We start from the raw sequence: 110,370 nt of genomic DNA on the forward strand, positions 1-110,370 counted from the left end.
TCTTGTAGAGAACCTGGGTCAGGATCATCGCGACGACCACACCGGCAGCAGCAGCCATGTTGGTGTTGGCGAAGATGCGGGAGACGTCGGTCACGTCACCGATGGTGCCCATGGCGAGCTGAGACGCACCGTTGAAGCCGAACCAGCCGAGCCACAGGATGAACGTGCCGAGGGTCGCGAGCGGCATGGAGGAACCCGGCATCGGGTGCACGGAGCCGTCAGCGCCATACTTGCCGCGACGAGCGCCGAGGATCAGGGCGCCGGAGAGGGCAGCCCAGCCACCGACGGAGTGAACCAGCGTGGAACCTGCGAAATCGGAGAAGCCCATTTCGGACAGGAAGCCGCCGCCCCACTGCCAGGACCCGGCGATCGGGTAGATGAAGCCGGTCAGCACGATCGTGAAGATCATGAAGGGCCACAGCTTGATGCGCTCGGCCAGGGTGCCGGACACGATCGAGGCGGTGGTGGCGCAGAAGACCATCTGGAAGAACCAGTCAGACGCCGTGGAGTAGCCGGTGTCGAGGGCGTTGCCGCCGACATCGTCAAAGGAATACGGGCCGAAGGAGCCGATGAAGCCGCCGTCAACGCCGGTGTACATCAGGCTGTAGCCGGTAAGCCAGAACAGCAGGCCGGCAACGGAATAGAGAGCGATGTTCTTCAGGCACTGCATGGACACGTTCTTGGAACGCACCAGGCCGGCTTCCAGCATGGCGAAGCCGGCAGCCATCCACATGACGAGGAACCCGCCGATGAGGAAGAGAAGGGTGTTGAAGATGTACTGGGTCTCGGCCGGGACTGCCGAGTCCTGCGCCAGCGCCGGAGCTGCCATCAGCCCGAGAGCGCCAAGCGTAGCCGCGCTTCTTGCGACAAGTTTGGTCATGGTGTTTTCCCTCGCGTGAATCAAAGAGCTTCGGCGTCGGTTTCGCCGGTGCGGATGCGGACCACCTGATCGATGGAATAGACGAAGATCTTGCCGTCACCGATCTGGCCGGTCTTGGCGGCCACGGAGATTACCTCGACGACCTTGTCGACGGCTTCGCCGGACACGGCGACTTCGATCTTCAGCTTCGGCAGGAAGCTGACTGCATATTCGGTCCCGCGATAGATCTCGGTATGGCCCTTCTGACGGCCGTACCCCTTCACCTCGGTCACAGTCAGGCCCTGGATGCCGATGCCGGTGAGTGCATCACGCACTTCATCGAGCTTGAACGGCTTGATAATGGCCATCACAATTTTCATTGCTCGTTCCCATTCCTTTTCTGTTTCCTCTTCCCGGTGAAGAGGCGCCTTAGCCGGCTCCTTGGATCCCCTTTCGGGTCCCAGTCGGAGCCCCTCAGAAGGGCCTCCTCTTTCGGACCTGCCCCGCCCCCCTTGGACAGGGAAAGACGAAGACCCGAACCGGCGTCGGGCTCTTCTTTTCAAGGAACGTGCCAACTTGCCGCAGCGCAGCGAAAATTGGCGGAATCCGGGGATTCCGCTCATTTGCAGGTCAACGAAGGAGGGAAAGGCGCACTGATGCGGACCAAGCCAGCGCCACTGGAAACGCCACTTTTTGCGGCAAAATCGCAAAAATGATCATAAAATGTGCACCGCCTCAGACCAAATGCGCCCTGCGGTCAAAATCCATGCAGAAAAACTGACGCAGAAAGGGGCAACCCGCCTCTTTCACGGCGTGCACACCCCCTGTTTACGCTCTGGAAACCCTTGTCGACGCTGGGGCAGCTGTCATCTTTGCGCGGCGCTGCCGGAGCCCGAAAACTCCGGAGGGCACGCCCTCACGCGGAGAAACCGCCATCGGCGAGGAACGCCGCTTCCGCCTCGGTGGTCTGGCGGCCGAGAACCGCGTTGCGATGGGGGAAGCGCCCGAAGCGGCGGATCACATCCATGTGGATCAGGGCATAGAGATAGGTGGTCTCCTGCCCCAGACGGCGGAACAGGTCGACGGACCGCTCCTGAGCCGCCATGTCCTCCGCATGTTCAAACGGAAGATAGAAGAAGCTGCGCGCTTCCTTCGGGAACGACCGGTCGAAGCCCCGGTCCACGGACTGACGGGCAATGCGCAAGGCCTCGGGATCGGTTGCGAAGGCCCGGGCATCCTGCCGGTAGACATTGCGCGGGAATTGATCGAGCAGAATGAGCAACGCCAGTGCGCCATCAGCCGTCCCTTCCCATTCCGCCAGGTCGCCACGCGCCGCAGCCTCCATCAGCGCCAGGAACCGCTCCCGGATCTCGGCATCAAAGGCGTCATCGCGGGCAAACCATTTGGCAGGCCCCGCCTGCCACCAGAAATCGAGAACATCCTGACGGGTGGGAAGAGGTGCGGTCTTGGCGGATACGGTCATGGGATCTCCCGGTGAGGAACGCTTGCCAGGGCAAGGCTGGGCGCGACAGGTCGCTCGCGCCTGATATATAGGAAGGACAGGGATCCCCGTCCCGTTTCGATGTCAGCTTCGAAGGAACCATTCGTGACGACTTCCACCCAGCTCGACCTCAAGGGCCTGAAATGCCCGCTGCCCGTGCTCAAGACGCGCAAGGCAATCGGACAACTGGCCAGCGGTGAAACCCTCGAAGTGCTGACCACGGACCCCATGGCCTTCATCGACATTCCCCATTTCTGCAATGAGGCCGGCCACGTGCTCGAGGCCTCTGAGCGAGACGGCGAGGCCGGTCGTTTCCTCATCCGTAAGGGCTAGCCCTGAGGATCACGCGCTTCGCCGGCGATCCGGTCGATGATCCCGGCCAGCTTGAAGTCGAGATCCGTGAGCCCGCCCGCATCATGGGTGCTCAGGCGGATCTTCACCGTCTTGTAGACATTGCTCCAGTCGGGGTGATGATCGAGCTTTTCAGCTGCAAGCGCCACCCGGGTCATGAACCCGAAGGCCTGGCTGAAGTCCGCGAATTCGAAGCCACGGGAAATCGAGCCCCCCTGACTGTCATGCACCGTCCACCCGTCGAGGGCCTCCAGTTTCATGGCCACTTCACCGGGGTTCAGACGTTTCGTCATGGCATCGGTCTCCTTGCGCAGGGCTGCCAGCATCATATGCTCAGACCTGGACCCTTCTGTCAGCAACGCCGGCTCCGCGCCGTCCGTTCCCGATCCGTCAAGAAAGCCCGCGCCCGATGACATCGATCCTTTTCGTCTGCCTTGGAAACATCTGCCGCTCGCCCCTCGCCGAAGGGGTCTTCCGGGCCGTCGCGGACAAGAGCGGACATGGAGGGCCCCTCAGGGTGGACTCCGCCGGCACCGGGGCCTGGCATGTGGGCAACCCGCCCGATCCGCGCTCTGTCGAAGTTGCAGCCCGCCACGGCATCGACATCTCGCGCCAGAAGGCGCGGCAGGTGACCGACGACGACTTTCACGTCTTCGATCATATCCTGGCCATGGACCCGGACAATCTGGCCCATCTGAAGCGCATGCAGGCCCGCAGCGGCGGCACCCTGCCCCGCCTGTTCCTGGAGACGCCGGACCGCGCGGTGCCGGACCCCTATTATGACGGCGCCGACGGGTTCGAGCAGGTCTACCGGCTGATCGAGGCTGGCAGTCTCGCCCTTCTGGACCGCCTCGCCCGCTGAACACCGTCACGCATCCGTCGTCCTCCCCCGCTACAGAAGGGCGTGGCATGCGGAGAGATGTGTCTTGAAACTCCTGTGGCTGTTCCTTGCGTTCGCCCTCATCCTTCTGGGGCTTGCCACCCTGTGGCTGCCCATCCCCACCGGCGTGCCGCTTCTGGCGGCTGGCACCATCACGCTTATTGCTGCGGACCGTCGCGCCGCCCGGCTGCTCCGCCGTCAGCGCAAGGCCCTGCCTCGGCTGAACAGTCTCTTTGTCTGGCTTGAAGATCGCTCGCCCGTCCGCCTTGGCAGAATCCTGCGGCGCACGCGCCCGGCCTCCGCGACAGGCGCCCGGCCGCTGTCCGTTCCCCTCTTGAACTCCCCCGGGCGATCTCCACATCCATGAGTGGGCTGGCAGGGCATTTGGCGGGAGAAAGCAATTTCCCCCGCACAGAGAAGGAGTTCAGCCATGACAGGCATCCGCATCGATCATGACGCCTGGGTTTTCGTCGGCGATGGCGAGAAGGCACTCGTCTTCCGCAACGAAGGCGACCGTGACTTCCCGAACCTTCAGGTGATCCGGGATTTTCACTCCGACAATCCCAAGACCAGTGATCAGGGCACCGATGCCCCGGGCCGATTCAGCGATGGCCCCGGCCCGCAGCGCAGCGCGGCCGAGCAGACCGATTGGCACACTCTGGAAAAACACCGTTTCGCGAAGGACATGGCGGAGATGCTCTACAAGGCGGCCCACCGCGGCGCCTACAAGCAACTGGTTGTCGCCGCGCCTCCGGTGGTTCTGGGCGACCTGCGCAAGGCCTTTCACAAGGAGGTCAAGGCGCGCATCGTGGCCGAGGTCGACAAGGAACTGACCGGCCATCCTTCCCACGAGATCGAGAAGCTTCTCACCCGCAAGCACTGAGCGGGCGCCCCTGATCTGCCGGCCCTGAGGCGTGATCCGTCTCAGGGCTCGCGGAACATGGAGACGAAGCGGCGCGCGGAGCGAACCACTCGCGCGCCCGCACGCCGGGCCGCGACATGCAGCCTGCGGCCGGAACGGGTCAGCACCTCGTCGAGCCGGCGGTCATGCAGAGCGTGACCCGCCCTCCCGAAGAACAGCCTGTGACAGGCAAGCACCACCATCAGGGTGAGCCCCCAGGAAATCAGCGTGTCGGACAGGAAATGCCCGCCGAAGGCGATCCGGTTCAGGGACAGGAGAAGGCCGAGCGGCAGGAAGAAGGCGAGCAACGCCTTGCGCCAGGTCACGGGGGCAACCAGAACGACTGCCGCCACCAGCCACATGCCTGCCGAGGCCTCGCCGGAGACGAAGGAGCAGTTGGTGTCGCACCAGCTGGTGATCTTCCAGACCGGCTGATAGGGCATGTCGCCGTCGAAGAGATCCACCATCACCGGGCGCGGACGCCCCCAGTTGTTCTTCAGGATCGCGTTGACCAGCAGGCCCGGCCCCAGAATGAGGCTTGTCAGCAGGAACAGCGGCGTGCGCAGGGGCATCAGCGGCCGCCGGGCCGGGAAGATCAGCTTGGCCAGCACCACACCCACGCAAACGATCGCGATCAGCGTGACCAGATGGGGCCCGAGATGCCGGAATTGCCGCAGGAAGGGGCTGAACTGGGCGAAGAAGCCGTGGCGCTCCGGATCGAAGAATAGGCCGCTCGCCCAGAGATCGACGTCCGGAAAGGCGAGAAACAGCGCCGACACCAGCACCACATAGATCGCGACGGCCGTCAGCGGATGACGCCGGCACCACGCCAGAAGGCGATGGCCATGCGGCCGCAGGCGGTCTGCACGGGTCCGCAGACGAGCAAAAACACTGGTCAGGATTGATCGCGCCCCATTTTCCATGGGCGCTCTTTAGCCCATTTCACCGCCGCACGCCAAGGGTGGCCGCCCTGCCAGACCGTCAATCCGTCCCTCAATCCGCTCCTGAGGACAGCGCCTGCCGGTGGCGGAAGACAGGCCGCAAGGCCTCGTAGAGCGCCGCCGGGTCGATCGGCTTTGCAACGACCGCCAGGATCCCCGCCTCCTCGCGCACCGCCGCCGTGATCCGCTCCGGCGCGGCCGTGAGCAGCAGGACAGGCGGAACGGTAAGCCCGGCCAGAGCCTTGAGCGCATAGGCGAAGGCCAGGCCGCTTGTCGACCCCAGATGGAGATCGACAAGAAATCCGTCATAGGACCGGCGGTCCAGAAGCCCCAGGGCCGCCTCCACATCCACGGCAAGGTCGCAGGACAGGTTGAAGGAGCCAAGGACGCTAGCAATCAGCTGGCGGCTCGGCCCGTGATCCTCGATAAGCAGCACATGGGCATCAGCCTCGGCGCAGGTGGCATCATCCGCCAGCTCCACCCGGGCAGGAGCCAGATCTTCCACTCCCAGCGGGATCCGCAGATCGAAGACCGCCCCCGCCTCGCCGTCCTGCCTCTCGCCGAGAGCCAGATCACCGCCCGCCTCGCGCAGCAGCTCGCGCGCGCCGAAGAGGCCGAGCCCGTGGCCGCCCGGATGGGCCTCCGCCGCGCCCCGCGCCCCGGCCTGAAACAGACGGGAGCGCAGGTCTGCCGGGATGCCCGGCCCGCAATCCGTCACCCGCAGCACGAGCGTTACTCCGGGGGAGGCGCTGTCACCGGCGTCCTCGAAAGCGGTTGTCACCCGGATGGGCCCGGCGCCATAGCGCAACGCATTGTCGAGCAGGATGCCCAGCGCCCGGCGCAGCAGCACGGCACGCGAGAGCGGAAGACTGGCCTGCCGACCGGCAGGCTCCACGAGAAGCACGCGCCCCTCATCCTCCGCACGGGGGCGAAACAGGGCGGCAATGTCCTGCACAAGGCGAGCCAGATCGTGACGGCCGTCCTGCCCGAGGGCGCCGTCCTTTCCGGCAGCCTCGCGAGTGTCGACCGCGTCTCCGGCGCCGGGCATCGCCTCCCGCGTCATCTCGACCAGAGCATCGATCGCCCCGAGAAGCAGATCCATCCGCTCGCTCTGGCGTCGGGTGAGGCCATCCTGGGCAATCAGGTCGGCGGTGAGGCGCATGGCCGAAAGCGGCGTCCTCAGGTCATGCAGCAGCAACGCAAGCCGTTCTTCGGAATTCACGCGCGTCCCCTTGCCAGATGAGTGGGCTCGGGCCATCCTCGCCATTCCCGTTCCTGCCGGCACAGCCGTGCCAGCGGTCCGGCTGGTGACCCGATCTGGCCTTGAGCCTATCAGCACGGCCCCTCCAGCTGAACCCGAAATCCTGACAACGGCCCTTCGCGCCGCTGTTTTTCCAAACCTCCGGACTGGCTCCATGTCTCTGGAAATACTGATCATTGTCGCACCGGTCTTCATTCTGATCGGGCTCGGCTACATCGTCGCCCGCACGGGCCTGCTGCCTCAGGCGACCGGCGACGCGCTCGCGCAATATGTCTATGTGATCGCGATCCCGGTCCTGCTCTTCAAGACGCTGGCCGCCGTGGACATGGAGGGCGAAACCCCCTGGGCGCTCTGGGCAAGCTATTTCGGCGGCGTCTTCGCCACCTGGCTGCTGGCTGCGGGCCTCACCCGGCGCCTTTTCGCCCGCGACGCCCGCGCCTGCGCCATCGCCGGAACCAGCGCGTCCTTCGCCAACACGGTGATGGTCGGCCTGCCCCTGATCTCCGCGATCTATGGCGATGCCGGGCTCACGCCCCTGCTGCTGATCCTCTCCATCCACCTGCCGGTGATGACGATCCTCATTGCGGTGATCATGGAGCGGGCGGCCCAGGCCGACGGCGTGGGGGAAGGCGGCACCCTGTCTTCGACCGTGAAGAACGTGCTGCGCAGCCTCGCGACCAATCCGATCGTGGTCGGCATCCTCGCCGCCCTCGTCTGGCGTCTGGCGCACCTGCCGGTGTCGGGACTGATGAAGGATGTCCTCGACCGGATCGCAGGCACCGCCCTGCCGGTGGCGCTGCTGTCCCTGGGCATGAGCATGGTGGCCTATGGCATCCGTGGCAATCTTCTGCCAGGGATCCTGCTGAGCGTGCTGAAGGTGGGCATCATGCCGGCCATCGTCTTCGGCCTCGGCGCCCACGTGTTCCACCTGCCACCGCTCTGGACCGCCGCCGCAACCCTGACGGCCGCCTGCCCGACCGGGGTTAACGCCTATATCTTCGCCAACAAGTACGGGACCGGCCACGCCATGTCCTCGAACTCCATCACCCTGACGACGCTCTTTGCCATCGCCACCACCAGCCTCTGGGGCGGCTTCCTGCATCTGTGGGGGGCCGGATGACCGCTCAAAGGTGAGCGGAGGTGCGGGACTGCATGGTGCCCGACATGTCGAACACGGTCTCCTGCTCGACCAGCTCGCGGAAGGCGGCCAGCGAAACCGGCGGGCTCCAGAGATAGCCCTGTCCGATGTTGGCGCCCCATGTGCCGAGATAACGCCGCTCCATCTCCGTCTCGATGCCCTCGGCCACCGTCTTCATGTTGAGCTGCCGGGCCATGAGCAGGATCACCTGCACCAGGTTGCGCCGCTCCTCGTCCTCATCGATCCGGGTTACGAAGGAGCGGTCGATTTTCAGCGTGTCGAAAGGCAGGGATGTGAGCGTCCCGAGATTGGAGAACCCGGTTCCGAAATCGTCAATGGCAAACGAGACGCCCTCGTCCTTGAGGGGCATCATCTGCTGGCGGATCTGCTGCGGCGAGGCGCCCAGTGCGGATTCCGTGATTTCCAGTTCCACCCGCTCCAGCGGGAAGTTGCTTTCCCCCAGCACGCCGAGTGTGCGGTCGGTGAAGAAATCCGCCTGGAACTGGACCGGCGAGACGTTGATCGCAATCGTCAGGTCATGACCGCTCCGGCGCATGTCCCGCATGTCCGACAGCGAGCGTTGCAGCACGAATTCGCCGATCGCCGGCATCAGGCCGCATTCTTCCGCCAGTGGCACGAAGCGGAAGGGGGAGACCTGACCGAGTTCCGGATTGTTCCAGCGCAGCAAGGCCTCAGAGCCGATGATGCGGCCGGTCGTCATGTGGACCTTCGGTTGGTAGACCACCGAGAACTCGTTCTGGGCAAGGGCATCGCGCAGGTGATGCTCGATCCGCTCGCGCTCTTCCGCCGCCTTGCGGATCTGCACGTTGAAGAAGGAACAGCGGTCGCGACCAGACTGCTTGGCAGAGAACATCGCCATATCCGCGCACCGCAGGATATCGTCGGACGTGGCCGCCTGATCGGGATAGATGCAGACCCCGATCGAGGCGCGGACCTTGAAGAGATGATTGTCGACCCGGAAGGGCTGGCGCAACCCTCGCAGAATCTCCTCGGCGAGCACGTGCAACACGTCCTGATCCGTGACCCCCGGGATGAGGATCATGAACTCGTCGCCCGACCAGCGCGACAGCACCGGCGTGGTCTCCAGCCCGTCGTCCACCATCTTCTGGGTCAGGGCCGAGAGACGCTCCGCCACCAGCAGCAGCAGCCGATCCCCAACCTCATGGCCATGCATATCGTTGATCGCCTTGAAGCGATCCAGATCGATGAGGAAGAGGCCGCCGCTGGCGCCCTTCTCCTGATCGATGCGCTTGGTGAGGATATTGCCGAACTTGAGCCGGTTGGGCAGGCAGGTCACGTGATCGACATTCGCCATGTATTCGATCCGCTGGATCGTCGCCCTCAGCCGTTGCGCCATGGTGGAGAAGGCGACCTGAAGCTCGCGCACCTCCCCGGTGCCTTGCGGGGTCAGCGAGGTATCAAGGAACCCTTGCGCCGCTTCATTCGCGGCCTGGGTCACCCGGCTGATACCGCGTGTCGACCGATGCAGGAGATAGGCGCACAGCGGAAGGGACACGAGCACGAAAAGCCCGGTCGTCAGCAGGGTCTGCCGCAGCAGGGCGGCATTTGCGGCCGCGGCCTGCTCCTGCCGCATGGCAAGAAAGATGACCCCGTCGACACGGCCGCTGTTCACGACTGGTGAATAGAGCGCCAGACGGATGCCACGCTTCTGAATGATTTCCCGTCCGGTGCGCAAGACCTCCCGCACCGATGCCGAACTGATCGGAGGCCGCGCCAGTTCGTCCAGAAAGGTGGTTCCATTCGCATCGAAGATGTCGACGCCGGTCACGTTGAGTTCGTGACGCATGGCGTCTGCCAGTCGACGCACCTCCCGATGGTCCGAATTGCCGATCGCCACGGCTCCGAGAGTGGCCAGCATGTTGGCATGGCTACCCGCCATCTGAAGGAACTGCTGATCCGCGCGCTCGGACTGTGCCTGATGATAGACGTAGCCGCTGAGTCCCGCGAAGGCAAAGAGAAGGGCGGTGATGTAAAGCGCCGAACGGATGAAGACCCGACCCAGGACGGACCGAACCGACTGGAAGAAAATCCTAGCGTCTCTCATGATTCGATACGGTTCCGAACTGGCGCAAATGACGCGTGACACAGCCAGGGGCCGGGCGACCGAACCCTTCGAAGAACCCTACGTTTTCCGGGTATACATTTCACTAACCCGAAGTAATTTCATGTAAACTCTAATACATATGACAAATTGAACATTGTAATTAATACCTATAATCCAATCCGCCCCATTACCTCCCTCTCGGTCACCCCGCTGCTTCGCAGGTCACGCAGGCTGGCCGACGCCAGGGACTTGGAAAGCTTGCGTCCCTCGTCATCGAGGATCAGCCGGTGATGCCGATAGCGCAGCTCCGGGAGACCAAGCAGCACCTGCAGGAGCCGGTGGACGGAGGTGGCGTGATAGAGGTCCTGCCCGCGCAGCACATCCGTGACGCCCTGCTCCGCATCGTCCACCACCACCGACAGGTGATAGCTGGTCGGACAGTCCTTCCGGCCCAGAACAACATCGCCCCACGCTGCCGGTTCAGCAGGGATCCGTCGCCCCTCCATCCAGCGCGCGGGATCCTCGCCCTCGCCCAACTCCGCCGGTCCTTCCCACCAGTCCGGCATGGCCCCGAGCCGCGCAAGCGCCTTGCCCATGTCGAGACGGATGGCAAACGGCATGTCGGACGCTTCCCGGCGACGGATCTCGTCGGCCTCCAGCACCGTTCGGTCCCCGGGATAAAGCGGCGCGCCGTCCGGATCCCGGGGCCAGACCAGGCCCTCGGCTTCCCGGTCCGCAATGAACCGCTTGATCTCGCCCCGCGTCAGATAGGAGCGATAGGTCAGTCCGTCCCGCTCGAGCCGCTCAAGTGCCGCACGGTAGACGTCGAACCGTTCAGACTGGCGCAGGACCGGTCCGCTGAACCGCGCCCCGATCCAGGTCAGATCCTCCAGCATTTCCTGCTCGAGGGCAGGTGTACAGCGGGTCTGGTCGATGTTCTCGATCCGCAGGAGACAGGTGCCACCGGTCCGCTCCGCCGCCCGGCAGTTCAGAAGCGCGGACAGCGCATGGCCCAGATGCAGATGCCCATTGGGGGACGGCGCAAAACGGAAGATCGGAGACGATGTCGACAAGGGACCCAAAACCTGCTGAAGACCATTGCGGGTAGGCAGATGCTGCGATCCGTCCTATCACCTTGACCGGCGTGTGCAAGACCCGCCAACCCGGCACGGCCCGTTGCCGACCGCCCTTCCGCCCCTTTGACAGGCCCCGCATGACACCGATCGAGACCCTGGACGACATCGCCCGAGACCTCCGCGCCCTCATCGAGCTTCACCCTGCCCTGCATCCGGTGGCGGATCAGGCCGGGCCGCTCGCCCTGCGCCGCCGTCCGTCCGACTTTGCCGGGCTGGTTCAGGTCATCGTCGGCCAGCAGGTCAGCGTCGCCAGCGCCGCTGCGATCTTCGGCCGCCTTCAGACGCAGGTCGCGCCCCTGACGCCGGAGACACTCCAGGCCGCAGGCGATGAAACCCTGCTCGCGCTCGGCCTGTCCCGCTCCAAACTGGTCACCATTCGCGGACTGGCCGAGGCCTGCCTCGACCATCTGGACCTGACCGATCTGGCCCGCGCCACCGCCGACGACGCGCGAACCCGGCTCTGCGCGCTCAAGGGCATCGGCCCGTGGACGGCAGATGTCTATCTGCTCTTCTGCGCAGGCCACCCGGACATCTTCCCCTCCGGCGACCTGGCCCTGCAGGTGGCCGTCGCCAAGGCCCTCTCCCTCGGCGACCGCATGCCTGCGAAGGATCTCGACGTCCTCGCGCGGAACTGGGCGCCCTTCCGCTCCACGGCCGCCCGCCTCTTCTGGGGCTGGTACAAGGGCTTCCGCAACGGGCGGGAAAGCCTTCCTCTCTGACCCGCTCTCAGCCCCTGAGAAGAGCACATGCCAGAGTTACGCTGCGGCATGGAATTGCTTCATTCCCTGATTGGCGACAACCGGGATTTTTATCGCGCCTGATGCCGACAATCGGGGAAAACGGCCATTTTCCGCTTCCGCCAACCCGCCCTTTCGCTCAGAAACGGTGCAGCAACAGACGCTAAAGAGAGCCGATCCACCGTGCAGTATCCGGACAAAACCGACCTTCAGATCCTGAGAAAGCTGCAGGACAACGGCCGCCTGTCCAATGCGGATCTGGCACAGGAGCTCGGGCTGAGCGCAGCCACGTGCCATCGGCGCACCCAGAAGCTGATGAGCACCGGCCATCTCAAGGATGTGCGCGGCATCGTCGATCCGCAGAAGGTCGATCTCGGCACGCTGGTGATCATCGGCATCGTTCTGGACAGCTCGGCACAGGAGAACCTCGACCGTTTTGAAGCCGCCGCGCGGGACATTCCGGGCCTCGTCGACTGCCACTTCGTCGCCGGCGACATGGATTATTTCCTGAAGCTGCGGGTGAAGGACATGGCCGAATTCGAGAGCCTGCACGGCAAGCGCCTGTCGGTGCTGCCGGGTGTCCGCCTGACCCGCACCTTCTTCGTCCTCCGCGAAGTTCTCGACAACGGCCCCCTCTCCTTCTGACAGTCAGACCTTGTGAAGGGCCTCGATACTGACCGGCTGAGTGCCGGTGTCAGACCATCGCGCGCGCCACCAGACCGTCGACCGCCCGCAGCAGAAGCTCCAGATCCTGCGGCCGGGACAGGCGGTGGTCCCCGTCTGGCACCAGGGTCACGGTCACGTCATCCAGCGGCAGGCGCTCCACCAGCCGCATCGCATGGGTCCAGGGCACATCCGGGTCCTGCTGCCCTTGCAGGATATGCAAGGGACAGCCCGGGGCGATCTCGCCGCCGAGCAGCAGGTGATCTCGCCCGTCCTCGATGAGCTTGCGGGTGATGACATATGGATCATCTCCATAGGCCGAGGGCTGCGCCCAGCGCCCTTGGGTCTCAATCGCCGTGCGGATCTCGTCGCTGAAGCGCTGCTTCCACATGAGTTCCTCGGTGAAATCCACTGCCGGTGCGATCAGCACCAGCCCCCCGAGCTGCGCCTTGCGACGGGCCAGCGCCAGCAGCAGCGCGATCCATCCGCCCATCGACGACCCGACGATCACCGTCGGCCTCTGACAGAACCGATCGAAGACCGTCAGTGCATCGGCCAGCCAGTCCGACACGCAGAGATCCTCGAACGTCCCCCCCGAGGCCCCGTGGCCGCGATAATCGAAGCGAGTGCAGGCGAGCCCCTGCGCCGCCGCATGGGCGTCGAGCGCCACCGCCTTGGAGCCGGACATGTCCGACTTGAAGCCCGACAGCCAGAAAAGCCCGGGCCGATCCGCCATCCCGGCAGCAGAAGGACGGTGCAGCACCGCGATCTTTTCCTCAGTCCCGGCGGGTGCCGGGGCGGCGATGAATTGCGGTTGCGGGTCGGACATATTATGGCTCAGCTCGACAGGGGTTTTCACGGACCCGATGTGACACAGCCCGCGCCGAAAAAGAAGGCCCCGATCCATGCCGATCCTTTCCCCCTCTGCTCCGGCGCGCAAGCCCGTCATCCTTCAGGTCATTCCCGACCTGGTGACCGGCGGGGCAGAACGGACCACGGTGGACATGGCCCGCGCCATCGTTGAGGCCGGCGGAACGGCTCTGGTGGTCAGCCAGGGCGGCCCCATGGTGGCGGAGCTGGAGGCGGCCGGCGCGCGTCACATCACCCTGCCGGTGAAATCCAAGAACCCGTTCACCCTCTGGGCCAATCGCAACCGGCTCCGGGCGCTGATCCGGGCCAAGGGTGTTGATCTGGTCCACGCCCGCTCCCGTGCCCCGGCGTGGTCGTCGCTCTGGGCCGCGCGGGCCGAAGGCAAGCCCTTCGTCACCACCTATCACGGCATCTACAATCAGTCGTCCTGGTTCAAGGCCTTCTACAATTCCGTCATGGCGCGCGGGGACCGGGTGATCGCCAACTCCCGCTACACCGCGTCCCTGATCGCCGAACGCCATCCCTTTGCCCGCGACCGCCTGCGTGTGATCCACCGCGGCTCCGACCTGGCCGCCCTGCACCCGGCAGCCGTGGACCCTGAGCGGATCGCGGCTCTTGCCAACGAATGGGGGATCGCCCTGCCCGGCACGCCCGGTCGCGCGCCCATTTTGCTCAACCTCGCCAGGCTCACCGCCTGGAAGGGGCAGAAGGTGCTGATCGATGCAGCCGCGCGCCTCGCAGCCTCCGGACAGGGCAATATCACGGTCATCCTGGCAGGCGATGCCCAGGGCCGGGTGGAGTATCAGCGGGAACTGACGGAGCGCATTGCCGCTCACGGCCTCAGTGACCGCATCCGCCTTGTCGGGCACTGTGCCGATGTGCCCGCGGCCCTGGCTCTGGCAGATCTCGCGATTGTCGCCTCCGTCGAGCCGGAAGCCTTCGGCCGCGCCGCCGTGGAGGCGCAGGCGGCCTGCGTGCCTGTCATCGTGTCCGATCTGGGGGCCGTGCCCGAAACCGTGCTCGCCCCACCGCAGGTCAGCGCGGATGCCCGCACCGGCTGGCGGGTGCCTCCTGCCGATGCGGCCGCGCTCGCAGCTGCCATTGCCAACGCCCTCAGCCTGTCGCCTGAAGCGAGAACGGCCGTCTGCGACCGCGCGCTCGACCATGTCCGCCAGCATTTCTCGGTCGAAGCCATGTGCGCGGCAACGCTTGCGGTCTACCGCGAGCTTCTGGACACGAAAGGACCCGGACAGTCCTGAGGACCACCCGGGCCGGATCGCTGGTTTTCCCCTGACGGATCAGGCCGCCCGGATCGTCGCGAGGAACTTCTCCACCTCGACCCGCATCGTCTCCGCCTGGGACGACAGATCCTGCGCCGCCGACATCACCTGACCGGAGGCACTGCTGGTCTGCACTGCCCCACCGTTCACACTCTGGATGGAGCGGGTCACCTCGCCAATACCCGTGGCTGCCTCCGACACGTTGCGCGCGACGGCCTCGGTGGTAGCGCCCTGCTCTTCCATGGCGGCGGCGATGGCGGCGGAGGCGTTTTCCAGATCCTTTATGACCTTCCCGATATCCTCTACCGAACTTACCGCCGTGCGCGTCTCGTCCTGAATGTCGCGGACAAGACCGGCAATGCTTTCAGTGGCTTTGGCCGTTTCAGTCGCCAATGCCTTCACTTCACCTGCGACAACGGCAAAGCCCTTGCCGGCTTCGCCCACACGGGCGGATTCGATCGTCGCGTTGAGGGCCAGCAGATTGGTCTGTTCCGCAATCTCTGAAATGATCGAGATGACGTCGCCGATGCGGTTGGCCATGTCGGCCAGCTTGTGGATCTGGTTCCCGGTCTGCTGCACGGCCTCCGCCGCTTTTTGGGATGACGCGGAAGCATTGCGGACCTGACGGCCGATCTCACTGATGGAAGACGACATTTCCTCCGCCGCCGAGGCGACCATCTGGACATTGACGGAGGTCTGCTCGGAGGCAGCTGCCACACTTTCGGCCTCCGTGCTTGTAGCAGTGGAGACCTGGGAGAGCGACCGCGCAGTCTCGTTCAGAGCGCCCGACGAGCTGGAAAGGCTTCCCATGATACGCCCGACGCTCTGGTCGAAGGAATTCGCCAGCGACTGCATCATCACGCGCTTTTCCTCACGCGCCTGGATCTCGCGGGCCTTCTGCTCCTCTTCCAGCTCACGAGTCCGCAGACCGGTCTCCCGGAACACCTCGAGCGCCCGCGCCATCTGGCCGATCTCGCTGCCGGTTTCCTTGTGCGGCACGTCCAGCGTGAACTCACCCTCGGTCAGCCGTTTCATCACCTCGATCATCCGGTTCAGCGGAACCGTGATGCTGCGGCCGATCAGGACACCCAGTCCGAGACAGACGACCAGGCTGACGCCGCCCGCCCCGAGGAAGATATCCCGGGACCAGCTCCGCACGGCTTCCAGTGAACGCGCCGCATGCTGCGCGCCGGCCGTCGCCGCCTCATTGATCCGCTGGAAGGAGGGTGACAGCTCGGCAAAGAGCTCGGAGACCCTGGCGATCTCGCCGTCCAGACCAAGCTTGCCATCCGCATAGGCGCGCGCGCCTTTCTGGTAGACATCCATCAGCCCCGAGATTTCCGCCTTCTGCGCATCGGGCAGACCCGAGGCTGCCAGAAGCGGGTCGAATTCGGCACGCCGCGCGTCGATGCGGTCGATGTATTTGAGATCGTTGCGCAGCATGAAGTCCTTCTCGTGCCGGCGCATCATCAGCATCTTGATCGTCAACCCATCCAAATTGGCGGCTTCGAGCTGCTTCTCCACATTATGGACCGCCGCGCGAAGCTGTCCCTGAAGTCCCTCTTCCTCGGTGAGACCAAGTTCGCGCATGGCGCCAACCACCCGTTCGAACTGGGCAGCGACGGCGGAGAGACCGTTGCTCAGGACATCCACATCGGCGCGGATGTCTTCAGAAGCCGGCAACGCCTGCATGGCAGAGAGTGTTTCCTGTGCAGCTGCGACGGCGGTCATGTAGTCGGTGACGTATTTCTCGTCGCGACGCAGCAGGAAGTCCTTCTCCCTTCGCCGCATCTCGAGGGCCGCGACCCTCAGTTCTGCGGCACGGACATCAAGAGCCGCATAGCCGGATTGCTCCAGCCCCGCGCTCTGAAGCGCCCTGTCGGTGTAGAAGAAGACCCCCATCAGCAAGGCGATGGCCAGGGCGGCAAGAAGAGAAAGGGCGCCGATACGCAAGGGGATCGGCACCCCGGACATGAGTTTCTGGGGGGTCACGGGTCACTCGCTGCACAGTGTTGATCACGGGTGTTCCAGTTTTTTCGGAACTTGTGCGTGAGTATTACCCGTAGCAGGTGAATATAATCTTAGTTTCGCGCAATAACATCTGCGTCATGCGGCAAGCGGAAAGCTCTCTTCAACCACGTAAGGCCCGCCGCCGATGCTGGAGCGGGAGGAGTAGAGCACGAAACGCCCTGCCGTGAATGTCGGCGCATGGAAGCTGCCCCGCTCGGTGAGCCAGCGGGCCACCTCCTCGTTGGTGGAGGTCTTGCACCGGGCCACCGTCACATGCGGCATGTACTTGCGCCGCTCGGGCGGAAGATGCAGCCGCTGCAGGATACGTTCCTGCTCGGCCTGCAGCTCGGCAAGCGCCGGGCTTGGCGCCACCCGCGCCCACACCGCATGGGGCCTGCCATTGCCGAAGGACCCAAGCCCGCTCAGCTCGATGCGCACCGGATCGCGGCGAATCCGGTCAAGCGCATCCACCACCTCGTCCGCCGTGCGGTCGTCGATGTCGCCGATGAAGCGCAGGGTGATGTGGTAATTCTCGGGATCGATCCAGCGCGCGCCCTTCAGGCCGCCCCGGAGCATGGACAGGAACAGTCCGGTTTCGGCCGGAATCTCAAGTCCCGTAAAAAGTCGCGGCATGGGTCTTCCCTCCGCAGATACCGATGACCTGATCGGAATCCAAATCCGCATCCTGCGCAAGCCTTTTTCACAAGGCCTTGGAAAACAAGATCTTGCCCATTTCGCACTGCAGCAGGAGCGGTCCGGAGGCAGCCTGCGCCGCCTCCGTGATTCTCTCGGATCGCCTCAGCGGCAGATCTGTCAGGGGCAGGGGTTGCCGGTGAGCTGGTGGATCTCGTCGATCCGCGCCAGCACGTCATCAGAGAGCTTGAGCTCGGAAGCCGCGATGTCGGTTTCCAGCTGCTCGATCTTCGTCGCCCCGATGATGACGGAGGTCATGAAGGACCGGCTTTCGGCAAAGGCGAGCGCCATCTGCGCCGGATCGAGACCCGCATCCTCGGCCAGCTTGAAATAGGCCTCGAAGGCCGCGTCCGCACCCGGAACCTCATAACGCTGCAGCCGGTCGAACAGGGTCTTGCGCGCTCCCGCCGGCAGGGCGCCATTGCGGTACTTGCCGGTCAGATAGCCCTGGGCCAAAGCCGAATAGGCCAGCAGCCCGACATCCTCGCGCAATGCGACCTCGGCCAGATTGACCTCGAAGGTCCGGTTGACCAGCGAATAGGCATTCTGGATGGAGACCACGCGCGGCACGCCGCGCATCTCGGCTTCCTTCACGAAAGTCATGGTGCCCCAGGCGCTCTCGTTCGACAGGCCGATGTGACGCACCTTGCCGCTCTTCACCAGCCGGTCCATCACGTCGAGGGTTTCGCCGATGGAGACTTCGTCCGCCGCCGGCTCCACGTCCTTCCAGCGGGTCGGGTTGGAACCGAAGCCCGGCGTGTTCCGGTCCGGCCAGTGGATCTGATAGAGATCGATATAGTCGGTCTGAAGGTTCTTCAGGGACTGCTCGACCGCTTCCTCGATGTTGCGGGCGTCGAGCTTCGGATGGGAGCCATCCTTGCGGAACCAGTCCATCTCGGTCCGGCCCACGACCTTGGTGGCCAGCACCACCTTGTCGCGGTTGCCGCGCGCCTTGAACCAGCTGCCGATGATCCGCTCCGTGCGGCCCTGCGTCTCGCGCTTGGGCGGGATCGCGTAAAGCTCGGCGGTATCGAAGAAGTTGATGCCCTTGTCGATGGCGAAATCCATCTGGGCGTGGCCTTCGGCCTCGGAATTCTGCTCGCCCCAGGTCATGGTGCCAAGGCACTGGGAGCTCACCTTGATGTCGGTGCGGCCAAGACGACGGTAATCCATCAGGAGATCCTTTTGGCTTCAAGAAGTCGGATTGTCGAAACGAAAGCAGGCCCGGTCAGTGCGCCGCGGCCCGCTCGAGGAGGGATTCGACGAGTGGTAGCATGGCCTCGACGATCACGGAAACCCCTTCTCCGGTGGGATGCATCCCGTCCGGCAGGTTGAGCGCGGGATCGAGCGCGACCCCCTCCAGGAAGAAGGGATAGAACAGGGCGCCTTCCTGTCGCGCGATCTCGCCGAAGATCGGATCATAGGCAGCCGCATAGTCCTCGCCGAGATTGCGCTGTGCCTGCATGCCGGCCACCAGCACCTCCATGCCCTTGGCCTTGAGCTGCTGCACGATAGCCTGGAGATTGGCCCGGGTGGTCTCCGGCGGCAGGCCGCGCAACATGTCGTTGGCCCCCAGTTCCACTATCACCGCATCGCCCCCCTCGCCAACGGACCAGTCGAGACGGGAGAGACCGCCCGAGGTCGTATCGCCGGAAACACTGGCATTGACCACGCTCACATCATGGCCCCGCGCCCTGAGCGCGCGCTCCAGCTGGGCGGGATAGGCCTCGTCCGGGGCAAGCTGATAGCCTGCCGTGAGACTGTCGCCGAAGACGATCAGCTTGAGCGTCTCCGCCCGCGCCGGGCTCGCCAGAACCAGACCGAAGGCAAGGACAGCAACCGCTCTTGAGAGAATTTGATACATTTTCGTTCCCGACAGGCTCTGGATCACGAGGGTCTCAGCCCCATATGGTCGCTGAATGTAGACAGGCAAGTGTAGCGCAGGCCAGTGCCGTTTCTGCACCGGATGCCGACACCAGCTGCGGAGAGCGCGAAGCCCCATGACAGATCAGCCGGCCATCCACCTCAAGGACGTGCACCTGAGCCTCGGACAGGGGGCCGGACGGGTCCACATCCTCAAGGGCGTCGACCTGGAGATTGCCCGCGGAACGGCCGTCGGCCTGGTCGGCCCATCCGGGTCGGGAAAGTCCACGCTGCTTATGGTCATGGCCGGGCTGGAGCGCGCCGACAAGGGCACGATCCGGGTCGCGGGGCAAGATCTCCAGCCCCTCAACGAGGATGCGCTGGCCCGGTTCCGCGGCCGCAACATAGGCATCGTCTTCCAATCCTTCCATCTCATCCCCAACATGACCGCGCTCGAAAACGTGGCCGTGCCCCTGGAACTCGCCGGACATCCGGCGGCCTTCGCCAAGGCCCGCAAGGAGCTGGAAGCCGTCGGCCTCGCCCATCGCCTCGATCACTACCCCTCCCAGATGTCCGGCGGCGAACAGCAGCGCGTGGCCGTTGCCCGCGCCCTCGTGGTCGAGCCGGAAATCCTGATCGCCGACGAACCGACCGGCAATCTCGACGAAAGCACCGGCCGGCAAATCATCGAGCTGATGTTTGCCGCCCAGCGCGAGCGCGGCATGACCCTCGTGATCGTGACCCACGACCTGTCGCTCGCCCGCCAGTGCGACCGGGTGATCCGCGTGCGATCCGGCGAGATCGACGAGGAAGCCCCTGCCGACGCTTCTGCGGAGCCCGTTGCATGAGCGCCTTTGCCCCAAGTGCCAGCACCGGTCTGGGCCTCGCCTTTCGCTTTGCCTGGCGCGAGCTGCGCGGCGGCCTGCGCGGTTTCTACATCTTCCTCGCCTGCATTGCCCTTGGCGTGGCCGCCATCACCGGCGTCACCTCCCTGTCGCGCGCCCTGACCGAAGGCATCTCCGCCGAAGGGCAGACGATCCTCGGCGGCGACATGTCCTTCTCCCTGATGCATCGCCAGGCGGACGATGCCGAGCGCGCCTATCTCGCCGGTCTCGGCACGGTGTCGGAAAGCGCCACCATGCGCGCCATGGCCCGCCTGACCGACGGCAGTGACCAGATGCTGGTCGAACTCAAGGCGGTGGATGACCTTTATCCGCTCTATGGCGCGATGGAGCTCTCCGACGGGCAGACGCTGCAAGACGCGCTGGCCCCGGACACAGACGGCACCTTCGGCGCGGTGGCGGATGCCACCCTGCTCGGCCGACTGGGCCTGTCCCCCGGCGACCGTCTCTCCCTCGGCAAGACCCAGGTGATCATCCGCGCCGCAATTGCCCACGAACCGGACAAGCTGGAGGGCGGCTTCGAACTTGGGCCCCGCCTGATGATCTCGCGCGAGGCGCTGCCCGCAACCGGCCTGATCCAGCCGGGCAGTCTCGCCCAGTGGCACTACAAGCTGCGCCTCGCCACGCCCGTCTCGGAAACCGGGCTCAAGACGCTGATCGAACAGGCTCGCGAAGACCAGCCCGATGCCGGATGGCGGATCCGCTCCCGCGCCAATGCGGCCCCCGGCCTTCAGCGCAGCATCGACCGTTTCGCGCAGTTCCTCTCCCTTGTCGGCCTCACCGCACTGGTCGTCGGCGGCGTGGGTGTGGCCAATGCCATCCGCGCCTTCCTCGACACAAAGCGCGAGGTGATCGCCAGCCTGAAGTGCCTCGGCGCCAGCGGCGACTTTGCCTTCAAGGTCTATCTGATCCAGATCCTCGCCCTGGCCGCCATTGGCATCGGCATCGGTCTGGCCGTCGGCGCCAGCCTGCCCTTCATCGTCGATGCCGCCCTGCAGGGCCTTCTGCCGATCCGGCTGGTGGCCGCCGTCTATCCGTCCGAGCTGGCCCTCGGCGTCCTCTTCGGCCTGCTGACGGCCCTCGCCTTCGCGCTCTGGCCGCTCGGACGTGCCCACGACATTCCGCCGACGGCCCTGTTCCGGGACGCGGGCTACGGACCCGCCCGCATGCCCCGGGCGCGGTACCGCATCGCGACGCTGCTCACGGTCGCCCTGCTGACCGCGATCGCCATCGCCCTGTCCTATGACACGCGCATGGCCGTGATCTATGTGGTTGCCGCAGCGGCCGCCCTGCTGCTGCTGACGCTCATTTCCCGGGCGATCATGCGCCTGGCCCGCGCCGTGCCGCCGGTCTCACGTGCCTGGTTGCGGCTCGCCATCGGCAACATCCATCGCCCCGGCGCGCTGACCCCCTCGGTGGTCCTCTCGCTCGGGCTGGGCCTCACCCTGCTGGCCGCCCTCGCCCTGATCGACGGCAACCTGCGCCGGGAACTCACCTCCACCATTGCCGATCAGGCCCCGAGTTTCTTCTTCATCGACATCCAGAGCCACGAGCGTGACGCCTTCGAGGCCCTGCTGCGGCAGCAGGCACCCACCGCGACCGTGGAAAGCGTTCCCATGCTGCGCGGCCGGATCACCTCGCTGAAGGGCATTCCCGCCCGCGAGTTCGACACCTCCGGCGGCTCCGGCTGGGTGCTGCGCGGGGACCGGGGCATCACCTATGCGCAGACGCTGCCCGAGAACTCCCGCCTGATCCAGGGCGAGTGGTGGCCGCAGGACTATTCGGGCCCGCCGCAGGTCTCCTTCGTCGAGGAGGCCATGCAGGATCTCGGCCTGAAGATCGGCGACGAGCTGACCGTCAACGTGCTGGGCCGGGAGATCACCGCGACCATCACCAGCAGCCGCGAGGTGGAGTGGCGATCGCTGGCCATCAACTTCATCATGGTCTTCTCCCCCAACACCTTTGCCGGCGCCCCGCACGCCCACCTCATGACGCTGGGATGGGACGACCCGGTGGACGATGCGACCGAACTCGCCCTCCTGCGCGAGGTCGCGAGCGCCTTTCCCACCGTCACCACCGTGCGCGTGAAGGACGCCATCGGACAGGTCAACGATCTGGTCGGCCAGCTTGCGCTTGCCATTCGGGGCGCTTCGGCCATCACCCTGATCGCGAGCGTCCTCGTCCTTGCCGGCGCGCTCGCGGCCGGACATCGCAACCGCATCCACGATGCTGTCGTTCTGAAGACCCTCGGCGCCACCCGCGGCTGGCTCATTCTCGCCTATGCGGCCGAATATGCGCTGATCGGTCTGGCGACCGCCATCTTCGCGCTTCTGGCGGGCTCCGTCGCCGCCTGGTTCGTGCTGACCCAGGTGATGGGCGGGACCTTCACGCTCCTGCCCGCAACGGCCGCGACCGCCATCGGCCTCGCGCTGGTGTTCACCGTCGGCTTCGGCCTCATCGGCACCTGGCGCATTCTGGGCGAAAAGCCGGTCAAGGTGCTTCGAGACCTGTAAAGGTCTGGTCACGCCCCGGACCGGAAAGGATGAATGAAAGATGAACCGCCGGATCGGTGTCGGAACACTTTGTCGCAGGACGCGGAAATAACGAAGACGTCATGCAAAACAAGGGCGCAAGCCCTTGTGAGCGGCCACCGGAATGTCCATATTGGTTCTCAGGATTACGTCGGGCGGTTTCCGCCCAGTCTCTAGAAACGAGGAAACTGGAATGTCGACCCTCAACCGAAACCCGGGCTCTACGTATTCGGTGGCCGGCACCCGCGCTGACGCGGCGATCGATCAGGGCCTCCGCGCCTACATGCTGGGCGTCTACAACTACATGACGTTCGGCCTGGCCCTCACCGGCCTCTTCGCCGTCGGCGCCTTCCTTCTGGCGACCACCCAGAACCCGGATCAGGCTGTTGCCCAGCTCGGCAACGGCACCCTGATCACCTCCTTCGGCGCCGCTCTTTATGGCTCCCAGCTCAAGTGGGTTGTCATGCTGGCCCCGCTTGGCATGGTGTTCTTCCTCTCCGCCCGCATCCACGCCATGAGCGGCTCCACCGCGCGCACCATGTTCATGGTCTATGCGGCGCTGATGGGCCTGTCCCTGTCGTCGATCTTCCTGGTCTATACCGGCAACTCGATCGCCCGCGTCTTCTTCATCACGGCCGCCTCCTTCGGTGGTCTGAGCCTCTATGGCTACACCACGAAGAAGAGCCTGTCCGGCCTCGGCTCGTTCCTGATGATGGGCCTGATCGGCATCGTGATCGCGTCGCTGGTCAACATCTTCCTGGCCTCTTCGGCCATGCAGTTCGCCATCTCCGTGATCGGCGTCCTGGTGTTCGCCGGCCTCACCGCCTACGACACCCAGCAGATCAAGGAAATGTACTACCACGCCGATGGCGAGGAAGTGGCGATGAAGAAGTCCATCATGGGCGCCCTGCGTCTGTACCTGGACTTCATCAACCTCTTCGTCATGCTGCTGCAGCTCTTCGGCAACCGCGACTAAGCGCGAGCCAGAGACGAACGAGAAAAGCCCGGCCTTCGCGCCGGGCTTTTTTATAGGAGATTTCAATCGGGGGAACGACCATGCTCAAGGGACGGTGTGATTGCGGTAAGGTCAGTTTCGAGGTGCCGTCGGTCGAACCGAACGTCACCCTGTGCCATTGCAGCCAGTGCCGCCGCATGAGCGGCCACATCTGGGCCTCCACGCGCGCGCCATGGGACGCGGTGACCTTCACCTGCGACGGCGGTCTCGCCTGGTATGAATCCTCGAGCTGGGCTCAACGTGGATTTTGCCGCCACTGCGGCTCCAGCCTGTTTTATCGCCGGCATGAAGTGGATCACGTGGCCATAGCGGCCGGCTGCCTTGAGGCACCGACCGGGATGAGCGCGACAAGGCACATCTTCCTGAAGGACAAGGGCGACTACTACGACGTCACCGACAATCTGGAAAAATTCGAGAGATACTGACCTCACTCACACCAGCCGCAAGTGCTTCTTCTTTTCCAGCACCTTGAGAACCTGCGGCAGCTCGTGGCCACGCTTCAGCACCATGCCGCCCGCGGCGACAACGCTGTAGGCGCCCTGCCGGCGGGCCAGCTTGGGGTCCTTCTCGATCCGATAGAGCGGCATCTCGGACGTGCGGCGGAAGACGGAAAACACCGCCTTCTCCTTCAACAGATCGATGGCATAGTCCCGCCACTCGCCGTCCGCCACCATGCGCCCGTAAAGCCGCAGGATCGCATCCAGCTCCCGCCGATTGAAACTGACGGCCGGGCGCGCGGGCGGAGAGCCGGAGCCTGACGAGATCCCCGTGGCAGCTCCTCCGGTCGCCGCGGCGGCCGTTGGGATCGGGGCAACCGCGGCGGGTTCCGCACCGTCCCGGTTCAGGGGCACTGACGATCCGTTGTCCGTGTCGCTCATTCGGCCTCCTTGCCTGCAGGAGCCAGACCTCGGGTCGGGAGGATGGGATCCAGCCCACTCGCCGACGCCCGGCATCACCGGGGAAGTTTGTCACCTAACGAACCGCCAGCGCAACCCCGTTCCCGGTTTCAGCGCATGGCCCCGGCAACAGGCTTCGTCACGAACCCCTGCAGAGACAGATATCTTCCGCCTTTCCCTGCGGCAGAGCCAAGGCAAGTCTCGGCAAAAAAATCAAGATTTCGCCGCAATGCAGTCAATCACCAGCCATTTTGGCTGACCATATTACCTTCATACCCTGATGGCCCTACCGTCTGACTTCGGAACGCACTAGCCCCCCAGCCCCCCGAAGTTGGAACCGGACCAGGATGACAGTACGTGAGTATGCATCAGGGCAACTGAAGGGCCGGCTCTTGCCGGCCCTTTTCATATCCGGCGCTCCGCGCGCTCACCGGACACCGGTTCGAGCCTTTCCCGGTCGCCCAGCCTCCCGACAAACGTCTTGTTCACGCCCGGACCGCCTGTGTATCCTCGCAGGATGATCCGCGAGCCCACCAGCCTCCGCCGCGCGACCCTCGACGATTGCGCCGATCTGGCCGAGATCCACGCACAAGCCTGGACGCTCGCCTATCAGGGCGTGTTGCAAGGGGTGGAGCTGCGCCGCCTCATCGCCCGGCGGACGGATGCCTGGTGGCAAGGCGCCTTGCGCCGGGGCGTTGAGATCATGGTGCTCGACGTGCTCGGCAAGCCAGCCGGCTACGCGACCTTTGGCAGCTGCCGCCTGAGCGACTTCCCCCAGGCCGGCGAGATCTACGAGCTCTACATGCGCCCCGACCATCAGGGTCTGGGCTTCGGCCGCAGCCTCTTTGCTGCCGTGCGCAAGGATCTGGCCGCCCGCGGGCGGCCCACCCTGGCCGTTCAGGTGCTGGGGCAAAACAGCGCGGCGCGCGGGTTCTATCAGGCCATCGGCGGCACCTTGGCCGCAACCTCCACCTATCGCAGCGCCGGCCAGACCCTGGATCTGGCGATCTACACCTGGCCGCCGCTCTCGACCCGCGCCTAGAAGACGGCGCCTAGCGGGCGAGCACGCCTGGGCGTCCGATCACCCGCGGCATCTGGTTGCAATCATGAGAGCCCGCAAGATCATCCGCCGCCTGACGGGCCAGCGCATTGGCATTCCCGTTGGCCCGGGCATCCACATAGGCCACATGACAGGTGACGCCCGCCCCCAGTTGCGTGACGACCAGAACCTCGTCGGGCCGTCCGCCATCCGGCGCATCGAGGAACCACCGCAGGATCGTCGCGAAGGGCACCCCGCCACGCAGACGCCACTCCAGGGTCTCGTTGATGGTGTTGAAGTTGGGGAAGGTCTGAACCGCGGCGATCTCGTCTCCCGCCTGAGGTCCGAAGGACACGAACATGCGCAGATCCCCTTCCGCCACGCGCACCGGGATGTCTTGGTACCCCGGACAGATCCAGCTGCCGCCGTCGGTCCCCTCCTCAGAGGGGGGCGAGGCAACGGCGCAGGCCTCCAGCCGGATCTTGCTGTAGGCGCTTTCGACCTCTCCCGCCAGGCCGCGATCCGCGCTCATGGAAAGAGCCAGGGGCAGGACAAGCGTCAGGGCAAGGAGAAACGCCCGGGGAAACGTTGCGGCAAAGCTCTTCATGATCCTCAGGTCCTTCCGGATGCTTCCTGCGCAAAGCAACCGCTGGCGACACTCGCGCGCAGCAACGTTCATCGTAAAGTTGCATCGCAACAATAAAGGCTTGCACTTGGTCAATCGGCCTGCAATAGACCCACGGACAGCCAACAGGAGTCAAGCAGCATGCGTATTGATGCGGTGCCGATCGGCAAGAACCCGCCCGAGGACATCAACGTCATCATCGAAGTGTCCATCGGCGGTGAGCCGATCAAGTATGAAATGGACAAGGAAGCCGGCGCCATGTACGTGGACCGTTTCCTCTACACCCCCATGCGCTATCCGGGTAACTACGGCTTCGTTCCGCACACCCTGTGCGGCGATGGCGACCCCATCGACGTGGTCGTCGTCAACCAGCGGCCGATCATCCCGGGCGCGATCATGAGCTGCCGTCCGATCGGCGTTCTGCTGATGGAAGACGAGAGCGGCCAGGACGAGAAGATCCTCGCGGTTCCGACCCACAAGCTCACCAAGCGCTATGACAACGTCAACGACGTGTCCGATCTGCCGGAAATCACCATCGCGCAGGTCAAGCACTTCTTCGAGCACTACAAGGATCTGGAACCCGGCAAGTGGGTGAAGGTGACCGGCGTCGAAGGCGTCGAGAAGGCCAAGCAGCTGATCATCGAATCCATCGAGCGGGCCAAGAACGCCGGCTGACACGCCGCGATCTTTCCGAACGACTTGCGCGAGGCCGCGGCTGGGTCAGTCCCCCACCGCGGCCTCGATGCGTTCCATGTCCGCATCCGAGAGGCCGAAGTGGTGGCCGATCTCGTGGATCAGCACATGAGCGACGATTTCCCCGAGGCTCTCGTCATTGGCGGCCCAGTAGTCGAGGATCGCCCGGCGGAACAGCCAGATCCGGTTGGGCATCTGGCCGGTGACCATGGACGCCGCCTCCTCCGTGAAGGGGCTGCCCTCGAATAGGCCGAGCAGTTCGAACGGATCCTCGATCCCCATTTCATCCAGGATTTCATCCGGCGCATAGTCCGCAAGCGAGATCTGCAGATTGCCGCAACGGGTCAGGAATTCGCCCGGCAGCTGCGCCAGGGTCTCGCTGGCCAGCTCCTCGAAGGCGTCGAGATCGGGGGCGCGCCGCGTCGCCCAATCATTTGACCGCGGAGGATGAATGGAGGCCATGCAAAACTGTCCAAGATGTTCGGGCAGCAGACCCCGTGTCCGCGCCGCCTGTCCGCTCCGTCCCGCAGCAAGGGGACCAGAGCCTGTGACCGTCTAGTGCAAAACAGCGCCCGAGGGAACCGCCTGCCTGCGCACGGGGCCAGAGGCACCTTGCCAGACACGGCATCCGGGCGGCCGTTGCCTAGAACAGATAGGTCACCGCAAGGTGGATGAGAAGTCCGGCGAAGAATACGAGGCCCGCCATGCGGCCGATGCGCGTGCCCCAGACCTCGATCCGGTCGCCCTCCGGCTTGTCGTCGGCCTGCAGGTGGTCCTGCGCCCGCTTGGCCATGCGCACGAAGCTGGATCCGCCCACGGTCTCGCTTTCGGCCATCACCCGGTCGATGTCACGCAGCGCCTGCTGGCGCCGCGCCTCGTCAGCCTCGCGGGAAGGCGGGCGACCGCTCATGCGCCCCTCCGGCGATAGACGCAGAGATAGCCGCTGAAGAAGGCCAGCAGCGAGAGACCGGCCGACGCCACCGCGTTCCAGCCGGCAAAGGACAGGCCCAGCATGCGCCAGCTTGCTTCCGAGCAGCTGACGATCCGCTGGGTCTGCAGCCCCTTCAGCAGGTCGGCGGTGGTCGTCGCCATGGCAGAACCGCCGCCGCAATCGTTCGGACCCGGCCAGAAGGCCCATTCGGCCCCGGCCTGATAGACCCCGAGACCGGAGCCGTAGGCGAAGACGATGCCGACCAGAACGAGAAACGCCAGCGCCAGCAGGTTCCGGTTTTTCAGGCGGGCAATCAGCGCCAGCACGATTAGCGGCAGCGCCACGTAATAGGGCACCCGCTGTTCGAGGCAGAGCTTGCAGGGCACATAGCCGCCGAGGAGCTGGAAGCCCCAGGCCGTGGAGATGACGGCCGCGGCCCCGAGGAACAGGAGGATGATCCCGAATTTTGCCTTGAATGCCATGGGCGTCCCGCTCCTAGACGAGTTTCAGAAGGGCAAAGCCCCCGACCAGCGCCACCACGCAGACGGTGAAGACCAGCCCGAGCCGGCGCTCGATGAAATCACGGATCGGCGGGCCGAAGAAATAGAGAAGTGCCGCTTCGATGAAGAAGCGCAGCCCGCGCGAGACGAGGCTGGCCAGGATGAAGACCGGCGAGCTGAGACCCGCAGCCCCCGAGGCGATGGTGATCACCTTGTAGGGGAAGGGGGTAAGCCCTGCGAAGAACACGAACCACCAGCCCCAGGCCATGAAGGTGGCGCTGAATTCCTCGAAATAATGCAGCTTGCCGTAAAAGGCGAGGATCGGCTCGGCCACCTGCACGAAGAGGAACATGCCGATGAGATAGCCGAGAATGCCGCCCAGCACCGACATGGCGGTGCACAGGGCCGCATAGGCCCAGGCGCGCTCGCGCCGGGCGATCACCATCGGCACCAGCAGGATGTCCGGCGGGATCGGGAAGACGGAGCTCTCGATGAAGGAAACGGCGCCGAGGGCGAGCGGGGCTCGCGGTCCGGCGGCAAGGGACAGGGTCCAGTCGTAAAGGCGGCGCAACATGATCCTCTGATTAGCCGCTTGCCGCCGCCCTGTCATCCTCAAACCTTGCAGGGCAGCATATGCGGAGCCCGGGCGACCCTGCGTCGACCGCCATCGCGCACCCCGGCCGCGTGCCGCCCCTTTCAACCGGCACGGTCGACCGACCCTCACCTTCCCCCGCAAAGTCTGGCCAGCGTCCTTTGCAACGCCCACCGCGCCCCGGCAACCGGGCAAACCTTCGCCCTCCGGACGGATGCCTGTGCACAGGCTGGAAAGCCCCCGTCCGCAGCGGGGGAAGAGGATTGACGCCCGTCCCCGCCTGACTATTATCGCCCCCGGTCTGCACGCCCCCCTGGCGGAATTGGTAGACGCGGCGGATTCAAAATCCGTTTCCTCACGGAGTGCCGGTTCGATTCCGGCGGGGGGCACCACGGATCTGGCGGGGTCAGACGCGCCGGCCGGGGAAGCAGCATCCCGACACGATGGCACATACGGCACATCACGTGGCACAGGCCGGTGGATCCACCTCGGTCCCTCCTGCCTCGCCGACCGCTGATCGTCTTCCACTGGCAGCCCCCACCTGCGACCATCCCGATCCTAGAAAAAATCCCTCCGCTGCATTAGCTTGCGCGGATCAGGCTGTCCGGCACCGGAGAGGAACCATGTCCGCGCAACGGGAAATCGAACTGAAGCTCGTGGTGGCGCCTCAGGACCTGGAGACGCTGAAGACCGTGGCCGCCCCGCAAGGCGTGAGCGAGGCCCCGGCGACACCCGCGACCCTGCGCTCCACCTATGTGGACACCCCCGATCAGGCCCTGCGCCGCGCCAGGATCTCGCTGCGCCTGCGGGACAAGTCGTCCGGCCAGCGGGTCCAGACCCTGAAGATCGGAACCGGTGTGAAGGGCGGGCTTTCCAGCGCCGTCGAGATCGAGAAGCCTCTCGAGGGCGACAGCCTCGACCTGGCGCTGATCGACGATCCCCGTGCCCTGAAGGCCCTGAACCGGGCCGTTGCCGGATCCCCCCTGTCGCCGGTCTTCGAGACCCGTATCGAGCGGCATGTCCGCGAAATCCGAGCCGAACCGGACGTGAGCGTCGAGATTGCCCTGGACCAGGGCGACGTCGTGGCCGGAGACCTGCGCGCGCCCCTTTGCGAGGTGGAGCTGGAGCGTGTGTCCGGCCCGGCGGCCGGTCTCTTTGCCACCGCCCGCTGGCTTCTGGCGGATGTGCCCTTTGCCTTCTCCCCCTGCAGCAAGTCCGAGCGCGGCTATCGGCTGATGGCGGGCGAGCCGGCTTCCCCCCTTCCCCGCGGCGCGGGTGAGGACCTGATCAACCGGGAGCACCGGACCGGCGAAGCCATGACCGCCGTTCTCGCCGACTGCCTGATGCAGATCGCCGACAACCGGCTGGGCTATCTGGCGACCCCGGAACCGGAAATCGCCCACCAGCTGCGGGTGGGCCTGCGCCGGCTGCGCAGCGCGCTGGATCTGTTCCGGCCGGCGCTGGAAGAGGTTGCCGCCCGCCGTCATCTGGCAGGCCTCGCCCGCGATCTGGCCCGTCTGGTGGGCCCGGTGCGAGACCTCGACGTGCTGCGCGACGAGATTGTCGCCCCCCTGTGCGAGGCGCTGCCGGAGATTGTTTCGGCCAGCTCGCTCATGGATCTTCTGGACCAGCGGCGCAGCGCACTGCGCCAGCGCCTGGCGGACGACCTGCGGGATCCGCGCTGGAACGACCTGCTTCTCACCCTCGCGGAGCTGCTTGCCATGCGCCCCTGGGAAAGGGCGGAAGGCAAGGTCTGGGAACAGGATCTGGAAAAGACCGCAAGGCAGGCGCTCAAGCGCCGCTGGAAGGCAGTTCAGGCCTATGGCGACCGACTGGACGACCTGAGCGAGACCGAGCGGCACGACATGCGCAAGGCGCTGAAGAGCCTGCGCTACGGGCTGGATTTCTTCGACCCGCTCTATCCGGGCAAGAGGCTGAAACCCTGGCTCGCCGCCCTCAAGCGCCTGCAGGATGTCTTCGGCAGCCTGAACGATGTTGCCATGGCGGAGCGACTGGCCTCGGGCCTGGACGATCTGCCCCCGCAAGGAGCCTTTGCCGCCGGCTTCTGCCTCGCCCGGGCGCGTGCCCGCGCCGACCGGGACTGGCGCAAGGCCCGCAAGCTCTGGGACGAGCTGGCCGGACGCAATCCCTTCTGGACCAGGGACTAAAGATCCCGCGTCAGGCCTCCGGTTCGATGACCAGCTGCATCCGGTCGGCGGCCATGCGCGTGCGGGTATATTGCACCGGCCGCCCGTCCGGGGTCACGTTCACGCTGTCGAGGACCAGCACCGGCTGGCCGTCTTCCAGCCCGAGCTGGAGCGCATCCCCCCGTTCGATCAGCTCGGCCGAAACCCGGGTGCTGCGGCGCGAATAATCATCGACGCCCGCGCGCGCCAGAGCCAGGGTGAAGGAATTCGTCTCCCCGTAGATGTCCGGCAGGTCGGGAAACCGCGACTTCTCGATCCAGCTTGTCGCCACGAGAACGGGAAGCCCGTCGACCACCCGCAGGGTCTCGATCCGCCAGAGAAGCGTGCCCACCGCAAGCTCCAGCTGCGCCGCCAGAAAGGCATCCGCCTCCTCCTCCGCGCAGCCGGTCATGCGGCCCGTGGGGGTCTTGTCCTGGGACGAGACGATTTCGGAAAACCGCGTGCGGCGCCGGATCGGATAGGAAATCGGCGCCGAGGCCACGAACGTCCCCCGCCCCTGATCGGCGCGCAGGATGCCATCCGCGATCAGCGCCGCGATGGCCCGCCGCACCGTGTGCCGGTTCACCTCGAACCGGGCGGCGATCTCCGCTTCCGTCGGCACACGGCCCCCCGCCTCATAGGTGCCTGCTGCGATTTCGGCCCTCAGCCATTCCGCGATCTGCCGCCACAAGGCGATGCCGGTGCCCCGGTCGATCCGGGCCTGATCCATTTTCAACGGTGTCGTCATGGGCGTGTCATCAAACCCCGCTACCACCAAGTCAACGAGAATATTTGTCTATACAAATAGACGATTCGATGATTAGTTCAACCGGAATTCCCCTTGAGCGCCCCATGGCGCCGCCGACCGACGGACGAGAGCCCATGCACCAGTCCCCTCAGGATGCCGCCCGGACTTCCCCGGGTGCAGACCCCGCCGCGCAAGATGGCGCAGGCGCCGATGACCGCCGCCGCATCATGGCCACCCTCGCCACCGCAGACGCGACCCGCCTCGGGGAACTCGCGGCCACCCTGCCCATGCCCACCGGCCATGACCTGATCCGCCCGGCGGAAACCGGTCTCATCATGGCGCGTGGCCGCATGGGCGGCACCGGCAGCCCGTTCAACCTGGGTGAGGTCACGGTCACCCGCTGCGTGGTCCGCGTGAAATCCGGCGAAGTGGGCACCGCCTATGTGCTCGGCCGGGACAAGACCCATGCCCGCACCGCCGCCCTGATCGATGCCCTGTGGCAGAACCCGGTGCATCGCCCGGTCGTCGAGGCCTGCGTGATCACGCCGCTTGCCGAAGCGCGCGACCAGGCCCGCAACACCCTGCGCCAGGAAACGGCAGCCACCCGCGTCGACTTCTTCACCATGGTCCGGGGAGACAACTGATGACCGCATCCCCCAACCTGACATCCGCCGCCCTTGCCCCGGCCTTTGCCGACGCGGTGCATGATGCCCAGTCCTGCTTCCGCGTGCTGATGCAGGCCATGGCGCGCCCGGGCACCCTGCAGGCCTTCGATGCAGCCGCGCTTGTGCCCGAAGCGCCCCTGCCCGCAGCCCTTGCCGCCGCCGCGCTCACCCTGTGCGACTTCGACACGCCTATCTGGCTCGATGCGACGCTTGCGGCAAATCCCGCCGTCGCCGGCTGGCTGCGCTTCCACACCGGCGCGCCGATCACCAGCGATCCGGCAGAAGCCGCCTTCGCCTTCGTGGCCCGGCCCGAGTCCCTTCCCGCCCTTGCCGGCTATGCCCAGGGCACGCTGGAATATCCGGACCGCTCCACCATGCTGATCCTCGCCGTGGAGAATGGTTCGCCGGCGCCGCAGGTCCGCCTCTCCGGCCCGGGCGTCCAGTCCAGCACCGACTTCGCAGCCGCCCCCCTGCCGCCGCGCTTCTGGCCGCAGATGATGGAAAACCACCGCCGCTTCCCCCGCGGCGTGGATGTGATCTTCGCGGCACCGGCCGGCTTTGCCGCCGTTCCCCGCTCCACCGACCTGACGATCCTGGAGGCCTGAGCCATGTATGTTGCCGTCAAGGGTGGCGAAAAGGCCATCCGCAACGCCCACCGGCTGCTCGCCCGCCGTCGCCGCGGCCGCACCGATGTGCCGAGCCTCACCCTGGACCAGATCGCCGAGCAGATGGCCCTGTCCGTCGCCCGGGTCATGGGCGAAGGCTCGCTCTATGACGAAGCGCTTGCGGCCCTTGCCATCAAGCAGTCCCGGGGCGATCTGATCGAGGCCGCCTTCCTCATCCGCGCCTATCGCACCACCCTGCCGCGCTTTGGCTATTCCGAGCCGCTCGACACCGGCGCCATGCTCGTGGAGCGGCGCATCTCGGCCACCTACAAGGATCTGCCCGGCGGGCAGCTGCTTGGCCCCACCTTCGACTACACCCATCGTCTGCTGGACTTCACCCTTGCAGCCGAAGGCGAACCCGAGCTGGAAGAGGCGGAACGTGCGGCCCTGACCGACGAGGCCATGCCCCGTGTGACCGATCTCCTTTCCGAGGAAGGGCTCATGGAAGCCGATCCCCTGCCGGAAGAGGGTCACGTCGTTGGCGACCTGACCCGCGATCCCCTGTCCTTCCCCGCCGACCGTGACCTGCGCCTGCAGAACCTGGCACGCGGCGACGAAGGCTTTCTCCTGGCGCTGGCCTATTCCTCCCAGCGCGGCTATGGCCGCACGCACCCCTTCACGGGAGAAATCCGCTACGGCGCCGTCGAGGTGGAGTTCTTCGCCGAAGAGCTGGGCTTCACCCTGACCCTGGGCGAGATCCGGCTGACCGAATGCCAGATGGTCAACCAGTTCAACGGATCGGCCAAGAGCCCGCCGAAGTTCACCCGTGGCTACGGTCTGGTCTTCGGGCAGGCCGAGCGCAAGGCGATGGCCATGTCCATGGTGGACCGGGCCCTGCGCTGGGAAGAGCTCGGTGAGGAATTTACCGCCCCCGTGCAGGACACGGAATTCGTCCTCTCCCATTCCGACAACATCCAGGCCACCGGCTTCGTGGAGCACCTGAAGCTGCCCCATTACGTCGACTTCCAGGCCGAGCTCGATCTGGTGCGCCGCATGCGCAAGGAATGGTTCGCAGCCCGGGAACGGCGTGATGAAGAGCTGGGCCTTGCGGCCGGCAAGGATCAGGAGGCCGCAGAATGAGCGCCGATCGTCAGATGAACACCGGTCCCGACGAGGGCCACTACAACTTCGCCTATCTGGACGAACAGACCAAGCGGATGATCCGCCGGGCGATCCTCAAGGGGATCGCCGTGCCCGGTTATCAGGTGCCCTTCGCCTCCCGCGAGATGCCCATGCCCTATGGCTGGGGCACCGGCGGCGTGCAGGTGACGGCGGCGATCCTGGGCGCGGACGACCGGCTGAAGGTCATCGACCAGGGCTCCGATGACACCACCAATGCGGTGTCGATCCGCAATTTCTTCGAAAAGACCGCGGGCGTGGCCACCACGACCCGCACGGAAGACGCGACCGTGATCCAGACCCGCCACCGCATCCCGGAAGCCCCGCTGAGCGAGGAGCAAGTGCTGGTCTATCAGGTGCCGATCCCCGAGCCCCTGCGCTTCCTCGAGCCGCGCGAGACCGAGACCCGCAAGATGCATGCACTTGCCGAATACGGCCTGATGCACGTGAAACTCTACGAGGACATCGCCCGCAACGGCCACATCGCCACCACCTATGCCTATCCGGTGGAAGTGAACGACCGCTACGTGATGGATCCCTCGCCCACGCCGAAGTTCGACAATCCGAAGATGCACGAGATGGCGGCGCTTCAGCTTTTCGGCGCCGGGCGCGAGAAGCGCATCTACGCCCTGCCGCCCTACACCAAGGTCAAGAGCCTCGACTTCGACGACCACCCCTTCGAAGTGCAGCATTTCGACCGGCCCTGCGGCCTCTGCGGTGCAGAGCTCGTTTATCTCGACGAGGTGATCCTCGATGACAAGGGCGGACGCATGTTCGTCTGCTCCGACAGCGATTTCTGCGAAGACCGGCGCGCCAGGGGGCACGTCGGCGACATGGCCGCCGACCCGGCCGCCGCCAGCCTGACCGGCTCCGCTTCCACCAGTGCGAGGACACCCGAATGACCAGCTCCGCCCTTCCGGACCGCGCCGAGGCCCAGGCCGCCGCCGCGACCGCAGACGAGCCGCTGCTGAAGGTCAGCGGCGTCACCCGCTACTATGGCGACCGCATCGGCTGCACGGACATCTCCTTCGACCTGTGGCCGGGTGAAGTCCTGGCCATCGTCGGGGAAAGCGGCTCCGGCAAGACCACCTTGCTGAACTGCCTGTCGACCCGCCTCGCCCCCACCGCCGGCGCCATCGAGTACCGCATGCGCGACGGCGCCATGCGCAATCTCTATCAGCTGACGGAGGCCGAGCGCCGCCTTCTCATGCGCACCGACTGGGGCTTCGTGCACCAGAACCCGGCCGAGGGCCTGCGTATGACAGTTTCCGCCGGCGCCAATGTGGGCGAACGGCTCATGGCGGTCGGCAACCGGCACTATGGCAACATCCGCGACACGGCAACCAGCTGGCTGGAACGGGTGGAAATCGCTGCCGACCGTATCGACGACCAGCCCCGCGCCTTCTCCGGCGGCATGCGTCAGCGCCTGCAGATCGCCCGCAATCTGGTGACCCATCCCCGTCTGGTCTTCATGGACGAACCCACCGGCGGTCTGGATGTGTCGGTGCAGGCGCGCCTGCTCGACATGTTGCGTCGTTTGGTGGCCGATCTGGGCCTCTCGGTGATCATCGTCACCCATGATCTCGCCGTGGCACGGCTTCTGTCGCACCGCATCGTGGTGATGCGCCACGGCCGGATCATCGAGACCGGCCTGACCGACCAGGTGCTCGACGACCCGCGCGAGCCCTACAGCCAGCTCCTCGTTTCCTCCATCCTCCAGGCCTGAGGTCGCAACCATGCCCGTCCGTCTCTGTCTCAACGCCGTGGCCAAGACCTTCGTCATGCATCTGCAGGACGGATTGTCCCTGCCGGTGGTGGCCAATGTGGATTTCTCGGTGAATGCCGGTGAATGCGTCGTGCTCGGCGGCCCCTCCGGCGCCGGAAAGAGCTCCATCCTGAAGATGATCTACGGCAACTACCGCTGCGACGAAGGCCAGATCCTCGTCGTCCGCAAGCCGGACGAGATCATCGACATTGCCCACGCCGCTCCCCGCCGGATGCTGGCCCTGCGCCACGACACCATCGGCTACGTCTCCCAGTTCCTGCGGGTCATCCCCCGGGTGAGCGCCCTCGATGTGGTGGCCGAGCCCCTGCTGACCCAGGGCGCCGACGAGGAGACAGCCCGGGCGCGGGCCCGGGATCTCCTCTCCCGTCTGAATGTGCCGGAGCGCCTGTGGTCCCTGCCGCCCGCCACCTTCTCCGGCGGCGAACAGCAGCGGGTGAACATTGCCCGCGGCTTCATCGCCGACTATCCCGTCCTGCTGCTGGACGAGCCGACCGCCTCCCTCGACGCTGCCAACCGCGCCGTCGTCGTGAAGCTGGTGGACGAGAAGAAGGCACAGGGCGTCGCCATGCTGGGCATCCTCCACGATCAGGACGTGCGTGACCGCATCGCCGACCGGATCATCGACGTGACTGCCTTCCGTCCCGCAGCCTGAGAGCCGACCATGACCGCACCGAAGCTCGCCGAAACCGTCATTGATCCGACCGTCCACCTGCGCGAAGCCGAGGTCGGCCGGCGCTGCGAGGTGCTGCGCGAGACCCGGCTCGAATACGCGACGCTGGGGGACTACTCCTACCTCGGCACCTTCTGCGAAGTGGCCGACTGCACAATCGGCCGCTTCACCGCCATCGCCAACCGGGTGCGGCTGGGAGCGCCGAACCACCCCATGGACCGCGCCTCCCAGCATCGCTTCACCTACACGCCGGAATATTACGAGGCGGGACAGCAGCGCGATGCGGGCTTCTTCACGGAGCGCCGTGCCGCACGGGTCACCATCGGCCACGATGTGTGGATCGGTCACGCGGCCACCGTGCTTCCGGGCGTGACCGTCGGCGACGGCGCGGTGATTGCCGCAGGGGCCGTGGTCACCCGCGACGTCGCCCCCTACACGGTGGTCGGTGGCGTGCCCGCGCGGCCCATCCGCGAGCGTTTTCCCCCGGACATTGCGGCAAGTCTCGCCCGCATCCGCTGGTGGGACTGGCCGGAAGACCGGATCTTTGCTGAATTGCCAAGGTTCCAGTCCGCCGACATCCGCGCTTTCTGTGCGGAATTCGACCCCGCCTTCACATGCTGATGCGACCGTCATGTCTTCGACACGGTAGCCCCTTAAACCGCTGATCCTGCCGATTTCCGGCCGTGTCTGCCCAGCTTCGGATCCCCAAGAGCCCGTCCATGCGCTACGCCCTCTATTTCGCCCTCGCCCGCACAAGCCCGCTCATGCAGCTGGGCAACGGCTGGCTGGGCCGCGATCCCTTTGATGGCAAGGCTCTTTCCCAGCCCGCGATCCCCGGCATGGCACCGTCCCGCTTCGCCGAGCTGACCACCGATCCGCGCCGCTACGGCTTCCACGGAACCCTGCGCGCGCCGTTTCACGTGAAGCCGGAAATCTCCGAGCAGGATCTGCTGAAGGCCGCAGTCGGCTTTGCCGCGCGCACGGCCCCCTTCACGACGACAGGCTTCAAGGTGGCCGCGCTCGGCCGGTTTCTGGCGCTCGTTCCGGCAGCACCGGATGCAGCCCTGAACGGTTTCGCCGACGCCTGCGTGGAAGCCCTCGAACCCCTGCGGGCGCCCCTGTCCGATGCCGACCTGGCCCGGCGCCGCCAGAGCGCCCTGAGCCCGCGTCAGGACGCCCATCTCGTGGCCTGGGGCTATCCTTATGTCTTCGACGAATTCCGTTTCCACATGACCCTGTCCAACAAGCTCGAGGATGAGGGCGAGCGCGAGGCCCTGACCCGCGCGGCCGAGCGCCATTTCGCCCCCGTCACCGGCACGCCCCTGGCCGTGGACAGTTTCGGGCTCTATGTGGAACCGGAGCGAAACGCCCCCTTCACGGTGCACACGCTCTTCTCCCTCTCCGGCACCGCCGGAACGTCTTCTTCCGCTTCCCCCCGACCGGCCGCCGACACGCCCCTTGCGAGGACCTCATGACCTCTACGCCTGCTCTCTTCAAGAATGCCCGTCTGGTTCTGCCCGACAGCGAGCTGACCGGAACGCTGGTCGTCCAGGACGGCCGCATCGCCGACATTTCCCAGGCCACCCAGGTTCCCGGTCACGATTGCGACGGCGATTTCCTTCTGCCCGGTCTGGTCGAGCTGCACACCGACCACCTGGAAACCCACTATGCCCCCCGCCCCAAGGTGCGCTGGAACCCGGTGGCCGCCGTCCAGGCCCATGACGCCCAGATCGCCTGCGCCGGCATCACCACCGTCTTCGACGCCCTGCGCGTGGGGATGGACGAGGACGCCGATCTGCGTGCGCCCGACATGCGCAAGCTGGCCGATGCCATCGAGACGGGTCTGGCGGAAAACCGTCTGCGCGCCGATCACTTCATCCACCTGCGCTGCGAGGTCTCGGCCCCGGACGTGATGGAGAGCTACGCCCTCTTCCGGGACGACCCGAAGGTTCGCCTGATCTCCCTGATGGATCACACCCCCGGTCAGCGCCAGTTCGTCTCTCTCGACAGCTACAAGGTCTATTATCAGGGCAAGCGCGGTTTCACCGACGCGCAGATGGACGCCTTCATTGCCGACCGGAAGGCCCGCGCCAGCAGCCTGGCTCCGGAACACCGCCGCCAGCTTTCCGCAGCCGCCCAGGCCCAGGGCATCGGCATTGCCAGCCACGACGACGCGACCGTTGCGCATGTGGAAGAAGCCGTCGCCCTGAAGACCGGCATCGCCGAATTCCCGACCACCATGGAGGCCGCTCAGGCCTCCCGCGCCGCCGGCATGGCCGTGCTGATGGGCGCCCCCAACGTGGTGCGCGGCGGCTCCCACTCCGGCAACATCTCGGCCAAGGCCCTTGCGGAAGCAGGCTGCCTCGACATCCTGTCCTCCGACTACATTCCGGCATCCCTCATCCAGGCGGCCTTCCAGCTCGCCGACGAGGTGGAAGCGATCTCCCTGGCCGATGCCGTGGCCATGATCACGCGCACCCCGGCCCGCGCCATCGGCCTCGACGACCGGGGCAGTCTGGAAACCGGCTTGCGGGCCGATCTGGTGCAGGTGCGCATGGTCGGAAACGTGCCCATCGTGCGCGGCGTCTGGCGGGAAGGCCGCAGGGTCGCCTGAAGCGGGAGGGACATCATGACCGATATCCTGTCCCCTGCCGGCCTTGATGCCGTCTCCGGAGGGCCCCTGCTCGGGCCCGGCCGGCTGGTGCTTGTGGTCGGCCCCTCGGGCGCGGGCAAGGACACCCTGCTCAACGGCTTGAGGGCCCGCCTCTCTGCCCGGCAGGACTGCGTCTTCGCCCGCCGGCTGATCACCCGCGACACGGACGGCGAGACCGAGGATCATGACAGCCTCGGCCACGACGAATACCGCCAGCTCTCCGGCTCCGGAGAGGTTGCCCTGTGCTGGGAAGCGCATGGCCATGGCTATGTCATCCCGAAGAGCTGCGACGCCCACATCACGGCCGGCCGCATGGTGATCGCCAACGGCTCGCGCCGCGCCCTGCCTCAGGCTCTGGCGAAATATGATGCGGTTACCGTGCTGCTGATCACGGCGCCGAAGGACGTTCTGGCCCAGCGGCTGGCCGCCCGTGGCCGGGAAAGCGAAGAGGAAATCCGCCGTCGCCTCGACCGATCGGATCTGGAAGTCTCCGGCGTTCCCCACGTGGTGCGCATCGAGAATACCGGCACCGTCGACCAGGGCGTCGACGCCATCATGGCCGCCCTCGGGCTCTGAGCCCGCCAGACCCTTGCAAGGAACTGACACCCGAAGGGATCCGGCGCGGAGGCTTCTCCGCGCCCGAAACCGGATTTGCCCTCAGTTCTTCTTCTTGCCGAACCCGAAGCCCTGAAGCAGGCCGGGCGGCAATCCGAGCCCCTCTTCGACCGCCTTCAGCACTTCCTCGTCGTCGGCCTCGCCCTCGATGACCTTTTTCACGTCGATCTGGACCTTGCCGTTGGTCGCCTTGTCGATCGCCTGATTGGCCGCATCGGCCAGCGTGTCCTGATCGACCTTGCCGCCGTTGCGGACGATCTTCGCCAGCTCGCCGCCAACGCTTTCCAGCTGCTTGTAGGCCGCCTCCGGGTTCTCCAGGATCCCCTGCAGATCCGGATAGATCTGCGGCTTGGCCCAGGACCCCTTGATGATGATCGGAACGCCGAGCCCGGCCAGCGTCTTGTCGCTGCCCTTGCGGCGCGGCACGGGGGCCTGACCTTCCAGCGTCGGCACCACCTTGGGCTCCACGCGCCAGTCGAGGGTCTTCGCCGGCAGGGACGTGGTGCCCGCCCCGGTCATGCGCAGCAGCGGACCCTCCAGATAGAGATCGGAGTTGGTCGCAATGCCCTGCGCCAGCTCAAAGCTTGCTGTGAGCGAGCTGAAGTCGGTCTTTTCCTCTTCCGCACTGTCCCAGCCGAGCAGGGTTTCCAGCGCAAGTCCGCGCAGCATCTTCGGGATGTTGACGCCGTAGAGCGCCCCATCGGCCACGGAGAAACTCGCCGATCCGGCCAGCGCCGACACCAGCTCCAGCTGACTACGGCCCTGCGTCGTCACGTCCAGGGTGATCGCCGCCCGCCCGTCGAGCCAGCGCATGCCCGCCGCATCGGACAGAAGCGGCCGCGCCGCCACATCGGCAAGGGACAACTTGGCCGAGATCGATGCCGGACTTGCCGCCGACACCCGAAATTGCGCCGTTCCCTTGCCCTTGTAGAGCGACACGTCGCTCAGGTCCGCCGTCAGCACCCCGTCGGCAAGGCCTGCCTTCAGGGTCGCCGCATCCAGGGTGATCCCCTCATAGGACAGGGCCTTCACCCGGGCCGTGAGATCCAGATCGAAGAGGGTGAGCGCCGACAGATCCAGCGGCGCGGAGCTCCAGGCCGCAGAGGCGCCGGGAGAGCCTGCGCCCGCTGCAGCCGCCTTGCCGGCAGCCGCACCGGAGGACCCGCCATCGCTGCTGAAATAGGGGTCCAGCACCAGCTTGTCGAAGGCAAGCTCGCCGGTCAGCTTCGGCTTGCCGGAAAGCGACAGACGGCCGGTCGCCGTGCCGGCCGTGTCATCCACCTGGAAGCCCGCGTCGCGGAAGGTCAGGGCCTCGCCCTCCTGCGTGAACGTCCCGCGCACGCTGAACTGGCGCAGGCCGTTGCCCGCGGGCACCGGGCGGCCAAGCATCGCCAGAACCCGGCGCAGATCTGCCGTGTCGAACACCAGGGCGCCATCTGCCGAGCCGGAGAGCGACACCGCACCGTCATACCCCAGCAGGAAGGGGGATCCCTTCAGGCGCAGGGTGGTCGGCGCGGCCTTGCCCGCCGCCAGGGCCGCAATCGCGCTTTCGCCCTGCAGGGTGAAGCTTTCGCCCAGCCAGCCCATGGAACCGCTGAGCCGGAGCGGCGCCTCGCGGCCGTCCATGTCGAGGGAGAGGGTCAGATCACTCACCGCATCCGCCGAGGAGGGCAGTCCGAGCCGGTCCGCCAGCCCAAGGTTCCGGATCGCCCCATTGCTGACCTTCAGGCCACCGGCGAGCTTGAGGGCCTCGCCCAGATCCTGCGGAGAGGCAGCCTCTGCCGCGAAGGTCAGGTCACCGGCCACCCGGCCGCTAGCCTGCATCGTCAAGCCTGCAGCGCGCAGGAGATCGGCCAGATCCCCTTCGCGAACCCGCAGCTGTCCGTTCAGTCGCGACGCACCCTCGGCCAGCGCCGCATCCGCCGTGCCCTCGAGGCCGAGCGACCCGATGGTCCCCGTGAGATTGCTGATCGACAGATCCGTACCGGTCATCTTCACGGCAGCCGACAGTGCAAAACTGTCATTGGCCAGGGCCTCGGCCTCCGCCGGAAGGCCGGAAGCGTCACCACCACGCAAGGCGGACGCCAGCGCCCCGAGGCGCGGACCCGACGCCGTGACCACCAGATTGACCGCAGGAGAGGTCACCCGCACCGCGCCGCTGATCCCGAGTTCCGCCTCCGCAAGCGTCGCAGTAATCTTGACGGACGAGCCCTTGCCCCGCACCAGCTCCAGCAGGCTGTCGACGGTGCCCGTGGCGGTCACCGGCTGTCCCTGCCAGGCAAAGCGGCTGTCGAGCGTCGCCTCGCCATCCAGATCCGGCGCGGTAAGGCTCAGGTCCAGATCGGAAATCTCATGACGCACTCCGCTGCGCCGGTCGTGATAGACAGCATGGCCACCCTCGATCTCCAGAAGATCGACCCCGATGCGCGACAGGGCGCCAAGGCTTTCGGCAGAGCCTGCGGGTGCTTCCGCCGAGGAGGTTGCAGGGGCGGCAGCCGGTGCCGCGTTTCCGGCCGCCGGCTCGCTCACGCCCAGGATCGCAGCAGCTTCCTGCGCAGGGGTCAGCTGCCGGCGCGGCGCCCAGCTCGTCAGTCCGGAGGGCCCGATTTCAAGGAAGAGATCCGGATTGACCAGATGAACGCCGGTCAGCCGGGCCTTGCCATCCAGCAACCCGCTCCACGACAGGTCGAGGCGCACCTCGTCCGCCCGGGCGAACTCGATGCCATCGGCACCAGCCTCACCGGAAATGCCGACCTTCTCGGCCACGAGGGAAAGACGGGGAAACGCCGAGATCCGCACGGGTCCATCGAGGCGCAGCCGCCATCCGGCCGCCTCCTCGACCTGGGCAACAACCTGCGCCTTCAGGGTTCCAACAGGCACCACATAGGGTGCCGCCACAAGTGCCCCTGCCAGCAGACAGAGCACGCCAGCCAGACCGACAAGCCATCGCCGCATCATGTGTCTCCCCACGTCGAATCACCCGGAACCTTACGACAAGGCAGCCGGAGTAGGCGAGGCACAACTGCCCCGGCGGGACATGGTGAGACAAGAATGCGGGAAGAAGGTGTCAGACCGTGAGGTGGCGGCGGACCTCCTGCTCGTCCAGCTCGGCACGGCTTCCGGCCAGAACCACCTCGCCCCGATCCATCACCGCGAAGCTGTCGGCAAGATCGCGGGCAAACTCGAAATACTGCTCCACCAGCACGATGGCCATGTCCCCCTGATCCCGCAGCCACTCGATCGCCCGGCCGATGTCCTTGATGATCGACGGCTGGATGCCTTCGGTCGGCTCGTCCAGAACCAGAAGCTTCGGCCGCGTCACCAGAGCACGGGCAATGGCCAGCTGCTGCTGCTGCCCGCCGGAAAGGTCGCCACCCCGCCGGGTCAGCATGGACTGCAGCACGGGAAACAGCTCGAAGATCACCTCCGGAATGGTGCGGTCCTTGCCGCGCACGCAGGCATAGCCGGTCTCCAGGTTCTCCTTCACGCTGAGCAGCGGGAAGATCTCGCGCCCCTGGGGCACGATAGCAATGCCGCGCCTGGCCCGCGCATGGGGCGCAAGCTTCGAGACGTCCTCGCCATTCCAGGTGATCCGACCGGCGGAAATGGGGTGCTGCCCGACGATAGCCCGCAAGGTGGAGGTCTTGCCCACCCCGTTGCGTCCCATGAGACAGGTGACCTTGCCGGTTTCCGCCGTCAGCGACACGCTCTTGAGCGCCTGCGCCGCGCCATAATGCAGATTGATGGTCTCAACGTTCAGCATGGTGTCTCACCGCCCGAGATAGGTTTCGATGACCCGCTCGTCGGCGGACACGTGATCCAGCGAGCCTTCCGCCAGAACGGAGCCTTCCGCCAGACAGGTGACCTTCACGCCCAGCGCGCGGATGAAATGCATGTCGTGCTCCACCACCACCACCGAATGGGTCCGGGCGATGTCCTTGAGCAGTTCGGCGGTTTCCATCGTCTCCGCATCGGTCATGCCGGCGGCCGGTTCGTCCACCAGCAGCAGCTTGGGGTCCTGGGCCAGCAGCATGCCGATCTCCAGCCACTGCTTCTGGCCATGGCTGAGATTGGCCGCCAGCTCGTCACGCTTGGACGACAGGCGGATCAGGTCGAGCAGCTCCTCGATGCGCTTTTTCTCCGCGCCTGAAATGATGTGGAACAGGGTCGAGAAGGGACCGCGCGGCGCCTTCAGCGCCATTTCCAGATTGTCCCAGACCGTATGGCTTTCGAAGACCGTGGGCTTCTGGAACTTGCGGCCGATGCCGAGCTCGGCAATCGAAGCCTCGTCCTCGGCCGTCAGATCCACCACCCCGTCGAAATAGACGTCGCCCTTGTCCGGCCGGGTCTTGCCGGTGATGACGTCCATCATCGTGGTCTTGCCGGCCCCGTTCGGGCCGATGATCGCCCGCATTTCCCCGTGGGCGATGACGAGAGACAGCTCGTTCAGCGCCTTGAAGCCGTCGAAGGACACGGAGACGCCGTCGAGATAGAGAAGGGTATTCTGACGCGACATGGTCTCACTCCGCGGGCTGGGGCTGGGGTTCGGCATCGACACCGGCTTCCCGGCGCGCACTGGCCCGCCGGTCCCTCAGCGCCGTGTATCTCTCGCCGATGGTGCCGATGATGCCCTTGGGCAGGAACAGGGTGACCACCACGAAGAGCGCTCCCAGGGCAAAGAGCCAGACATCCGGCAGGGCTGCGGTGAACCAGGTCTTGGAGAAGTTGACCAGCACCGCCCCGAGCACCGCGCCCACCAGCGTGCCACGCCCGCCGACAGCCACCCAGATCACCACCTCGATGGAATTGGCCGGCGCGAACTCGCCCGGATTGATGATGCCCACCTGCGGCACGTAGAGCGCCCCGGCAATCCCGGCCATCATGGCCGACAGCACCCAGACGAAGAGCTTGTAGTGCTCCACCCGGTAGCCGAGGAACCGGGTCCGGCTCTCCGCATCGCGCACCGCGACCAGCACCTTGCCGAGCTTGGAGCGGGTCACGAAGCGGCAGATGAGGAAGCAGACGATCACCGCAAGACCCGAGGCGACGAAGAGACCGGCACGGGTCGTGTCTTCCTGCACGTTGAAGCCGAGGATGTCCTTGAAGTCGGTCAGGCCGTTGTTGCCGCCAAAGCCCATGTCATTGCGGAAGAAGGCGAGCAGCAGCGCATAGGTGAGCGCCTGGGTGATGATCGACAGATAGACCCCCGTTACCCGGGAGCGGAAGGCGAACCAGCCGAAGACGAAGGCCAGCACGCCGGGCACGACCAGCACCATGAGGAAGGCGAACCAGGCCATGTCGAAGCCGTACCAGTACCAGGGCAGCTCCTTCCAGTTGAGGAAGACCATGAAGTCCGGCAGCACCGGATCGCCATAGACCCCGCGGGTGCCGATCTGGCGCATGAGATACATGCCCATGGCATATCCGCCCAAGGCAAAGAAGGCGCCGTGACCGAGGGACAGGATGCCGCAATAGCCCCAGACCAGATCCACCGACAGTGCGAGCAGCGCATAGGTCAGATACTTGCCCATGAGCGTCACCGCATAGGTGGGCACGTGGAAGAAGCTGCCCTCGGGCACCGCCAGGTTGAGCACCGGCACCAGCAGGGTCACCGCCAGCAGCAGGGCGACAAAGACACCGGCCTTCGCGTCGAGGGTGCGGAAGAGATAGGAGGTCATCATGCTTCGACTGCCCGGCCCTTGAGGGCGAACAGACCCCGCGGACGCTTCTGGATGAACAGGATGATGAAGACGAGCACCAGGATCTTGCCGAGCACCGCCCCCGCATAGGGTTCGAGGAACTTGTTGACCACGCCGAGCGTCATGGCGCCGACCAGCGTGCCCCACAGGTTGCCCACGCCGCCGAAGACCACGACCATGAAACTGTCGATGATGTAGCCCTGACCCAGGTTGGGCGAGACGTTGTCGATCTGGCTGAGCGCCACGCCCGCAATCCCGGCAATCCCGGACCCGAGGCCGAAGGTCAGCGCATCGATCCAGGGCGTGCGGATGCCCATGGACGCCGCCATGCGCCGGTTCTGGGTCACCGCCCGGGTAAAGAGACCGAAGGAGGTGCGCTTGAGCACCAGCATCAGCCCGGCAAAGACCAGCATGGCAAAGACCACGATCCACATGCGGTTGTAGGTGATGGTGAGCTGGCCGAGATCGAAGGCACCCGACATCCACGCCGGATTGCCGACTTCCCGGTTGGTCGGCCCGAAGAGCGACCGCACCGCCTGCTGCAGGATGAGCGAGAGGCCCCAAGTGGCCAGCAGCGTTTCCAGCGGCCGGCCATAGAGGAAGCGGATGATGAAGCGCTCGACCCCGACCCCGATGGCCCCCGACACGAGGAAGGCGAGCGGCAGGGCGATGAACAGCGAATAATCGAAGAGCCAGGGCGCGGAGCCGCGAATGATCTCCTGCACCACGAAGGTGACATAGGCCCCGATCATCACCATCTCGCCGTGGGCCATGTTGATGACGCCCATCACCCCGAAGGTGATGGCGAGCCCGATGGCGGCCAGCAGCAGAACCGAGCCGAGCGACAGGCCGTACCAGACGTTCTGGGCATTGTCCCAGAGCGCCAGAGACTTCTCGATGCGGCGGATGGCCGTGTCGGCGGCCTCGCTGACCGGCCCTTGCGTGGCGCTGCGCAGCCCGATCAGGAGCGAGAGGGCGTCCCGGTTGCCGGCGCTGGCGATGGTTTCGATGGCGTCCAGCTTCTCAGCGTCACCACGGTCGGAATTGAGAAGGGCCGCGGCCCGGGCCTGCTCCATGACCACACGCACGTCATCATCGGTCTCCTTCGCAAGGGCCGTTTCGAGAACGTCGAGAACCTCTGGATCGCCCGCCTTGAACACGGCCTGGGCGGCTGCAAGCCGCACCGTCGGATCGGAAGACAGAAGCGTCAGGGAGCCGAGCGAGGCGTCGATCACCCGTCTCAGCTTGTTGTTGACCTTGATCTTGTCGATGTCGCGCTTGGCCACTTCGCCCGCATCCGCGCCCGTCAGGGGATCGGTCAGGGCAAAGCCCTTGCCCGCCTTGCGGGCGATGAACACGAGGCCGTCTGCCTTACGCACATAGAGGTCGCCGGCGCGCAGGGCCTGAAGCGTCGAGGCCACGACCGGATCGCCCGAGGCGACGAGCGCCTGGATCTGCCGTTCCGTATCGTCGTACTTGCCGGACGCCAGTTCGTTCACCAGCGGCCGCAGCGCTTCATGGCTGTCGTCCGCCCGCACCGGACCCATCGCGACGGTCAGCAGGCAGAAGAGCGCAAGAAAGGTTTTCAAGAAGGACATGGCCACCGGCTTTCGGAAAATCATGCGCCTGCCGTTTGGCAAGAGGCGCCTGAGGCACCGGTCGTAAAACCGGTGCCGATCGCGCAGGCCTCTCTTTCACGGATGGAAAAAGAGGCGGGAGACGGGGGCTGCACCCGCCTCCCGCAAGGCTGGGATGCTTATTCAGCGCCGCCGCACTTGCCGGTCTTCACGTTGAAGTTGCCGCAGGACATCGGAGCGCGCCAATCGGAGATCAGGTCCTTGGAGCCTTCCAGGTAGTCGGACCAAGCATCGCCCGGAACGAGGCCGGCGGTTTCCCACACGGTTTCGAACTGGCCGTCTTCCTGGATCTCGCCGATCAGCACCGGCTTGGTGATGTGGTGGTTCGGCATCATGGCCGAGTAGCCGCCGGTGAGGTTCGGCACGGTCACGCCGACGAGGGCATCGATGACCGCATCCGGATCGGTGGTGCCGGCGGCCTCGACGGCCTTGACCCACATGTTGAAGCCGATGAAATGCGCTTCCATCGGATCGTTGGTGACCCGCTCCTCGTCACCGATGAAGGCGCGCCAGGTTTCGATGAACTCGGCGTTGATCTCGGCATCCGCGGACTGGAAGTAGTTCCAGGCAGCCAGGTGGCCGACCAGCGGCGCGGTGTCGAGACCGGCCAGTTCCTCTTCACCCACGGAGAAGGCGACGACCGGAATGTCTTCGGCCTTGATGCCGGCGTTGCCCAGTTCCTTGTAGAAGGGCACGTTGGCATCGCCGTTGATGGTGGAGACCACGGCGGTCTTCTTGCCGGCGGAGCCGAAGGTCTTGATGTCGGACACGATCGTCTGCCAGTCGGAATGACCGAACGGCGTGTAGTTGATCATGATGTCTTCTTCGGCGACGCCCTTGGCCTTCAGATAGGCTTCGAGGATCTTGTTGGTCGTGCGCGGATAGACATAGTCGGTCCCGGCCAGGACCCAGCGCTCGACGCCTTCCTCGTTCATCAGGTAGTCGACGGCCGGAATGGCCTGCTGATTGGGGGCAGCACCGGTGTAGAACACGTTGCGCTGGGATTCTTCGCCTTCGTACTGGACGGGATAGAAGAGGATCGAGTTCAGCTCTTCGAAGACCGGCAGAACGGACTTGCGCGACACGGAGGTCCAGCAGCCGAAGACCGCATCCACCTTGTTCACTTCGATCAGCTCGCGGGCCTTTTCGGCGAACAGCGGCCAGTCGGAGGCCGGGTCGACCACGACGGCTTCCAGCTTCTTGCCAAGCAGACCGCCCTTCTTGTTCTGCTCATCGATGAGCATGAGCATGGCGTCCTTCAGGGTCGTTTCCGAAATGGCCATGGTGCCGGAAAGCGAATGCAGAACGCCGACCTTGATGGTGTCTTCGGCGGCAAGGGCGCCGCCAATCATGGTGGAGCCCATGAGACCGGCCAGAGCGAATTGAGCGAAAATGTTCTTCATGAAATGTCCCCTTGTCTTGACCTCACCGGAGCCCGGCCGGTGCGCGGCGGAAGATGTCCGCTGTCGGGGAAGGATCGTGCGCTGAATGTGCGGCGCAGCAACATACGTCGTTTGACGTAAGCCGGTGTCGCCAATTGCGTAAGGCGGCGCGGGATCACCGGCAGGGCAAGGAAATACGCGACCGGCCGCGCGGTCACGGCCGGTCAGGAAGAGGGATGCAACCGGGGCGGCAGAACCCGGGAGAAGAAAGCCGGATCAGTCGTCGTCGCTGTCGTCGCTGTCGTCGCTTCCGCTGTCATCGCTGTCGTCGGATCCATGGCCCCCATCATCACTGCCGCCATGGCTCTCGCCCCGGCCCGACCCGCCGTTGTCGTCTCCGGTGTCATGACCGGAATCGTGGCCGGCTTCATGTCCTGCTTCATGTTCGGGGCCGTCGTCATCCGAGGCCGAACGCGATCGCGACTGGGTTTGCGACTGGGTCTGCGTCAGGCGACTGTCGTCGTCCCGGGCGTCCTCGGGGCTGTCATCCGAGGCCGACCTGAAGTCGCCGCTGATCAGCTTCTGGAAAAACCCTGCGGCATCCGCCCGGCTAGGACCAAGCGACAGGAGCATCAGGCTGAACAGAGCGACGAGCGCTCCTCTGGGAAACAGGGACATGGGACACTCCCTCCGGATCTAAGGCATGGTTGGCCACAATGGCTCGCTGCAAGAACGACTTGGAGAACAGTAGCAGCCACGGATCCCGGGAGAAACATAGTATTTCCTGCATGTTTAAGAGTTACTGCACGCGGTGCGGAAACATGGAAATAATGGCCCCAATGTTGCATGAAATCAGGTTCATACGCGGCACAGGCCCCGCTCGAAATGGACAGTTCGCATGACGGCGCGTCAACGCATCCTTCCGGTCCGCCGGAACTACAACCAGTGGGTCAACAACCAGACCTTGGAAGACTACGCCCTGCGTTTCACGGCGAAGTCCGCGCGCCGCTTTTCCTCCCGCCGCATCTCCCAGACCGCCATCGGCGCCATTTCCTTCCTCGCGCTTGAGGCGGTCGGCGGGGCGATCACCCTGTCCTACGGTACGGCGAATGCCTTCGTCGCCATTCTCATCGGCTCCCTCGTCCTGCTGGCGGTCGGCCTGCCGATTGCCCGCTATGCCATGAAATACGGCGTCGACATCGACCTGCTGACCCGAGGTGCAGGCTTCGGCTACATCGGCTCCACGGTGACGTCGCTGATCTATGCCAGCTTCACCTTCATCCTCTTCGCCATCGAGGCCTCGATCATGTCGAGTGCCCTCGAATATGCCTTCGGCCTGCCGCTCTGGATCGGCTACATCGTCTCGGCTCTGGCCGTCATTCCGCTGGTCACCCACGGGGTCACGCTGATTTCCCGGTTCCAGCTTCTGACCCAGCCCTTCTGGATCGTGCTGAACATCGCGCCCTTCCTCTTCATCGCCTTTTCCGACGGGGCGATCTTCGGCGACTGGCTGGCCTTTTCCGGCATCGACCCGCTAACCCAGGCCCCCCGCGCCCCGGCACCCGGCTTCACCTCCCTCAGCCTGATCAGCGTCGGCGCGGCCGCCTCGGTCATCCTGGCGCTCATGGCCCAGATCGGCGAGCAGGTGGACTTCCTCAGGTTTCTGCCGCCGCAGGAACTGACCCGCAAGCGCCATCGCTTCGCGCTCTTCCTCGCCGGGCCTGGCTGGGTGGTGCTGGGCGCGCCCAAGATGCTGGCCGGCTCCTTCCTCGCGGTCCTGGCCCTGTCCCATGCGGTACCCGTGGACCACGCGGACGAACCCTCGCGCATGTACGCCGTCGCCTTCGGCTACATGATCCCCTCCGAGCATATGGTGCTGCTGCTGATGGCCGCCTTCGTGGTGGTCTCCCAGCTGAAGATCAACGTGATGAACGCCTATGCCGGGTCGCTCGCCTGGTCGAACTTCTTCTCCCGGCTTACCCACAGCCACCCGGGCCGCGTGGTCTGGCTGGTCTTCAACGTGGGCATCGCGCTGGTGCTGATGGAGCTCGGCATCTACGAGCTTCTGGAGGAGACCCTCGGCGTCTTTTCCATCGTCGCCATGGCCTGGCTGGCGACGATCTCCGCCGATCTCTTCATCAACAAGCCACTGGGCCTGTCTCCGCCCGGCATCGAGTTCAAGCGCGCCCATCTCTACGACATCAATCCGGTCGGCACCGGCGCGATGGTTCTGGCCACCTTGCTTGGCGTGCTGGTCCACTACGGTCATCTGGGGGAGACCGCCGCTGCCTTTGCCACCTTCCTGGCGATGATCGCGGCGCTGATCCTCTCCCCGCTGATCGCCTGGGCGACCGACGGCCGCTTCTATCTGGCCCGCAAGCCCCGCGCGCACTGGCAGCAACGGGACACGATCACCTGCTCGATCTGCGAAAACCCCTTCGAGCCGGAGGACATGGCCTATTGCCCGGCCTATCAGGCGCCGATCTGCTCGCTCTGCTGTTCGCTGGATGCCCGCTGCCATGACCTGTGCAAGCCGCACGCCCGCATCACCCATCAGGGCGGGGTCGTCGCGCGCCAGATCCTGCCCGAGGGACTGGTGCAGCTGCTGAAGAGCCGCCTTGGGCGCTATGGCACGACCGCCAGCCTGTCTGTGACGGCCCTCGGCCTCGTGCTCTGGGTCATCTACGCCCAGGCGGCCGAACGCTTCCCAGAGGCCGCGCCCGTCATCGGTCAGACCATCGCGCTCATCTTCTTCGTCTTTGCCATCACGGCGGGCATTGCCAGCTGGTTCCTTGTGCTCGCCCATGACACCCGCCACGTGGCGGAAGAGGAATCCCTGCGCCAGAACGCCCTGCTGCAACGGGAGATCGACGCCCACCGCAAGACCGACGCGGCCCTGCAGAAGGCCAAGGAGGATGCGGAGGCCGCCAACATGGCCAAGAGCCGCTATGTGGTCGGTCTCAGCCACGAACTGCGCACGCCGCTCAATGCAGTCCTCGGCTATGCCCAGGTGATGGAACAGGATGCCGCCCTGCCGGAAAACCGCAAGGCCAACATCCGCACCATCCGCCGCAGCGCAGAGCACCTCTCCGGCCTGATCGACGGCCTGCTCGACATCTCGCGCATCGAGGCCGGCCGCCTGCAGGTCTATTCCAACGAGGTCAACATCCACGAGCTGCTCGACCAGCTTGTCGACATGTTCCGCATGCAGGCCGAGGCCCGGGGGCTGGAATTCCGGTTCCACCGCGCGCCCAACCTGCCGGTCTATGTGCGCACCGACGAGAAGCGCCTGCGCCAGATCCTGGTGAACCTGCTCTCCAACGCCATCAAGTTCACCGATGAGGGCCATGTGACCTTCCGGGTGACCTACCGCTCCCAGGTGGCGAGCTTCACCGTCTCCGACAGCGGCCCCGGAGTGCCTCTGGCCGAACAGACGAAGATCTTCGAGCCCTTCGGCCGGTCGGAAGAGGTCAAGATCCGCCGCACCCCGGGGCTCGGGCTCGGGCTGACCATCACCAAGCTGCTGACAGAAACCCTTGGCGGCGCCATTGCCCTGTCGAGCGCCCCCGGCGAGGGCGCCAGCTTCGAGGTGCGTCTCATGCTGGCGGCCGTCAGCCGCCCGGTGAAGCCGCGCTCCGCCGCCCGCCGGATCACCGGCTATGTGGGGCCGCGCCGTCGCATCGCGATCATCGACGACAATCCGGACCACCGTGGCCTCCTGCGCGAGGTGCTTGACCCCCTCGGCTTCGAGCTGACGGAGGCCGAGAGCGGTGCCGACTGCCTTGAGCATCTGGGAGACACCCCGACCGACCTGTTCCTGGTCGACATTCTGATGCCCGGCATGAACGGCTGGGACCTGACCCGCGCCCTGCGCACCGCCGGGGTCGACGCCCCCATCGTCATGCTCTCCGCCAACATCGGCGACACGTCTCTGCGCCCGGAGGGGCCGGAGCTGCACGACGACACGCTCTCCAAGCCCGTTCACTTCACCGCGCTCTTCGACATCCTGCAGAAGCACCTTCGACTGATCTGGATCGAGAGCGAGGAGCCGACCACCGAGATGCCGAAAGCGCCGGTGCCGGCCCCAACTCTTCCCGCGTCGCCTGCCGCATCGGCGCAAGCGGCAACCGATCAGCCCGCAGAAAAGGCGCGGGGCAAGGACGCCGGGTTCTCCTATCCGGGTGATGCGGCCCTGCGGGATTTGATCAGTCTGGGCGAGATCGGCTACATCTCGGGGATCGAGGCCCGGCTGACGGAACTTGCCACCGACCCGGACAACGCCGCTCTGGTGGGCGTCCTGCGCCAACATCTGAGCCATTTCGACTTTGCCAGCTACACCAGGGTCCTGGAGGGCCTGAGCCCACATGACTGACCCCCGGAGCCCCGCCCCGCGCGACATCGTGCTCGTCGTCGACGACAGCCCCGAGACCCTCGGCTTCCTGACCCAGGCCCTGGAACAGGCCGGCGTTACCGTTCTGGTGGCAACCAGCGGGCAAGGCGCGCTCAACATCGCCGAGCGGGTGACGCCCGACATGATCCTCATGGATGCGGTCATGCCCGGCCTCTCCGGCTTCGAGACCTGCGCGGCCATCAAGGCCCGGCCGCATTTGGCCCACGTGCCCGTCATCTTCATGACCGGCCTCAGCGACACCGAGCACATCGTTCATGCGCTGGACTCCGGTGGTGTGGACTTCCTCACAAAGCCGATCAACATTGACGAGCTGAAGGCCCGCATCCGGGTGCACCTGGCCAATGCCCGCTCTGTGCAGAATGCCCGCGTCGCGCTGGATGCGGCCGGCCGACATCTCGTCGCCGTCTCCAGGGATGGCACCTTGCGCTGGTCGACGCCCCAGACCCACCAGCTTCTCGCCTCGACACCCTCCGGCGATACACGTCTGCTGCAGGAGATCGCAGCCGCCCTCGGCGCCTGGCTGAGCAGCGACGGCGACCGGGGCGCGAGCCGTACCGATCCCTTCACCCTCGCCCCCCTGGGCGAGATTTCCATCCAGATGCAGTATCTGGGCGCGGTAAGCGGTGACGAGGTGCTCTTCCGCCTGACCACGGCGGATCACCCCAATCAGGCGGAGGTGCTGCGCCGCGGCTTCGCCCTTACCGCGCGCGAGGCGGACGTCCTGCTGTGGATCGCCAAGGGCAAGGCGAACAAGGACATCGGCGAAATCCTCGGCCTGAGCCCGCGCACGGTGAACAAGCATCTGGAGCAGATCTATCAGAAGCTTGGCGTCGAGAACCGCGCCTCGGCCGCCGTTCGCGCCGCCCAGGCGCTCTACGAGATCTGACCTGACGCCCGATTGGGACCCGAACCGGCGCGACGGGCGGGATTCCGGTTGCATCCCGGCCCCGTTTTCCCTATAAGCCCCCGGTCCAGAGTCGTCCGGCTCTTTGTGGGCTGGCATCCTGCGTTCTTCTTTTCCTCCGGAAATCCGAGTGCAGCGCCCCCCGACAAAGCATCACGGGCATGCCGTGTCGACTTCTCGATGCACCAAAAAGTAACGTGGCGGAAACTCCGTCACACCAACGAAAGGATGCAAAATGCCCAAGCTGAAGACCAAGTCTGGCGCCAAGAAGCGCTTCAAACTGACGGCAAGCGGCAAGGTGAAAGCTGCTCAGGCCGGCAAGCGTCACGGCATGATCAAGCGCACGAACAAGTTCATCCGCAAGGCACGTGGCATGTCCACGCTGGCTCCGCAGGATGCGAAGATCGTGAAGCAGTTCCTGCAAGGCTAAGCCCCCGAGCACCCCACTTTAAAGGAGAATTCCCATGTCGCGCGTCAAACGGGGCGTTACCGCCCACGCTCGTCACAAGAAGGTTCTGAAGGCAGCCAAGGGCTACTACGGCCGCCGCAAGAACACCATCCGCGTCGCCAAGCAGGCTGTCGAAAAGGCAGCCCAGTACGCGTACCGCGACCGCAAGGTCAAGAAGCGGAACTTCCGCTCGCTCTGGATCCAGCGCATCAACGCTGCCACCCGCATGGAAGGCCTGACCTATGGCCGCTTCATCGACGGTCTGAACAAGGCCGGCATCGAAGTGGACCGCAAGGTTCTCGCTGACCTGGCCGTGAACCAGCCGGAAGCCTTCAAGGCTCTGGTTGAAAAGGCCAAGGCTGCAGTGGCTGCCTAAGTCTTTCCGGGATCTAACAGATCCCGCAGCACACTTTCAGGGCGCGCCCGTCGCAAGACAGGCGCGCCCTTTCTTTTTGCCACACCCATCTGCAGCTGTGACTTGTGCGCCGGCGAATTATCGGGTCTCATGGTTGCAGCGGCGACCTTTGCGCCGGGAACGAGGGAACTGACCATGCAAGGCGGACGTCCCGATCTCCCGCAGGATGCACCCGAAGAGGATCTCGAGATCGACATCCCGACCCTCTGGATCTTCGGGCCGTGGATCGTTGCGCTCGTGGTGCTCGAAGCCCTTCCCGTCTTCGGCGTCGAATGCCTCTTCGGCTGGTGCGTCGTGAAATCCATCCACTGGCAGATCATCGTTGCGGGTCTGGCGCTGGGGGTGCTGGTCCTCACAGCGGGGTCCGTCGCGCTGTGCCTGCGCCTCCTCCGGCGCGGCTGAGCTGCGGCTAAGGCCACTCCACGGCTTTCCCCTGAAGGGCAACTCTAGTCGCCCGCGCTGGCCAGACCCGTCTTGTAGAACCGCACCTGCCCCGGAACCTCCGGACGCTGGCCACCCTGAAGCGCCAGCGGCAGGATCCCGAAGCGCAAGCCGCCCTCATCGATCCAGAACCGATCCTCCAGCATGCTGCCGGCGACGGGGAAGGCCTGGCCTCCGCAGACCCGCCCGGAAACGTCTCGCAGCTCGTGCAGCTGCCACGGGGCTTCCGCGCCAAAACCGCAGCCCAGAAGCTCCGGCTCGGCATTGAACAGGCGCAGGGTCTCCGCGTCGCTGACACTCAGGCTGACCCGCCCGACCAGCAGGTCCACCAGTCCCTCGTCATCGGCCCGGGTAATCTGACCCACATAGCGCGCCAGCATGGTCGGTCGGTCACAGCCCGGCGACGCGAACATCTGCGCCTCCGCGTCGAGCCCGCCCAAGGCAGAGACATGCAGCCGCACGATCACCCCGTTGCGGCCGTACATGCCCAACTTGAAACACCCGGTCGTCCACCGGCCCTGAAATGGGACGCGCGCCCCCTCCGGCAGGGTCCCCTGTGCCGCCATGGGGCCGGGCGCGACACCCACGAGACCCAGGATCACGAGCGCAAGCGAGGTGCGCAGTCCCGCTCCAAGCCTTCGCGAGCAGCCTGTTCCGGTCATGGGCCGTCCTTCTCCTTCATCCCATAAAGCTGCAGGAATCCGCTGATTATGCGTCTCTTCGCGCCACCACACCAGCTGCGGAACCTCTCATCCCGTTAACTTTTGACCCCACCACCTCAACCTTTCCCTCGGTCAAAAGTTAACAATCTGTCAATTCTGGCATGGGGATTGCGACGCAAACGCTGAGCACGGGCCCTCCGTGCCAAAGTGAGACAGTCATAGGCGGTTTTGGTGCGTATTGATCCTATCGGCTCCCAGGGGCGTTCCAACATGAGGCGGAAACGCCCGATCAGCGACGAACAGCCCCAGCGCCGGGAACGCCGGCGCACGGCTTACGAACTTGTTCCTCTGGAAACCAAGAAGATCGAGCGCGATCACGATGCCTTTATCGGCCGCTATCGCCCGAGCATCCCCTTCCTCGCCCATCTCATCGCCACCCGCGACGGGGACGCGCAGACCCGTTTCAAGCGCCAGTGCGAACCGGAAGTGGGCGTGAACAAGTACCGCGAGACGGCTGCCAGCCCGCGCCGCCGCGAGGCCGGACACGTGCTCTCGCGCGAATTCTGAGGCCGGTCGCCAAAGCTGAAAATCGTGACGGGCAGCACAGTCACGCCGTTAAGGAACCATTAACTCCGGGATCGCGTTAACACCAAGAGGCCGCCGAACGGCCACCATCGACGGAAAGGTCAGATGATGCAGGTCATGCGATCCCCACTCCCCAGCCTTCTTCCGCCCCTCGTCCCCTCGGGCCAGAAGGACGCGTCCCACTCCCGGGCGGGTAGCCGACCGCGCCGTCCCTTCCGTCTTGAAAAGAGTGACCGCCGGGAGCAGACCTCCCCTGCCCCGGCGGCCTCTTCCCTCAGCTCCGGCACGGAGACCCTTGCCTATTCTCCGATCCTGAACGAGCTGGCCGAACAGATGGCGCTCGAGGGCGCCAGCTACCGCATGGCGACCCGGGCCAGTGCCTCCGCCTATCGTGCTGGCGGCCGCACCGCCATGGACCATGCCACCGGCCACCTTCTGGCAAAGAGTTTTTGACCGACCGCTTCCCCGCGACGGTACGAAAAAGGGGCCGGCATCTGCCGGCCCCTTTTCACATCTGAAACGTCCTGCAATCGCGGCATCAGTAGCCGGCAGCGTGACCGTCCTTGCGCGGGTCGGACCCGGCGATGAGCAGGCCCTTGGCCCGGTCGATCATGATGGCCTGGGATCCGCCGATGGCTTCCTTCGTCCGGCGCACCTCGTGGCCGAAGTCCTTGAGCCCGTCGAGGGTCGATGCCGGGATCAGCTTCTCGGCCTCCAGCGCATGGGTGTCCATATCGAAGAACATGCGCGGGAAGTCGATCGCCATCTGCGGGTCCATGCCGTAGTCGACGATGTTCGTGATCAGATGGGCATGGCCGCAGGCCTGGTAATGGCCACCCATGACGCCGAAGGACAGCCAGGGATGCCCGTCCTTCAGGCCGAAGGCCGGAATGATCGTGTGCATCGGCCGCTTGCCGCCGTCGATCGTGTTGGCAAAGCCCGGCTTCGCCTTGAAGGAGAAGCCGCGGTTGTGCAGCATGACGCCACTGTCGGCCGCCAGAATGCCGCTGCCGAAGGACTGGAACACGGACTGGATGAGCGACACGGACAGGCCGTCCTTGTCGACCACCGACAGGTAGATCGTGTCGGTCTGCGGCGCGAGGCTGTTGCCCGGCACTTCCTCCAGACGACGATCCAGACGGATCATGCGTGCCAGCTGGTCGATATAGTCTTCCGACAGCAGGCGTGCGGTACCGATGTCCATGTAGTTGGGATCGGTGATGAACTTGTCACGCACCGCATAGGCGATGCGGGCCGCCTCCATCTCCAGGTGGTAGCGCTCTGCCGAAATCGGCGAGAAGGCCCCCAGATCGAAACGCTCGAGCAGACCCAGCATGACCAGCGCGATGACGCCCTGCCCATTGGGCGGCAGCTCGGCAATCGTGTGACCGCGATAGTCACGCAGCACCGGCGCAACCGCCGTGGTGTGAGCGGCTGCCAGATCGTCGAGGGTCATCACCCCGCCGAGCTCCTTCAGCGTCGCGACGATGTCTTCGGCCACCTCACCGGTGTAGAACCCGTCCGCCCCGTCGGAGGCAATCGCCCGCAGGGTCTCGGCCAGACGGGGGAACTTCATGATGCTGCCGATTTCCGGCGCTTCCCCATCGACCAGGTAGGATGCGGCGGCAGCCTTGTTGGCGCGCAGCTTCGGCACCGCGGCCTCCCAGTCCCGATTGACGCGCGGTGCCACCGGGAAACCGTTGTCGGCATAGTCGATCGCCCGCTTCAGAAGCTGGCGGAAGTTGCGGCTGCCATGTGCCTTGAGCAGGGTTTCCCAGGCCCGGACAGCGCCCGGAACGGTGACCGCGTGGGCGGAGGTCGCCTCTATGGCGTCGACACCGCGCTCTGCCAGCAAGGCCGGCGTCAATGCCTTGGGCGCCGCGCCCGACCCGTTGAAGCCGGCCATGCGGCCATCCGGCTCGGTGACGATGGCAAAGAGATCCCCGCCGATGCCGGTCATCTGCGGTTCGACGACGCACTGGACCGCAGCCGCCGCGATTGCAGCATCCACCGCATTGCCGCCGGACTGCAGGACCTCAATCGCCGCGGACGTGGCCAGCGGGTGGGAGGTGGCGACCGCCGCCTCGCGAGCATAGACGGGGGAGCGGCCAGGGGCCTCGAAATCACGTCTCAAAACAGCCTCCAGAATGTTTCCTCTTCGGAGGAAATCCTTTGTTGCTTATGTTTGTGTTCCCGACCACGCGGATCTGTTAGCCATCTCCGTGAGAACCACCCTGTATTAAGGAGAAACCGGGCCTTGCGCAAACTGACACTTTCGATGGCAGAGCAAATCATTTCTGCCAGCTATGCAAAGGCCAGGGAACTCGGCCTGAAGCCCCTGACCGTTGCCGTGCTCGACGCCGGTGGCCACCTCACCGCCCTGTCCCGCCAGGACGGCTCGTCGATCATGCGTCCCCAGATCGCACAGGGGAAGGCCTTCGGCGCGCTCGCCGTCGGCACCGGCACCCGCTGGCTCAATGCCAATGCGGAGAGCCGGCCCCATTTCGTCCAGGCCCTGAACGGCGTGGCCGGCGGCGGCATCGTGCCGGTTCCCGGCGGCGTGCTGATGAAGGACGAGGACGGTGACGTGGTCGGTGCCGTGGGCATCACCGGCGACACTTCCGACAATGACGAGGCCGCAGCCCTCGCCGGCATCGCGGCCGTCGGGCTCATCGCCGACTGCGGCTAGGCTTCGGCTGACATCTCATCGAGGCGCTGCGCGTAGATATCCAGCGCGCCGCGCCCCGACCGGGTCTCCCCGATCTTCTTCCAGCCACGGCGGGCAAGAAGCGATGCGGCACTGTCCGTGGAGGTGTGGAGCCGGTCGAACCCCATTGCGCGGGCCGCCGTCTCGGCCGCGGCAATCAGCGCGCTCGCGATGCCCTGTCCGCGTCCTTCGGGATCGACCACAAGCGCTGTCAGCCAGGCGCCCGGATGCAGCTCGCTGCCCGGCGACGTATCGCGCAGGCAGACCGTGCCCAGAACCTCGGGCACGGATACGGCCTCCGCAGCGCCTTCGACGCCGCGAGCCACGCCCCCATCCAAGCCCCGGGCCACGCCACCGCCTGCAAGTGCGACCAGAGCCCAGGGCAACGCCCCGTCATCGCTCATGGCCGCATGCAATTCGGCAAGCGCGTCTCCCGGCCCGCCGCTGCCATACCAGCCCGGCCATTCGGCCTCGTAGAGCCGCGCAACCGCCGGAACCAGATCCGGACGGCGGGCAAGGGGCAGGATCGTTCCGCCCCGGTCCTCGAACCGGCGCAGGATCGGATCACTGCCCCCCTGACACCGGGTCTTACTTCTTTTCGCTGAGAGCGGTCAGCTGCGCCTGCATGGCGGCCAGCTGCTTCTTCATGTCGTCCAGGTCAGTCGCCGGTTCCGCCTTGGGGGCTGCCTTGGTGGCGCTGGCGCCGGCGGTCTCCATGGTGGGCGCAAACGGCATGAACATCTTCATCGCCCGTTCGAACATCTCGGTGTTGCGCTTGACCTGCTCCTCGATCGCATCGAAGGCATTGACACCGAAGGCCTCGCTCATCTGGGAGCGCAACTTGTCCTGCTCCTGGGTCAGCGACGTCATGGAATATTCCAGGAAGCTGGGCACCAGTCCCTGCATGCTGTCGCCATAGAAGCGGATCAGCTGGCGCAGGAACGTGACCGGCAGCAGGTTCTGCCCCTTGCCTTCCTGCTCGAAGATGATCTGGGTCAGAACCGATCGGGTGATGTCCTCCCCGGACTTGGCGTCATAGACGATGAAGTCTTCCTCACCCTTCACCATCACCGCCAGGTCTTCCAGCGTCACATAGGTGCTGGTCCCCGTGTTGTAGAGGCGGCGATTGGCGTATTTCTTGATGATTGTCGGCTCGCTGGTCTTGGCCATTCACGTCTTCCGTCGAAATTGTCCTCCGGACGGGATGAGCGCCCGAGGCACATACCCTTCGGCCGCGCACCCATGGTGCACCGCCAAACTCCTCCGCCTTTCAGACTATGCCAAGAAACAGGAGGCTGACCAGTCTTTTCATGCCCCGGCAGCAACTTGCGCGAATTGACTAATCGCAATGCACGAAGCCCATCTGCCTGATTTCATGGCAGCCGGAACAACGGTTGACATCCACTTAACCACGTCTTCTAGTCGAGCCTGACAAGGCAGCCGCAGTGCACAAGGAGGGCCGAAAGGGCCGGGCTTGCGACTGTCAGGAGGACGAACCCGGAGTAGATCATGAGCGCTTCCAACCAGGCCGTAATTGTTGCCGCGACCCGCACCCCCGTCGGATCCTTCAATGGCTCCTTCGCTTCCATTCCGGCCCATGAACTGGGTGCTGCCGTCATGAAGGCCGCGATGGAAAAGGCCGGCGTGTCCGGCTCAGAGATCGATGAAGTCGTCTTCGGCCAGGTGCTCACCGCCGGCCAGGGCCAGAACCCGGCCCGCCAGGCCGCCATCGCCGCCGGCATTTCCGAAAGCTCCACCGCCTGGCTGCTGAACCAGGTCTGCGGCTCGGGCCTGCGCACCGTGGCCATTGCCGCCCAGCAGATCCTCACCGGCGACGCCACCATCATGATGGCGGGCGGTCAGGAAAACATGTCGCTTTCGCCGCACTGCGCCCACATGCGCGCCGGCTACAAGATGGGCGACTACAAGATGATCGACACCATGATCAAGGACGGCCTGTGGGATGCCTTCAACGGCTACCACATGGGCCAGACCGCCGAGAACGTTGCCGAAAAGTGGCAGATCTCCCGCGATCAGCAGGATGAGTTCGCCGTCGCCTCCCAGAACAAGGCCGAGGCCGCCCAGAAGGCCGGCAAGTTCAAGGACGAGATCACGCCCTTCGTCGTGAAGGGACGCAAGGGCGACACCATCGTCGAGGACGATGAATACATCCGCCACGGCGCCACCCTGGACAGCGTCGCCAAGCTCCGCCCCGCCTTCACCAAGGACGGCTCGGTGACCGCCGGCAACGCATCGGGCATCAATGACGGCGCAGCCGCCATCCTGGTCATGAGCGCCGCCGAAGCCGAGCGCCGCGGCCTCACCCCGCTGGCCCGCATCGCCTCCTGGGCAACCGCTGGCGTTGATCCGTCGATCATGGGCACCGGCCCGATCCCGGCCTCCCGCAAGGCGCTCGAGAAGGCCGGCTGGGCAGCTTCCGAGCTGGACCTGGTGGAAGCCAACGAAGCCTTCGCCGCACAGGCCTGCGCCGTGAACAAGGACATGGGCTGGAACCCGGACATCGTGAACGTGAACGGCGGCGCCATCGCCATCGGTCACCCGATCGGCGCTTCCGGTGCCCGCATTCTGACCACCCTGCTGCACGAAATGGGGCGTCGCGACGCCAAGAAGGGCCTTGCCACCCTGTGCATCGGCGGCGGCATGGGCGTTGCCATGTGCCTGGAGCGCTGAGCGCTTCCCACGCAAGCGACCGCAGGCTCCCGCGAGGGAGCCTGCCGGCCAGGGCCGCGCGCTCTTGGCCCAAAGGATAGGTGCAATGACAGCCCCTGAAATGGCACTGTCATTGCATTGAAAGATAAGGGGAATGAACAAGTCGTAAGAGAGAAGATCCGAGGAGGGTGGAATGAGCAAGGTCGCACTGGTAACCGGCGGCACGCGCGGAATTGGGGAAGCGATTTCCCGTGGGTTGAAGGACGCGGGCTACACCGTGGCCGCGACCTACGCGGGAAACACGGAAAAGGCAGAGGCCTTCAAGGCTGAAACCGGCATTCACGTCTACAAGTGGGATGTCTCCCACCCGGAAGAATGCGCCGCAGGCATTGCGCAGGTGGAATCCGAGCTCGGACCCGTCGAGGTTCTGGTCAACAACGCCGGCATCACCAAGGACGGCATGTTCCACAAGATGACCTTCGATCAGTGGAAGGCCGTCATCTCCACCAACCTGGACAGCATGTTCACGATGACCCGCCCGGTGATCGAGGGCATGCGTGCCCGTTCGTCCGGCCGGATCATCAACATCTCGTCGATCAATGGCCAGAAGGGCCAGATGGGCCAGACGAACTACTCCGCCGCCAAGGCCGGCGTGATCGGCTTCACCAAGGCGCTGGCTCAGGAAAATGCCTTCAAGGGCATCACCGTCAACTGCGTCTGCCCGGGCTACATCAACACGGACATGGTCGCCGCCATGCCGGAGAAGGTTCTGGAAAGCATCATCTCCAACATTCCGGTCGGCCGCCTGGGCCACCCGGAGGAGATCGCCCAGACCGTGGTCTATCTGGCCTCCGACGCCGCCGCCTTCATGACCGGCGCGGTCATGACCATCAACGGCGGCCAGTATATCGCCAACGGCTGATCCGGCCGAAAGGCTCTATTCCCGACGACTGCGAGGGCGCCTGCGGGCGCCCTTGTCATGTGCGGCAGGCAGTGCCACCGCTTTTCCGCCGCTTTCCTGGGCGATCAAACGTACTTGTAGAGCCTTGACCTGACATACCCCCGTTGCCTATTTCCCCGGGATCAGACCTCACACCGCCAAGCGGGAGCCGAGACACTCATGGAATTCGAACACGCCCCGAACGATCCCACCCGCAAGGACATGTCGCCGCTGCTGAAGCTGGCGCTGGAGCTGGGGCCGCTTGGCGTCTTCTTCCTGTTCAATGCCCGCGGCGAGCAGATCGCCAGCGCTCTGCCGGCCTTGCAGGCCCTTGGCAAGCCGATCTTCCTGGCCACCGCCGCCTTCATGGTGGCGATCACGCTCTCGCTGGCAGTCTCCCTCTGGCTGACGAAGCGCCTGCCGATCATGCCGCTTGTCACCGGCGTGGTGGTTCTGGTTTTCGGCACGCTGACCCTGTGGCTCCACGACGACCTCTTCATCAAGCTGAAGCCAACCATCGTCAATTGCCTCTTCGGCGCGGTGCTGCTGGGCGGGCTGGTCTTCGGAAAGTCCTTCCTGGGCTATGTCTTCGACGGCGCCTTCCGCCTCACCAATGAAGGCTGGCGCCTCCTGACCCTTCGCTGGGGCCTCTTCTTCTTCGTGCTGGCCGCCATCAACGAGATCGTCTGGCGCAATTTCTCGACCGATTTCTGGGTCAGTTTCAAGGTCTTCGGCGTCATGCCCCTGACCTTCGTCTTCGCCCTCTGCCAGCTGCCGGTCCTCCAGCGCCATGCGCTGGTACAAGAGGGCCAGGACAAGGCCTGACCCGGCCCTCCTCGTCGTCCACGCCTCTGCCACACCCCGTCATCCCCGGCTTGACCGGGGATGACTGCGGTGAGGGAATCGTCGCGTGGCCCGGAGCCCCGGCTCAGTAATGCCCTTCGCCCGGACCGAAGGTCACGTCCCGGCGCGCGCCGGTGATGGAGATGGAAAAGCCGGCGATCACGTCGACCAGCGACACCACCATCAGGATGAAGAAGAGCGACGTGGCCGCCTGCGGCACGATCAGGAACTCCACCAGATAGGCCACGAAGACCAGAACCGAGAGGATATGATCGATCAGGGCGGCCTTGCCGATCTTCGTCGCCTTGAGGATCTCGAAGAACAGCAGGATCAGCGCGCTCGCGACCAGCAGGTCGGCGAAGGTCATGGCGAACCGTGCCCCCGACACCATCGGCACCGAGAACATTTCCGACTGGAACGACAGGCCCGGCCCGCCGAAGAGCGCCAGTACGTTGTAGACGAGGAAGGGGAGAATCGTGAGCGGCAGGGAAGCCAGGAAAGCCATGCGGAAACCTCTGTTGCAGACCGGAAGCAGACGACGCGACCTCGCGTCACTCTACAGGTAAACCGGCTGGATGACAGATGGTTCGGCACGCCGGCACCACAAGCAGGCACAGCGCGCCACGCAGAGAACGCACCGGGCAAAGAAAAAGGCCGCCCGAGAGGGACGGCCTTGATCTCATTGAGAAGTCGCCATGCGACCCGTCAGCGAGAAAGACAATTAGTCTTCCTTCACCGTCAGGATCTGACGGCCCCGGTACATGCCGGACTTCAGGTCAACGTGATGCGGGCGACGCAGTTCGCCCGAATCCTTGTCCTCGACGTAAGCCGGCTGCTTCAGGGCGTCCGCGGAACGGCGAAAACCGCGCTTCATGCGCGAAGTTTTTCTCTTCGGAACGGCCATGTTGTTTTTCTCCGTGGTCCATAGTCGCGCGGCCCGGACCGGGGTCAGCCCGGGGCGTGGCGTCACGCAGCGTGTTGGAATGGGCGGCGTTATACAGGGATCATCCGCATTTTGCCAGCCCATCAGGGAATTTTTCTTGCCTGCGCTTTGTAGCGGGTTTTTCGGCCCGGTCAACTGCCCAGCACACAGGAAAAGATCGGCCCGGCCTGACGCACCCGCGCGACATTGGTGGCGGACAATTTCCTGTGGCCTGCCGAGGGCTTGGCCGGATTGCGCTCATGCGGATTGGGCAGGGCCGTGGCCAGCCGCGCCGCCTCCGTGCGGGTCAGGTCCTTCGCCGGTTTGCCGAACCAGGCCTGGGCCGCGGCCTCGGCTCCGAAGATGCCTTCGCCCCACTCCGCAACATTCAGATAAATCTCCATGATCCGGCGCTTGGTCAGCAGCGCGTCGAGCATCACCGCCAGCGGCAGCTCCAGCCCCTTGCGCAGATAGGACCGGCCGTTCCAGAGAAACAGGTTCTTCGCGGTCTGCATGGTCAGCGTCGAGGCGCCACGTGGGGCTTCTCCGTCGCCCAGCAGCTCCATCTGCTTGCGCAAGGCCGTCCAGTCGACGCCCCCGTGCTCGCAAAAACGGGCATCCTCGGAGGTGATCACCGCCTGAACGAGTGCGGGCGAGATTTCGTCCAGCGAGCGCCACTGTCGGTCCACCCACAGAAGCTGCGCCCAGCGCCCGACCATCAGGGTGCTGATCGGCGGAACGACGGAATAGAACAGGGTCAGGATGACTGGCAGCAGCATCAGCCCCAGCGCCAGACGGCCCAGAAACCCGGGCCAGCCCTTGCGGCCGCGCGGCAGGGCAAGCAATCGCGCCAGCCGCCATCTGCTGCGTGCATTGCCTGATCCGTCTGCCGTTCTTCCGCGCCCCATCCTGGCTCCGACCCATTGCCAGACCGGCTGAAGACCTTCGACCGTCTGCACGTTGATGCTCCTTCGCGTCCGCCGCCCTCAGGGGAGGCTGACGAACGCCGAACCCTACACGAGCCCAGTGCCGCAGCCTAGGGAGGCAACGGCCAAAACCGTGCAAGGTTGCCGCCCCGGCGCCGGACCCCACGTCCCCAGCCGCCCCTGCGGTCGTCGGTGTGCTGGCCGGCAGGTGGGCAGGCTGGCGGGTGCGCAGCGGAACCGCTTGACGACAGATCGAATTCAGGCGAGGGAACGGGCGAACCAGCCACGCATGGCGTCGGCGACCGGATCCGCCGGCTGCGGATCGGACTTTCCCGCGATCAGATGACGGATGCCCACGTGACCGAGAGCCTGACCCTCCGCCTGAAACAGATCGGCGCCCGCCTGGAACCGGTGCTCGAGCATCTGCTCGCCCGCCAGCCCCTTGCCGGAGAGACCTGCCGTCCGGACCGTCTGGTCGAGGCCATGCGCTACGCTGCCCTTGGCGGCGGCAAGCGTCTGCGGCCGGTTCTCGTGGCGGAGGTCGCCTGCCTCTTCGGGCGCGAGGATGACGGCGTTCTGGTGGCCGGAGCGGCCCTGGAATTGATCCATTGCTATTCGCTGGTCCATGACGACCTGCCCGCCATGGACGATGACGATCTGCGCCGGGGTCGCCCCACCGTGCACAAGGCCTTCGACGAGGCCACCGCCATCCTTGCGGGAGACGCGCTGCTCACCCTGGCCTTCGATGCCATTACCCTGGACGAGGTTCATGCGGATCCGGCAGTGCGCCTGCACCTGACCCGGGACCTCGCCCGCGCGGCAGGCCTCGGCGGCATGGCCGGCGGTCAGATGCTGGATCTGGAATCCGAGACCCGCGCCCGCAGCGAACAGGAGATCCGCCAGCTTCAGGCCATGAAGACCGGCGCCCTGCTGCGCTATGCCTGCCGCGCCGGCGCCCTGCTGGCCGACGCTTCGGCACAGGACGTGGAGCGGCTCACCCGCTTCGGCGAGATCATCGGTCTGGCCTTCCAGCTGGCCGATGACCTGCTCGACGTGGAGGCCAGCGCCGAGACCACCGGCAAGGCCACGGGCAAGGACGCCGCCGCCGGCAAGGCAACCCTCGTCGGCCTGATGGGTGTCGACGCGACGCGGGCGGAACTGGAAAAGCTTCTGGGCGAGGCATCGGACCTGCTTGCCCCCTTCGGCGACCGCGCCGCCCCCCTCCTGGCCCTCGCCGAATTCATCACCAACCGGGATCACTGAGGTCGGGAGGATCGGCCAAGTGCGCGCCAGATAGCTCTGTGGAAACGCCCAAGCCATCCCCCCCTCTGCCCCAGTCGGGACATCTCCCCCTCAAGGGGGGAGAAAGGAGCAAGCGGCCAGCAGAGCGCCCCTCTCCTCCCTTGCGGGGGAGATGTCAGCGCAAGCTGACAGAGGGGGGTGAGTCTCGATCCCCTGAAGCCTCAGTCCTTCTTGTGCGGACGGCCAAAGTCGGGGGCGTCGGTTTCCTGGCCCGCCTCGATGATCGAGCGGCGGATGCCCCGGGTGCGGGTGAAGAGCTCGAAGAGCTGGTCGCCGTCGCCCCAGCGTACGGCGCGCTGCAGGGCAGCCAGGTCTTCCGAGAAGCGGCCCAGCATTTCCAGGATCGCGTCCTTGTTGTGCAGGCACACGTCCCGCCACATGGTCGGATCGGACGCCGCCAGACGGGTGAAGTCACGGAAACCGGAGGCGGAATACTTGATCACCTCGGACTTGGTGACCGTTTCCAGATCATCCGCCGTGCCCACGATGTTGTAGGCAATCAGATGCGGCAGGTGGGACACAATGGCCAGAACCCGGTCGTGGTGATCCGGGTCCATGACATCCACATTGGAGCCCATGCCGCGCCAGAAGGCCGACAGGCGCTCGATCGCCTGCGCATCCTGCTCCGCCTGATCGGGGGTGAGGATGCACCAGCGGTTCTCGAAAAGCGTGGCAAAGCCCGCGTCCGGCCCGGACTGCTCCGTCCCGGCGATCGGGTGGCCGGCGATGAAGTGGACATTGGCCGGCACATGCGGCCGCACGTCCTTCACCACCTTGGCCTTGGTCGACCCCACGTCGCTCAGGATCGCACCCGCCTTGAGGGAGGGAGCGATCCACTTGGCCACCGCCCCGCTGGCCCCCACCGGCGTGCAGAGGATCACCAGATCCGCGCCATCCGCCGCCTCTCCCGCATCCAGGCAATATCGATCCCCGAGGCCCAGATCCTCGGCCCGCCGCAGCGAGACTTCGGACTGATCCGCAATGATGACATGACCCGCAAGGCCGCGGGCCTTCACGGCCCGGGCGATGGAGGACCCGATCAGGCCGATGCCGATCAGGGTGAGGCGTTGAAAGAGCGGTTCGGACATGGACGGTAGCGGCTGGCTTACTTCTTCAGGAACTCGGCCAGGAGAGCGACAACCTCGCGGTTGGCCTCTTCCGAGCCGATCGACATGCGCAGGGCGTTGGGCAGACCGTAGTTGGACACCCGGCGCAGAACGACACCGCGCTCGAGCAGGAAGGCATCCGCATCCTCGGCGCGCTTGCCGGCCACATCGGGGAAATGCATCAGCACGAAGTTGCCGACGCTCGGAGTGACGGTCAGGCCCAGCGCTTCCAGCTCGGTCGAAACCCACGGCAGCCAGGTCTCGTTGTGAGCGACCGCAGCCTCGACGAAGGCCTTGTCCTTCACCGCCGCAATGCCGGCAGCCAGAGCCGGGCCGTTCACGTTGAACGGGCCGCGGATGCGGTTGAGCGCATCCATGACATGGGCCGGACCGAAGGCCCAGCCGAGACGCAGGTTCGCCAGGCCGTAGATCTTGGAGAAGGTGCGCGACATGATCACGTTGTCGGCGGTGGCAGCCAGCTCCATGCCGCTCTCGTAGTCGTTGCGGCGGACATATTCCGCATAGGCCGCATCGAGCACGAGCAGGACGTTGGACGGCAGCCCGGCATGCAGGCGGCGCACTTCGTCGAAGGGCAGATAGGTGCCGGTCGGATTGTTCGGGTTGGCCAGGAAGACCATCCGGGTCTTCGGCGTCACGCGCTCCAGGATGGCATCCACGTCGGTGGTCAGGTTCTTTTCCGGTGCGATCACCGGGGTGGCACCCGCCGCCTTGATGGCGATGTCGTAAACTAGGAAGCCGTGCTCGGTGTAGATCGCCTCATCCCCTTCGCCCAGATAGGCATAGGCGATCAGCGACAGCACCTCGTCCGACCCGGCGCCGCAGAGAATGCGGTCCGCGTTGAGGCCGTGCACATCGGCAATGGCCTGACGCAGGGCAAGGGAAGAGCCGTCCGGATAGAGCTCGAGATGCTCGGCCAGCTCGGCGAAGGCGGCCTTGGCCTTCGGGCTGGCGCCCAGCGGGGTCTCGTTCGACGACAGCTTGTGCCGGGTAACACCGTGGCTGCCCTTGGACTTGCCCGGCACATAGGCGGCAATGTCCATCACGCCACGGCGCGGCTGGGGGCGGGTCGAAGTGGTGTCGGCAACGGAACTGGTCGTCTCGGTCATGTCGGAAATTCCCCGGGGGAGAAGGCGCCGGCACACGGCACCTCCGCAAGAAGTGAAATATCGGTCGCGGGCCCGCCTCCGGCAGGCTCGACAGGAACCTCAGCACGGGGTCTACACCTCGGAAGCAGAAGTGTAAAAAGAAAAACAGCGCCCGGACGGGCCTGCCGCAGGGAAATCCGGCGCTGCATCGCCGCATGGAAAGCAGACCAGCTCCCCGCAGCAAACCATTGACTTGGCGTCGCCCGCCGCCTAGGTGCAGAGGTCCCGCATCCGTGCCGGACCCCGGCCGATGGCGGGCTCAGATCGCAGGCGAGAGAAGAACTGGCAGACAATGGCCGACGAACCATCCGCACCGACCCTTCATGCCCTGTCCCGCAGCCAGGCGGTGGACCCGAGCAGCCAGGTGGCCCGCTTCGGCGCCGACGAGCCGCTGGAGCTCGATTGCGGCAAGGCAATCGCTCCCTGGCAGATCGCCTATGAGACCTACGGCACCCTCAACGCCGACAAGTCCAACGCGGTCCTGATCTGTCACGCCCTGACCGGCGACCAGTATGTGGCCTCCGTGAACCCGGTCACCGGCAAGCCCGGCTGGTGGGAACGCATGGTCGGCCCCGGCTGCCCGGTCGACACGGACAAGTATTTCGTCATCTGCTCCAACGTTCTGGGCGGCTGCATGGGCACCAGCGGCCCCGCCAGCCTGAACCCGGAAACCGGCGAGCCCTATGCCCTGACCATGCCCGTCGTCACCATCCGCGACATGGTGCGCGCCCAGGCGCGTCTGGTCGACCGGCTGGGGATCGACACGCTCTTTGCCGTCGTCGGCGGATCCATGGGCGGCATGCAGGTGCTGCAATGGGCCGCGAGCTATCCGGAACGGGTCTTCGCGGCCGTGCCCATTGCCACCGGCGCCCGTCACTCGTCCCAGAACATCGCCTTCCACGAAGTCGGCCGTCAGGCCATCATGGCGGACCCTGACTGGTGCGACGGGGCCTATATCGAGGCAGGCAAGCGCCCGGTGAAGGGTCTGGCCGTGGCCCGCATGGCCGCCCACATCACTTACATGTCCGACAGCTCCCTGCACCGGAAGTTCGGCCGCAACCTGCAGGACCGCGACGACCTGACCTTCGGCTTCGATGCCGACTTCCAGATCGAGAGCTACCTCCGTCACCAGGGCATGACCTTCGTCGACCGGTTCGACGCCAATTCCTATCTCTATGTCACGCGGGCCATGGACTATTTCGACCTGGCGGCCGAGTTCGGCTCCCTGCCGCTCGCCTTCCATGACACCAAGACCCGCTTCTGCGTGATGAGCTTCACCTCGGACTGGCTGTTCCCCACGTCGGAAAGCCGGATGATCGTGAAGGCCCTGAACGCGGCGGCCGCCAACGTCTCCTTCGTCGAGGTGGACAGCGACCGCGGCCATGACGCCTTCCTCCTCGACGTGCCGGAAATGTTCTCCACGATCCGCGGCTTCATCACCGGTGCGGCGCGGGCCCGCGGCATTCCGGCCCCCGGCCCGGCGCGCCCGGCCGCAGCCGATGCCGCCCAAACTGCCACCGGAGGAGCCGACTGATGGCCGAGATCTCGCTCAACTTCAGCGGCACCGCCATTCGCGGCGACCACCGTGTGCTGGCGAGCCTGGTGCCGGAGGGCGCAAGGGTGCTGGACATCGGCTGCGGCGACGGTGTGCTGCTGGCCCTGCTGCAGCAGGAACGCCACGTGGACGGCCGCGGCATCGAACTCTCCCAGCGCGGGGTGAACAAATGCGTCGAGAAGGGCCTGTCGGTCATTCAGGGCGATGCGGACACCGATCTCGCGGACTATCCCGAAAACGCCTTCGACGTGGTGGTGATGAGCCAGACTCTGCAGGCCACCCGCGACCCGGAAAAGGTGATGGACAACCTGCTGCGCATCGGCAAGCAGGTGATCATCTCGATCCCGAACTTCGCCCACTGGCGCAACCGCATGCAGCTCGGCCTCTTCGGCCACATGCCGGTGACCAAGTACCTGCCCTACGAGTGGTACAACACGCCGAACATCCACTTCTGCTCGCTGAAGGACTTCGGCAATCTCTGCCGTCAGCTGGATGCCACCGTGGAAAAGGCCATTCCGCTGGATTCCGCCGGCAGCCGCATTTCCGTGCCCGCTCCCTGGTGGATATGGAACCTTCTCGCCAATCAGGCGGTGTTCCTGCTCCGGCGCTGAGCCTCAGGAAGACTTGTCGGAGAGGCTGCGCCGGACGGGCTTCATGCCCACCGGCGTTCCCTCCGGCACGAAGACCGGCCGCAGCACCCGCAAGGGATTGTTGCTCGTCTCTGCCGGCACCCCGCGATAGAGACGCTTCTCCGCCTCCACGATCAGCAGACCGCTGAAGGCTGGCCACAGACGCCGCCCCACCCCTTCCCAGCTGCGCGCCGAGCGCAGGATGAAGGGCGCCCGGGTTGGCGGCAGGAACAGGGCTTCCCGGTCTCCCGTCACTTCGAACAGGCAGGAGCGCAGCAGGTTCTTGAGCTGGGACCGCGAATAGGGACGCCCATAGCCGAAGGGCGAGAGTTCCGATTGCGACCACAGGCCACGCCGGTTGGGCACCACGGCGATCAGCCGCCCGCCGGGCGCAAGCACCCGCCAGGCTTCCGTCAGAAGATCCGCCGGATTGGCGGAATGGTCCAGCGCATGCACCAGCATGATCCGGTCGAAGAAGGCATCGGAAAAAGGAAGACTGGTTTCGTCCACGAGCGTGGCCGCATTGTCGGCCTCGCGCGGCCAGCCGACCGCCCCCTGGCGCGCCGGCATGGCAGCAATGCAGCGCTCGGCACTGCCCAGATAGGGCCGCATGAAAGGCCCGGCATAGCCCAGCCCGAGAAGGCTCTGCCGTTCCAGCGAGGGCCAGAGAGTGCGGATCTGCCCGCCGATCAGCACCCTGAGAAGGCGCCCGAGCGGCAGGTCGTAGAAGGTTCGCAGATCCGCAACGTCGAGATACATGAAGGGCCCGTTTCGATGAGCGGCGATTGAACCTTGATTGCCGTCACGGCGCAAGACCCTTGCAGGAGCTTCGGGGCTTTGCCACTCTCACTGAAATTTTAAGCTGTTTTCCTGATACGATGAGGCCCCATGCCCACCGGTTCTTCCATTGAGATCATCCAGTTTTCCTGTCTCTCCGACAATTTCGGCCTGCTCATCCATGATGCGGACCAGAATCTGACCATTGCCGTCGACGTTCCGGAAGCCGCCCCCTATCTGCGCCACCTGAAGGAGCGCGACTGGACCCTGAACGAGATCCTGATCACCCACCATCACTGGGACCACGTGCAGGGCCTGGACGAGCTGAAGGCCGCAACCGGCGCCCATGTCACCGGCCCCGCGCTTTCCCGCGACAAGATCGAGGGGCTCGACGCCTTTGTCGAGGATGGCGACACGATCACCCTCGGCGACTGGGAGGTGGAGGCCATCGGCACGCCGGGCCACACGCTCGATCAGATCTCCTGGTACATCCCGACCCTGAAGCTCGCCCACACCGGCGACACGCTCTTTTCGCTCGGCTGCGGGCGGGTGTTCGAGGGCGACCTGCCGATGATGTGGGCATCGCTCGCCCGGCTGAAAGAAAGACTGCCCGCGGACACGCGCATCTATTGCGGCCACGAATACACCCAGACCAACGCCCGTTTCTCGCTGACCATCGAGCCGGAAAACGAGGCCCTGAAGATCCGCGCCGCAGAAGTGGACAGGCTTCGGGCCCAGGGACGCCCGACCCTGCCAACGACCATGGAACAGGAACTGGCGACCAACCCCTTCCTGCGGGCCGACCAGCCAGGCGTGAAGGCCGCCCTTGCCATGAGCGGGGCGTCCGATGCCGAGGTCTTTGCCGAAATCCGCACCCGCAAGGACAAGGCCTGACCCATGGCCCCGGACCCGTCCCTCTCCGCCGATCAGGTGGTCGCCCTTCTGGCCATGCAGCCGCACCCGGAGGGGGGCTTCTACGTCGAGACCTTCCGCGATGAGGTGACCGACGCCGACGGCCGCCCGGCATCGACCCTGATCTATTTCCTCCTGCCGGAAGCGGTGGTCTCCCGCTGGCACAAGGTGGATGCGGTGGAAACCTGGCACCACTATGGGGGAAGTCCGCTGGAGCTTTCCGTCAGCGTGGACGGACAGGCGGTCGAGACCCTGCGCCTCGGGCCGGATCTCTTGGCCGGAGAGCGTCCGCAAGGGATCGTCCCCCGTCATGCCTGGCAACAGGCACGCTCGCTTGGCGCGTGGACGCTCGTCGGCTGCACGGTGGCACCCGGGTTCCGTTTCGAAGGGTTCGAGATGGCGCCAGAAGACTGGCAGCCCGGAGCCGCATGAGCCGTCCAGGACACGGGGCCAGCAAGGCTGGTCCGGGATCTTGACTATCCGCGGAGATGGCTCGGAGCGGCAGCGGCGCCGTTTTCAACCCGCCCGATCCACAGATCGAGGAACTGATCGAGCCAGGCCTGCACCGCGCGGTCATGCACGAAGCGTCCGGCGAAATGGTCGCCGCGCTTCTGGGCGCCGGGAAGCGACAGACGCGGCGCGCCGCGCGTCGTCCAGCGCACCATCATGGCGTGGGTCAGCTCCGGGTGGAACTGGATGCCATAGGCGGCCTTGCCATAACGGATCGCTTGATTGGGATAGGTCCCGCCCCGGGCCAGCAGGGTCGCGCCCTTGGGCAGGGAGAAGCCTTCCCTGTGCCACTGATAGACCCGCTCGGGCCAGGGCAGCAGGGTCTGGCCCTCGTCCGTGGGCTCGATGGGGTAATAGCCGATCTCCACATGACCGTCCCGATCGGGGGCGACACGGCCGCCGAGCTGCTTCACCATCATCTGGGCCCCGAGGCAGATGCCGAGGAAGGGCTTTTCTTCCCTCAGGGGCACGCCGATCCAGTCGATCTCCTTGTGCACATAGGCTTCCGGATCATTAGCGCTCATCGGACCGCCAAAGACCACGGCCCCGGCATGGTGCTCCATCGTCTGCGGCAGGGGATCGCCGAACCTCGGCTTGCGAATGTCGAGCTGGAACCCCCGCGCCTGCAGCTGCTGGCCGACACGGCCGGGTGACGAATTCTCCTGATGGAGAACGATCAGGATGCGCGGACGGTCGGAGGTAAAGGTTTCGTGTCTCATGCCAACAAGTCTAGCGTATTCGTTCGGCACGTCGAGCCTTGCCTTTCGGCAGATCTGCCGCTGGGAGAGGCAGTTTTCTGCACTTTCTCAAGGCAGCGCAAAATCGTTCCGCGTCAGGTGTCCGGAGCATCGTCGTTGAGGATGCCCTCGAGACCGAGCCGCTCGGCAACCTTCTTGCGCAGGATCATCCGGTCACGGGACGAAATGCCCAGAAGCTCTGCCACCCGCCACATGGTGTTGTCCTCGAACTCGTGGACCACGCCGTCCGCATAGACGACTTCCCACATCATCTCGATGATGGCGAGGCGCTCCGTCTCGTCGGTCTGGCGCTTCAGCACGGAGGTGAAGCCATAGAGGTCCACCGCCTCGTGATCCTTCAGCTTCGCCGCTTCGATAAGCTGGGTGGTCTCCGCATCGCTCAGGGAATAGTGATCCTTCAGGATCTCCCGCAGCTTGGCCGCCTCCTTCGCCTCCACCACACCATCCACATCCACCAGATGAAACAGCAGGGCTGCGGCCGCCAGCCGGGTCTCATCCTCGGCCATCCCGTTCTTGCGGGGTTCCCCGAGGGTGATATCGCGAAGAAAGTCCTTGAAGGCGTTGAGCATGAAATCCGTCCGTGGAATGCGTCTTCCCGCACTATGGGCGGAAAGGGATAGAGAACCCTTAACCTAGGGTGTCCGGAACGCACGGACAATGCTCGTGGTTCCTCAAGGGTTTGACCCTTTCGTGAACGCCCCGCTGACGAAAGCGGACATCTCAGCCTTGTTTCGAATGATTCCAAACTATTGAAAAACATCCATAATATACTTGACTAAAATCCTCTGGTATTGAATTGCTCCCCCCTGAGGCGATCGGTTTCCGGACCACGCGATGCGTCTGCCCCCCCGAGCGGTGCGACCTGACGCCCTGCCGTTCAGCTCCCCGAAGGCCCGGGAGCAACGACCCGGATCCGATGTTCCGCCCGTCCACGGGCGCTGCCGCCGACGACTTTTCAACCGGATCCCGGCGATCCGGCGTTGCCCTGCGATCCGGAAACGGACGCTATGAAACGAGGACCGAGCTTATGAAAGCACTCAAGTTTGCCCTGCTGGGCGCCACCGCCCTCTTCGCCCTGCCGGCGCTTGCCGCCACCCCGGCCGAAGTTCTAGACACCTACGCGGATGTCGCGGAAGCCGGCTACTCCGATGCGCTTTCCACCGCCAATGACCTTCAGGCTGCCATCGACGCCCTGATCGCCACCCCGAATGCCGAGACCCTGGCCGCTGCCCGCGCCGCCTGGATCGCCGCTCGCGCCCCCTACCAGCAGACCGAAGCCTTCCGCTTCGGCAATGCCGTGGTCGACGACTGGGAAGGCAAGGTCAATGCCTGGCCGCTGGATGAAGGCCTGATCGACTATGTCGACACCGCCTATGGCGAAGAGTCCGAGGAAAACCCGTTCTACGCCGCCAACATCATTGCCAATGCGAAGCTGGAAGTGGCCGGCGAGACCATCGACGCCACTGAAATCACCCCGGCTCTTCTGGCCGACCAGCTGCAGGAAGCCGGCGGCGCCGAAACCAACGTGGCGACCGGCTACCATGCCATCGAATTCCTGCTCTGGGGCCAGGACCTGAACGGCACCGACGCCGGCGCTGGCGCCCGTGAAGCCACCGATTTCGATCCGGCCAACTGCACCAACGGCAACTGCGACCGCCGCGTGGCCTATCTGAAGGCTGCCACCGAACTTCTGATCACCGATCTGGAAGAAATGGTCGCGGCCTGGGCCAACGGCGGCGCTGCCCGCGAAGACCTCGCCTCCAAGGGCGAAGCTGGCGGTCTGGCAACGATCCTCACCGGCATGGGCTCGCTCTCCTACGGCGAACTGGCCGGCGAACGCATCAAGCTCGGCCTGATGCTGCACGATCCGGAAGAGGAGCACGACTGCTTCTCCGACAACACCCACAACTCGCACTACTACGACATCGTCGGCATCCGGAACGTCTATTTCGGCAAGTATGACGGTGCCAGCGCCGTGAGCGGTGCAAGTGTGGCCGATCTGGTCGCCGCCAAGGACCCGGCGCTCGCCGAAGAGGTCAAGGCCAAGCTGGACGCCACCCTGGCAGCCGCCGAAGCCATGAAGGCCCGTGCCGAAGGCGGTGAATCCTACGATCAGATGATCGGCGAAGGCAACGAAGAGGGCAACGCGGTCATTCAGGCCGTCGTCGATGCTCTGGTCGATCAGACCAAGTCCATCGAACGCGTCGTTCAGACCCTCGGCCTGGAAGCCATCGCCTTCGAAGGCTCCGACAGCCTGGACAACCCGTCCGCCGTCTTCGAATAAGATCAGAACAAGACTGTCGGCGCGGCGGATCGGGGCAAGGGCTTCGAACCGTCGCGCCGATGGTCTGTCTCCTCGGCAGATCCGGCGCCCCGTTCCCGACGCACGACCGGATCAACCCCGGACCCCGATCCGCCCGCCGGATCCCTTGCATGAAGAGCACCTGCCGTGCCGCTGCCTGCATTCCGCCCGTCTCGCCTCCGCATCCTCGCGCTGACCGGCCTTGCCCTGCTTCTGGCGACCCGGGCCACCCACGCAGAGCCCTCCCAATCCCTTCGCCCTGACCTCTCCGACACGGACCGCGCCCGCGTGGAGGCCATCACCACGCCCGCCACGGATTTCAGCCGCGCCGAGCCCTTCGAGGACAATCCCGGCGGTGCCGCCACCTCGCGCAAGGCCGGAAACCGCAATGTCCTGACCCATCCGAGCGCCAACATGACCGCACAGGACATGCTGGACTTCCGCCTCGGCAGCGCCCTCTTCGACAAGCTCTGGACCTCGTCCCCCTCCTCGACCCAGGCCTCAGACGGGCTCGGGCCGCTCTTCAATGCCCGTGCCTGCCAGTCGTGCCATGTGCGCGACGGCCGCGGCAATCCGCCCCTGCCCGGCGACCGCGCCGTCTCTCTCTTCCTCCGCCTCTCCATTCCGCCGCAGACGGACGAAGACCGGCAGAAGCTCGCCGACAAGACGCTCCTGTCGATCCCGGAGCCGACCTACGGCCACCAGCTTCAGGGCTTCGCCGTGGTCGGCCTTGCGGGCGAGGCCCAGCTCGCCATCGAGACCCGCGACATCGAGATCGCGCTCGGCGGCGGAGAGACCGCCACCCTTCAGGCCCCCACCTATCATCTGGAAAAGCTGGCCTATGGCCCGCTCCACCCGCAGACCATGCTGTCGCCGCGGGTCACCCCGGCCATGACCGGGCTCGGCCTGCTGGAGGCCATAAATCCGACTGACATCCTGGCGCTTGCCGACCCGCAAGACGCCGATGGCGACGGGATCTCCGGCAAGCCGAGCTTCGTGCGCGATCCCGAGACCGGCGCCCTCGTGCTCGGCCGGTTCGGCTGGAAGGCGGGCAACCCGACGATCCGCGCCCAAGCCGCCGACGCCTTTTCCAACGACATCGGCATCTCGACCCCGCTGAAACCGGATGCCTATGGCGACTGCACCCCGGCCCAGAGCGCCTGCCGCACCCTTCCCGACGGGGTGCAGGCCAGGTTGGGCGACACGGAAGCCCCGGACCCGATCCTCGATCTGGTCGCCTTCTACTCCGCCCATCTGGCCGTGCCCGCCCGGCGCAATGTCTCCGATCCGCAGGTGCTGGAGGGCAAGCGCGCCTTTCACGAAAGCGGATGCATCGCCTGTCACCGGCCAAAATTCGTCACCTCCCGGGAGGCGGAGCGCGAGGAACATCGCTTCCAGCTGATCTGGCCCTACACGGATCTCCTGCTCCATGATATGGGCGAAGGCCTTGCCGACCATCGTCCGGACGGAGATGCCAACGGTCGCGAATGGCGCACGCCCCCGCTCTGGGGGATCGGCCTGACGCAGACCGCCAATGGCCACACCCGCTATCTGCACGACGGACGCGCAAGAAACCTTCTGGAAGCCGTGCTCTGGCACGGCGGAGAGGCCCAGGCGGCCCGCGACAAGGTTGTCGCGATGCAACCCGCCACCCGCGAGGCCCTCATCGCCTTTCTCAAGTCCCTCTGAGGGACGCACTACCTGGAGTTCCCGGACATGCGGAAGCTGACCCTTGCCCTCCTTCTTCTGACCAGCGTGAGCGCGGCCCCGCCCGCCGGTGCGCAGGGGACGCAGGCGGATGCGGATCTGGCCTTCGCCCCTTACGTCTCGCGCAGCATCGAAGGTTATATCCGTCCCGCGACCGACCGGTTCGAGGCCGCTACGGCCGACCTCCCGGAGGCGATCGACGGGGTCTGCAACGCCGCCGACGACGCCTCTCGCGACGGCTTCGCCCGCGCCTACCGAGATGTGGTCGTCGCCTTCGGCGGCATCTCGTTCCTGCGCTTCGGCCCGGTGATCGAGAACAACCGGCTCGAGTCCATCGCCTTCATGCCCGACCCCCGCGGCATTTCCCAGCGCCAGATCCGCAAGGCCCTGGCGGCGCGGGACACGGCCATGACCTCGGCCGAGCAGCTCCGGGACAAGAGCGTCGCCCTGCAGGGTCTCACCGCGCTCCAGCTCCTCGCCTTTGACGGCGACGGCACCGTGACCCTGGGCGCGGCGGGCGACGATCACGACTTCATCTGCGACTATTCCCGCGCGATTGCGGAAAACGTCCATGTGATCGCCGCAAACATCCAGCGCGACTGGGCCGATCCGGCCGGCTATTCCGCCGTCCTGACGGACCCCACGCCGGCCCATGACCACGTCCGCACCCACAAGAAGGCCATCGAGGAGATCTTCAACGCGATCGCCACCGGCTTCATCGTGATCAAGGATCAGGACCTGCTGCCGGCCCTCGGCGACAGCCTGGACACCTCGCGGCCCCACCGCCTGCCCTTCGCCCGCTCCGGCAATGCCGCCGCCTTCATTCAGGCGGAGCTTGACGGCCTGGAACAGGCCATCGCCGTGGCCCATTACGACCCGGATCTGCCGGAGGAATTCACCTGGGTGCCCGGATCACTCACGTTCGAATTTGCCAATGCCCGGCGCACGCTTGCCTCGCTCGACACGCCGCTGAAGGCCAGCCTCACCGACCCGGCCACCTACGAGAAGCTCAAGCTGCTCACGATCACCATCAACTCCCTGCGCGACACCACCGCCTTGAGCCTCGCGGGAGCCATGAATTTCACCGGCGGTTTCAACGCCCTCGACGGCGACTGATTCCGGAGCCACGCCCATGACACTGCCCTTCAAACCCACCGAGATCTCCCGCCGGGCCTTCCTGGCCGGGCTGGGGGGAACCGGCTTCCTGGCCGCCTCCGGTCTGCGGGCTTCCGCCTCCGGCGCGCCGCTGCTGGATCTCGGCGCCCTCGACGCTCCCCTGTTTGCCTCTGCCCGCCGTGAGGCCAATGGCTCCTATGCGCTGGCCATCGTCGATGACGCCGGCCAGCTGCTCGCCCGCGTCGGTCTGCCCGGACGCGGTCACGGCATGGCCGTCTCGCCCGACCGCCGCCGCATCATGGCCTTCGCCCGCCGCCCGGGCACCTTCGCCGTGGTCATCGACCCCTTCGAGACACGCGAACCGCAGGTGATCTCCTCCATCAAGGGCCGGCACTTCTACGGCCACGGCACCTTCTCCCCCGACGGTCGTCTGGTCTACGCGCCGGAGAACGACTACGAGGCCGTGCGCGGCGTGGTCGGGATATATGATGTCAGCGGCCGCGAGGTCCGGCGTATCGGCGAGATCGACACTCACGGCGTCGGTCCCCATGACGTGATGCTGATCGATGGCGGCCGCACCATGGTCGTTGCCAATGGCGGCATCCAGACCCACCCGGGACGGCCGCGTGAGAAGTTGAACATCCCCACCATGCAGCCCTCCATCGTCTATCTCGACATGGAGAACGGCGATCTTCTGGCCCGTCACGAGCTCACCCACGATCTGCACCAGCTGTCCCTCCGCCACATGGCGCTGGATGCGACAGGACAGGTCTGGGTCGGCGGCCAGTTCGAGGGGGATCTCTCCCTGGCGCCGCCGCTTGTTGCCCGCATGACCCGGGACCGGGCACCGATCCTGACGGAGCTTCCCGGGCCACTCGCCACCGGGCTGCAAAGCTACATCGGCTCGGTCGTCGCCAATGCCTCGGGCGAGGTGATCGCCACCTCGGCCCCGCGCGGCAACAAGGTGCTGTTCTGGAAGGCCGCCACCGGCGAGCTTCTGGCGACGAAAGACGTGCCCGACGGCTGCGGCGTGGCCCCCATCGACCAGGACAGCTTCCTGATTTCCGACGGCACCGGCGCGCTCACCTATCTGGAGGATGTGCGCCTCCCGGCCGACATCCTCTCCCGCGCCAACGGCGTCGCCTGGGACAACCACATGTTCCAGATCTGAGGCGCAGGCCCGGACATGAAAAAAACCCCCGGGAGATCGCTCTACCGGGGGTTTTTCGTGAGTACGTCGCTGGCTCAGTAGTCGCCGAGCTTGATGTCGCGGGAGTATTCCCCGTCAACTTCCTTGGTCACCGCCTGGCCGCAGATGGTCAGGCCGCGCACCGCGTCGAAGGTCAGGGACGGAGACCCAGAGAGTTCCCAGCCCTTGTTCAGCGCCTGGGTGACCCGGTGACAGAACTCGCTGTCATCCGGACCGGTAATGAAACGGAAAAGCTTCATGGTTCAGATCATGCCTCGGTTGCACGGGCGGCGATGGCATCGGCGATGGCGATGACCCGCAGCCCCATGTCCGCATGTAAGCGTTCCACCATCTTGCCGTCCACCTGAATGGCGCCCTTGTCGGCGTTTTCCGGCAGCGCGAACAGGTCGTTGATCTTGCGCGCCCAGGCGACTTCCTCCTCGGACGGCGAAAATGCCTTGTGGCAGGGCTCGATCTGCTTGGGGTGGATCAGCGTCTTGCCGTCCATGCCCATGTCGGCCCCTTGCACGCATTCTTCCGCAAAACCGTCCATGTCCTGGAAGGCGTTGTAGACACCGTCGAGAATGTCCACGCCGCCGGCGCGGGCCGCCGCCACGCAGGTCATGAGCCAGGGCAGCATGACCGCGCGTCCGGGCTTGAGCGCAGCCCGCGTTTCCTTGGCAATGTCGTTCGTGCCCAGCACCAGGCACGACAGGCGCACCTCCGGATCGCGGCCGCAGGCGGCAATCGCCTGGGCATTGAGAATGGCGAGCGGGGTTTCCATCATCGCCCAGACCTTGAGATCCCGCGGGGCATCCAGTGCGGCCAGCTTGTGGGCCAGACGCTGCAGGTCCCCCGGCGTGTTCACCTTGGGCAACAGCACCCCGTGCGGACGGGCCGCCACCACGGCCTTCAGGTCGTCGTCCACATAGGGCGTGTCGAGGCCGTTGGTGCGGATGATCAGTTCCCGGTCGCCATAGCCGCCTGCCGACAGCGCATCGATGATCGCCTGACGCGCCGGAGCCTTCTGGTCAGGCGCCACCGCGTCCTCCAGATCGAAGATCACGCAATCCACATCGAGGCTGCGGGCCTTTTCCAGCGCCCGGGCGTTGGAACCGGGCATGTAGAGCGCCGAGCGGCGCGGCTTGAGAGCAGTCTGGGTCATTGTCGGTCCTGATTGAGGCGGCGCGAGGCACCGGGTCCGGTCACTGGGGTTGGGCGCAGGCTAGCGAGCCGTTTCCTGCGTGACCAGATCGTCTTTTGGCGCAGAAGGCTGGTCGCCGCGCCCCTTGCGCAGGAGCATGTCCTTGGCCGCGATCACCGCGCCCAGCGTGATGGCCACGCAGGCAAAGCCCACCCCGGCAGTGAAGGCGCCATAGCCGAAGGCGATGAGCAGCAGGGTGGAGAGCAGGGGCGCGGAATAGGCCGCAGCGCCCAGCACCTGAATGTCCCCCTTCTTCACACCCACATCCCAGGTGAAGAAGGCGAGGCCCACCGGAAACAGCCCCAGCGCGACCACCGAGCCCCACTCGGTCACCGTGGCGGGCCAGACGGTGTCCTCCAGGAACACATGGCAGACCGCCGAGAGCAGGGAGGTCATCAGGCAGAACCCGGCCACCGCTTCCGTCGGCACATCCCCCAGACGCCGCGACAGGACGGAGTAGGACGACCAGAAGAGCGAAGAGGCCACCGCCGCGCCATAGCCCAGCGCGGCCGTGCCGGAAAGCGAGAGGGACAGCCCCTCGCCCCCCGCGATCAGCACGCCTGCACCGCCCAGCCCGAGCACCGTTCCGGCCACGTGATGCGCCTTGAGACGCTCCCCCGGCAGGAAGGCGGAGAAGACCACGATTAGCAGCGGCCAGGTGTAATTGATCAGGTTCGCATCGACCGGCGGCGCGTTACGGATGGCGGTGAAATAGAAGAAATGGAAGCCGAAGAGCCCCACCGTTCCGAAGGCCCAGACGCCAAGGGGCTGCCGCAGCAGGCGCAGGCGACCGCGAATGGCCAGATAGGCCAGCGCCAGCAGCCCCGACAGGCCGAAACACAGGGCATTGAGCAGGAAGGGCGGAACGGAGCCGGATCCCGCCCCGAAAACGCCGAGGGTCGCCCACATGAGCACGGCGGTCAGCCCGATGAGGGTTGCCTTCAGCCGTGCGCCGGCATCCTGTGTATCCTGCATGGGGACCTCTGTCGGTGAGGAAGGGACGCCTGCGGAGAGATCGCGGCAGGCCTTCTTTCTATATGCGACAAAATCGGCAAGGGGAAGCGGCCCGCAGACTGTTGATTTTCTCCGGCTTTTCGGGGTTATGTGGGACAATGTGAACAACCGGCCCCACCGCCCGCCTCGCGGCACGGACGGACCGGACACAAGCCATCGGAGATGCAATGAGCACCATCGAGATCAAAGCCCTGCGGACGGAAGATGCCCATCGTCTGTCGCCGCTGATTGCCGAGAACGCCCAGGCCCTGAAGCGTGGCGCGCCGCGCCGCCCGGATGATTTCTATGCCGAGCGGATTCTCGCCGACAAGGTGGCCGAGGTCCTCGGCGCCTTCGAAGGCAACACGCTCGTCGGCTTCTCCGTCTTCCTCGACCTGCCGGACCTCATCACCGGTCTGCGCATCGGCCAGATCGACGAGATCTACGTGCACCCCGACCATCGCAACAAGGGCATCGGCCGCAAGATGATCGAGACCCTGGTCACCGAAGGCCAGAGCCGCGGCTGGCTGCACCTGCGCTGGCTGGTGCGGGACAAGACCGCCCCGGAAATTGCGCTCTACGACAAGATCGCCCAGCCCGACGAGCTGCGCAGCTACATCATTCCGATCAACGGCTGAGCGGGAACACCGCTCGTTCCGCCCCTTGTCCCCGGCCCCTGCGGATCAGGGGGCGAGAGGCGGAATGATCCCGAGCGGAAGGATGCCGATGGTCAGGCCGCCCTTGTCGAGCCGCACCGGCAGTTCCACCCGCGGCTCGGGCCCATCAGCGTTCTGCTTGCCCATGGCCACGGCCAGGGCGGCAATCATGCTCGCATTGACCCGGATGTCCGGCCAGATTTCGCCCAGCACCGCGACAAAACGGGTCACGTCATCGGTCGACAGGGTCATGGCCCCGTTGAGCAGGCCATCCCGGTCGATCACCAGATCCCCGGTCAGATCCGCCGACAGCTCGCCCAGCGCGGCGCGGATCTTCACGTGACGCAGCTTCACCCCGTCCGGCGACCGGGCCAGCAGAGCCTTTAGCGGGACCCCCCTCGCCAGATCCGACCCGGACGGCACATGGGCGGCCACGCTGGCCGTGAGGCCTTCGAGCGCCGCCGGCAGAAGAGGCAGGCTCAGCGCTGTCACGGAAGCGGCAGCATCCAGATCCTGATCCGCCTCGCCGGTAATGCGCAGATGCAGCTGGGCTTCATCCGCCCGCATGCTGTCCTGCTTCAGATCGAACAGGCTCCAGTCCCGCGCCTCGGGCGCTTCCAGAACCACATCCAGATCGGTGATCCGGTCAAGGCGGGTCATCACGCTGGCGCGGGCGGTTTCCCAGCCCAGAATGCCCTCGACGCCAGCTTGCGGCAGCCGCAGGAGACCGGGTGCATTGATCTCGGCGATCACGTGCCAGGGCTTGTAGACGAGAGCCACCGAGCGGAATCCGGCGACCTGCACGCTGCGCCCGGCGCCGTCGATCATTTCCAGCCTGCTGCAGGAAAGCTCGTAGCGGAACGGAAAGCCCGCGATCTCCCGGTCATGGCAGGTGATCACCTGCCCCCGGTCCGCGAGACGCGCCAGAAGCCGGTCCAGCTGGGTTGCGAAGGTGTCGCGCAGGACGAACCAGCCGATGGACCATCCGGCAACCACGACAAGCACGGCAGCGGCCAGAAGAAGATAGGAACGGCGGCGTGGCGAGCGCGGAGACGCGGCATGCGGCGGGGTCTGGGACAAGAAGAACTCCGGAAGAGACGGATGGTAGACGGGGCGAAGCACCGGCGGAGAGGACGACGACCATTCCGGATGCCTGCGGCGCGCTCACCATAAGGGTTTGAATTTGCCCGTTGCAACAGGGCATTTGCCTTGTTATGCCAGCCAAAATTCGTCGGAAATGAGCCAAGCGATGGAAGATCTCTGGGTCTTTGGATACGGATCCCTCATGTGGAACCCGGGGTTCCCCGTTCAGATGGCCTCTCCGGCCCTTCTGAAGGGCGCCCATCGATCGCTCTGCGTCTATTCCTGGGTTCACCGGGGAACGCAGGAACGGCCCGGCCTCGTCTTCGGCCTCGACCGGGGCGGCGCCTGCCGGGGCATGGCCTTCCGCGTGGACCCCGGACATCGGGACGACACCATCGCCTATCTGCGCGAGCGCGAGCAGGTGACCATGGTCTACCGAGAGCACTGGCGCCCGGTCACCCTGGCCGACGGCACCCGCGTGACGGCCCTGACCTACATGGTCGACCGCAGCCATCCGCAATATGCCGGCGCCCTTCCCGTGGAACGGCAGCTCGACATCGTGCTGGGAGCAAGCGGCCGCTCGGGTCCGAACCCGGACTACGTGCTCTCCACGGCGGCTCACCTGACCGAGCTGGGCATTCGCGATCACAAGATGGAATGGCTGAGCCGCGCCCTGAAGGCAGCCTGAGCACTGCCTGACACGGCCCCGATCACCGCAAACCTCAGCCCCGGGGCGCGATCTTCTTCAGCACCGGCGAGGGCTTGGGCGCCTGGCGGGCTTCCTCGATCAGCCGGTCGCTTGCCGTCTCGATGGTCTCCACCAGCCGGTCAAAGAACACCGACGTGGGCAGACCCGGTTCGATCGCCGGCAGGAACTCGCAGATGACCGTCCCCGGATAGAGCATCCAGGACTTGCGCGGCCAGTAGACCCCCGCATTGAGCGCCACGGGCAGAACGGGACAGTTCAGATCCCGGTAGAGATGACTGATGCCGAACTTGTACTTCGGGTCACCGCCGGCCGGCCGCCGGGTGCCTTCCGGGAAGAGCAGGATCTGCCGGCCTTCGGAAATGGCCTGGGCCGCATCCACCTTCAGCTTGGCCAGCGCCACAGCCTTCTGGCCCCGGTTGATCGGCACCTGCCGGAACTTCGCCGTATACCAGCCGAAGATCGGGATCCAGCGCAGCTCGCGCTTCAGGATATAGGTCGGATCCGGGAAGCTGCGGATCAGCGCGAAGGTCTCCCACACGGACTGATGCTTGGCCGCAACGATATAACCGCCCCGCGGGGGAATGTTTTCCTGCCCGCGCAACTCCACCTTCAGGCCCACGATCACCCGCAGCAGCCACAGGCTGAAGTTGGACCAGAAGGGCACAATCCACCAACCCCATTTCCGGGGCAGAAGGAAGACCGGCGAGAACATCACCATCAGCAGGAAGGTGCCGGTGTAGAAGGCAATCTGGAACAGCGAGGAACGGAGAAACAGCATGGGCGGGCACAGTCACGAGCAAGCAGAAACAGAATGGTCCGCACCGGAAATCAGGCACCCGGGCACGGGTCGGAAACAACGGCCGCAGCACCCCGTTGCGAAACGGATCAGAGCACCGGCTTGAGGGAAATCCTGATGCGGGCGACTGTATACTTCACATATTCCCGCATGAGAAGTTTGATCGTCCGAAGCTGCATGTACCACTTGCGCAGGTGCAGCTCCTGGGAAAAGACCGGGTAAGGCACCAGCTCGACCTGCGGCAGCATTTCGCGCAGCTCCAGCTCCGCGCGCGGCATGTGATAGGCGCTGGTCACGACAAGCAGGGACCGGTAGCCGTGGTCCCGCACCCACTGGGCCGTCTCCACCGCGTTGCCAACCGTGTTGAGCGCCAGCCGGTCCAGATCCACACAGCACTCGAAGAGCTTCTTGTCCGCACTGGTGAGCGAGATGATCTGCTTGCGGGTGGTGCCCGGATGGACCCCGGAGATCAACAGCCTCTGGGCACGTCCCTCCGCCAGCAGGGCAATCGCCCGCTCCACCCGGTCCGTACCGCCGGTCAGGACCACGATGCCATCCGCGCGCGCATCGGCCGGCATGGAAATGGCGGCGATCTGATGGGCGAACAGGCCGAAATGCACCGCGAAGATCGACAGGAACACGAGCCCGACCGCAAGCGCCGCCCGCCTGCGCCCGCGCCGGGGCGACCAGAAGCCCGGCCGGGCGGGCGGCGTGGCACCCGGTCCCGGTTCGCCGGCCTTGTCCTGCTCCGAGGAAGCGCCCTCTTTCACGGACGCGACAGCCTCCGGCCCGGCGGACTGGCCGGCCGGTTGATCATCCGTTGCTGCGGAGCGGCTGTGCGAAGTCATGCCCAAAGGCGCGGTCTTTCCCATGCAAGGTTCCGGTCCCGCTTCCCCGCCTGCCGGGGACGGCTGCCTGTCTCGATCTTGCGGCACTTTTCCAGTCTACTCAATCCACCCGGCGCAAATGCGCCTTCACGGCGAGACCCGACGTCACCGCCGTCAGCACCGCGACGAGGAACACCACCCCGATCACCCCGAGATAGCCGGGAAGGCTGACCGACACGCTGCCGAACAGGGCCGACAGCTGGTCCGACCCGGCACCGCCGGTCGCATCCCGCGTGAAGAGATCAAGGGCAAAGAAGGTGATGGAGGCAAAGACCCCTCCGAAGATCCCGCCCTTCAGCCCCAGAAGCAGGAAGTGCCGCTGGAACTCGCGAGCAATGAACCCGTCCTCGGCACCGACGAAATGCAGCACGGAGACCACGTCCTTGTTGCCGGCCATGGCCGCCTGGGTCGCGAAGACCACGCTGAGCACCATGGACCCGAGCATCAGCGACATGATGCCAAGCCCACCGATCACGGCCGCGCCCGCCATTGCCGACAGGCGGGAGGTCCAGATGGAATGATCATCCAGGCTCGCGCCCGTCACCTGCGTGGTCAGGCTCTGCTTCAGCTGTGCCAGATCCAGCGCCCGCGGATCATCCACCACCACCTGGATCAGGCGCGGCACGGGAAGCGCCGCCAGATCCAGCCCTTCGCCCAGCCAGGGCTGCAACAGGGAACGGGTTTCCTCGTCCGACAGGGCATGAACAGACCCGATCCCCGGAAATTCCAGCGTCAGGGCGATGGCCTTGTCGATCTCGCGCAGGGTTTCCACCCCTTCCACCGGGCGGATCTGGATGGTGATCTCGCGGACCAGATCATTCTGCCAGTCATCCGCCGCATCATGCACGACGGTGACCGCGCCGACCGTGAGGCAGGCGAGGAAGCTCATGATGGCCACAACCAGCGTCAGCGCGCGGCCGGCCACCGACTGGGGCGGCACGATGGCCGCAGAGGGACGCAGCCTTGCATCATCCCCCGCCTGTGCTGCCGCCGTGCCCTTGCGGCGCGGCGCCTTGGCGCGACGGGTCTTCGTCTTCTTGCGCGGCTTCGGGCGCTGTGCGGCGGGCCGGCGCGTCTCTACGGCAGGGTGCACAGCGGCAACCGCCACCGGCTCCACCAGATGGCCCGGGTCCGGATCATGCGCAGGGCCCGGATCCGCTCGCACGTCCGGGACGTCTGGGATGTGATCTTCCGTCATGCCGTCCCGATCTACTCGAACACCGAAAGCCGGCCGTCCGCCAGCACCATCCGGCGCGCGTCCACCTGCTCCAGAAGGGCGATGTCGTGGGTCGCGATGACCACCGACGTGCCCAGCTTGTTCAGTTCCAGGAAGAGACGCAACAGGCGACGCGCCAGAGGCGGGTCCACGTTGCCCGTGGGCTCGTCGGCAAGCAGGACTTCCGGCCGGGTGATGAGGGCGCGCGCGATCGCCGCGCGCTGCTTTTCCCCCCCCGAAAGGATCGGCGGCATGACATGCATGCGCTCGCCCAGACCGACCCACTTGAGCAGTTCGACCACGTCGGAGCGATAGTCGCTCTCGTCCTTTCCCGCCACGCGCAAGGGCAGGGCGACGTTCTCATAGGTCGTCAGATGGTCGAGCAAGCGGAAATCCTGAAACACGACGCCGATGCGCCGGCGCAGATTGGGAAGTTTCTGCTTGTCGATTGTGGACAGGTCATGGCCGAAGACCTGAATGAGGCCGCGCGTCGGGCGAAGCGACATGAACAGCAAGCGGATCAGGCTGGTCTTGCCAGCGCCCGAGGGGCCCGTCAGGAACTGGAAGGACTGCGGCTCGAGCTGGAACGTGACATCCTTCAGGATCTCCGGCCCCATGCCATACCTCAGCCCCACATTCTCGAAACGGATCACTCCAACCTCCTTGCCTGGATGCGTGAAGCTACCCCTGCCCAATTAACGCTTCATTAAACATATAAATGTCCTGTAGGGGACGAGAGGCAGGCGCCTTTTTGCTCGGATCCACAAGGCTGTGCAATGATCTGCGCCGGACCGCCGGGTTTTCACGTCAAATCGTTCTACCACATGGGTAAAGGGTCTTCCGGATGAAGATCAAATGTCCGGATTGCAGCACCTCCTACGACATCAAGGCGGAAGCCCTGGGTCCGGAAGGGCGCAGCGTGAAATGCGCCCGCTGCGGAAACCGGTGGTTCGTGGCCCCGGCACAGCAAAGCGAAGCCGCACCTTCTGTCGACGAGGAAGAGTGGGCGCGCGACCAGCAGGAAGAGGAAGAAGCCCGGTCCGCCTCCGGTCGCGACGAGCCTGAAGACATCGACGACAACGAACCGGAGGAGCCCGCAGCCAAGCCGGCCCCGGCGCGCGACACGAAGAAGGCGCCGCCGCCCCCCGACCCCGACGAAGAAGATGCCCGCGAAGCGGCCGCCGAAGCGGAGCGCCAGAAGGCCAAGTCTGCCGACATCGAGAGCCAGGCGACGCGCACCCGCATCAAGATCAATCCGGACAAGTTCAAGAAGGACCACCTCGGCGCCATTCTCGGATGGCTGATGCGACGGAACTATCGGCGCATCTCGGGCGTAATCCTGTTTGTCGGTGCGCTGGGTGTCTGCCTGTTTCTCGTCCTGATCCGCGACCAACTCGTCAAGGCGTCCCCCGATCTGGCCAGCCTGTTCCAGTCCATTGGCCTGGAGGTGAACCTGCGGGGGCTGGAATTTAGGGATTTACGAACATTCAAAGAGATGGCAGACGGCAAACCCGCTCTTGTGATAGAGGGCTCGGTTCATAACATCAAGGCGGAGACCGTGCCCGTCCCGGCTGTCCGCCTGTCCTTGCGGGATGCAGAGAACCAGGAGATCTATGCCTGGACCATCGAACCCCGCGCCCGGACACTCAATGCCCTCGATGAAGCGCGCTTCCGGACCATCCTCACCGAATTTCCTTCGGGTGTGACGGATATCCAGGTGCGTTTCGTGGACCGATCAACCGCTCAAGCAAACCGATGACATGACCGTACAGATCAACACCCTTTTCGACGAAAGCGCCATCGCAACCCGCGTGACCGCCCTGGCAGAGGAAATCGCGGATTCCCGTCCGCAGAACCTTCTGGTGGTCGCGGTGCTGAAAGGCAGCTTCATTTTCGCCGCCGATCTGGTCCGGGCCATGCACCGCACCGGACTGGAGCCCGAGATGGAGTTTCTCCATCTCTCCAGCTACGGCGCCGGCACCACCAGCTCCGGCGAAATCCGTATTTTGCGCGATGTCGAAAGCGACGTTAACGGCCGGGATATATTCTTGGTGGATGATATCCTTGAATCAGGACGGACCTTGGCCTTCGCCAAGGAACGGCTGCTCAAGCGTGGGGCGCGGTCCGTGCAGGTCGTCGCCCTTCTCGACAAGCCGGAACGGCGCGTGGCGCCGATCTCTGCCGACTTCATCGGCTTTGCCTGCCCGGACAAGTTCGTGGTGGGCTACGGCATGGACATGGGACACGCCTGGCGGCAACTGCCGTTCATCGGATATGTGGTTTCCGACGAGGAAGCCTAGGAGACACTCAAAGGAGTCTGACCTTGGGTCGCATTCTTCTCGCCGAGGATGATGAAGCCGTACGCAGCTTCGTCAAGAGAGCGCTGGAACTTGACGGGCACACGGTCGTGGCCACCGAGGACGGTGATGAAGCTCTTGACGTGCTGACCCGCACCGGCGGCCAGTACGATCTTCTGCTCTCCGACATCAAGATGCCCGTGATGGATGGCATTGCGCTCGCCATGGATGCCGCGCGTGCCTATCCCCATCTGCCCATCGTGCTGATGACCGGCTTTGCCGACCAGCGAGAGCGGACCAACGGTCTAGACATGATCGTCTACGAGGTGATCACCAAGCCCTTCTCCCTGGCCGACATCCGGCGCATGGCCCGCAACGCCATTGCCGGCGTCGCCCCGGTCGAACAGCGGCGCTACGCCTGCTAGGCGGAAATCCCAGAAAAACCAGATCAAGGCCCGGCTCTGCCGGGCCTTTTTGTTTCCAGACCCTCTAAAGTCTTAGGGGAGTGTCCCTGTGAATACGCACTGCCCCTGATTTGAACCAGACCCGGCGGCATTTATCTTTCACGCCGATTTAAGATCTGACCGTCCAGATGATCAGACGGATATTTTTGTCATTCAAAGGACTCCGCATGAAGTGGGCTGACTGGGCACGGGATGGCGCGGTATATCTGAGCCTCGCACTCCTCACATGGTTTGCCATGGTCAGGGCCAACGGATTCGAGCTTCTCGTCGAATTCGTCGACGACCATGAGGACTGGCAGCTCGACGAGGCCTTCCTCGGAGTCATCACCCTCGGCATCTTCGGCTTCCTCTACGCCCTCCAGCGCCACCGCTCCGCCCGCCGCGAGATCGAGAAGCGGCAGGAGGCGGAAACCAACATCACCTGGATCTCGCGCCACGATGTGCTGACCCGCCTTCCCAACCGGCGGTTCCTTCAGTCCTACACCGAAACCTCGTGCGAGGAGATCCTGCGCCAGAACCCGCGCGGGTTCTGCATCTTCTCTATCGATCTCGACGGCTTCAAGAAGGTCAATGACCTGCTCGGCCACGCCGGCGGCGACGCCCTTCTCGTCGAATGCGCCAATCGCCTGAGCGGCCTCTTCGATGACGGCATCGTCATTCGCCTCGGCGGCGACGAGTTCCTGATGCTGGTCGAACCCTCCCGCAAGACCAGCGCCGAGGACATGGCCCGCCGCATTCTCCAGACCCTGTGTCAGCCGGTGGTCATCGACGGCATCCAGCGCCGGGTCGGTGCCAGCGTCGGCATCGCCCGTTTCCCGCAGGACAGCCGTGATCTGGAAGAAGCCATCCGCTTCGCCGACATGGCCATGTATGTCGCCAAGAAGAATGGCGACGGACTGCGGCACTTCGAACCGGACATGCTGTCGGTCATGCGGGAAAAGGCCGAGCTGGAAGAAGCCTTCCGCTCCGCGCTGGACCGGCAGGAAATCGTGCCCCACTACCAGCCTCTCATCGACCTGACGAGCGGCAAGGTTCTGGGGTTCGAGGCCCTGGCGCGCTGGGACAGCAGCACCCTGGGTTCCATCTCGCCCACCCAGTTCATCGCGCTGGCGGAAGAGACCGGCCTGATCCTCGCCCTCTCCAGACAGCTCTTCGAGCACGCCTGCCGGGATGCGGCCACCTGGCCGGCCCACATCTCGCTCTCGTTCAACCTATCTCCAGTAGAGCTGACCGACCGCACCCTCGGCCTGCAGATGCTGAAGATCATGGAGCGCACGGGCCTGGCCCCCAACCGGCTGGAGATCGAGATCACGGAAAATGTGCTGATCCAGGATCTCGAGGTGGCAACGGCCATTCTCACCGACTTCCAGAAAGCCGGCGTGCGCGTCGCCCTGGACGATTTCGGCACCGGCTATTCCAATCTGGCGCAGCTCTCCAGCCTGCAATTCGACCGCATCAAGATCGACCGCAGCCTGCTGACCGATTTCGTCGACAATGAGCGTCAGCGCCGGATCGTCGAGGCCATCATCACCTTCGGGCGCGGGCTCGGCGTCTCCATGACGGCAGAAGGGATCGAGACCGACAGCCAGGCAACTGCCCTGCAGACCTTCGGATGTGCCTGTGGTCAGGGATTTCTCTTCGGCAAGGCACTGCCTCCGGTCGAGGCGCGGAACCTGATCGCGTCCAGCCAGGACGGACCCGTGCGCAGCGCCACCGCTCTTGGCAACTGATCCCGCTCAATAGCGCTTCAGCAGGCGTTCCAGATAGTCCAGCTCCAGCCGGGGCCGGGACGGATCGGACAGGCGCTTGCGCAGCTCTTCCAGGATCCGGCGCGCGCGCTGCACGTCGATCTCGTCGGGAACAGGCACCTTCTCCCCGAAGTCGGGTCCGGAATTGCGGCGCGGCCGCCCAAGCGGATCCTCGTTCATGGTGGACCGGCTCTGGTTCATGCCCGGCCCTTCGCCCTGACCCATCATCTGCTCGGCCATGCCCTGCGCACCGCGCCGCAGCGCGTCCAGCGCGTTGCCCTGCTGTCCGAGGGCCTGCTGGCCTTCGCCCTCGCCAAGGGAATCCTGCGCCTCGCCCATGGCCTGCCCGGCCTCGCCCAGTTCGCCAGACTGGGGCATGCCGTTCTGACCCAGCCGGTCCATCAGCTCCTGCAGTTGCTGCGCCAGATCGCCCTGGCCCTGTTGCAGCTGCTTCAGTATCTCGGCCAGCTGCTCCTGGGTCATCTGACCGCCCGGTTGCTGCCCTTGCTGCTGGCCCTGCTGATCCCCCTTCTGACCCGGCTGCTGCTGACCCTGTTCGCCCTGCTGCTGGTTGAACCTGTGGGTCTGGTCCATGAGCTCCTGCTGCTTGCGGATCATGTCGCCCAGCTGATTGAGCATCTCCATCATTTCGCTGGTCATCTGGTCCTGCGGCATCATCTGCGGATTGCCCGCCTGCAGGTTTTCCAGCATGCGCTGCATTTCCGCCAGCAGCTCGCGCGCCGCATCCCGGCTGCCGGTCCGGGCCAGATCCTCGATCCGGTCCAGCATCTCGGAGAGATTCTGCTGGTTCAGGGTCTGCTGATCCGGCGAGAACGGCTGGGAGGCCTGCGGATTGCGCCGCATCTGCTCCGCCAGCGCCTGCATGTAGTCGTTGAGCGCTTCCCGCAGCTCCTGGGTCAGCCGGGCGATTTCCTCATCGCTCGCGCCTTCTTCCAGCGCCTTGCGGAGCGCCTCCTGCGCCTGGCGCAGCGCCCGCTCGGCCAGCGACAGATCGCCGTCCTCGATGGTGAGCGCCAGGTCCCACAGCAGCGGCAGAAGTTCCTTCAGCTCCTCGTCGCTCCGGGCCCGCGTCAGACGGGCCAGCGCAAACTGCACCCCGAGATAGTCCTTCAGGCTGACATTGAAGCTCTCCGGCGCCAGAAGCAGCGCATCCAACGCCAGGATGGCCCGGTCCTGCTGCCGCGCATCCAGCGACAGCAGCCGGCGCTGCTCCACCACCGCACGCGCCAGAGGCACCCGGAACAGGCGCTGAGGCAGCTCCAACTCATAGGTCGGCGACACGCCTTCCTGACCTGCTTCGTCCAGCGCATGAAGGGTCATGTGCACATTGGACCCGGCCCAGGGATGGGAGGTCAGGTCACGGATGGTTTCCGCCGCTCCGGTTTCGCTGCCCCGTGGCGGCAGGGACAACGGAAACTGTGGCGCCTCCACCAGAGGCCGAGGGGCGCCGGAAAGAGGGCCCAGACCCGTGAGGCTGCGCGCACGCTGGCCATTTTCTCCGTCAGCCGGAGCGGGAAGTGCCGCGATCCGCGCTTCCGCGGACACTGTCCGGTAATCGTCGGTCACCGTATAGGGCAGCTTCAGCGCCCCGCTCAGCTGAGCCTCCGGGTCTCCGGCAAGGGCAATCTGCGGCGCATCATCGGGAATAACCTCGAACCGCCAGTCCATGAGCGGCGTGTCATCCAGCAACAGGGCAATTGTGCCGTCACTGTCGAGCACGGCGCGGTGTTCGGTCACCGGTCCGACTCCATCGCCCGGCGCATCCGGCTCGCTTTCAGAACGGATGCCACCCTCCAGCGCCATGCGGAACCCCTCGGCCCCCTGGCTTCGGACGACGAACCTCGCGCCTTCCGGCACCCGGAGCACCTGGCCGGGCGCCCGCAAGGCAGCGCTTTCCCCGGTGAGATAGATCGGCGGCAGATTGGTATAGGCGGGCGGAGTGATCCAGGCGTCGAGCCGGCTCGCGACCTCTTTCGGATCGAGGCCGAAACGAAATGCAGCCGTCAGCCGGTCGAGCCGCTGGCCAGTGCTGGCCGCAAGGCCCACCACAAGCAACAGCGCCACGCCGACACGCAGGGCATAAGGATCGAGGCGCCAGGACCCGGGAGCAGGAAGCGGGGAGCTGAGGCCGCCGATCAGCGCCATCATGCGCCGCTTGTGCAGAAGCCACAGGGAGCGGGTGGAGGGACCGGCCGGCAACAGCTCGGCAAGATCGTCTTCCAGCGCCGACAGGGGGCGGTTGAGCGAAGGGCTTGCAGCCTCGATGCGACGAACGGCCTCGTCATGGGTCGGCAGGCGCAGCCGATAGATCCCGCGCAGGCTGACGAGGAAGGCAACGCCCAGAAGAAGCAGCCCCAACCCGTGCAAGACCACCGGCAGGGCCTGCCAGACACCGAGCAGGCTGAGCGCAAGGAACAGCGCGATCACCAGAACGGGTGCAAAGACCGCCCGGACAAGCCGCTCGATCAGCAAGGCTCTCCGGCTGCGGCGCACCAGGCGGGCAAGCCGCTTCAGGCCGCGCCGGTCCTCACCGTCGGAACCCGGCGTCACGGCCGGGCCGGTCATTTCGGGAGTGCTGTCAGTTTCGCCGCGCCGCAAGGCCGGACCTCCTTCACTGCCACCTGTCGCAGGGTGAGGGAAAACCGGCCGCGCCGCAAGCTGTCGAAACCACGAAAGGGCGGCGCGCGCCGTCACGAAACCTTGACCGACGCTCGCAGGTCCGTTTCCTCAGCCCTTCAGCCACTCCGGCAGGGCATCGAGACCGATCAGATCCTCGTAGGTCGGGCGGGGACGGATCACCGCGAAGGCGCCGTCCTTCACCAGCACTTCGGGCACCAGAAGCCGGGTGTTGTAGGTCGACGACTGGGTGGCCCCATAGGCCCCGGCGGAATAGACCGCCAGCAGGTCGCCCGCCTTCACCGCCGGAAGATCCCGGTCATGGCCGAGATAGTCGCCGGTTTCGCAGACCGGGCCGACGATATCCGCCTTCAGACGCGGAGCATCGGCTGCGGCTTCCACCACCGGGCCGATCTCGTGATAGGCGTCATAGAGCGTCGGACGGATGAGGTCGTTCATCGCCCCGTCGACGATGACGAAGTTCTTGGCCTCGCCCGGCTTCACGTAGATGACCTTGGTCACCAGAATGCCCGCGTTGCCGGCAATCAGACGGCCCGGCTCGAAGACGATCTTGCACTCGAGCTTCTCGACGTGCCGCTTCACCACTTCCGCATAGGCGTCCGGATGGGGAGGCGGATTGTTGTCGGAGACGTAAGGAATGCCCAGACCGCCTCCGAGATCGATGTGATCGATCCCGTGACCGTCGCCGCGCAGATCGGCGATCAGCTCGCCCAGCCGCGCAAAGGCGTCGTCGAAGGGCTGAAGCTGGGTGATCTGCGACCCGATGTGCATGTCGATGCCGGTGACCTTCAGGCCCGGCAGCTTCGCCGCATGCGCATAGACTTCCCGGGCCTTCTGCCAGGGAATGCCGAACTTGTTCTCGGCCTTGCCGGTCGAGATCTTGGCGTGGGTCCTTGCATCCACATCCGGATTGATGCGCAGGGAGACGCGCGCTTCCTTGCCGAGCGCCGTGGCGACCTTGGAGAGCTGGTGCAGCTCCGGCTCGGATTCCACGTTGAAGCACAGGATGTCCTGGGAGAGGGCATAGGCCTGCTCGGCCTCGGTCTTGCCGACGCCGGAGAAAAGGATCCGCTCGCCCGGAACACCCGCAGCGCGTGCCCGGCGCAGCTCGCCTTCCGACACCACATCCATGCCGGCACCCAGATCCGCCAGGGTCTTCAGCACGGCCTGGTTGGAATTGGCCTTCATGGCATAGCAGACCAGGCTGTCGATGCCCTTCAGCGCGTCCTTGAACACGCGGTAGTGCCGCTCCAGCGTCGCGGAGGAATAGACATAGAAGGGAGTGCCGACGGCTTCGGCGATCTCGGCCACCGACACGTCTTCCGCAAAAAGCGTGCCCTGACGATACTGGAAGTGATGCACGATATGTCCTTGAGCTCTGGGCCGGTCCGGCTGGCCGGTGCCCCGCGGCTTCGGCCCATCCGCCTACCGGCGCGCGCGTGATCCGATCAGATCAGGAAATCCAGGAAGAAGCGACGCTGGTCGACGGGCTGTTCTGCGGGCGGCGTGACAACCTGCGATCCGGTCGCGGTCGAGACCTGCGGCGCGGCAGCCGGAACATCGACCAGGCCCGGCGTCTCGAGCGATCCCTTGCGGCCGCATCCGCCCAGCGATACGGCGACCACGCCGGCCAGCACGAGCACCGCGCTGCGGATCATCCGCCCCTTGCGGTCGGGCGTCGCCGGAATGTCAGTGCCTTGCGCCATGGAAATGCCTCGTGATGCCGCGTCTTTCTTGCCTCTTCCTCGCATGGAAGAGGCAGGACGGCAAGCCTTGTCGAAGGTCCCGCCGTCCCGTGTGCCTGCAAGCCGGAAAGGCCGATCAGGCCTTGCCCAGCTCCTTGAGCCAGCGGCGCGCCTGCTTGCGCACATTGGCCGGCGCGGTGCCGCCGTAGCTGACCCGCGAGCGGACCGACTTGTCGACGGAAAGAACCTGGAACACCTCGTCGGTGATCTTCGGGTCCACGGCCTGCATGTCCTCGAGCGGCACCTTGTGCAGTTCGCAATTGCGCTCCACCGCCAGGGCCACGATGCGGCCGGTCACGTGGTGAGCATCGCGGAACGGCATGCCGAGCACGCGCACCAGCCAGTCGGCCAGATCGGTCGCGGTGGAATAGCCCGAACCGGCGGCCTTCTTCAGAACCTTGGTGTTCGGCTCCAGATCCTTGACCATGCCGGTCATGGCGGCCAGCGCCAGAGACACGGAGGACAGACCGTCGAAGGCCTGTTCCTTGTCTTCCTGCATGTCCTTGGAATAGGCGAGCGGCAGACCCTTCATGACCACCAGCAGGCCCTGCAGGGAACCGAAGATGCGGCCGGTCTTGGCGCGCACCAGCTCCGCGGCATCCGGGTTCTTCTTCTGCGGCATGATGGAGGAGCCGGTCGAGAACTTGTCCGACAGCTTGATGAAACCGAACTGGGCAGAGCACCAGATGACGATTTCCTCGGCCAAGCGCGACAGGTGAACCGCACAGATGGCGGCAGCCGACAGCGCCTCGATCACGAAATCACGATCGGACACCCCGTCCAGAGAGTTGGCGGTCGGGCGGTCGAAGCCCAGTTCCGCCGCCGTCGCCTTGCGGTCGATCGGGAAGGACGTGCCGGCAAGCGCGGCAGAGCCCAGCGGGCACTCGTTCATGCGCTTGCGCGCATCGCGCACGCGCGACCGGTCACGGGCGAACATCTCCACATAGGCCATCATGTGGTGGCCGAAGGTCACCGGCTGGGCCGACTGAAGATGCGTGAAGCCGGGCATCACGTCGCCCGCATGCGCGTCAGCCTTCTCGGCGAGCGCCAGCATCAGCTCGCTCAGCTGCTGCTCCAGCGTGTCCAGCGTGTCGCGAACCCAGAGCTTGAAGTCGGTCGCGACCTGGTCGTTGCGCGACCGGGCGGTGTGCAGGCGGCCGGCGGCCGGGCCGATCAGCTCGCCCAGACGCGCCTCGATATTCATGTGAATGTCTTCGAGCGCACGGGAGAAAGTGAAGGTGCCGTCCTCGATTTCCTTCAGGATCGCGTCGAGACCGCCGACGATCTTCTCGGCATCATCGGCGGAAACGATTTGTTGAGCGGCCAGCATGCGCACGTGGGCTTTCGAGCCCGCGATATCTTGCCTATATAGCTTGCGGTCGTAGTCGATGGAGGCGTTGATTTCCTCCATGATGGCATCCGGTCCTTCCGCAAACCGGCCGCCCCACATGCGATTGCTCATGCTGTAGTCCTTGAGATTACCCCGTGAAGAGGTCTGGAAGAATGACAAACCCCACCGCCAAGCCGAAACGGCACCTGCATCGGATCCTGATGGCCGGAGGCGCGGGCCTGGTGGCCATAACTGTTGGGGTATACGGGATCCTGGGGGGCTATGGCAACTCGCAGAGCGCCAATTCCTGCGCGGTTTCTCTGGCCATGGCCGAAAATGCGGCCCCTCACGTGGGTGGCGAAGTGGCGGCCTTTCTGCCGGCCGAACGCCCGCTGGATCTGAGCGCACTGGCCTTCCAGAATGACAAGGGCGAAAGCCGCACCCTGGCGGGCTTCTCCGGCCGGACCGTGCTGCTGAACCTCTGGGCCACATGGTGCGGCCCCTGTCGCAAGGAGATGCCGGCGCTGGATCAGCTGCAGGCCGAGCGCGGCGGCAAGGACTTTGAAGTGGTGGCGGTCAGCGTCGACCGGGGCAGCGAGGAAAAGCCGAAGGCCTTCCTCGAGGAGATGGGCATCCATACCCTTGCCTTCCGCCACGATCCGTCGAACCAGATCATTGCGGACCTGCGCAAGGTCGCCAAGGCACCCGGACTGCCGACCACGATCCTCGTCGGACCGGACGGCTGCGAAGTCGGAACGATGTACGGCCCCGCCGAATGGGCATCCGGCGAGGCGAAGGGGTTGATCGACAAGGCCGTCGAGGCGGCTCGCCCCGCGTCCTGAAGGTCAGGCGCTGATATCGACCGCGTTGCCCAGACCCGGGATCTGGCGCGACTGACGGCGCTGCTGTTCCTGGGTGTTCTGCTGGTCCTGCAGCCGGTCGGCCACCTGACGCTCTTCCTGGGCACTGTCGCGGATCGCATTCGTCGCGAGCTGGCTGCGAACGTTGTAGCTGCTGGCGGCGGCAGACGTGTCGCTGATCGAAGGCATACTCAATACTCCTGTGCCGTGATGCGGAGCCGTTACACCGGCCCTGATGCGTTCTGCCGGGGGTCTCAGACCGAGATGTCGATCCGGCCTCCGAGAGAGGTGTCCGATGGGGCGGGCCTGGTTTCCTGGCGATTGGAAAGCTGTTCAGCAACCCGCTCGAGAGATTCCGCCCGGCGGCTGCTGGCATTCGCCTGTCTTTGAACCGTCTCCGCGACCGAGCGCTCCTGTCGGGTCTCCAGTTCGCGGATCTGGGCGGCTGTTCGTTCCGGGGTGGACTCTCCAGCCCGGGGGATGAAGGGCGTGGAAGAGCCTGAACTGATGGCCTCTGGCATCGTCTTGCTCCTGAACATGCGTTCTCATGGATAAATATAGCGCATCTTCAGTCGAGACAAAGAACAGATGGAAATGACCTTGCGTCATTATCCACGGATCATGATCTGAATAGGCCCAATTTGATTAAAATTTTAAGTGAAAAATCGCGAGATTTCGCAAGATCAACTGAATCGGAACGGTCAACTCCGTCCGATTACACGGTAATGTTGATCTGAGTTCCCATGCCGGCCGGGGCGGAGGCGGGCGAGGCCAGCGCATCGGTGGCGCCCTGCAGCAGGGCAACGATCCCCGCATCGGCCTGGACAGCCTGCTTCAGCATGGCGGCCTGCAGGGCCTGACCCTTCTGGGCCTGACTGACCCCGATATAGGCTGCTGCGATGGATGCGGTGTCCATGCCCCCGTCCGCGATCTGACGTTACGGGAGCATGATCCTTAAAAGAAATGAAACGCCGGTTAACGCAGGGTAAGAAATCCGCATCGGTCGTCGCGAAATGCAAAAAGGGGCCGGACAACTTCGGTCCGACCCCTTTTCAGATGTCATGCGCAACGCGGAGCGCCCTCAGCGGGTCGGCACCGGCACGTCGCCACGATAATCATAGAAACCGCGCTGGGTCTTGCGGCCAAGCCAGCCTGCCTCGACATACTTCACGAGCAGCGGGCAGGGGCGGTACTTGCTGTCGGCCAGACCTTCATAGAGCACCTGCATGATCGACAGGCAGGTATCCAGACCGATGAAGTCGGCCAGCTGCAGCGGGCCCATCGGATGGTTCGCACCGAGCTTCATGGCCGTATCGATGGATTCCACCGATCCCACGCCCTCATAGAGCGTGTAGATGGCTTCGTTGATCATCGGCAGCAGGATGCGGTTGACCATGAAGGCCGGGAAATCCTCGGCCACGGCCATCTTCTTGCCGACCTTGCGAACAAAGCCCTTGGCCAGTTCGAAGGTCTCGTCCTCGGTGGCGATGCCGCGCACCAGCTCCACCAGCTCCATGATCGGCACCGGATTCATGAAGTGAATGCCGATGAAACGCTCGGGACGGTCCGTGGAGGCCGCCAGACGGGTGATGGAAATGGAAGAAGTGTTGGTCGCCAGAATGGCTTCCGGCTTCAGGATCGGGCAGAGCTGGGAGAAGATCTTGCGCTTGATCTGCTCGTTCTCGACAGCGGACTCGATCACCATGTCCACATCGGCCAGCATGTCGATGTCCGGTGCCGCGGAAAGCCGCCCGAGGGCGCCATCGCGATCAGCTTCGGAGATCTGACCCTTCTGGACCTGACGGGCCATGTTGCCGTTGATCGACGCCAGACCGGACTCGATCCTGTCCATGGAGATATCGCTCAGCATCACGTCGAATCCGGCAAGCGCACAGACATGCGCAATGCCGCTGCCCATCTGCCCGGCTCCGATGACGCCGATTTTTTTCAGTTCAATCCCCATGGTCCAATCCGATCCACATCTGACATTCAAGACCGTATCCGGTCATCCGTACACAAAGCAATGCCGCCGGATCGTTCTGGCGGCAAGGGTCCGGACGGCAAATCTGCCGTCCGGAGAGATTTTATCCGTCGAAAGGATTACTCGACGGCAGCCTTCAGCTCGGGAAGGACGTCGAAGAGATCGGCGACCAGACCGTAATCGGCCACCTGGAAGATCGGAGCTTCCTCGTCCTTGTTGATGGCCACGATGACCTTGCTGTCCTTCATGCCGGCGAGGTGCTGGATGGCACCGGAGATGCCGCAGGCAATGTAGAGGTCCGGAGCCACGACCTTGCCGGTCTGACCCACCTGCCAGTCGTTCGGAGCATAGCCCGCGTCGACAGCGGCGCGCGACGCACCGACGGCAGCGCCCAGGGCATCTGCCACCGGCATGATGACTTCCTGGAACTTCTCTTCGGAACCCAGGGCGCGACCACCGGAGACGATGATCTTGGCCGAGGTCAGTTCCGGGCGGTCGGACTTGGACAGTTCTTCGCCGACGAATTCGGAAGCAGCACCGGCAGCCGGAGCGGAAACCGCTTCGATTGCAGCAAACCCACCGGCTTCGGCAGCCTGGAAGGTGGAGGTCCGCACGGTGATGACCTTCTTCGCATCGGAAGACTTCACGGTCTGGATGGCGTTGCCAGCGTAGATCGGACGCTCGAAGGTCTCGCCATCGATGACGGCGATCACGTCGGAGATCTGCATCACGTCGAGCAGGGCGGCCACGCGCGGCAGGGTGTTCTTGCCGTTGGCGGTTGCCGGGGCAACGATCGCGTCATAGCCGGCAGCCAGATCGACGATCAGGGCAGCCATCGGCTCGGCCAGCTGATGGGCCAGCGCGGCGCTCTCAGCGGTCAGGACCTTGGCGACGCCAGACAGCTTGGAAGCTGCTTCGGCGACACCGGAAATGCCTTCACCGGCCACGAGCACATGGACGTCGCCGCCCATCTTCAGGGCAGCGGAGAGAGCCTTTGCGGTTGCATCGCTGAGGGCGCCACCGGCATGTTCGGCCACAAGAAGAATAGTCATGATCTTTTTCCTTCTGTCGCGATCCCCTTAGAGGACGCCGGCCTCGTTCTTGAGCTTGTCGACCAGTTCGGCCACGGAGCCCACCTTCACGCCAGCCTGACGGGCTGCCGGCTCGGCGGTCTTCAGCACGCTCAGGCGCGGGGTCACATCGACACCGAAGTCGGCGACGGTCTTCTCGTCGATCGGCTTCTTCTTGGCCTTCATGATGTTCGGCAGGGAAGCGTAGCGCGGCTCGTTGAGGCGCAGGTCGGTGGTGACGATGGCCGGCAGGGCCAGCTTCACGGTCTGCAGACCACCATCGACTTCACGGGTCACGGCCACGGAGCCTTCGCCCAGGTCGACCTTGGAGGCAAAGGTGCCCTGGCCCCAACCCAGAAGGGCAGCCAGCATCTGGCCGGTCTGGTTGCAGTCATCGTCGATGGCCTGCTTGCCGAGGATCACGAGACCCGGCTCTTCGGCTTCCACGATGGCCTTGAGGATCTTGGCAACAGCCAGCGGCTCGACGGTTTCGTCGGTCTTGACCAGGATCCCGCGGTCGGCGCCCATGGCAAGGCCGGTCCGGATGGTTTCCTGGGCCTGCTGCGGGCCGACGGAGACCACGATGACTTCCGTTGCCTTGCCGGCTTCCTTCAGACGCAGAGCCTCTTCGACGGCGATTTCGTCGAACGGGTTCATGGACATCTTGACGTTGGCCAGATCCACGCCGGATCCGTCAGCCTTCACGCGAACCTTCACGTTGTAGTCGATCACCCGCTTCACGGGCACAAGGATCTTCATTGAGTTATACCTCCACTCGGGCGTCCCACCCCGGTTTGAGCCTTATGGCCAGGTCCATGGCAGCCTCTCAACCTTCACGGTCGGCAGAAAACCGCCATTCCTCTCGCTCGGGCCGGGACGGTAAAGTCACGCGAAACGGCTGTCAACGATGGCGCAAGGGAACCCTGGGCGTTTGTCTCCAGGTCATGCCGCGCTGCGAAAGGCCTTTCGATCCCGGTCTTAAGGCGCAAGTGGCGGATCTTCAAGCGAATGGTTGTCGCTGCCCCATGCCGATGCGGAATAACCGAAGCCGGATAAGACTTTAGTCTTCCCTCAGCGATTTTGACCGGGCACCCAGAGCACATCGCCCGAGGCCGCCCGATTGCAAACTCGCGCTGCAACAAAGAAGAAATCTGACAACCTGTTGATATATTTGATGGACGCGGCACCGATCGTTTCCTGGGCCGCCAGCGCCACCATCAGGCGCTCCGCCCGCCGCGACACGGTCCGCGCCAGATGCAGATGGGCGGAAGCTGCCGTTCCGCCCGGCAGCACGAAGGACCGCAGCGGATCGAGCTGCGCATTGAACCGGTCGATTTCCTGTTCCAGCCGGTCCACCTGCGCCTGAATGATGCGCAAGGGCTCATAGCCCAGATCCTGACCTGTTTCCGGCGTGGCGAGATCCGCCCCCAGATCGAAGAGATCGTTCTGGATGCGCCCGAGCACCACATCGAGCTCCGGGTTCTCCGTCGCCGTGTAGAGCCGCGCCATGCCGACGACCGAGTTGGTCTCGTCGACCGTGCCATAGGCGTCGATCCGCAGGTCGGACTTGAGGCGGCGCTCGCCACTGCCAAGTGCCGTCGTTCCCTGATCGCCCGTACGGGTGTAGATCTTGTTCAGAACCACCATGTCGTCATTCGCCCCCTCGTTGGCCCCCTTGCGAGCCCGCTCGTGTCCGGACCCGGCGCCATCCCGCGCCTCGGGTCATTGCCGTCCGAAGAAATAGAGCCCGCCCATGACGACGACAATGACGATGAACTGCAGGCCGACGCGCCAGCGCATCAGGTTCTGAGACCGGCTGGGCGATCCGCCGCGCAGCATGTTCCAGAGCCCCGCCAGCAGAACCAGCGCCACGGCCACCATCCCCAGACGCACCACGATATCCCATGCACTTGCCATTTTCGTCTCCCGAGGGCCGGATCAACCCCGGCCATGTTGGGTGACAGGGTATGGCTTCCTGTCGCCAAGGCAAGTCACGAAGGAAAATCACCCGCGACATCTGCGCGCATCCCGACGCCGACCCTCAAAGAGACGCGACCGCACGCCAGGGCTCTGGCGCACGGTCGGGAGAGGAGATCGCGATGATCTTGTCCGGCAAGGCGCGAACGGATCAGGCGGCCTTCTGGTTCAGGCGGTCTTCGCCCAGACGCAGCAGCTTGTTGTCGGCTTCCTTTTCCTCCGCCAGAGTGGTGCGCAGGATCATAGCCGCATCCTCGTAGCCAAGTTCCTTGGCCCAGGACACGAGCGTACCGTAACGGGTGATCTCGTAGTGTTCGACGGCCTGCGCGGAAGCGATCAGGGCCGCATCCTTGGTCTTGGCGTCGGTCACTTCCTCCAGAAGCTCCTCGGCTTCCTGGACGATGCCTTCGATGGCCGGGCATTCCTCGGCCTTCATTTCCAGGCCCAGGGAAGAGAAGACCTGCTTGAGACGGGACACGTGCTCGCGGGTTTCTTCCAGATGTGCCGAGAAAAGATCCTTGAGCATCTTGGAGCTCGCGGCCTTTTCCATCACCGGAATCTTCTTCAGCAGAAAGTTCTCGGCGAAATAGACATCCTGCAGTGTGTGTTCGAAAAGGTCTTTCAGAGAAGAAATGGACATGGGGATCCTCCACGAATTGGATTTACCTTCGTCCAATCCCGCGCACCCTGTGCGAGTTCCCCAGCGAAACATTAAATTTCGCAGGCCTACTCTTCCTTGCGCGCCGCCTCGCCGAGAAACCGGTCGAGCAGACGGGTCGAAAGCACGCGCTTCAGCACGGCCAGCACATGGGTCGGGATCGTCACCCGATAGCGTGCCCTCGGCCTATCGGCCTCCAGAGCATGGATCAGCGGCTTCACCACCGCCCCGGCGGGCAGTTTCCACGGTCCCGGCTCACCGGCTTCCATCCGCTTGCGCCGCTTGGCATAGGCCGCGGCATGCCGCGAGGCCTCGAGACCCTCAGGCCCGATCCAGCGATCGAAATTCGCCAGCGCATTGGCGGTGAAGGCGGTGGCGATCGGTCCCGGCTCGATCAGCGAAACATGCAGGCCTGTGCCCGCCAGCTCCATGCGCAAGGTGTCGCTGTAGCCCTCGAGCGCAAACTTTGAGGCCGTATAGGCGCCGCGATAGGGCATGGCGATGAAGCCAAGAATGGAGGAGCACTGGACGATCCGTCCATGCCCCTGGGCGAGCATGACCGGGAGGACCTGCCGGGTCAGTTCGTGCCAGCCGAAGAAATTGGCCTGAAAGAGCGTCTTGAGCGCGTCCGTGGAGATATCTTCCAGCGCCCCGGGAATGGCATAGGCGCCATTGTTGAACAGGGCATCGAGCCGGCCATCGGTCCGGGCAAGCACATCCTGCAGGGCAGGCGCAATGGTCTCCGGCGCCTCATAGTCGATGAGGACGGCTTCAAACCCCTGCGCCTTCAGGGCCTCCACATCCTCGGCGCGACGCGCAGAGGCGAAGACCCGCCAGTCCCGGCCCCGCAGCAGACGAGCGGCCTCTGCGCCGATCCCGGTCGAGCAGCCGGTGATCAGGATGGTGCGCTTTGCCGCCAGAGAGCCTTGTCTCGTCGCCATGGGAACCCGCAGAAGGAGGAACTAGATCGATTGACCGGAGAGCAGGCGCGGCGCGGGGCCGGCAAGACCTGCGGCCTCCGAGATGAAACGGCTCTTGAGGAAGGGCATGCGGTCCACGAGGCCGAGGCCGAAATCACGGGCCGCGCGCAGCACGTCATTGTCGTTGGAAAACAGCCGGTTCAGCACATCGGTCACGACGCCCATCTGGAACGCGTCGAACCGCCGCCAGCGCTGATAGCGCTCCAGCACGTCCATGGCCCCCACGTCCTGGCCGAGCCGATGGGCTTCCACCAGCACCTCCGCCAGCGCCGCCACATCCTTGAAGCCCATGTTGAGACCCTGACCCGCGATCGGGTGGATGCCGTGGGCCGCATCTCCAGCGAGCGCGAAGCGCGGCCGCACGAAGTCCCGCGCCAGCGTCAGGCCGAGCGGATAGGCATTGCGCGGACCGCCCAGTTCGATCTTGCCGAGATGATGACCGAAGCGGCGCTCCAGCTCGATCTCGAAGGTGAAGTCGTCGCTGGCCACAAGACGCTTCGCGTCCTCGGTCCGCTCCGTCCACACCAGCGACGACCGGTTGCCGGGAAGCGGCAGGATGGCAAAGGGCCCGGCGGGCAGGAAATGTTCCTCCGCGCGGCCATTGTGCGGCCGCTCGTGGGACACGGTGGTCACGATGCCCGACTGGCCGTAATCCCAGTGAACGGTGCGGATGCCGGCCAGATCGCGCAGGCGCGAGCGAACTCCGTCGGCCGCGACCAGCAGTTTTGCGGAGAGCGCCTTGCCGCTCGCCAGCGTGATCCGCACACCGGAACCGGACGTGGCGAAACTTGCGGCCGTGTCCGGCGCCTCGAAGTCGACACCCAGCGCCTGCGCCTTCTCATAGAGCGCCGGAAGCATCAGCCCGTTCGGCACCATGTGGGCAAACGGCTCGCTTTCGTCGCCTTCCTTGCGCTCGGCGCCAAAGGTGAGGAAGACCGGACGCACCACATCGCGCAGCTTGCTGTCGGTGACGATCATCTCGTTGATCGGCTGGGCACCGTCCCGGATCTGCTCCCAGATCCCCAGGCTGTCTAGCATGCGGCAGGCGGCCGCCGCGATCGCCGAGGCGCGCGGATCCTTATCCAGAACATTCATCGGCTTGGGGTCGACGACCACAACCTTGAGGCCCGCGTCGCCGGTTTTCAGCGCCAGAGCCAGAGACAGGCCAACATAACCGCCGCCAGCGATGGCCACATCATACATGGCGTCGGTTTCGGGTGCCTTGTTCATCACCATCTCCTGGGATCTCGTCTTTCGTATTCCCTAGGGGCAACTTGACTTCGCATGGGCCTGCGTTCAAGTGGACCCAACCACTGTCCCCAATCTCAGCGGTGACATCATCAAGACCTATTTAGCAGGGATCTCGCCGATGAACACGGCCGTAGAGACACTTCTTGAAACTTTGAACCTGGAACAGCTCGAGCACAATCTGTTCCGTGGTCGCAGCCCCCAGGTGGGATGGCAGCGCATCTTCGGCGGTCAGGTGATCGGCCAGGCCCTGATGGCCGTGTCGCGCACCGTCCAGTCCGACCGGCTGATCCACTCGCTCCACGGCTACTTCCTGCGCCCGGGCGACCCGGAAGTGCCGATCATCTATGACGTGGACCGGATCCGCGACGGCGGCAGCTTCACCACCCGCCGGGTCGTCGCCATCCAGCACGGCAAGGCGATCTTCTCCATGTCCGCCTCCTTCCAGCAGATGGAAGAAGGCCTGGAACACCAGATCCAGATGCCCGACGTGCCGCAGCCGGAAGACCTGCCGAGCGAGCAGGACCTGAAGGAAAAGTTCCTCTCCGTGGCGCCGGAACACGTGCGCAAGTACTGGGAGCGCGAGCGCCCGATCGAGCTGCGCCCGGTGGACCTGACCCACTATTTCTCCAAGAAACCCCTGCCGCCGGAGCAGCAGGTCTGGGTCCGGGCGACCGGCGCACTGCCGGACGATCCGGTCGTGCACTCCTGCGTCCTGGCCTATGCCTCGGACATGACCCTGCTCGACACCTCCCTGTTCCCCCATGGCAGATCCGTCTTCTCGCCGGATATCCAGGCGGCCAGCCTCGACCACGCCATGTGGTTCCATCGCCCCTTCCGAGCGGACGAATGGCTGCTCTATGTGGAGGATTCCCCGTCTGCCTCGGGCTCGCGCGGCATGAACCGCGGGTCGCTCTACACCCGCGAGGGCGTGCTTGTGGCCTCCACCGCGCAGGAAGGCCTCATTCGCCACGTGGAGCCGGGGAACTACAAGGGCCCGAAGCCCTCGCTCTGAACCGGAACTGAGGAGGGGGGGCCCTCTCGCGCTGTGATGCCCGGGCCTGTCCCGGACATCCCGTCTGCCGCGTTCTAGCGCCGGATCGGCGAGGTGAAGCCGGAGATCGCCAGCGGATTGTCCGTCATGGCCTTGGGATCCGGCGTATCCGGCTTCAGCGCGCCCGAAAACGCATCGAAGAGCTGGGCGACGAAACTTTCCGGCAGGTCATTGGTGATGAAGACCATGCGCGTGCGATGATCCGCATCCGGCCAGGCCTCCAGGGTCGCGGGCGGGTGGAACACGTGCTGGACCCCGTGAATGACGACCGGACGATCCGGATCCTCCGCGATGCGCACGATCCCCTTCACCCGCAGCAGCTTGGGCCCGTGGGCAGAGCGCAGCAGATCGAGGAACATCTCCAGCGCCCCAGCCGGAATGGGACGATCCGTCGCCAGAGTGAAGGCCCGGATCCGGTCGCTGTGCCGGTTGCGGTCATGATGATGCTGTCCGTGATCATGGCCGTGGTCATGATGGTGATGCTCATGACCATGATCGTGTCCGTGATGATGGCCGCCATGATGATCATGGTGATCATGATCCGAATATGCGCCGTCATTCAGCCACTTGGTCACATCGGGGATCTTGCTTGACGGGTCATAGAGCCCCGCGTCGAAGAGGCGGCCGGGAACCGCTTCACCCGCCTGAGCATCCAGAACGGTTGCGCCCGGATTGAACCGCTTCAACCGCGCCTTGAGCTCGGAAAGGGCGGCCCCGCCACCGGCCTCCGCGACGAGATCGGTCTTCGTCAGAACCAAACGATCCGCCACCGCCGCCTGACGGCGGGCTTCCTCATGGGTGTCCAGCGTCTCAAGCCCGTTGACCGCATCGACCAGCGTCACGACGCTCTCCAGCCGGTAGCGCATCACCAGATAGGGATGCAGCATGATCGTGTGCAGGATAGGCCCCGGATCGGCGAGACCCGTGGTTTCGATCACCACACGCGCCAGACGGTCGCGCCGCCCGTTGTCGATTTGCCGCAGCAAGTTTTCCAGCGTCGTCACCAGATCGCCGCGAATGGTGCAGCACAGGCAGCCCGACGACAGTTCCAGAATGCAGTCTTCCGCCTGTTCCACCAGCAGATGGTCCAGGCCGATCTCGCCGAACTCGTTGATGATGACCGCCGTATCCGCCATGGCCGGATCCTTCAGGATGCGGTTCAGCAGCGTGGTCTTGCCGGCACCGAGAAACCCGGTGATCACCGAAAGCGGAATGGGCGGCTTCGGTCCGCGCGGCTTGGGGGCGGCGGAAGGAGAGGTCTGGTCGGCCATGGAACACCTCGTCGGCTGGCAGGTTCCGCAGGGCACAGCGGAAGCGCGCGCGGACATCGTGCCAGAGACCTAGGACAGGACGAGCGGAAAATCCAGAGCAGGCGGCCGCCGTTTCAGGGAAGAAGGCGGCGCGGGGCGATCACATCACGCGGAAATGTCGGCGACCTTGGCGGCGCCATCAGCAGCCTTGGCTTCGGCCTCGACGGCCTCTGCCTTGTCCTCGTCGTCCTTGACGACCTTGCGAACCACTTCGGCAGCCTTGCGCAGGGTGGCGATGACCTCTTCGACCGACATGCCTTCGGCAAGCTGGTTGGCGGAAAGCTCGGCCAGATCCGCAAGTGCCAGGATGGTTGCAGAGCTGCGCGGTTCCACGATCATCGTCGGTCTCCTTTGGCGGATCGAGGGACAGGCAGCCGGCGCGACAAAGCCGGATCGGCGGCTCTTCCTGAGCGACACGAGCGCCTGTATCTACAGCAGGAATGCCTGACCCATGGTTAGCCAGTCGTTAAGATCCGAAAATAATTCCGGGGATCGGACGCGTTGGACGCCCGCTTCCGTCAGCCGTTTCCGGATTTCGGCTCCGGTGCGGGAACCGGGACCGTGAAGCCCTTACCGGGCTGGAACAGTGACCCCGGAGCAGGGGCCTGCACCTCCTCCTGACGCAAGACCGGCAGGTCCGCGTCGTCGGTCGCACCGGTTCTCATCCGGCCAGGATGGGGCATCGGCACCGGAATGGTGGAGGGGACGGACCCGTCGGAGGCCTGACTGGCACGCGGCGGTGCGGCCCCCACCGGAACGCCCGTGGAGATGCGCAGGGATGCCAGCTCGTGCTGCACCGGACCCAGCGTGCGGTCGAGCACCTT

The 110,370-nt window shown here is 65.3% G+C and carries 117 protein-coding genes and 1 tRNA gene (2 of these 118 running past the window's edge); 54 read left to right on the forward strand and 64 right to left on the reverse strand.

The window, feature by feature from the left end; genetic code table 11:
• The 3 genes from FR728_RS13105 to FR728_RS13115 form a co-directional block, all read right to left on the reverse strand.
• Window positions 1-880 carry the 5' portion of an ammonium transporter gene (locus tag FR728_RS13105; protein WP_149893178.1) on the reverse strand. 434 nt of this gene lie to the left of the window's left edge, so only the first 880 of its 1,314 coding nucleotides appear in the window; its start codon is at window positions 878-880; its stop codon lies beyond the left edge, outside the window.
• 20 nt (window positions 881-900) lie between these two features.
• The gene (locus tag FR728_RS13110) at window positions 901-1,239 is read right to left on the reverse strand and encodes a P-II family nitrogen regulator (RefSeq protein ID WP_149893179.1); all 339 of its coding nucleotides are present in this window, start codon (window positions 1,237-1,239) and stop codon (window positions 901-903) included.
• 536 nt (window positions 1,240-1,775) lie between these two features.
• Window positions 1,776-2,342: a DUF924 family protein gene (locus FR728_RS13115; protein ID WP_149893180.1), complete on the reverse strand. Its 567-nt coding sequence runs from the start codon at window positions 2,340-2,342 to the stop codon at window positions 1,776-1,778.
• Between the two features lie 99 nt (window positions 2,343-2,441).
• On the opposite strand from FR728_RS13115, the gene FR728_RS13120 reads away from it, so the two are divergent.
• Window positions 2,442-2,693 carry a sulfurtransferase TusA family protein gene (locus FR728_RS13120; RefSeq protein ID WP_149893181.1) on the forward strand — a complete coding sequence of 84 codons (252 nt, stop codon included), beginning with the start codon at window positions 2,442-2,444 and terminating at the stop codon, window positions 2,691-2,693.
• Here the strand turns inward: FR728_RS13120 and FR728_RS13125 are convergent.
• Window positions 2,690-3,004, reverse strand: coding sequence for a 4a-hydroxytetrahydrobiopterin dehydratase (locus tag FR728_RS13125; protein WP_149893182.1), 315 nt, complete (start codon window positions 3,002-3,004; stop codon window positions 2,690-2,692). The genes FR728_RS13120 and FR728_RS13125 overlap by 4 nt on opposite strands.
• Before the next feature lie 116 nt (window positions 3,005-3,120).
• Here FR728_RS13125 and FR728_RS13130 point away from each other — a divergent pair, with 116 nt between their 5' ends.
• The 3 genes from FR728_RS13130 (at window position 3,121) to FR728_RS13140 (ending at window position 4,474) form a co-directional block, all read left to right on the forward strand.
• The gene (locus FR728_RS13130) at window positions 3,121-3,573 is read left to right on the forward strand and encodes a low molecular weight protein-tyrosine-phosphatase (RefSeq protein ID WP_149893183.1); all 453 of its coding nucleotides are present in this window, start codon (window positions 3,121-3,123) and stop codon (window positions 3,571-3,573) included.
• A 64-nt stretch (window positions 3,574-3,637) separates the two neighbouring features.
• Complete coding sequence (locus FR728_RS13135) at window positions 3,638-3,958, forward strand: hypothetical protein (RefSeq protein ID WP_188318901.1); 321 nt, start codon at window positions 3,638-3,640, stop codon at window positions 3,956-3,958.
• A gap of 63 nt (window positions 3,959-4,021) precedes the next feature.
• Window positions 4,022-4,474, forward strand: coding sequence for a baeRF12 domain-containing protein (locus FR728_RS13140; protein ID WP_149893184.1), 453 nt, complete (start codon window positions 4,022-4,024; stop codon window positions 4,472-4,474).
• 41 nt (window positions 4,475-4,515) lie between these two features.
• Here FR728_RS13140 and FR728_RS13145 read toward each other — a convergent pair whose 3' ends face one another.
• Both FR728_RS13145 and FR728_RS13150 read right to left on the reverse strand, forming a co-directional pair.
• On the reverse strand, window positions 4,516-5,415 hold the full coding sequence (locus FR728_RS13145; protein WP_149893185.1) for a phosphatase PAP2 family protein: 900 nt from the start codon (window positions 5,413-5,415) through the stop codon (window positions 4,516-4,518).
• A 70-nt stretch (window positions 5,416-5,485) separates the two neighbouring features.
• Entirely contained in the window at window positions 5,486-6,655 is a 1,170-nt protein-coding gene (locus FR728_RS13150; protein ID WP_188318902.1) for a hybrid sensor histidine kinase/response regulator, read from the reverse strand.
• A gap of 193 nt (window positions 6,656-6,848) precedes the next feature.
• On the opposite strand from FR728_RS13150, the gene FR728_RS13155 reads away from it, so the two are divergent.
• On the forward strand, window positions 6,849-7,814 hold the full coding sequence (locus tag FR728_RS13155) for an AEC family transporter (protein ID WP_149893187.1): 966 nt from the start codon (window positions 6,849-6,851) through the stop codon (window positions 7,812-7,814).
• Window positions 7,815-7,818: 4 nt separating this feature from the next.
• Here FR728_RS13155 and FR728_RS13160 read toward each other — a convergent pair whose 3' ends face one another.
• Window positions 7,819-9,918, reverse strand: coding sequence for a putative bifunctional diguanylate cyclase/phosphodiesterase (locus tag FR728_RS13160; protein ID WP_149893188.1), 2,100 nt, complete (start codon window positions 9,916-9,918; stop codon window positions 7,819-7,821).
• A 167-nt stretch (window positions 9,919-10,085) separates the two neighbouring features.
• On the reverse strand, window positions 10,086-10,991 hold the full coding sequence (gene gluQRS / locus FR728_RS13165) for a tRNA glutamyl-Q(34) synthetase GluQRS (RefSeq protein WP_149893189.1): 906 nt from the start codon (window positions 10,989-10,991) through the stop codon (window positions 10,086-10,088).
• Window positions 10,992-11,131: 140 nt separating this feature from the next.
• Here gluQRS and FR728_RS13170 point away from each other — a divergent pair, with 140 nt between their 5' ends.
• Window positions 11,132-11,773: a DNA-3-methyladenine glycosylase family protein gene (locus FR728_RS13170; RefSeq protein WP_149893190.1), complete on the forward strand. Its 642-nt coding sequence runs from the start codon at window positions 11,132-11,134 to the stop codon at window positions 11,771-11,773.
• 201 nt (window positions 11,774-11,974) lie between these two features.
• On the forward strand, window positions 11,975-12,436 hold the full coding sequence (locus FR728_RS13175) for an Lrp/AsnC family transcriptional regulator (protein WP_149893191.1): 462 nt from the start codon (window positions 11,975-11,977) through the stop codon (window positions 12,434-12,436).
• Between the two features lie 49 nt (window positions 12,437-12,485).
• Here FR728_RS13175 and FR728_RS13180 read toward each other — a convergent pair whose 3' ends face one another.
• Complete coding sequence (locus FR728_RS13180; RefSeq protein WP_149893192.1) at window positions 12,486-13,283, reverse strand: alpha/beta hydrolase; 798 nt, start codon at window positions 13,281-13,283, stop codon at window positions 12,486-12,488.
• 76 nt (window positions 13,284-13,359) lie between these two features.
• Between FR728_RS13180 and FR728_RS13185 the strand changes: the two genes are divergently transcribed.
• Window positions 13,360-14,583 (forward strand): glycosyltransferase family 4 protein, encoded by a 1,224-nt coding sequence (locus tag FR728_RS13185; protein ID WP_149893193.1) that lies wholly within the window; start codon window positions 13,360-13,362, stop codon window positions 14,581-14,583.
• Window positions 14,584-14,622: 39 nt separating this feature from the next.
• Here the strand turns inward: FR728_RS13185 and FR728_RS13190 are convergent, their stop codons facing one another.
• From FR728_RS13190 to FR728_RS13205, 4 genes are all read right to left on the reverse strand, one after another.
• Window positions 14,623-16,596: a methyl-accepting chemotaxis protein gene (locus tag FR728_RS13190; RefSeq protein WP_149893194.1), complete on the reverse strand. Its 1,974-nt coding sequence runs from the start codon at window positions 16,594-16,596 to the stop codon at window positions 14,623-14,625.
• A 114-nt stretch (window positions 16,597-16,710) separates the two neighbouring features.
• Window positions 16,711-17,247 (reverse strand): RNA 2',3'-cyclic phosphodiesterase, encoded by a 537-nt coding sequence (gene thpR / locus FR728_RS13195; RefSeq protein WP_149893195.1) that lies wholly within the window; start codon window positions 17,245-17,247, stop codon window positions 16,711-16,713.
• Window positions 17,248-17,427: 180 nt separating this feature from the next.
• Window positions 17,428-18,480 carry an aldo/keto reductase gene (locus FR728_RS13200; protein WP_149893196.1) on the reverse strand — a complete coding sequence of 351 codons (1,053 nt, stop codon included), beginning with the start codon at window positions 18,478-18,480 and terminating at the stop codon, window positions 17,428-17,430.
• Between the two features lie 55 nt (window positions 18,481-18,535).
• Window positions 18,536-19,171, reverse strand: coding sequence for an arylesterase (locus tag FR728_RS13205; protein ID WP_149893197.1), 636 nt, complete (start codon window positions 19,169-19,171; stop codon window positions 18,536-18,538).
• A 136-nt stretch (window positions 19,172-19,307) separates the two neighbouring features.
• Between FR728_RS13205 and FR728_RS13210 the strand changes: the two genes are divergently transcribed.
• The 4 genes from FR728_RS13210 to FR728_RS13225 all read left to right on the forward strand — a co-directional run bounded on the left by FR728_RS13210 (window position 19,308) and on the right by FR728_RS13225 (window position 24,043).
• A complete protein-coding gene (locus FR728_RS13210) occupies window positions 19,308-20,018 on the forward strand; it encodes an ABC transporter ATP-binding protein (RefSeq protein WP_149893198.1) in 711 nt (236 codons plus the stop codon).
• Window positions 20,015-22,585, forward strand: coding sequence for an ABC transporter permease (locus FR728_RS13215; protein WP_149893199.1), 2,571 nt, complete (start codon window positions 20,015-20,017; stop codon window positions 22,583-22,585). Before FR728_RS13210 ends, FR728_RS13215 begins: the two co-directional genes overlap by 4 nt.
• A 211-nt stretch (window positions 22,586-22,796) precedes the next feature.
• Window positions 22,797-23,579, forward strand: a complete 783-nt coding sequence (locus FR728_RS13220; RefSeq protein WP_149893200.1) for a Bax inhibitor-1/YccA family protein — start codon at window positions 22,797-22,799, stop codon at window positions 23,577-23,579.
• 80 nt (window positions 23,580-23,659) lie between these two features.
• Window positions 23,660-24,043 carry a GFA family protein gene (locus FR728_RS13225; RefSeq protein WP_149893201.1) on the forward strand — a complete coding sequence of 128 codons (384 nt, stop codon included), beginning with the start codon at window positions 23,660-23,662 and terminating at the stop codon, window positions 24,041-24,043.
• A 6-nt stretch (window positions 24,044-24,049) separates the two neighbouring features.
• Here the strand turns inward: FR728_RS13225 and FR728_RS13230 are convergent, their stop codons facing one another.
• A complete protein-coding gene (locus FR728_RS13230; RefSeq protein ID WP_149893202.1) occupies window positions 24,050-24,496 on the reverse strand; it encodes a DUF2794 domain-containing protein in 447 nt (148 codons plus the stop codon).
• A gap of 520 nt (window positions 24,497-25,016) precedes the next feature.
• On the opposite strand from FR728_RS13230, the gene FR728_RS13235 reads away from it, so the two are divergent.
• Window positions 25,017-25,556: a GNAT family N-acetyltransferase gene (locus FR728_RS13235; protein WP_244304628.1), complete on the forward strand. Its 540-nt coding sequence runs from the start codon at window positions 25,017-25,019 to the stop codon at window positions 25,554-25,556.
• A gap of 10 nt (window positions 25,557-25,566) precedes the next feature.
• Here the strand turns inward: FR728_RS13235 and FR728_RS13240 are convergent, their stop codons facing one another.
• Window positions 25,567-26,160, reverse strand: a complete 594-nt coding sequence (locus FR728_RS13240) for a hypothetical protein (RefSeq protein WP_188318903.1) — start codon at window positions 26,158-26,160, stop codon at window positions 25,567-25,569.
• A gap of 159 nt (window positions 26,161-26,319) precedes the next feature.
• Between FR728_RS13240 and ppa the strand changes: the two genes are divergently transcribed.
• Window positions 26,320-26,853 carry an inorganic diphosphatase gene (gene ppa, locus FR728_RS13245; protein WP_149893203.1) on the forward strand — a complete coding sequence of 178 codons (534 nt, stop codon included), beginning with the start codon at window positions 26,320-26,322 and terminating at the stop codon, window positions 26,851-26,853.
• A gap of 45 nt (window positions 26,854-26,898) precedes the next feature.
• Here the strand turns inward: ppa and FR728_RS13250 are convergent, their stop codons facing one another.
• The 4 genes from FR728_RS13250 to FR728_RS13265 form a co-directional block, all read right to left on the reverse strand.
• Window positions 26,899-27,333, reverse strand: coding sequence for a metallopeptidase family protein (locus FR728_RS13250; protein ID WP_149893204.1), 435 nt, complete (start codon window positions 27,331-27,333; stop codon window positions 26,899-26,901).
• A gap of 181 nt (window positions 27,334-27,514) precedes the next feature.
• The gene (locus FR728_RS13255) at window positions 27,515-27,781 is read right to left on the reverse strand and encodes a hypothetical protein (protein WP_149893205.1); all 267 of its coding nucleotides are present in this window, start codon (window positions 27,779-27,781) and stop codon (window positions 27,515-27,517) included.
• Window positions 27,778-28,284: a disulfide bond formation protein B gene (locus tag FR728_RS13260; RefSeq protein WP_149893206.1), complete on the reverse strand. Its 507-nt coding sequence runs from the start codon at window positions 28,282-28,284 to the stop codon at window positions 27,778-27,780. The genes FR728_RS13255 and FR728_RS13260 overlap by 4 nt, the downstream gene beginning before the upstream one ends.
• A 13-nt stretch (window positions 28,285-28,297) precedes the next feature.
• Entirely contained in the window at window positions 28,298-28,876 is a 579-nt protein-coding gene (locus FR728_RS13265; RefSeq protein ID WP_149893207.1) for a YqaA family protein, read from the reverse strand.
• 325 nt (window positions 28,877-29,201) lie between these two features.
• Between FR728_RS13265 and FR728_RS13270 the strand changes: the two genes are divergently transcribed.
• A tRNA-Leu gene (locus FR728_RS13270) sits at window positions 29,202-29,286 on the forward strand.
• A gap of 231 nt (window positions 29,287-29,517) precedes the next feature.
• Window positions 29,518-31,062 (forward strand): CYTH and CHAD domain-containing protein, encoded by a 1,545-nt coding sequence (locus FR728_RS13275; protein ID WP_188318904.1) that lies wholly within the window; start codon window positions 29,518-29,520, stop codon window positions 31,060-31,062.
• 10 nt (window positions 31,063-31,072) lie between these two features.
• Here the strand turns inward: FR728_RS13275 and phnF are convergent, their stop codons facing one another.
• Window positions 31,073-31,828 (reverse strand): phosphonate metabolism transcriptional regulator PhnF, encoded by a 756-nt coding sequence (gene phnF, locus FR728_RS13280; RefSeq protein WP_208998810.1) that lies wholly within the window; start codon window positions 31,826-31,828, stop codon window positions 31,073-31,075.
• A 134-nt stretch (window positions 31,829-31,962) separates the two neighbouring features.
• Between phnF and phnG the strand changes: the two genes are divergently transcribed.
• The 10 genes from phnG to phnN all read left to right on the forward strand — a co-directional run bounded on the left by phnG (window position 31,963) and on the right by phnN (window position 39,962).
• A complete protein-coding gene (gene phnG, locus FR728_RS13285; protein WP_208998811.1) occupies window positions 31,963-32,472 on the forward strand; it encodes a phosphonate C-P lyase system protein PhnG in 510 nt (169 codons plus the stop codon).
• Window positions 32,472-33,098 (forward strand): phosphonate C-P lyase system protein PhnH, encoded by a 627-nt coding sequence (gene phnH / locus FR728_RS13290; protein WP_149893209.1) that lies wholly within the window; start codon window positions 32,472-32,474, stop codon window positions 33,096-33,098. The genes phnG and phnH overlap by 1 nt, the downstream gene beginning before the upstream one ends.
• 3 nt (window positions 33,099-33,101) lie before the next feature.
• Entirely contained in the window at window positions 33,102-34,238 is a 1,137-nt protein-coding gene (locus FR728_RS13295; RefSeq protein ID WP_149893210.1) for a carbon-phosphorus lyase complex subunit, read from the forward strand.
• Window positions 34,235-35,179, forward strand: a complete 945-nt coding sequence (locus FR728_RS13300) for an alpha-D-ribose 1-methylphosphonate 5-phosphate C-P-lyase PhnJ (RefSeq protein ID WP_280115344.1) — start codon at window positions 34,235-34,237, stop codon at window positions 35,177-35,179. Before FR728_RS13295 ends, FR728_RS13300 begins: the two co-directional genes overlap by 4 nt.
• Window positions 35,176-36,003 carry a phosphonate C-P lyase system protein PhnK gene (gene phnK / locus FR728_RS13305; protein WP_149893211.1) on the forward strand — a complete coding sequence of 276 codons (828 nt, stop codon included), beginning with the start codon at window positions 35,176-35,178 and terminating at the stop codon, window positions 36,001-36,003. Before FR728_RS13300 ends, phnK begins: the two co-directional genes overlap by 4 nt.
• Window positions 36,004-36,013: 10 nt before the next feature.
• Window positions 36,014-36,715: a phosphonate C-P lyase system protein PhnL gene (phnL, locus tag FR728_RS13310; RefSeq protein ID WP_149893212.1), complete on the forward strand. Its 702-nt coding sequence runs from the start codon at window positions 36,014-36,016 to the stop codon at window positions 36,713-36,715.
• A 9-nt stretch (window positions 36,716-36,724) separates the two neighbouring features.
• A complete protein-coding gene (locus FR728_RS13315) occupies window positions 36,725-37,354 on the forward strand; it encodes a DapH/DapD/GlmU-related protein (protein WP_149893213.1) in 630 nt (209 codons plus the stop codon).
• 98 nt (window positions 37,355-37,452) lie between these two features.
• Window positions 37,453-38,208, forward strand: coding sequence for a DUF1045 domain-containing protein (locus FR728_RS13320; protein ID WP_149893214.1), 756 nt, complete (start codon window positions 37,453-37,455; stop codon window positions 38,206-38,208).
• A complete protein-coding gene (locus FR728_RS13325) occupies window positions 38,205-39,347 on the forward strand; it encodes an alpha-D-ribose 1-methylphosphonate 5-triphosphate diphosphatase (RefSeq protein WP_149893215.1) in 1,143 nt (380 codons plus the stop codon). The genes FR728_RS13320 and FR728_RS13325 overlap by 4 nt, the downstream gene beginning before the upstream one ends.
• Before the next feature lie 15 nt (window positions 39,348-39,362).
• On the forward strand, window positions 39,363-39,962 hold the full coding sequence (gene phnN, locus FR728_RS13330) for a phosphonate metabolism protein/1,5-bisphosphokinase (PRPP-forming) PhnN (RefSeq protein WP_149893216.1): 600 nt from the start codon (window positions 39,363-39,365) through the stop codon (window positions 39,960-39,962).
• A gap of 81 nt (window positions 39,963-40,043) precedes the next feature.
• Here the strand turns inward: phnN and FR728_RS13335 are convergent, their stop codons facing one another.
• From FR728_RS13335 to FR728_RS13365, 7 genes are all read right to left on the reverse strand, one after another.
• Window positions 40,044-42,959, reverse strand: coding sequence for an AsmA family protein (locus tag FR728_RS13335; RefSeq protein WP_149893217.1), 2,916 nt, complete (start codon window positions 42,957-42,959; stop codon window positions 40,044-40,046).
• 109 nt (window positions 42,960-43,068) lie between these two features.
• Entirely contained in the window at window positions 43,069-43,764 is a 696-nt protein-coding gene (gene urtE, locus FR728_RS13340) for an urea ABC transporter ATP-binding subunit UrtE (protein ID WP_149893218.1), read from the reverse strand.
• Between the two features lie 6 nt (window positions 43,765-43,770).
• Complete coding sequence (gene urtD, locus FR728_RS13345; RefSeq protein ID WP_149893219.1) at window positions 43,771-44,517, reverse strand: urea ABC transporter ATP-binding protein UrtD; 747 nt, start codon at window positions 44,515-44,517, stop codon at window positions 43,771-43,773.
• 4 nt (window positions 44,518-44,521) lie between these two features.
• A complete protein-coding gene (urtC, locus tag FR728_RS13350) occupies window positions 44,522-45,682 on the reverse strand; it encodes an urea ABC transporter permease subunit UrtC (RefSeq protein ID WP_149893220.1) in 1,161 nt (386 codons plus the stop codon).
• Entirely contained in the window at window positions 45,679-47,298 is a 1,620-nt protein-coding gene (gene urtB, locus FR728_RS13355; protein WP_149893221.1) for an urea ABC transporter permease subunit UrtB, read from the reverse strand. Before urtB ends, urtC begins: the two co-directional genes overlap by 4 nt.
• A gap of 158 nt (window positions 47,299-47,456) precedes the next feature.
• Entirely contained in the window at window positions 47,457-48,740 is a 1,284-nt protein-coding gene (urtA, locus tag FR728_RS13360; protein ID WP_149893222.1) for an urea ABC transporter substrate-binding protein, read from the reverse strand.
• 255 nt (window positions 48,741-48,995) lie between these two features.
• Complete coding sequence (locus tag FR728_RS13365; protein ID WP_149893223.1) at window positions 48,996-49,397, reverse strand: hypothetical protein; 402 nt, start codon at window positions 49,395-49,397, stop codon at window positions 48,996-48,998.
• A gap of 220 nt (window positions 49,398-49,617) precedes the next feature.
• Here FR728_RS13365 and FR728_RS13370 point away from each other — a divergent pair, with 220 nt between their 5' ends.
• The 5 genes from FR728_RS13370 to FR728_RS13390 all read left to right on the forward strand — a co-directional run bounded on the left by FR728_RS13370 (window position 49,618) and on the right by FR728_RS13390 (window position 55,299).
• Complete coding sequence (locus FR728_RS13370) at window positions 49,618-53,091, forward strand: hybrid sensor histidine kinase/response regulator (RefSeq protein ID WP_149893224.1); 3,474 nt, start codon at window positions 49,618-49,620, stop codon at window positions 53,089-53,091.
• Window positions 53,084-54,016 (forward strand): response regulator transcription factor, encoded by a 933-nt coding sequence (locus tag FR728_RS13375; protein ID WP_149893225.1) that lies wholly within the window; start codon window positions 53,084-53,086, stop codon window positions 54,014-54,016. Before FR728_RS13370 ends, FR728_RS13375 begins: the two co-directional genes overlap by 8 nt.
• A 253-nt stretch (window positions 54,017-54,269) precedes the next feature.
• Window positions 54,270-54,464: a 50S ribosomal protein L35 gene (gene rpmI / locus FR728_RS13380; RefSeq protein WP_149893226.1), complete on the forward strand. Its 195-nt coding sequence runs from the start codon at window positions 54,270-54,272 to the stop codon at window positions 54,462-54,464.
• A gap of 34 nt (window positions 54,465-54,498) precedes the next feature.
• Window positions 54,499-54,858, forward strand: coding sequence for a 50S ribosomal protein L20 (rplT, locus tag FR728_RS13385; RefSeq protein WP_149893227.1), 360 nt, complete (start codon window positions 54,499-54,501; stop codon window positions 54,856-54,858).
• A 174-nt stretch (window positions 54,859-55,032) separates the two neighbouring features.
• Window positions 55,033-55,299, forward strand: coding sequence for a hypothetical protein (locus FR728_RS13390; protein ID WP_149893228.1), 267 nt, complete (start codon window positions 55,033-55,035; stop codon window positions 55,297-55,299).
• 44 nt (window positions 55,300-55,343) lie between these two features.
• Here FR728_RS13390 and FR728_RS13395 read toward each other — a convergent pair whose 3' ends face one another.
• A complete protein-coding gene (locus FR728_RS13395) occupies window positions 55,344-56,000 on the reverse strand; it encodes a hypothetical protein (RefSeq protein ID WP_149893229.1) in 657 nt (218 codons plus the stop codon).
• A gap of 270 nt (window positions 56,001-56,270) precedes the next feature.
• Here FR728_RS13395 and FR728_RS13400 point away from each other — a divergent pair, with 270 nt between their 5' ends.
• The gene (locus tag FR728_RS13400) at window positions 56,271-56,567 is read left to right on the forward strand and encodes a hypothetical protein (RefSeq protein ID WP_149893230.1); all 297 of its coding nucleotides are present in this window, start codon (window positions 56,271-56,273) and stop codon (window positions 56,565-56,567) included.
• A 135-nt stretch (window positions 56,568-56,702) separates the two neighbouring features.
• Window positions 56,703-57,038 (forward strand): hypothetical protein, encoded by a 336-nt coding sequence (locus tag FR728_RS13405; protein WP_149893231.1) that lies wholly within the window; start codon window positions 56,703-56,705, stop codon window positions 57,036-57,038.
• Window positions 57,039-57,123: 85 nt separating this feature from the next.
• Here the strand turns inward: FR728_RS13405 and ggt are convergent, their stop codons facing one another.
• On the reverse strand, window positions 57,124-58,719 hold the full coding sequence (ggt, locus tag FR728_RS13410; protein ID WP_149893232.1) for a gamma-glutamyltransferase: 1,596 nt from the start codon (window positions 58,717-58,719) through the stop codon (window positions 57,124-57,126).
• Between the two features lie 123 nt (window positions 58,720-58,842).
• Between ggt and FR728_RS13415 the strand changes: the two genes are divergently transcribed.
• Window positions 58,843-59,274 (forward strand): GlcG/HbpS family heme-binding protein, encoded by a 432-nt coding sequence (locus FR728_RS13415; protein WP_149893233.1) that lies wholly within the window; start codon window positions 58,843-58,845, stop codon window positions 59,272-59,274.
• Here the strand turns inward: FR728_RS13415 and FR728_RS13420 are convergent.
• Both FR728_RS13420 and phaR read right to left on the reverse strand, forming a co-directional pair.
• Window positions 59,271-59,696 carry a GNAT family N-acetyltransferase gene (locus FR728_RS13420; protein WP_149893234.1) on the reverse strand — a complete coding sequence of 142 codons (426 nt, stop codon included), beginning with the start codon at window positions 59,694-59,696 and terminating at the stop codon, window positions 59,271-59,273. The genes FR728_RS13415 and FR728_RS13420 overlap by 4 nt on opposite strands.
• Before the next feature lie 184 nt (window positions 59,697-59,880).
• Window positions 59,881-60,462, reverse strand: coding sequence for a polyhydroxyalkanoate synthesis repressor PhaR (phaR, locus tag FR728_RS13425; protein ID WP_149893235.1), 582 nt, complete (start codon window positions 60,460-60,462; stop codon window positions 59,881-59,883).
• A 339-nt stretch (window positions 60,463-60,801) separates the two neighbouring features.
• On the opposite strand from phaR, the gene FR728_RS13430 reads away from it, so the two are divergent.
• The 3 genes from FR728_RS13430 (at window position 60,802) to FR728_RS13440 (ending at window position 63,727) form a co-directional block, all read left to right on the forward strand.
• Window positions 60,802-61,983: an acetyl-CoA C-acetyltransferase gene (locus FR728_RS13430; RefSeq protein ID WP_149893236.1), complete on the forward strand. Its 1,182-nt coding sequence runs from the start codon at window positions 60,802-60,804 to the stop codon at window positions 61,981-61,983.
• Between the two features lie 172 nt (window positions 61,984-62,155).
• A complete protein-coding gene (gene phbB, locus FR728_RS13435; protein WP_149893237.1) occupies window positions 62,156-62,884 on the forward strand; it encodes an acetoacetyl-CoA reductase in 729 nt (242 codons plus the stop codon).
• A gap of 198 nt (window positions 62,885-63,082) precedes the next feature.
• Complete coding sequence (locus FR728_RS13440; protein ID WP_149893238.1) at window positions 63,083-63,727, forward strand: septation protein A; 645 nt, start codon at window positions 63,083-63,085, stop codon at window positions 63,725-63,727.
• Between the two features lie 103 nt (window positions 63,728-63,830).
• Here the strand turns inward: FR728_RS13440 and FR728_RS13445 are convergent, their stop codons facing one another.
• The 3 genes from FR728_RS13445 to mtgA all read right to left on the reverse strand — a co-directional run bounded on the left by FR728_RS13445 (window position 63,831) and on the right by mtgA (window position 65,512).
• The gene (locus FR728_RS13445; protein WP_149893239.1) at window positions 63,831-64,250 is read right to left on the reverse strand and encodes a hypothetical protein; all 420 of its coding nucleotides are present in this window, start codon (window positions 64,248-64,250) and stop codon (window positions 63,831-63,833) included.
• A 216-nt stretch (window positions 64,251-64,466) separates the two neighbouring features.
• A complete protein-coding gene (gene rpmF / locus FR728_RS13450; protein ID WP_149893240.1) occupies window positions 64,467-64,649 on the reverse strand; it encodes a 50S ribosomal protein L32 in 183 nt (60 codons plus the stop codon).
• 170 nt (window positions 64,650-64,819) lie between these two features.
• Window positions 64,820-65,512 carry a monofunctional biosynthetic peptidoglycan transglycosylase gene (gene mtgA / locus FR728_RS13455; protein WP_280115345.1) on the reverse strand — a complete coding sequence of 231 codons (693 nt, stop codon included), beginning with the start codon at window positions 65,510-65,512 and terminating at the stop codon, window positions 64,820-64,822.
• Between the two features lie 423 nt (window positions 65,513-65,935).
• Between mtgA and FR728_RS13460 the strand changes: the two genes are divergently transcribed.
• A complete protein-coding gene (locus FR728_RS13460; protein WP_149893242.1) occupies window positions 65,936-66,856 on the forward strand; it encodes a polyprenyl synthetase family protein in 921 nt (306 codons plus the stop codon).
• 200 nt (window positions 66,857-67,056) lie between these two features.
• Here FR728_RS13460 and FR728_RS13465 read toward each other — a convergent pair whose 3' ends face one another.
• Complete coding sequence (locus FR728_RS13465) at window positions 67,057-67,983, reverse strand: prephenate/arogenate dehydrogenase family protein (RefSeq protein WP_149893243.1); 927 nt, start codon at window positions 67,981-67,983, stop codon at window positions 67,057-67,059.
• A gap of 17 nt (window positions 67,984-68,000) precedes the next feature.
• Complete coding sequence (hisC, locus tag FR728_RS13470; RefSeq protein WP_149893244.1) at window positions 68,001-69,128, reverse strand: histidinol-phosphate transaminase; 1,128 nt, start codon at window positions 69,126-69,128, stop codon at window positions 68,001-68,003.
• A 331-nt stretch (window positions 69,129-69,459) separates the two neighbouring features.
• Between hisC and metX the strand changes: the two genes are divergently transcribed.
• Together metX and metW are read left to right on the forward strand one after the other, a co-directional pair.
• Window positions 69,460-70,701, forward strand: a complete 1,242-nt coding sequence (gene metX, locus FR728_RS13475) for a homoserine O-acetyltransferase MetX (protein ID WP_149893245.1) — start codon at window positions 69,460-69,462, stop codon at window positions 70,699-70,701.
• Window positions 70,701-71,333 carry a methionine biosynthesis protein MetW gene (gene metW / locus FR728_RS13480; RefSeq protein WP_149893246.1) on the forward strand — a complete coding sequence of 211 codons (633 nt, stop codon included), beginning with the start codon at window positions 70,701-70,703 and terminating at the stop codon, window positions 71,331-71,333. The genes metX and metW overlap by 1 nt, the downstream gene beginning before the upstream one ends.
• Window positions 71,334-71,336: 3 nt before the next feature.
• Here metW and FR728_RS13485 read toward each other — a convergent pair whose 3' ends face one another.
• The gene (locus FR728_RS13485) at window positions 71,337-72,110 is read right to left on the reverse strand and encodes a class I SAM-dependent methyltransferase (RefSeq protein ID WP_149893247.1); all 774 of its coding nucleotides are present in this window, start codon (window positions 72,108-72,110) and stop codon (window positions 71,337-71,339) included.
• A gap of 129 nt (window positions 72,111-72,239) precedes the next feature.
• Here FR728_RS13485 and gloB point away from each other — a divergent pair, with 129 nt between their 5' ends.
• Both gloB and FR728_RS13495 read left to right on the forward strand, forming a co-directional pair.
• Window positions 72,240-73,022 carry a hydroxyacylglutathione hydrolase gene (gene gloB / locus FR728_RS13490; protein WP_149893248.1) on the forward strand — a complete coding sequence of 261 codons (783 nt, stop codon included), beginning with the start codon at window positions 72,240-72,242 and terminating at the stop codon, window positions 73,020-73,022.
• A 3-nt stretch (window positions 73,023-73,025) separates the two neighbouring features.
• Window positions 73,026-73,472 carry a cupin domain-containing protein gene (locus tag FR728_RS13495; protein WP_149893249.1) on the forward strand — a complete coding sequence of 149 codons (447 nt, stop codon included), beginning with the start codon at window positions 73,026-73,028 and terminating at the stop codon, window positions 73,470-73,472.
• Window positions 73,473-73,516: 44 nt separating this feature from the next.
• Here the strand turns inward: FR728_RS13495 and FR728_RS13500 are convergent, their stop codons facing one another.
• Window positions 73,517-74,269, reverse strand: a complete 753-nt coding sequence (locus tag FR728_RS13500; RefSeq protein WP_149893250.1) for a glutamine amidotransferase — start codon at window positions 74,267-74,269, stop codon at window positions 73,517-73,519.
• 113 nt (window positions 74,270-74,382) lie between these two features.
• On the reverse strand, window positions 74,383-74,877 hold the full coding sequence (locus tag FR728_RS13505; protein WP_149893251.1) for a tellurite resistance TerB family protein: 495 nt from the start codon (window positions 74,875-74,877) through the stop codon (window positions 74,383-74,385).
• A gap of 458 nt (window positions 74,878-75,335) precedes the next feature.
• Between FR728_RS13505 and FR728_RS13510 the strand changes: the two genes are divergently transcribed.
• The 4 genes from FR728_RS13510 to FR728_RS13525 all read left to right on the forward strand — a co-directional run bounded on the left by FR728_RS13510 (window position 75,336) and on the right by FR728_RS13525 (window position 80,604).
• Window positions 75,336-76,592 (forward strand): imelysin family protein, encoded by a 1,257-nt coding sequence (locus tag FR728_RS13510; protein WP_149893252.1) that lies wholly within the window; start codon window positions 75,336-75,338, stop codon window positions 76,590-76,592.
• A gap of 171 nt (window positions 76,593-76,763) precedes the next feature.
• Window positions 76,764-78,299: a di-heme oxidoreductase family protein gene (locus tag FR728_RS13515; protein ID WP_417715390.1), complete on the forward strand. Its 1,536-nt coding sequence runs from the start codon at window positions 76,764-76,766 to the stop codon at window positions 78,297-78,299.
• Window positions 78,300-78,326: 27 nt separating this feature from the next.
• A complete protein-coding gene (locus tag FR728_RS13520; protein WP_149893253.1) occupies window positions 78,327-79,433 on the forward strand; it encodes an imelysin family protein in 1,107 nt (368 codons plus the stop codon).
• Window positions 79,434-79,449: 16 nt separating this feature from the next.
• Entirely contained in the window at window positions 79,450-80,604 is a 1,155-nt protein-coding gene (locus FR728_RS13525) for a DUF1513 domain-containing protein (RefSeq protein ID WP_149893254.1), read from the forward strand.
• A 74-nt stretch (window positions 80,605-80,678) separates the two neighbouring features.
• Here the strand turns inward: FR728_RS13525 and FR728_RS13530 are convergent, their stop codons facing one another.
• The 3 genes from FR728_RS13530 to yddG are packed head-to-tail and all read right to left on the reverse strand — an operon-like array spanning window position 80,679 to window position 82,801.
• Window positions 80,679-80,882: a DUF1737 domain-containing protein gene (locus FR728_RS13530; protein ID WP_149893255.1), complete on the reverse strand. Its 204-nt coding sequence runs from the start codon at window positions 80,880-80,882 to the stop codon at window positions 80,679-80,681.
• Between the two features lie 8 nt (window positions 80,883-80,890).
• Window positions 80,891-81,787, reverse strand: coding sequence for an HpcH/HpaI aldolase/citrate lyase family protein (locus FR728_RS13535; RefSeq protein ID WP_149893256.1), 897 nt, complete (start codon window positions 81,785-81,787; stop codon window positions 80,891-80,893).
• Between the two features lie 60 nt (window positions 81,788-81,847).
• Window positions 81,848-82,801: an aromatic amino acid exporter YddG gene (yddG, locus tag FR728_RS13540; protein WP_149893257.1), complete on the reverse strand. Its 954-nt coding sequence runs from the start codon at window positions 82,799-82,801 to the stop codon at window positions 81,848-81,850.
• Between the two features lie 206 nt (window positions 82,802-83,007).
• On the opposite strand from yddG, the gene FR728_RS13545 reads away from it, so the two are divergent.
• Window positions 83,008-83,457, forward strand: coding sequence for a GNAT family N-acetyltransferase (locus FR728_RS13545; protein WP_149893258.1), 450 nt, complete (start codon window positions 83,008-83,010; stop codon window positions 83,455-83,457).
• Between the two features lie 45 nt (window positions 83,458-83,502).
• On the opposite strand, the gene FR728_RS13550 is transcribed toward FR728_RS13545, so the two are convergent.
• Window positions 83,503-84,555 (reverse strand): DUF2125 domain-containing protein, encoded by a 1,053-nt coding sequence (locus FR728_RS13550; protein ID WP_188318905.1) that lies wholly within the window; start codon window positions 84,553-84,555, stop codon window positions 83,503-83,505.
• 169 nt (window positions 84,556-84,724) lie between these two features.
• On the opposite strand from FR728_RS13550, the gene FR728_RS13555 reads away from it, so the two are divergent.
• Window positions 84,725-85,246: a gamma-glutamylcyclotransferase gene (locus tag FR728_RS13555; RefSeq protein WP_149893260.1), complete on the forward strand. Its 522-nt coding sequence runs from the start codon at window positions 84,725-84,727 to the stop codon at window positions 85,244-85,246.
• A 34-nt stretch (window positions 85,247-85,280) separates the two neighbouring features.
• On the opposite strand, the gene FR728_RS13560 is transcribed toward FR728_RS13555, so the two are convergent.
• The 4 genes from FR728_RS13560 to ftsE form a co-directional block, all read right to left on the reverse strand.
• Window positions 85,281-86,045 carry a lysophospholipid acyltransferase family protein gene (locus FR728_RS13560; RefSeq protein ID WP_149893261.1) on the reverse strand — a complete coding sequence of 255 codons (765 nt, stop codon included), beginning with the start codon at window positions 86,043-86,045 and terminating at the stop codon, window positions 85,281-85,283.
• Between the two features lie 107 nt (window positions 86,046-86,152).
• Window positions 86,153-86,911 (reverse strand): YdcF family protein, encoded by a 759-nt coding sequence (locus tag FR728_RS19455; protein ID WP_208998813.1) that lies wholly within the window; start codon window positions 86,909-86,911, stop codon window positions 86,153-86,155.
• A gap of 100 nt (window positions 86,912-87,011) precedes the next feature.
• Window positions 87,012-88,148 (reverse strand): cell division protein FtsX, encoded by a 1,137-nt coding sequence (locus FR728_RS13570; protein ID WP_341872936.1) that lies wholly within the window; start codon window positions 88,146-88,148, stop codon window positions 87,012-87,014.
• A gap of 11 nt (window positions 88,149-88,159) precedes the next feature.
• On the reverse strand, window positions 88,160-88,819 hold the full coding sequence (gene ftsE, locus FR728_RS13575) for a cell division ATP-binding protein FtsE (RefSeq protein WP_149893262.1): 660 nt from the start codon (window positions 88,817-88,819) through the stop codon (window positions 88,160-88,162).
• A gap of 191 nt (window positions 88,820-89,010) precedes the next feature.
• Between ftsE and FR728_RS13580 the strand changes: the two genes are divergently transcribed.
• From FR728_RS13580 to FR728_RS13595, 4 genes are all read left to right on the forward strand, one after another.
• Entirely contained in the window at window positions 89,011-89,925 is a 915-nt protein-coding gene (locus FR728_RS13580) for an MJ0042-type zinc finger domain-containing protein (RefSeq protein ID WP_149893263.1), read from the forward strand.
• A 1-nt stretch (window position 89,926) separates the two neighbouring features.
• Window positions 89,927-90,466, forward strand: a complete 540-nt coding sequence (gene hpt, locus FR728_RS13585; protein ID WP_149893264.1) for a hypoxanthine phosphoribosyltransferase — start codon at window positions 89,927-89,929, stop codon at window positions 90,464-90,466.
• 23 nt (window positions 90,467-90,489) lie between these two features.
• The gene (locus tag FR728_RS13590; protein WP_149893265.1) at window positions 90,490-90,888 is read left to right on the forward strand and encodes a response regulator; all 399 of its coding nucleotides are present in this window, start codon (window positions 90,490-90,492) and stop codon (window positions 90,886-90,888) included.
• Window positions 90,889-91,094: 206 nt separating this feature from the next.
• Entirely contained in the window at window positions 91,095-92,657 is a 1,563-nt protein-coding gene (locus FR728_RS13595) for a putative bifunctional diguanylate cyclase/phosphodiesterase (RefSeq protein WP_188318906.1), read from the forward strand.
• A 6-nt stretch (window positions 92,658-92,663) separates the two neighbouring features.
• Here FR728_RS13595 and FR728_RS13600 read toward each other — a convergent pair whose 3' ends face one another.
• The 4 genes from FR728_RS13600 to argH all read right to left on the reverse strand — a co-directional run bounded on the left by FR728_RS13600 (window position 92,664) and on the right by argH (window position 98,540).
• Window positions 92,664-95,294 carry a TIGR02302 family protein gene (locus tag FR728_RS13600; RefSeq protein WP_208998814.1) on the reverse strand — a complete coding sequence of 877 codons (2,631 nt, stop codon included), beginning with the start codon at window positions 95,292-95,294 and terminating at the stop codon, window positions 92,664-92,666.
• Between the two features lie 129 nt (window positions 95,295-95,423).
• Window positions 95,424-96,695, reverse strand: coding sequence for a diaminopimelate decarboxylase (gene lysA / locus FR728_RS13605; RefSeq protein ID WP_149893267.1), 1,272 nt, complete (start codon window positions 96,693-96,695; stop codon window positions 95,424-95,426).
• A gap of 86 nt (window positions 96,696-96,781) precedes the next feature.
• Window positions 96,782-97,039 carry an LPS translocon maturation chaperone LptM gene (gene lptM, locus FR728_RS13610; protein ID WP_149893268.1) on the reverse strand — a complete coding sequence of 86 codons (258 nt, stop codon included), beginning with the start codon at window positions 97,037-97,039 and terminating at the stop codon, window positions 96,782-96,784.
• 115 nt (window positions 97,040-97,154) lie between these two features.
• Entirely contained in the window at window positions 97,155-98,540 is a 1,386-nt protein-coding gene (gene argH, locus FR728_RS13615; RefSeq protein WP_149893269.1) for an argininosuccinate lyase, read from the reverse strand.
• A gap of 41 nt (window positions 98,541-98,581) precedes the next feature.
• Here argH and tlpA point away from each other — a divergent pair, with 41 nt between their 5' ends.
• Window positions 98,582-99,250 carry a thiol:disulfide interchange protein TlpA gene (tlpA, locus tag FR728_RS13620; protein ID WP_149893270.1) on the forward strand — a complete coding sequence of 223 codons (669 nt, stop codon included), beginning with the start codon at window positions 98,582-98,584 and terminating at the stop codon, window positions 99,248-99,250.
• Window positions 99,251-99,253: 3 nt separating this feature from the next.
• On the opposite strand, the gene FR728_RS13625 is transcribed toward tlpA, so the two are convergent.
• The 10 genes from FR728_RS13625 to FR728_RS13670 all read right to left on the reverse strand — a co-directional run bounded on the left by FR728_RS13625 (window position 99,254) and on the right by FR728_RS13670 (window position 107,170).
• Window positions 99,254-99,457: a hypothetical protein gene (locus tag FR728_RS13625; protein ID WP_149893271.1), complete on the reverse strand. Its 204-nt coding sequence runs from the start codon at window positions 99,455-99,457 to the stop codon at window positions 99,254-99,256.
• Window positions 99,458-99,983: 526 nt separating this feature from the next.
• Window positions 99,984-100,184: a hypothetical protein gene (locus tag FR728_RS13630; protein ID WP_149893272.1), complete on the reverse strand. Its 201-nt coding sequence runs from the start codon at window positions 100,182-100,184 to the stop codon at window positions 99,984-99,986.
• Window positions 100,185-100,349: 165 nt separating this feature from the next.
• Complete coding sequence (locus FR728_RS13635; protein WP_149893273.1) at window positions 100,350-101,231, reverse strand: 3-hydroxybutyryl-CoA dehydrogenase; 882 nt, start codon at window positions 101,229-101,231, stop codon at window positions 100,350-100,352.
• Between the two features lie 137 nt (window positions 101,232-101,368).
• Window positions 101,369-102,301, reverse strand: a complete 933-nt coding sequence (locus FR728_RS13640; protein WP_149893274.1) for an electron transfer flavoprotein subunit alpha/FixB family protein — start codon at window positions 102,299-102,301, stop codon at window positions 101,369-101,371.
• A 27-nt stretch (window positions 102,302-102,328) separates the two neighbouring features.
• Window positions 102,329-103,078: an electron transfer flavoprotein subunit beta/FixA family protein gene (locus FR728_RS13645; RefSeq protein ID WP_149893275.1), complete on the reverse strand. Its 750-nt coding sequence runs from the start codon at window positions 103,076-103,078 to the stop codon at window positions 102,329-102,331.
• Window positions 103,079-103,390: 312 nt separating this feature from the next.
• Window positions 103,391-103,966, reverse strand: coding sequence for a cob(I)yrinic acid a,c-diamide adenosyltransferase (locus FR728_RS13650; protein ID WP_149893276.1), 576 nt, complete (start codon window positions 103,964-103,966; stop codon window positions 103,391-103,393).
• Window positions 103,967-104,041: 75 nt separating this feature from the next.
• A complete protein-coding gene (locus FR728_RS13655; RefSeq protein ID WP_149893277.1) occupies window positions 104,042-104,236 on the reverse strand; it encodes a twin transmembrane helix small protein in 195 nt (64 codons plus the stop codon).
• A gap of 211 nt (window positions 104,237-104,447) precedes the next feature.
• A complete protein-coding gene (locus FR728_RS13660; protein WP_149893278.1) occupies window positions 104,448-104,936 on the reverse strand; it encodes a YciE/YciF ferroxidase family protein in 489 nt (162 codons plus the stop codon).
• Window positions 104,937-105,022: 86 nt separating this feature from the next.
• Window positions 105,023-105,874: an SDR family oxidoreductase gene (locus tag FR728_RS13665; protein ID WP_208998826.1), complete on the reverse strand. Its 852-nt coding sequence runs from the start codon at window positions 105,872-105,874 to the stop codon at window positions 105,023-105,025.
• 42 nt (window positions 105,875-105,916) lie between these two features.
• Window positions 105,917-107,170 (reverse strand): ubiquinone biosynthesis hydroxylase, encoded by a 1,254-nt coding sequence (locus tag FR728_RS13670; RefSeq protein WP_208998815.1) that lies wholly within the window; start codon window positions 107,168-107,170, stop codon window positions 105,917-105,919.
• 133 nt (window positions 107,171-107,303) lie between these two features.
• On the opposite strand from FR728_RS13670, the gene tesB reads away from it, so the two are divergent.
• Window positions 107,304-108,197, forward strand: a complete 894-nt coding sequence (gene tesB / locus FR728_RS13675; protein ID WP_149893281.1) for an acyl-CoA thioesterase II — start codon at window positions 107,304-107,306, stop codon at window positions 108,195-108,197.
• Window positions 108,198-108,271: 74 nt separating this feature from the next.
• Here tesB and FR728_RS13680 read toward each other — a convergent pair whose 3' ends face one another.
• From FR728_RS13680 to FR728_RS13690, 3 genes are all read right to left on the reverse strand, one after another.
• Window positions 108,272-109,507, reverse strand: a complete 1,236-nt coding sequence (locus FR728_RS13680) for a CobW family GTP-binding protein (RefSeq protein ID WP_149893282.1) — start codon at window positions 109,505-109,507, stop codon at window positions 108,272-108,274.
• 144 nt (window positions 109,508-109,651) lie between these two features.
• Window positions 109,652-109,885 carry a hypothetical protein gene (locus FR728_RS13685; RefSeq protein ID WP_149893283.1) on the reverse strand — a complete coding sequence of 78 codons (234 nt, stop codon included), beginning with the start codon at window positions 109,883-109,885 and terminating at the stop codon, window positions 109,652-109,654.
• A 179-nt stretch (window positions 109,886-110,064) separates the two neighbouring features.
• On the reverse strand, window positions 110,065-110,370 hold the 3' portion of the coding sequence (locus FR728_RS13690; protein ID WP_208998816.1) for a D-alanyl-D-alanine carboxypeptidase family protein. It continues 1,113 nt past the right edge of the window; the window shows 306 of its 1,419 coding nt (coding positions 1,114-1,419); its start codon lies beyond the right edge, outside the window; its stop codon occupies window positions 110,065-110,067.

The sequence above is a fragment of the Roseibium aestuarii genome (assembly GCF_008477545.1).
In the GTDB taxonomy this organism is placed as follows: Bacteria; Pseudomonadota; Alphaproteobacteria; order Rhizobiales; family Stappiaceae; genus Roseibium; species Roseibium aestuarii.

Coding starts and splice junctions, on each gene's coding strand:
- tlpA (WP_149893270.1), top strand. CDS start 98,582: ATGACAAACCCCACCGCCAAGCCGAAACGGCACCTGCATCGGATCCTG.
- FR728_RS13495 (WP_149893249.1), top strand. CDS start 73,026: ATGGCCCCGGACCCGTCCCTCTCCGCCGATCAGGTGGTCGCCCTTCTG.
- FR728_RS13650 (WP_149893276.1), bottom strand. CDS start 103,966: ATGGTGGTTCTGAACAAGATCTACACCCGTACGGGCGATCAGGGAACG.
- urtE (WP_149893218.1), bottom strand. CDS start 43,764: ATGCTGAACGTTGAGACCATCAATCTGCATTATGGCGCGGCGCAGGCG.
- FR728_RS13580 (WP_149893263.1), top strand. CDS start 89,011: ATGAAGATCAAATGTCCGGATTGCAGCACCTCCTACGACATCAAGGCG.
- metX (WP_149893245.1), top strand. CDS start 69,460: ATGGCCGACGAACCATCCGCACCGACCCTTCATGCCCTGTCCCGCAGC.
- FR728_RS13225 (WP_149893201.1), top strand. CDS start 23,660: ATGCTCAAGGGACGGTGTGATTGCGGTAAGGTCAGTTTCGAGGTGCCG.
- FR728_RS13500 (WP_149893250.1), bottom strand. CDS start 74,269: ATGAGACACGAAACCTTTACCTCCGACCGTCCGCGCATCCTGATCGTT.
- rpmI (WP_149893226.1), top strand. CDS start 54,270: ATGCCCAAGCTGAAGACCAAGTCTGGCGCCAAGAAGCGCTTCAAACTG.
- FR728_RS13265 (WP_149893207.1), bottom strand. CDS start 28,876: ATGTTGCGCCGCCTTTACGACTGGACCCTGTCCCTTGCCGCCGGACCG.
- FR728_RS13570 (WP_341872936.1), bottom strand. CDS start 88,148: ATGACGGAAGATCACATCCCAGACGTCCCGGACGTGCGAGCGGATCCG.
- FR728_RS13240 (WP_188318903.1), bottom strand. CDS start 26,160: ATGAAGAGCTTTGCCGCAACGTTTCCCCGGGCGTTTCTCCTTGCCCTG.
- FR728_RS19455 (WP_208998813.1), bottom strand. CDS start 86,911: ATGACTTCGCACAGCCGCTCCGCAGCAACGGATGATCAACCGGCCGGC.
- FR728_RS13220 (WP_149893200.1), top strand. CDS start 22,797: ATGTCGACCCTCAACCGAAACCCGGGCTCTACGTATTCGGTGGCCGGC.
- phaR (WP_149893235.1), bottom strand. CDS start 60,462: ATGGCCAAGACCAGCGAGCCGACAATCATCAAGAAATACGCCAATCGC.
- FR728_RS13670 (WP_208998815.1), bottom strand. CDS start 107,170: ATGGTGATGAACAAGGCACCCGAAACCGACGCCATGTATGATGTGGCC.
- FR728_RS13145 (WP_149893185.1), bottom strand. CDS start 5,415: ATGGAAAATGGGGCGCGATCAATCCTGACCAGTGTTTTTGCTCGTCTG.
- lptM (WP_149893268.1), bottom strand. CDS start 97,039: ATGGCGCAAGGCACTGACATTCCGGCGACGCCCGACCGCAAGGGGCGG.
- FR728_RS13390 (WP_149893228.1), top strand. CDS start 55,033: ATGCAAGGCGGACGTCCCGATCTCCCGCAGGATGCACCCGAAGAGGAT.
- FR728_RS13485 (WP_149893247.1), bottom strand. CDS start 72,110: ATGTATCTCGACGTTGCGGATCTGCGAACCTTCTACGACCTGCCGCTC.
- phnK (WP_149893211.1), top strand. CDS start 35,176: ATGACCAGCTCCGCCCTTCCGGACCGCGCCGAGGCCCAGGCCGCCGCC.
- FR728_RS13200 (WP_149893196.1), bottom strand. CDS start 18,480: ATGGATTACCGTCGTCTTGGCCGCACCGACATCAAGGTGAGCTCCCAG.
- rplT (WP_149893227.1), top strand. CDS start 54,499: ATGTCGCGCGTCAAACGGGGCGTTACCGCCCACGCTCGTCACAAGAAG.
- FR728_RS13260 (WP_149893206.1), bottom strand. CDS start 28,284: ATGGCATTCAAGGCAAAATTCGGGATCATCCTCCTGTTCCTCGGGGCC.
- FR728_RS13505 (WP_149893251.1), bottom strand. CDS start 74,877: ATGCTCAACGCCTTCAAGGACTTTCTTCGCGATATCACCCTCGGGGAA.
- FR728_RS13155 (WP_149893187.1), top strand. CDS start 6,849: ATGTCTCTGGAAATACTGATCATTGTCGCACCGGTCTTCATTCTGATC.
- FR728_RS13295 (WP_149893210.1), top strand. CDS start 33,102: ATGTATGTTGCCGTCAAGGGTGGCGAAAAGGCCATCCGCAACGCCCAC.
- urtA (WP_149893222.1), bottom strand. CDS start 48,740: ATGAAGAACATTTTCGCTCAATTCGCTCTGGCCGGTCTCATGGGCTCC.
- FR728_RS13160 (WP_149893188.1), bottom strand. CDS start 9,918: ATGAGAGACGCTAGGATTTTCTTCCAGTCGGTTCGGTCCGTCCTGGGT.
- FR728_RS13335 (WP_149893217.1), bottom strand. CDS start 42,959: ATGATGCGGCGATGGCTTGTCGGTCTGGCTGGCGTGCTCTGTCTGCTG.
- FR728_RS13255 (WP_149893205.1), bottom strand. CDS start 27,781: ATGAGCGGTCGCCCGCCTTCCCGCGAGGCTGACGAGGCGCGGCGCCAG.
- FR728_RS13640 (WP_149893274.1), bottom strand. CDS start 102,301: ATGACTATTCTTCTTGTGGCCGAACATGCCGGTGGCGCCCTCAGCGAT.
- FR728_RS13395 (WP_149893229.1), bottom strand. CDS start 56,000: ATGACCGGAACAGGCTGCTCGCGAAGGCTTGGAGCGGGACTGCGCACC.
- urtB (WP_149893221.1), bottom strand. CDS start 47,298: ATGTCCTTCTTGAAAACCTTTCTTGCGCTCTTCTGCCTGCTGACCGTC.
- ppa (WP_149893203.1), top strand. CDS start 26,320: ATGCGTATTGATGCGGTGCCGATCGGCAAGAACCCGCCCGAGGACATC.
- FR728_RS13185 (WP_149893193.1), top strand. CDS start 13,360: ATGCCGATCCTTTCCCCCTCTGCTCCGGCGCGCAAGCCCGTCATCCTT.
- phbB (WP_149893237.1), top strand. CDS start 62,156: ATGAGCAAGGTCGCACTGGTAACCGGCGGCACGCGCGGAATTGGGGAA.
- argH (WP_149893269.1), bottom strand. CDS start 98,540: ATGAGCAATCGCATGTGGGGCGGCCGGTTTGCGGAAGGACCGGATGCC.
- FR728_RS13420 (WP_149893234.1), bottom strand. CDS start 59,696: ATGAGCGATGACGGGGCGTTGCCCTGGGCTCTGGTCGCACTTGCAGGC.
- hisC (WP_149893244.1), bottom strand. CDS start 69,128: ATGACCGAGACGACCAGTTCCGTTGCCGACACCACTTCGACCCGCCCC.
- metW (WP_149893246.1), top strand. CDS start 70,701: ATGGCCGAGATCTCGCTCAACTTCAGCGGCACCGCCATTCGCGGCGAC.
- FR728_RS13125 (WP_149893182.1), bottom strand. CDS start 3,004: ATGACGAAACGTCTGAACCCCGGTGAAGTGGCCATGAAACTGGAGGCC.
- hpt (WP_149893264.1), top strand. CDS start 89,927: ATGACCGTACAGATCAACACCCTTTTCGACGAAAGCGCCATCGCAACC.
- tesB (WP_149893281.1), top strand. CDS start 107,304: ATGAACACGGCCGTAGAGACACTTCTTGAAACTTTGAACCTGGAACAG.
- FR728_RS13205 (WP_149893197.1), bottom strand. CDS start 19,171: ATGTATCAAATTCTCTCAAGAGCGGTTGCTGTCCTTGCCTTCGGTCTG.
- urtD (WP_149893219.1), bottom strand. CDS start 44,517: ATGTCGCGTCAGAATACCCTTCTCTATCTCGACGGCGTCTCCGTGTCC.
- FR728_RS13525 (WP_149893254.1), top strand. CDS start 79,450: ATGACACTGCCCTTCAAACCCACCGAGATCTCCCGCCGGGCCTTCCTG.
- FR728_RS13685 (WP_149893283.1), bottom strand. CDS start 109,885: ATGATCGTGGAACCGCGCAGCTCTGCAACCATCCTGGCACTTGCGGAT.
- FR728_RS13555 (WP_149893260.1), top strand. CDS start 84,725: ATGGAAGATCTCTGGGTCTTTGGATACGGATCCCTCATGTGGAACCCG.
- FR728_RS13170 (WP_149893190.1), top strand. CDS start 11,132: ATGACACCGATCGAGACCCTGGACGACATCGCCCGAGACCTCCGCGCC.
- FR728_RS13250 (WP_149893204.1), bottom strand. CDS start 27,333: ATGGCCTCCATTCATCCTCCGCGGTCAAATGATTGGGCGACGCGGCGC.
- rpmF (WP_149893240.1), bottom strand. CDS start 64,649: ATGGCCGTTCCGAAGAGAAAAACTTCGCGCATGAAGCGCGGTTTTCGC.
- FR728_RS13535 (WP_149893256.1), bottom strand. CDS start 81,787: ATGACCCAGACTGCTCTCAAGCCGCGCCGCTCGGCGCTCTACATGCCC.
- FR728_RS13405 (WP_149893231.1), top strand. CDS start 56,703: ATGCGATCCCCACTCCCCAGCCTTCTTCCGCCCCTCGTCCCCTCGGGC.
- FR728_RS13375 (WP_149893225.1), top strand. CDS start 53,084: ATGACTGACCCCCGGAGCCCCGCCCCGCGCGACATCGTGCTCGTCGTC.
- FR728_RS13440 (WP_149893238.1), top strand. CDS start 63,083: ATGGAATTCGAACACGCCCCGAACGATCCCACCCGCAAGGACATGTCG.
- thpR (WP_149893195.1), bottom strand. CDS start 17,247: ATGCCGCGACTTTTTACGGGACTTGAGATTCCGGCCGAAACCGGACTG.
- FR728_RS13655 (WP_149893277.1), bottom strand. CDS start 104,236: ATGGCAAGTGCATGGGATATCGTGGTGCGTCTGGGGATGGTGGCCGTG.
- FR728_RS13110 (WP_149893179.1), bottom strand. CDS start 1,239: ATGAAAATTGTGATGGCCATTATCAAGCCGTTCAAGCTCGATGAAGTG.
- FR728_RS13680 (WP_149893282.1), bottom strand. CDS start 109,507: ATGGCCGACCAGACCTCTCCTTCCGCCGCCCCCAAGCCGCGCGGACCG.
- FR728_RS13130 (WP_149893183.1), top strand. CDS start 3,121: ATGACATCGATCCTTTTCGTCTGCCTTGGAAACATCTGCCGCTCGCCC.
- FR728_RS13630 (WP_149893272.1), bottom strand. CDS start 100,184: ATGGACACCGCATCCATCGCAGCAGCCTATATCGGGGTCAGTCAGGCC.
- phnH (WP_149893209.1), top strand. CDS start 32,472: ATGACCGCATCCCCCAACCTGACATCCGCCGCCCTTGCCCCGGCCTTT.
- FR728_RS13545 (WP_149893258.1), top strand. CDS start 83,008: ATGAGCACCATCGAGATCAAAGCCCTGCGGACGGAAGATGCCCATCGT.
- FR728_RS13325 (WP_149893215.1), top strand. CDS start 38,205: ATGACCTCTACGCCTGCTCTCTTCAAGAATGCCCGTCTGGTTCTGCCC.
- FR728_RS13400 (WP_149893230.1), top strand. CDS start 56,271: ATGAGGCGGAAACGCCCGATCAGCGACGAACAGCCCCAGCGCCGGGAA.
- FR728_RS13445 (WP_149893239.1), bottom strand. CDS start 64,250: ATGGCTTTCCTGGCTTCCCTGCCGCTCACGATTCTCCCCTTCCTCGTC.
- FR728_RS13465 (WP_149893243.1), bottom strand. CDS start 67,983: ATGTCCGAACCGCTCTTTCAACGCCTCACCCTGATCGGCATCGGCCTG.
- FR728_RS13300 (WP_280115344.1), top strand. CDS start 34,235: ATGAGCGCCGATCGTCAGATGAACACCGGTCCCGACGAGGGCCACTAC.
- FR728_RS13625 (WP_149893271.1), bottom strand. CDS start 99,457: ATGCCTTCGATCAGCGACACGTCTGCCGCCGCCAGCAGCTACAACGTT.
- FR728_RS13215 (WP_149893199.1), top strand. CDS start 20,015: ATGAGCGCCTTTGCCCCAAGTGCCAGCACCGGTCTGGGCCTCGCCTTT.
- phnL (WP_149893212.1), top strand. CDS start 36,014: ATGCCCGTCCGTCTCTGTCTCAACGCCGTGGCCAAGACCTTCGTCATG.
- phnN (WP_149893216.1), top strand. CDS start 39,363: ATGACCGATATCCTGTCCCCTGCCGGCCTTGATGCCGTCTCCGGAGGG.
- FR728_RS13140 (WP_149893184.1), top strand. CDS start 4,022: ATGACAGGCATCCGCATCGATCATGACGCCTGGGTTTTCGTCGGCGAT.
- gloB (WP_149893248.1), top strand. CDS start 72,240: ATGCCCACCGGTTCTTCCATTGAGATCATCCAGTTTTCCTGTCTCTCC.
- FR728_RS13180 (WP_149893192.1), bottom strand. CDS start 13,283: ATGTCCGACCCGCAACCGCAATTCATCGCCGCCCCGGCACCCGCCGGG.
- FR728_RS13645 (WP_149893275.1), bottom strand. CDS start 103,078: ATGAAGATCCTTGTGCCCGTGAAGCGGGTGATCGACTACAACGTGAAG.
- FR728_RS13230 (WP_149893202.1), bottom strand. CDS start 24,496: ATGAGCGACACGGACAACGGATCGTCAGTGCCCCTGAACCGGGACGGT.
- phnF (WP_208998810.1), bottom strand. CDS start 31,828: ATGACGACACCGTTGAAAATGGATCAGGCCCGGATCGACCGGGGCACC.
- yddG (WP_149893257.1), bottom strand. CDS start 82,801: ATGCAGGATACACAGGATGCCGGCGCACGGCTGAAGGCAACCCTCATC.
- FR728_RS13510 (WP_149893252.1), top strand. CDS start 75,336: ATGAAAGCACTCAAGTTTGCCCTGCTGGGCGCCACCGCCCTCTTCGCC.
- phnG (WP_208998811.1), top strand. CDS start 31,963: ATGCACCAGTCCCCTCAGGATGCCGCCCGGACTTCCCCGGGTGCAGAC.
- FR728_RS13315 (WP_149893213.1), top strand. CDS start 36,725: ATGACCGCACCGAAGCTCGCCGAAACCGTCATTGATCCGACCGTCCAC.
- FR728_RS13430 (WP_149893236.1), top strand. CDS start 60,802: ATGAGCGCTTCCAACCAGGCCGTAATTGTTGCCGCGACCCGCACCCCC.
- FR728_RS13595 (WP_188318906.1), top strand. CDS start 91,095: ATGAAGTGGGCTGACTGGGCACGGGATGGCGCGGTATATCTGAGCCTC.
- FR728_RS13460 (WP_149893242.1), top strand. CDS start 65,936: ATGACGGATGCCCACGTGACCGAGAGCCTGACCCTCCGCCTGAAACAG.
- FR728_RS13120 (WP_149893181.1), top strand. CDS start 2,442: ATGTCAGCTTCGAAGGAACCATTCGTGACGACTTCCACCCAGCTCGAC.
- FR728_RS13635 (WP_149893273.1), bottom strand. CDS start 101,231: ATGGGGATTGAACTGAAAAAAATCGGCGTCATCGGAGCCGGGCAGATG.
- FR728_RS13660 (WP_149893278.1), bottom strand. CDS start 104,936: ATGTCCATTTCTTCTCTGAAAGACCTTTTCGAACACACACTGCAGGAT.
- FR728_RS13370 (WP_149893224.1), top strand. CDS start 49,618: ATGACGGCGCGTCAACGCATCCTTCCGGTCCGCCGGAACTACAACCAG.
- FR728_RS13560 (WP_149893261.1), bottom strand. CDS start 86,045: ATGCTGTTTCTCCGTTCCTCGCTGTTCCAGATTGCCTTCTACACCGGC.
- FR728_RS13320 (WP_149893214.1), top strand. CDS start 37,453: ATGCGCTACGCCCTCTATTTCGCCCTCGCCCGCACAAGCCCGCTCATG.
- FR728_RS13520 (WP_149893253.1), top strand. CDS start 78,327: ATGCGGAAGCTGACCCTTGCCCTCCTTCTTCTGACCAGCGTGAGCGCG.
- FR728_RS13275 (WP_188318904.1), top strand. CDS start 29,518: ATGTCCGCGCAACGGGAAATCGAACTGAAGCTCGTGGTGGCGCCTCAG.
- FR728_RS13210 (WP_149893198.1), top strand. CDS start 19,308: ATGACAGATCAGCCGGCCATCCACCTCAAGGACGTGCACCTGAGCCTC.
- FR728_RS13365 (WP_149893223.1), bottom strand. CDS start 49,397: ATGTCCCTGTTTCCCAGAGGAGCGCTCGTCGCTCTGTTCAGCCTGATG.
- FR728_RS13530 (WP_149893255.1), bottom strand. CDS start 80,882: ATGAAGCTTTTCCGTTTCATTACCGGTCCGGATGACAGCGAGTTCTGT.
- FR728_RS13115 (WP_149893180.1), bottom strand. CDS start 2,342: ATGACCGTATCCGCCAAGACCGCACCTCTTCCCACCCGTCAGGATGTT.
- urtC (WP_149893220.1), bottom strand. CDS start 45,682: ATGATGACCTCCTATCTCTTCCGCACCCTCGACGCGAAGGCCGGTGTC.